Raw genomic sequence first — 112,564 nt, 5'->3', positions numbered from 1 at the left:
TCGCGCTCCCCGGTCGCCGGCGGGCCACCGGCCGGTCCGGTCGCGGCTACGACGACACCTCGACCGGATCGCCGTCCGGGCCGACCGGGTCGCGGGGGTCGGCGTCGCTCCGGATGTCGATCTTCCAGCCGGTGAGCCGGGCGGCGAGCCGGGCGTTCTGGCCCTCCTTGCCGATCGCCAGCGACAACTGGAAGTCGGGCACGACGACGCGCGCGATCCGCGCCCGCTCGTCCAGCACCGTCACCGAGACCACCTTGGACGGCGAGAGCGCGTTCCCGACGAACTCACCGGGGTCCTCGGACCAGTCGATGATGTCGATCTTCTCGCCGGCCAGCTCGCCCATCACGCCGCGGACGCGCGCGCCCATCGGGCCGATGCAGGCGCCCTTGGCGTTGAGCCCCGGCCGGGCCGACCGCACGGCGATCTTGGACCGGAACCCGGCCTCCCGGGCGACCGAGACGATCTCGATCGAGCCGTCGACGAGCTCGGGCACCTCGAGCGCGAACAGCTTGCGCACCAGGTTCGGGTGCGTGCGGGACAGCGTGATCGTGGTCCCGCGCGGCCCGCGGGCGACCCCGATCACGTAGCAGCGGATGCGCTCGCCGTGCTGGTAGACCTCGCCCGGCACCTGCTCGGCCGCCGGGAGGACCGCCTCGGTGCCGCCGCCCAGCTCGACGATCACCACACCGCGGGCGTTGGCGCGGGCGTCGCGCTGCACGATGCCGGCGACGACCTCGCCCTCCTTGGTGGAGAACTCCCCGTAGGTGCGCTCGTGCTCGGCGTCGCGCAGCCGCTGCACGATCACCTGGCGGGCGGTGGTCGCCGCGATCCGGCCGAAGCCCTCGGGGGTGTCGTCGAACTCGGGGCCGGGGGTGCCGTCCTCGGCCGCGTCCGAGGCGTCGCGGGCCCGCACGCGCACGACACCGGTCTTGCGGTCGATGTCGACGCGCGCGTCGGAGTGGTGGCCCTCGGTGTGCCGGTAGGCGGTGAGCAGCGCGGTCTCGATGGCCTCCAGCACCGTCTCGAACGGGATCTCCTTGTCCCGCTCGATGGCCCGCAGTGCGGGGATGTCGACGTTCACCGGTTCTCCTCGGATCCGTTCGTGCCGCTGTTGTCGCTGGTGTCGCCGCTGCCGCCGCCCGGGTCGAGCAGGGCGGTCTCGGCGGCCGGGGCCGGCTTGAACTCGACCTGCACCTGGGCGTGCGTGACGTCGTCGTAGGCGATCTCGCGCAGCTCGGGCTGCTTCCGGCCGGGCACCGCGACCTGCACCCGGTCGTCACCGGCCCGGCCGATCCTGGCCTCCAGGTCGTCGCCGCCCGCCAGGGTGATCCGGGCCAGCCGCAGGAAGTTCCGCCGCCAGTGCCGGGGCGTGGTCAGCGGCCGGTCGATGCCGGGCGAGGTCACCTCGAGCGTGTAGGACCCCTCGATGAGGTGCTCGTGCAGGTCGAGCTCGGCCGCGGCGGTCCGGCTGAGCCGGGCGATGTCGTCCAGGTCGATGCCGGTGGCGGTCGAGGCCTCCGGCAGGTCGACGACGAGCTTCACCGCGTGCCGCCGGCCGGCGGTGCGGACCTCCACGGCGTCGATCTCCAGCCCGGCGTCGGTGACGACCGGCTCGAGCACGCCGCGCAGCTGGTCTGCCAGCTGTTCGGGGTCCGGACTGCGCATCGGGTGACTCTCCTCGTGGTCGCGTCGGTCGCCGGCCGTCACCGCCCGCCCACGCGCCCGGGCGGCGCCGCGGGGCGGCACGGCTCGGGTACGGGCCCCGTCACGGACCGCGGAGCGGTGGCCGGGACGGCGGCGGGGACGACGGCAGGGGCGGCCGACGAGCCTAGCGCGTCGGCCCGGGGATGCGGCGGCCGCCGTCCACCCGGACGGGGGCGGGCGGTCGGTGTGGGGACCCCCGTGACCGGCTGGCAGCATGACCCGGCGTGAGGGACCGGAGACCAACCGTGCCGGCACCGGGGTTCACCCGGCGGCAGGTACTCGGGACGGCGGCGGCCGCCGTGGCGTCCTGGCCGGTCCTGTCCGCCTGCTCCCCCGGCGCCGCCCGGACCGACGACACCGGCGACGCCCTGCTCGCGATGGCCGACGGCGCCCGGATGGACGCCGCGATGGTCGCCGCCGCCGTGACCGACGATCCCGCGCTGGCCGGCCGTCTGGAGCCGCTGCGGGCGGCCCGGATGGAGCACGCGACCGCGCTCGACCAGGCCGGCGGGCGCGCCCCGGGCTCGGTGCCCGCTCCCGCGACCCCGCCGGCGGCGGACCTCGCCGCCGTGCGCGACGCCGTTGCCGCCTCCGCGCGGACCGCGGGCGAGGTCGTCTCGCGGGCGTCGGCCCAGCAGGTCGGGCTGGTCGCCGAGGTGGCCGCCTGCTGCGCGACCTACGCGGCGGTGCTGCAGTGAGCCAGGAACAGGACGACTCCGCGGTCCCGCAGGTGACCGTCGACGCGTTGCAGCGGGCGCTCGCGAGCGAGCACGCGGCGCTGTGGGCCTACAAGATGTCGACGGCGTTCGTCCCGGCCGACTGGGCCACGCGGGCCCGCGCCGACATCGAGGCCCACACCACGCTGCGCGGGCAGATCACCCAGACGCTGTCCGACGTGGGGCAGCGCCCGGTGTCGGCGCAGCCCGCGTACACACCGCCGCAGCCGGTCGTCGACGCGGTGTCGGCGGGGGCGCTGCTGGTCTCCGCCGAGACCGACACGATCGCCGCCTGGCGGTCGGTGATGGAGCGCTCGACCCAGACCGCGCTGCGCGAGGCGGGACTGCGCGCGATGATCGACTGCACGGGCCGGCTCGCCTTCTGGCGCACGGTGACCGAGCGCTCCCCCGTCGTCCCGGTGTTCCCCGGCAGGGGCTGACGCCCGGCCCACGGCCCTCAGTCGCGCAACGCGGCGGCGGCCAGGTCGACGTCCTCGGGGGTGTTGGCCAGGTGGAACGCGAGCCGTGCCGCGCCGTCCCGGACCGCGGCGGTGATCCCGGCGGCGGCCAGCCGGTCGGCGGCGCCGTCGGCCCGCACGGAGACGATCGCCGACCCGGTGGGCTCCAGACCGAGCCGCTCCCGCAGGGCGTCGGCGAGCCCGGCGCAGTGGGCGCGCAGGGCCTCCGGGTCAACCGACGCCAGCCACGGCACCGTCACCGCCGACCCCGCGTGCGCGAACCAGACCGGCGACTCCTCCCCGCCGGCCGGCCCCGGGCGCGCGGGCGGGTCCGGCGTGTAGAGGCCGCCGCCCCAACGGTCCCGGGTGCCGTACCAGCCGGCGGAGTGCCGCACGACCTCCGGCCAGCGCTCCCCGCCGGGCGGCCCCGCCACCCAGGACGGCCGCTGCGCCAGCCACGCCGTCCCGCGCGGCCCGAGCAGCCACTTGTACCCCGCCCCGACGACGGCGTCCGCTCCCGCCAGGCGGAGCGGGAGCCACCCGGCGGCCTGGGTGACGTCGAGCAGCAGCCGCACGCCGTGCCGCTCGCGGACCGCGCCCAGCGCGTCGAGATCGGCGATCCGGCCGTCGGCGGACTGCACCACAGACACCGCGACGAGATCGTGGCCGGGCGCGTTCCCGGCGAGCTCGGCGAGCGGCACCTCGGTGACCCGCACCCCGCGGTGCGCCTGCAGCGCGAACGGCCGGGTGACCGACGAGAACTCGCCCGCCGCGACCAGCACCCGGGTGCCGTCCGGCACGGCCGCCGCGAGCGGGCCGATCAGCCCGGACGTGGTGGCGCCCTGGGCGACGTCGGCGACCGGGACGCCGGTGATCGTGGCGAAACCCGCGCGGGCGGCCTCCACGTCGTCGTCGAAGTCCTTCGGTGACGCCTCCGCCACCGCCCAGCGCCGCACCGTCTCGGCGACCGCTGCGGAGGCCTCCAGTGTCGGCACCCCGATGCTCGCGGTGTTCAGGTAGCCGGGACGGCGCGGGAGCTCCCGGCCGAACACCGTGATCGTCTCTCCCACGCTGCCCGAGCCTAGCCACCGACCTAGGTTGGACGGCGTGCACAGTGAGCTGATCGAGGTCCGTACCGGCTCCGAGGAGTCCGTGGTGGACCTGACGGGCCCGATCGAGGAATTCCTGTCCGGCGCCGGGGCCGGCGACGGGCTGCTGAACGTCTTCGTCCCGCACGCCACCGCCGGGATCGCCGTGATCGAGACCGGAGCGGGCAGCGACGCCGACCTCCTGGCGCAGCTGCGTCAGGTCCTCCCCGCCGACGACCGCTGGCGGCACCGGCACGGCAGCGCCGGCCACGGGCGGGACCACGTGCTGCCGGCGTTCGTGCCGCCGTCGACCACGATCCCGGTGATCGGCGGACGCCCGGCGCTGGGCACCTGGCAGTCGGTGTGCCTGGTCGACACCAACGTGGACAACCCGACGCGGTCCGTGCGGTTCTCCCTGCTGCCGAGCTGACCGCTCCCCCCGCGTTCCCCCGGGTCCTCCGCCGGGCGCCCCGGCCCGGCCGGCCGTCGTCCGGTCGGCGGGACCGCGCGGAGGGCGCCGTAGGCTGCGCCGGTGACCTCCGGGTGGACGACCTCGACCAGCCGTCCGGGCGCGGTGTCCGGGGCCCGACCGGCCCAGTCACCGCCCGGCGGCGGCCCGGGGCGCCGGTTCCGGCCGGTGCTGGCCGCCGTCGTGGTGGTGCTGCTCGTGACCGGGACCGTCGCGGCGCTGAGCGGCCCCTCGTCCGGCCCGTCCGGGCCCTCCCCCGCGGCTGCCGCACCCGCGACGTCGGAGGCGTTCGCCGTGACCCCGCCGTCGGGCTGGCCCCCCGCGCCCGCCGGGACCGCGCCGCTGGACGTCTTCGGGGTGCCCTTCGTGCGCCTCGCCGAGGTGCCGCCGTTCGCGGCCGGGGAGTGCCCACCGGGCGCCGCGCCGCGCGGGGTCGCCGCGGCGGCACTGGTCGCTGTCCCGGCCGGGACGACGGTCGAGCAGGCCGCCCAGGCGTTCGCCCGGGGCGCCGGGGAGTCCGCCTACGCGGGGTCCACGCCGCAGGTGGCGGTCGGGCCCGCCGTGCCGCGCCCGGGCGGGACCGAGCCGGGTTCGTGGGTGGAGGCGACCGTCCGGTCCGACGGCCTCGCCGCCGGGGCCGCCGGATGCCGCGCGACCGACGGCGCGGTCGGGGTGCTCGCCGTGCCCCGCACCCGGGCCCAGGACGGCTCGACCGGGGTGGCGATGCTCGTCACCGCGGCGGACGCCGGTGGCGGGCCGGGCGACCCGGTCCCCGGCACCGACCTCGCCGACCTGGCGACCTCGGCCGTCCCGCCCCCCTGACCCGCCTACGCCGGACCCGCGCCGCACCTCGACCCGGTTCGCACGGGATCGCTCGGCTCGCACGAGGTCCGACCCCGTGCGAACGACCCGACCCCGTGCGAACCCGGTGGCTCCGAGGGCCGGCGCGGGCGGGAGTGCCCGTCAGGCGCCGCGGACGACTCCCGCGACGTGGCCGGCCGCGCCGTCGCGCGGGATCTCGGTCCGCTCGCCCGTCGCACGGTCCTTGAGCTCGACCTTCCCGTCGGCCAGCCCCCGGCCGACGACGACGATCGTCGGCACCCCGACCAGCTCGGCGTCGGCGAACTTGACCCCGGGCGAGGCCTTGCGGTCGTCGAGGATCACCGACAGGCCCTCGGCCTCCAGCTCCGCGGCGAGGACCTCACCGCCCTCGAGCAGCTCGGCCGACTTCCCGGCGACGACGACGTGCACGTCGAACGGCGCCACCGAGCGCGGCCAGACGAGACCGGAGTCGTCGTGGCACTGCTCGGCGATCGCCGCGACCAGCCGCGAGACGCCGATGCCGTAGGACCCCATCGTGATCCGCACCGGCTTCGAGTCGGGGCCCAGCGCGTCGAGCGAGAACGCGTCGGCGTACTTGCGGCCGAGCTGGAAGATGTGCCCGATCTCGATGCCGCGCGCGGCCTCCAGGACCCCTTCCCCGTCGGGGCTGGGGTCACCGGCGCGCACCTCGGCGGCCTCGATCGTGCCGTCCGGGGTGAAGTCGCGGCCCGCCACGAGGTCGACGACGTGGTGGTCGGCCTTGTCGGCGCCGGTCACCCAGGCGGTGCCGGTGACGATCCGCGGGTCGACGAGGTACCGGACACCGTTCGCGGCCAGCGCCGCCGGGCCGATGTAGCCCTTGACCAGGAACGCGTTGCGGGAGAAGTCGGCCTCCTCCAGGAGCTCGACCTGGGCGGGTTCGAGGGCCGCCTCGAGCCGCTTCATGTCGACCTCGCGGTCGCCGGGCACGCCGACGCCGACCAGCTCCCAGCTGTCCGCGCCCGGCTGCCGGGTCTTGACCAGGACATTCTTCAGCGTGTCCGCCGCGGTGAAGGTCCGGTCGGTGTGCTCGTTGAGGTAGGTCACGAGCGTCTCGATGGTCGGTGTGTCCGGCGTGTGGTGGACCTGGGCCGCGGGCAGCCCGTCGAGCGGGATCGCCGGGGGCGCGGGGGTGGTGACCGCCTCGACGTTCGCCGCGTACCCGCCGGGCCCGCGGACGAACGTGTCCTCCCCCGTCTCCGACTCGGCGAGGAACTCCTCGGACGCCGAGCCGCCCATCGCCCCGGACGTGGCCGCCACGATCACGTACTTCAGCGCGAGGCGGTCGAAGATCCGGATGTAGGTGTCGCGGTGCTTGCCGTAGGACTCCGAGAGCCCCTCGTCGGACAGGTCGAACGAGTACGAGTCCTTCATCAGGAACTCGCGGCCGCGCAGGATGCCGGCGCGGGGCCGCTCCTCGTCGCGGTACTTGGTCTGGATCTGGTAGAGGACGACCGGGTAGTCCTTGTACGACGAGTACTCGCCCTTCACCGCGCGCGTGAACAGCTCCTCGTGGGTGGGGCCGAGCAGGTAGTCGCCGCCCTTGCGGTCCTGGATGCGGAACAGCGCCGGGCCGTACTCGGTCCACCGGTTCGTCGCCTCGTAGGGCTCACGCGGCAGCAGCGCGGGGAACTGGATCTCCTGGCCGCCCATGGCGTCCATCTCCTCGCGCACCACGTTCTCGATGCGGCGGAGCACCTTCAGCCCGAGCGGCAGCCAGGAGTAGACCCCCGGGGCGACGCGACGGACGTAGCCGGCGCGGACCAGCAGCTTGTGGCTGGGCACCTCCGCGTCGGCCGGGTCCTCACGCAGGGTGCGCAGGAACAGCGACGACATCCGGGTCAACACCCGGAGAAGGGTAGCGACGCCCCCCGCGGCCGCTCACCCCGGTTCCGGCGGGAACAGTGACCCACGCCATCGGCGTTGGTCCGGGTATGGGAGACGAACAGCACGACCTGCTCGGGAACGCCCGTCAGGGCGTCCTCGCGACCATCAAGCGCAGCGGGATGCCGCAGCTGTCACCGGTCACCCCGTACTACGACCGCGCCGCCGGCACCATCGGCGTCTCGATGACCGAGGGCGGGGCGAAGACGGCGAACCTGCGCCGCGACCCGCGGGCCGCCCTGTCGGTGGAGAGCGCGGACGGCCGCGCCTGGGCGACCGCCGAGGGGCCGGTCGAGCTCGCCGGACCCGACGACTCCCCGGACGGCCCGGCGGTGCAGGCACTCGTCGACTGGTACCGGGCGGCCGCGGGCGAGCACCCGGACTGGGACGACTTCCGCGCGGCCATGGTGCGCGACCGCCGGGTGCTCATGACGATGCACGTCCAGCGGGTCTACGGCGAGCGGATCGGCTGACCGGCACGGGTCAGGGCGCCGGCTCGGCCAGCAGCTCCCCGAGCATCCGCGCGACCGTCGGCGTCTCGACGAGGAACCCGTCGTGCCCGTACGGCGAGTCGATCACCTTCAGCGGGTCCGCGTTCGGGATCCCGGCGGCCAGCTCCTCCTGCTCGGCGAGCGGGTAGAGCCGGTCCGACGTGACACCGGCGACGTAGGTCCGCGCCCGGACCCGGGACAGCGCCGGCGCCGTCCCGCCACGTCCGCGACCGACGTCGTGGTGGTTCATGGCCTGGGTGAGCCGGACGTAGGACGCCGCGTCGAACCGGCGCACCAGCTTGTCCGCGTGGTGGTCCAGGTACGACTCGACGGCGTACCGGCCACCATCGAGCGGGTCCTCGCCGTCCTGCGGGTCGCGGCCGAAGCGGGTCGCCAGCTCGTACCCGGAGCGGTAGCTCAGGTGCGCGATCCGGCGGGCGATGCCCAGGCCGCGCCACGGTCCCTCGGGCAGCTGGTGGTAGTCGCCGCCGTGCCAGTGCGGGTCGGCACGGATGGCCTCGATCTGCGGGGCCGCCCAGCCGATCTGGTCCGCCGACGACGCCGCCGGCCCGGCCAGCAGGAACAGCCGCCGGACCCGGTCGGGCTCGGTCGCCGCCCACTCCAGCGACCGCATCGACCCCATCGAGCCACCGATCACGCAGGCGAACGCGTCGATGCCGAGCGCGTCGGCGAGGTGCTGCTCGGCGACCACCGAGTCCCGCACGGTGACCAGCGGGAACCGGCTCCCCCAGGTGCGTCCGTCGGGCGCGGTGGAGGCCGGCCCGGTGCTGCCCTGGCAGCCGCCGACCGCGTTCGGGGCGACGACGAACCAGTGCGCCGGGTCCAGCGGCCCGCCCGGCGTGATCAGTCCCGGCCACCAGCCCGCCGTCGGGTGTCCCGGCCCGGCGGGCCCCTCGAGGTGGGTGTCCCCGGTCAGGGCGTGCAGCACCAGCACGGCGTTCGAGCCGTCCGGCGCGAGCTCGCCCCACGTCTCGTAGGAGAGCCGCACCCCCGGCAGCTCACCACCCGCCTCCAGTTTCAGCGGGGCGGGGAGGTCGAGGAACCTGCGGCGGCCGGGGTCGTCCCCCTCCCGCCAGGCGCCGCTGGCGGGAGGGAGCGCTGTGTCGTTCACGTCCGACAGGAGATCAGATCCGGGGTTCGTTCCGACAGACTGCTCTCACGCACCCTTGGACGCGCGGAACCCGGAGTCCAGGTCGGCCTTGATGTCCTCGATCCCCTCGAGCCCCACCGACAGCCGGACCAGGCCCGGGGTGACGCCGGAGGCCAGCTGCTCCTCGGGGTTCAGCTGGCTGTGCGTCGTGGACGCCGGGTGGATCACGAGGCTGCGGACGTCACCGATGTTGGCGAGGTGGCTGTGCAGTTCGAGGGCGTTCACGAACCTCTTGCCCGCCTCGAGCCCGTCGCGCAGCTCGAACGCGACGATCGCGCCGCCACCCTTCGGCAGGTACTTCTGCTGGGCGGCGTGCCACCGCGACGACGGCAGCCCCGCGTAGTGGACCTTCTCGACCTCGTCGCGCTGCTCCAGCCACTCGGCCAGCGCCTGCGCGTTCTGGTTGTGCCGCTCCAGCCGCAGCGACAGGGTCTCGATCCCCTGCAGGATCAGGAACGCGTTCTGCGGGGAAATCGCCGGGCCGAGGTCGCGCAGCAGCTGCACGCGGGCCTTGATGATGTAGGCGATCGGGCCGACGGCGTCGGTGAACACCGCGCCGTGGTAGCTCGGGTCCGGAGTGGTCAGACCGGGGAACTTCGCGGCGTTGCCCACCCAGTCGAACGTCCCGGAGTCGACGATGATCCCGCCGACCGAGGTGCCGTGGCCGCCGAGGAACTTGGTGAGCGAGTGGACGACGATGTCGGCGCCGTGCTCGATCGGACGCACCAGGTACGGGGTCAGGACGGTGTTGTCCACGATCAGCGGCACGCCGGCGTCGTGCGCGACACCGGCCACCCCGGTGATGTCGAGGATGTTGCCCCGCGGGTTGCCCAGCGTCTCCCCGTAGAGCGCCTTGGTGTTCGGGCGGATCGCCGCGCGCCACTCGTCGAGGTCGTCGGGGTCGTCGACGAACGTGACCTCGATCCCCAGCTTCGGGAACGTGTAGTGGAACTGGTTGTACGTGCCGCCGTACAGCGACGCGCTGGAGACGATGTGGTCGCCCGCCTCGGCGATGTTCTGGATCGCGAGCGCCTGGGCGGCCTGCCCGGACGCGACGGCCAGCGCCGCGGCCCCGCCCTCCAGGGCGGCGACGCGCTGCTCCAGGACGTCCTGGGTCGGGTTCATGATCCGCGTGTAGATGTTGCCGAACTCGGCGAGTCCGAACAGGTTCGCGGCGTGGTCGGTGTCCCGGAAGACGTACGACGTCGTCTGGTAGATCGGCGTCGCGCGCGCACCGGTCGTCGGGTCCGGTGCGGCACCGGCGTGGACCTGCTTGGTCTCGAAGGACCAGCCTGCGGTCGGGTCGGGCTCGGTCATGAGGATCTCCTCGGAGAGGTTCGGCCGGGTCGACGCGGTCGAGGCGAGCGGATCGCTCGGGGACGCTGCCGGACGTCGGCGGGCTGTCGTGGGGGCGCGGGCGGCCGCAGGCGAGCGGGGGCCGGGCCCGGGCGCGGGATCAGCGCGGGATCAGCGACGAGGGCGACAGGTCGCGCTCGTGATCCGCATGAAGTCGACGTGCAGTCGCGCCACGAGGCAGGTCACCCGGCCGAACCTAGTCGCGTCGCAGGGGTCGCACAACGCCCGGTCGGGGCGTACCCGACGGGCGCGCCTCCCGGTCCGTCCGGGCCGCGAACTAGGCTGCTCCGCCGTGCTCGTGCTGCTGCCGCCCTCGGAGACCAAACGCGACGGCGGGGACGGCGCGCCGCTCGATCTCGCTGCGCTCTCCCACGACGCCGACCTCGGCGCCGTCCGCAAGGAACTGGTGGGTGAGCTCGTCGCGCTCACCGCCGACCCTCCGGCGGCCCTGCAAGCGCTGGGCCTGTCCGCGGGTCAGGCCGCGGAGGTCGACCGGGACGCCGCGTTGGCCACGTCGCCGACGATGCCCGCGCTGGACCGCTACACCGGCGTCCTCTACGACGCCCTCGACTCCGGCTCCTTCACCCGCGCCGTCCGGGACCGGGCCCGGTCCCGGCTGGCGGTCTGCTCGGCCCTGTTCGGGCTGCTCGGGGCCGACGACCCGATCCCCGCCTACCGGCTCTCGGCCTCGGCGAAGCTGCCCGGCTCGGGCACCCTCGCGGCACGGTGGCGACCAGTGCTCGACCCGCTGCTGGCCCGGATCGCCGGCGGCGAGCTCGTCGTCGACCTGCGGTCCGGCGGCTACGCCGCGCTGGGCGCGGTCCCCGGCGCGGTGACGGTGAACGTCCTCGCCGTCCGTCCCGACGGCAGCCGCTCGGTGGTCAGCCACCACAACAAGTCGCACAAGGGCGGGCTGGCCCGGCTGCTGGCGACCTCGCGGGCCGAGCCGTCCGATGCCGGGGCGGTCGCCCGGATCGCGCGGCGCGCCGGGCACGCGGTGGAGCGGACCGGGAACCACCTCGACCTGGTGATCCCCGCCTGACCGGCGGTCCCACGATCGGGACCCGACCGGGCATACCGGACACAGCACGCGATCCGGCAGGATCTTCCACATGGTCGAGCAGCTCAACGCCGTCGTGGACACCCTGCACCCGGTCCTGCAGGTCCTCGCCGTGGTGGCCATCGGGATCGTGCCGTTCCTGGAGTCCTACGTCGGCGCTGGCGTCGGGGCCCTCGCCGGGATGCCGGTCGTGCTCGCCGTCACCGCCGCCGTGGTCGGGAACCTGCTCGCGCTGGCCGTCGCGGTCTGGCTGGGCGACCGCGCCCGGCGCGGCCTCACCCGGGGCGGGGAGAAGCCGCAGAGCGAGCGGCGCCGGAAGCTGATCGCCCGGGTCGACCGGTACGGCGTGCCGGTCGCCTCGCTGCTCGCGCCGACCCTGATGGCGATCTCGCTGACCGCCTTCGCCATGGTCGCGGCCGGGCTGGACCGCAGGCAGGTCGTGGTGTGGCAGACCGTGACCGTCGTCGTCTGGGGCGTGCTGTTCGGCGCGCTCGGGCTCGGGGCGCTGAGCGCGCTGGGGTGAACCCGGCGGGCCCGGGGTCTCGGGGGTCTCGCTGCTGCGGAGTGCCCGACCGGTTCGGTCGGCCGGTCGACCTGTCGTTCGCCTGGTCGGTGGCTCGGCGGACCTGTGGGCCGGCGGACCTGTGGGTCGGCGGGGTCGGCAGGGTCGGCGGACCAGGCGCGATAACCGGTGGCGCCCGGGGGCAGCGCCCGGCAGTCTGCTCGTCGCCGGAGGGACCGGTGCGCGGGACGACCGCGCCGAGGGAGCGGGGAGGTGCGTACCGATGGCCGTCACGCCTGTCCGGGTGCGCGCTGCGCGCCCGTCCCGCCCGTCCCCGCCCCGCGGCTGACCCGGCGCCTCCGAGAGGCGCGTCCGGCACCGCGTGGCGCCCTGCCGCCCTCCGGAGCCCACCGTGCACTCCTCGCACTCCTCGCATTCCTCACGACCGTCCGAACCCGTCCGCCGCCGTCGCCGCCGATTCGACGACGAGGACACCCCCGGCCGTACCGCGGCCGTCCCCTCCCGCCTGTCCGATCTCGACGGTCGAGCCGGGTCCGACCCGGACGCCCCGCCCGAGGGCGACCGCTGGAGCACCTGGCCGTCGGTGCCCGCCGGATCGCGCGGGCCGCGCCCGTGGCCGTCCTGGATGGTCACCGCGACCGGTGCCGTCGACCGCGAGCGCGGCGTGCTCAAGACCGGCAAGGAGGCCGACGTCCACCTGGTAGAGCGCGGCCTGCCCGGCCGTCCGGGAGTGCTGCTGGCCGCCAAGCGGTACCGCGACGCCGCACACCGCCTGTTCCACCGCGACGAGGGCTACCTCGAGGGACGCCGCGTCCGGAGGTCCCGGGAGAACCGGGCGATGGCCCGGCGCACGTCCGTCGGCCGCGACATGATCGCGACCCGGTGGGCGGAGGCGGAGTTCGCCGCGCTGGCCCGGCTGCACGACGCCGGCGCACCCGTCCCCTACCCGGTGTCGGTCGCGGGCACCGAGGTGCTGATGGAGTTCCTCGGCACCCCCGACGGCACCGCGGCGCCCCGGCTGGCCGCGTCCCGCCCGGGGCCCGACGAGCGGGACGCCCTCTGGTCAGGCCTGGCCGGCGCGCTCGGGACCCTGGCCGGCCTCGGGTACGCCCACGGCGACCTGTCCGCCTACAACGTCCTGGTCCACGACGGCCGGCCGGTGCTGATCGACCTGCCGCAGGTGGTGGACGTCGTCGGGAACCCGCGGGGGCCGGAGTTCCTGGAGCGCGACGTCCGGCGGATCGGTGAGTGGTTCGTCGCCCGCGGGCTCGACCCGGACGCCCCGGACTCGCTCCTGGCCGACCTGTGCAGCCGTCTGTACTGACGGCCCGGGCCCGCCCACCGGGCAGGGCACCCACGTGCCCTGCCCGGCTCGCCCCACAGGGCCCGCCCACGCCCTGCCCGACTCGCTCCGTGGGCTCGCCCCCGCCCTGCGTCCGCCCCCGGCGCCGCAGCCGTCCAGGCCCGGGCACCGCCGCACAGGCTCAGGCACCGCCGCACGGGCTCAGAGTCACCCGCACAGGTCGTAACCCGTGCGGACACCCGGAACCTGTGCGGCTCAGCCTCGGGCGCGGGGTGGGCGCGGGTTGGGGCTCGCGGCCGGGACCGGGCCGCTCCATGGCCCCGACGACGCGCAGACGCCCCGCCGGCTCGCACCAGCTGCGCCGGCTCGCCCGGTAACCGCGCAGGCACCGGCCCAGCCGCACAGGCACCGCCCCAGCCGCACAGATACCGGTCCGGCCGCACAGATACCGCCTGAACCGCGCAGGATCCGGGCCCACCGCACACGGTGCAACCCGTGCGAACACCCGAAACCTGTGCGGGTGTGCCGAGGGGGAGGGCGGGGTGGATGGGGGGCGGGCGTAAGATCGGTGGACGAGCGTCCGGCGTCCGAGCTACCGGGCCGAGCCTTCCCATCACGGAGCGCGCGCCGCGACGACGCCGAGCCGCGCCCGGGCCCGTCGGCCGAGCACCCGCCATCGCAGAGGTCTCCGCAGGACGTGCCACGTCACGCGAGGAGACCTGTTGTCCAGGCCCCAGTTCCGTCCGCCGTCGCCCGACGCCCCCGAGCGGCGTCCGCGCCGCCGCGCCACCCGCCCGTCGGCGGCGCCCGGTGAGTCGGTCCCCCGCCGCGGCGACGAGCCCCGCGCGGCCCGCCGCGCGAGCGGTTCCCCCGACCGCGGCCCCCGCCACGGCACCGAGCACCGCCCCGGCGGTCCCGGGCACGACGCCGGCGACCGTCCCGGCGGCGCCTCCGGCAACCGTCGCACCGAGCGCGACGGGGGCGGTCGCGGTCGCGGCGGCCGTCGTCGCACCGGCGGTCAGCAGCAGTCCGGCCGCCCGGCCGGTCCCGCGTCCGGGGGCGGCCGCGCCGGTGGGCAGCGGCAGCGCTCCGCCGACGCCGAGGTCGTCCAGTGGACACCGCCGGCGACGGGCATGCCGTCCTTCGCCGAGCTCGGGCTGCCCGAGGCCCTGGTGAAGTCGCTCGCCGCGCAGGGATTCACCGCCCCGTTCCCGGTGCAGGCCGCCACCCTTCCGGACACCCTGGCCGGGCGTGATCTGCTCGGCCGCGGGCAGACGGGCTCCGGCAAGACCCTGGCCTTCGGGCTCGCGCTGCTCGCCCGGATCGCCGGTGACCGCGCCCGGTCGACCGCACCGCTGGGCCTGGTCCTGGTGCCGACGCGGGAGCTCGCCGGCCAGGTCGTCGACGTGCTGACCCCGCTGGCCGCAGCGGTGAACCTGCGGGTCACCGCCGTCGTCGGTGGTCTGGCGATGAACAAGCAGGTGGCCGAGCTGCGCCGCGGCATCGACCTGCTCGTCGCGACCCCCGGCCGGCTCACCGACCACCTCCAGCAGGGCACCTGCGACCTCTCCGAGGTCACGATCACCGCGCTCGACGAGGCCGACCGGATGGCGGACATGGGCTTCCTGCCGCAGGTCCGCGGGATCCTCGACCGCACCCCGTCCGACGGCCAGCGGCTGCTGTTCTCCGCCACCCTCGACGGCGAGGTCGACACCCTCGTCCGGCGCCACCTCACCGATCCGGTCACGCGCTCGGTCGCGCCGCCGACGGCGAGCGTCGACACGATGGAGCACCACGTGCTCGTCGTCGGCAAGGACGACCGCTCCCGGGTGATCGCCGAGATCGCCGCCCGCGAGGGCCGGACGATCATGTTCGTGCGCACCAAGCACGGCGCCGACCGGATGGTGCGGGTGCTGCGCCGCCAGGGTGTCGCGGCCGGTCCGCTGCACGGAGGGCGCTCGCAGAACCAGCGCAACCGAGCCCTGGACGAGTTCCGCACCGGCGAGGTGCCGGTGCTGGTCGCGACCGACGTGGCCGCCCGCGGCATCCACATCGACGACGTCGGCCTGGTCGTCCACGTCGACCCGCCGGCCGACCCGAAGGCCTATCTGCACCGCGCCGGCCGGACCGCCCGGGCCGGGGAGGAGGGCGTCGTCGTCACGCTGTCCGCGCCGGAGCAGCGCGCCGAGGTGGACCTGCTCACGAAGCAGGCGGGGGTGCGTCCCGAGGTCGCGACCGTGACGCCCGGCCACCCGGACCTGGTGCGTGTCACCGGGGCGCGGGAGCCGTCCGGTGAGCCGATCGTCGTCGCCAAGCCGGCACAGCCGAAGCCGAAGCCGCGGGGCGGTCGCCCCGGCGCCGGGCGACGCCGCCGCTGACCCGTCGGCCGGACCGGCGACGCCCGGTCCGGCCGTACAGATCGTCTCCGCGCCGCGCGCGGTCCGTGGCTACCGCACGGACTCTGTGGTCGCTGCACAGCGTCGTGGCAGCCGCGCGGGTTCAGTCGCCACCGCGCAGGTTCCGTAGCCGCGGCGCAGGCTCCGTAGCCGCAAAGGCCCGTAACCCCCGCACAGGTTCCGGCGCCGCCGCGCAGGCTCCGGCGCCGCACAGGCCCGTAACCCCCGCGCAGGTTCCGGCGCCGCACAACCTCGGATCCCGCCGCACAACTTCGGATCCCCCCGCACACGTTCGGATCACGCCGCACAAGTCACAGCCTGTGCGGACGCCACAGTGCGTGTGCGAATGCACGGGACCTGCGCGGATGCGCCGCGACCTGCGCGGGTGCGCAGACGCGGAGGCTCGGGGTCAGGTGCGGCGGGCCTCGCGACGCAGCTGCAGGATCCGGCCCGTCCCCGGGACGGCGACGAGCAGGACCCCGGCGATCGCGGCGAACAGCAGCGCGACGCCGGTCGGCAGCGTCCCGGTCAGCCACAGGAAGTTGATCACGACCGGCTCGGTGTTCTGCAGGATGAACACCAGCAGGAAGATCAGCACGACCGCGGACAGGATCAGCGCCGCCCACAGACCACCGGTGCGTGTGTTGGGGATCCTCCGCCGCACGGTCGGGGTGTCGTCACCGGCCGGACCGTCACCGGCGGAACCGGCCGCACCCCCGGCGCCCCCGGCACCCCCGGCACCGTCGCCCGTCGGGACGGCGACGGTCGGCTGCTCCGAGCGCTCCACCTCGCCGGACGGGACCCGCATCGCGGGATGGGTCGCGGGATCGGCCGTGGGGTCCTCCGGACCGACCCGGCCCCAGGCCGGCGCGTCCCCGCCCCGTCGATCGTCGCTCATCCGCACTCGTCCTCCTCGTCGTCCCTGCGTCCGGCGCGGCAGGAGTATCGCGCACGACGCCGCCCGGGGTGCCGCGGCGCGCTCGGTCGTGCACGATCGGTCACCGCAGCGCCGCAGCCGTCGTCAGGAGGACCCCCGTGGACCATGCCGAAGCCGTGCGGATCTTCTTCGCCGCCGCACCCGAGGGGGTGACCGTCCCCGGGGCCGTCACGGGCGGGAGCCCCGCCCGCGCGCTGCGCGACGCACTCGAACCGCTCGCGATGCACGACGTCTGGTCGTCGCGGGTCGGTGAGGCCACCGCCGCGCACGGGCACGACTTCTTCTCGGCCTACGTCACCGGCCGTGCGGCCCCGTTCGGTGCCGACCCGCCGCCGGAGCTGGTGGCCGCCGCCTTCGCCGTGTTCGAGCCGGGGTTCGTCGGGGACACCTGGGAACGCGGGCGCGCCCTGCTCCCGATCGAGGACCTGCAGCGCCTGCGCGAGGACGCGACCGTCGAGAGCCTGCAGGAGATCCTCGGCGACGACCCCGATGTCGCCCCGGTCGCGGCGGTCCTCGAACGCGCCGTCGACGCCGTCGCCGGTGCCGGGCGGCCGCTGTTCGCCGCGCTGCGGGCACGCCCCCGCCCCGGGCATCCGGCCGGACGGCTGTGGCGGGCCGCCGACCTGGTCCGCGAGCACCGCGGCGACGGCCATGTGGCGGCGAGCGTCGCGGCCGGGCTCGACCCGGTGCGGATGGGGATCCTCGCCGAGCTGTGGGTCGGCTACCCGCTCGGCGAGTACTCCGGGACCCGGGCCTGGCCCGAGGAGTTCGCCACGGCGGGTGCACACCGCCTCGCCGACGAGGGCCTGATCACCACCGCAGCCCCGGGCGCGGAGCTCACCGACGCGGGCCGGGCCTTCCGGGACGGCGTCGAGGCCGCCACCGACACCTCCCAGGCCGATCTGCTCACCGCGCTCGGCCCGGACCTGGACCACGTCACCGCGGCGCTGAACCGCTGGTCCGACGCGTGCGTGGCGGCCGGGGCGTTCCCGCCCGACGTCCGCAAGCGCGCCGCGGGCTAGCTCACGCGCGCCGCATGGGCAGGTGCGGGATGCCGTCCTCGACGAACCCCTCCCCCGCCACCACGAACCCGTGCCGCTCGTAGAAGGCGGCCTGGACCTCCTGGGCGTCCAGCACGCAGGTCCCGGACCCGACCTCGGCCAGCGCGGCGTCCATCAGCCGGTGCCCGAGGCCCTGGCGACGGGCGTCGGCCCGGGTGCAGACCCGGCCGATCCGGTACCCGCCGCCGGGCTCCTTCAGCAGCCGCAGCGTGGCGAGGATCTCGACGGTGTCCCCGGCGTCGCGGGCCAGCCAGTAGTGCCGGGTGCGGGGCTCGAGGTCGCGCCCGTCGAGCTCCTGGTACGCGCACTCCTGCTCGACCACGAAGATCTCGGTACGCAGCGCGAGCAGCGCGTACAGGGTGGCGAGATCGAGATCGGAGGCCCAGCTGCGGCGCACCGTCGCGCCCGGGGTGTGCACGGTCATCCGCTGTGGGTACCAGAGCCTCGTGAGCATCCGGAAGCGGTTAGCCTCGAGAGGTGGCCCACCATGATCTGGTCGTCATCGGCACCGGTTCCGGAAACACCTTCCTCGACGAACGCTTCGCCGGGCTCGACGTGGCACTGGTCGAGCACGGGGTGTTCGGCGGGACGTGCCTGAACGTCGGCTGCATCCCGACGAAGATGTACGTCTACGCCGCCGACGTCGCCGAGACGATCCGGCACGCGCACACCTACGGCGTCGACGGGTCGGTCGACAAGATCCGCTGGACCGACATCCGGGACCGGGTGTTCGGCCGGATCGACCCGATCTCGGAGGGCGGCCGGGAGTACCGCGTCGAGCGCAGCCCGAACGTCACCGTCTACTTCGGGCACGCCCGGTTCACCGCGGACCGCGAGCTCGCCGTCGAGCGCACCGACGGCTCGGGCACCGACACGATCACCGCCGACCGGGTAGTGATCGCGGCCGGGTCGCGCCCCGTCGTCCCGGAGGCCGTCACCGCGTCCGGGGTGCCGTTCGAGACCTCCGACACGGTCATGCGGGTGGACGACGTCCCGCGGCGGCTGGTGATCCTCGGGGGCGGGTACATCGCGGCGGAGTTCGCGCACGTGTTCTCCGCGCTCGGGGCCGAGGTCACCGTCGTCGCCCGCGGCCCGAAGCTGCTGCGTCACCTCGACGAGACCCTCGCCGACCGGTTCACCGAGATCGCCACCTCGCGCTGGGACTGCCGGCTCGGCCGCCAGGTCACCGCCCTGTCCGGCGACGGGACCGGCGGGCCCGGCGAGGTCACGCTCACCCTCGACGACGGCTCCGAGGTCGTCGCGGACACCCTGCTCGTCGCCACGGGCCGGGAGCCGAACGGCGACCGGATGGACCTGGACCGGGCCGGCGTCACCGTGCACGACGACGGGCGGGTCGCGGTCGACGAGTTCCAGCGCAGCGTGTCCGCCGAGGGGGTCTGGGCGCTCGGCGACGTGTCGTCGCCGCACCAGCTCAAGCACGTCGCCAACCACGAGGCCAAGATCGTCGGGCACAACCTGGCGCACCCCGAGGACCTGCGCGCCACCAGCCACGCGTTCGTCCCGGCCGCGGTCTTCACCGAGCCGCAGATCGCCTCGGTGGGCCTGACCGAGGCGGAGGCCAGGGACCAGGGCCTGGACGTCACCGTCAAGGTGCAGAACTTCGGCGACGTCGCCTACGGCTGGGCGATGGAGGACAGGACCGGCGTCTGCAAGATCGTCGCCGAGAAGGGCACCGGGCGGCTGCTCGGGGCGCACCTGCTCGGCCCGCAGGCGTCCACCCTGATCCAGCAGCTGATCCAGGCGATGGTGTTCGGGCAGACCGCCGGCGAGCTGGCCACCGCGCAGTACTGGATCCACCCGGCGCTCCCCGAGGTCGTCGAGAACGCCCTGCTCGGCCTGGAGGTCTGACCCGGGGGTCAGCTCGCGGCGCGCCCGGGCCCCTCGACCGGCTCGCCCGGGGCCTCCGGGCGTGCCCCCAGCTCGGGGTCGTAGGGCGTCGCCGGGCGGGTCTCGTCGCGCAGCCCCTCCAGCAGCGTCGTGACCTCGTCCATGATCTTCTTCGTGGCCGCGTCCAGCGTGGTGCGGGTCAGCGGCTTCCCCGCGAACTCCGAGAGATCGACGGGCGGCCCGAGTGCGATGCCGATCCGCTTGCGCGGGAACAGCTTCGGCCTGCCCTCGGCGGGCAGGAAGTCCTGGGTGCCCCAGTTCGCCATCGGGATCACCGGGGCGACGGAGCGCAGCGCGATCCGCGCCACGCCGTTCTTCGGCCTCATCGGCCAGCCCTCGGGATCGGCCGTGTAGGTGCCCTCCGGGTAGACGGCGACGACCTCGCCCCTGCTCAGCGCGTCGATCGCGCCGGTGAACGACTCACCGACCCGCTTGGACGCCCGGTACACCGGGATGTGCCCGCCCTGGCCGAGCACCCACTTCACCACCGGGACGTCCCAGAGCTCACCCTTCGCCATGAACCGCGGGATCCGCCCGTGCGTCGTGCCGAACGCGATGTCGAAGATCGGGTCGGAGAACGAGACGTGGTTGCCGACGAGCAGCGCACCCCCGGTGCGGGGCAGGTGCTCGGCGCCGCGCCAGCCGAGGCGGGTGCCCCACAGCACGATCGGCCAGATCACCGCGATCGCCAGCCCGAACCAGAACCCCGACCCACGACGGCGGCGCCGCAGCGTCGCCGCGATCCGACCGCGCACCGTCAGCTCCGGTGGCATGCCCATCGTCCGTACCCCTCTCCGGCCCGCGCGGGCCCGGTCTCGTCGCGCACATCCTGGCCCGCCGACCGCGGCCGGCTCGACCGGGGCGGCGGTGGCGGCGGCCACCCCGCCCGCCGGACCACATCCTGCGCGGCGGCCCCGACACCCGCGTCCGTGCTCCTACCGAGCGGGCACCGCCGGCCCCACGACCTGTGACAACGCTCGCAGACCGCCGTCCCCGCCCGCTTCGCCGCGCGGGGAGCTGTTCCACCGAAATACGATCCCGGGTGCGGACCGTGATCGGGCGCCGCCCGGATGTGACGTCGGTCCCACCAGATCGGCCGGTCCGGACCCGGCGGACGAACCACACGACGCGACCGTCCCGGTGCCCCGCGCACCCCGTCCCCGTGAGGTGGCCGTGCCCGATCCGTTCCCCCGGCTGGAGACGACCGGTGCCGCGCGCACCGGACCCGCGGCCGTCGTCCTGGTCGCGCACGGCGGCAAGGCCCACTCGACGGCGCCGTCGCCGCGCCGCGGGCTCGCCCACTGGCGGATGCTGCCGTTCGCCCGCGCCGTCGAGGCGGGCGGCCGCGGCCTGCGCACCGAGCTCGGCGAGGGCGTCGCGGTCCACGTGCTGCGGTACCGGGTGAAGGGCTGGAACGGGCAGGCCATGGACGCGTTCCGCGACGTCGAGTGGGCGCTCGGCGAGCTCGGCCGCCGCTACCCGGGCCGCCCGGTCGCGCTGGTCGGGCACTCGATGGGCGGCCGCGCGGTGCTGCGCGCCGCGGGCGGGCCCGGTGTCGTCGCCGTCTGCGGGCTCGCGCCGTGGCTGGACGGCTCGGACCCGGTCACCCAGCTCGCCGGCCGTGCGGTGCTGATCGCGCACGGCGACCGCGAGCGGATGACCGACCCGGCCGCGTCGTACGCCTACGCCCTGCGCGCCCGCGAGGTCACCCCGCGGGTGGCGCGGTTCGACGTGCTCGGCGACGGCCACGCCATGCTCCGCCGGGCCGGGGACTGGACGTCGCTGGTGTCCCGGTTCGTGCTCGGCGAGCTCGGGGCCGAACCTCTCGACCCGTCGATCACGAATGCCATGGCGGAACCGGCCCCGGACGGGCTGCGGGCCGCGCTCACCCCGGCGCGCGGCTGAGCCCGGCGGTGGATCCGACGCGAGAAGGAGTGGTGAGCCGATGACCGGCCGACCGACCGTCGCGGTGGTGGGCAGCGGGGTGTCCGGCCTGACCGCCGCGTACCTGCTGTCCCGCACCCACGACGTCACCCTGTACGAGGCGGACGACCGCCCCGGCGGCCACGCGCACACCCACGAGCTGGCGACGTCGGACGGCGGGATCAGCCGCGTCGACACCGGCTTCATCGTGCACAACGACCGCACCTACCCGAACCTGCTGCGGCTGTTCGGCGAGCTGGGCGTGTCCACGCAGGACTCCGACATGTCGATGTCGGTGCGCTGCGACGGCTGCGGGCTGGAGTACGCCGGGGCGCAGCGCATCAGCGGACTGTTCCCGCGGGCGTCCAACGCGGTCCGGCCGCAGTACCTGCGGATGCTCGGCGAGGTGGTCCGGTTCCACCGGCACGCCCGCCGGGTGCTGGCCGACGAGGCGGCGGGCGACGTCACCCTCGGTGCGTTCCTCGCCATCGGCGGCTACTCCCGCTACTTCGTGCAGCACTTCATGATCCCGGTCGTGTCCTGCGTGTGGTCGGCGGGCGCGGCGCTGTCGATGAGCTACCCCGCCCGCTACCTGTTCACCTTTCTCGACCACCACGGGATGCTGGCGATCGGCGGCTCGCCGCAGTGGCGCACCGTCACCGGCGGGTCGCGGTCCTACGTGGACCGGATCGTCAAGCAGCTGCCCGCGGTGCGGACCGGCACCCCGGTGCGGTCGGTGCTGCGCACCCCGGCCGGCGTCGAGGTCCGCGACGACGGCGACGCGGTCGCCGCGTTCGACCGGATCGTCGTCGCGACCCACCCCGACCAGGCGCTGCGGCTGCTCGGCGACGACGCGACCGCCGCCGAGCGGGAGGTGCTGGGTGCGTTCGAGTACTCGCGCAACGAGACGTGGCTGCACCACGACGCCTCGCTGCTGCCGCGTGCCCGCGGCGCCCGGGCGTCGTGGAACTACCTGAAGCCGGCCTGCGCCGACTCCGCGGAGGCGCCGGTGCTGGTCAGCTACGACATGAACCGCCTGATGCGGCTCACCGACCCCGACGACTGGGTCGTCACGCTGAACGGGTCGGGCCGGGTCTCCCCGGACGCCGTCGTCGCCCGGATGCAGTACGAGCACCCGATCTACACGCCCACCTCGGTCGCCGCACAACGCCGCCTGCCGGAGCTCGACACCCCGGTGACCGCGTTCGCGGGGGCGTACCACGGCTGGGGCTTCCACGAGGACGGGTGCGCCTCCGGTGTCCGCGCGGCCCGCGCGCTGGGTGTCGCATGGTGACGCCGGCGCTGTACGACGCCGAGGTCCGGCACGCCCGCCGCCGCGACCTCGAGACCGCCTTCGCGCACCCGACCTACCTGTGGCTGGTCGATCTCGACGAGCTGCCGCGGCTGCCCCGGTGGCTGCGCCCGTTCGCCCGGTTCCGCGCCGCCGACCACCTCGGCGACCCGGACCGCACGATCCGGGCGAACGTCGACACCTTCCTCGCCGCGCACGGCATCGACCTGGCGGGCGGGCGGGTGTCGATGCTCGCGAACGCCCGGGTGCTCGGCCACGTGTTCAACCCGATCTCGGTGTTCTGGTGCCACCGCGCCGACGGCTCGCTCGCCTGCGTGATCGCGGAGGTGCACAACACCTACGGCGAGCAGCACTGCTACCTGCTGCAGCCCGGCGACGGGGACGGCGACGGGCGGTACCGCGCGGCCAAGGAGTTCTACGTCTCCCCGTTCCTGACCGTGGACGGCCACTACACGATGCGGCTCCCGGAGCCCGGCGAGCGGCTCGGGATCGCGGTCACCCTGCACCAGGAGGGCGCACCGGCGTTCGTCGCGACCCTGACCGGCCGCCGCCGCACGGCGACGCCGCGGGAGGTCGCGCGCACGGTGCTGCGCAGGCCGCTGGTGACGCTCCGGACGTCCGCACTGATCCGCCGGCACGGCATCGCGCTGTGGCTGCGCCGACTGCCGATCGTGGCCCGGCCCACGCGGCCACCGCAGAACCAGACGAGCCAGCTGGACGAACAACAGCAGGAGTCCCGCGCAGCCGACCGTTCCGAGGAAGGGGTCACGCGATGACCATGCAGCACGACCTGTCCCGTGACGACTCCCCGCAGCCGGCCGGCCGGCCGCGCACCCGCGCCGTCCCCCGCCCGAACGAGGGGATCTGGCCGGGACTGGCCACTCCGCCGTCGGCGCCGGTGAAGGCCCGGATCGCGGAGTCGTTGTTCCGCAACGCCGTCCGCAGGCTGCCGGTACGGGTGGTGTTCCCCGGGGGCGAGCGGATCGGCTCCGGCGGGACCGACTCGCCGGTGATGCGGATCGAGCGCCCGGCCGCGTTCTTCGCCCGGCTCGGCGCCGACTCCAAGATCGGTTTCGGCGAGTCCTACATGGCGGGCGACTGGACGACGACCGACCTGCCCGGCCTGCTCACCCCGTTCGCCGCCAGGCTGTCGACGCTGATCCCGCCGGTGCTGCAGCGCCTGGCCCGCCGGTACGTGGAGGCCCGCCAGCCCCGCGAGGAGGTCAACTCGCTGGAGGGGTCGCGGGAGAACATCCACCGCCACTACGACCTCTCCAACGACCTGTTCGCGCTCTTCCTGGACGAGACCATGTCCCACTCCGCGGGCTGGTTCGCCGGCGGTTCCGACGACCTGGTGCTCGCCCAGGAGCGCAAGATCGACGGCATCCTCGACATGGCGGGCGTCCGCGACGGGATGCACGTGCTGGAGATCGGCACCGGCTGGGGCGGTCTCGCGACCCGCGCCGCGCAGCGCGGGGCCCGCGTCACCACGCTCACCATCTCGGAGGAACAGAAGACCCTCGCCGAGCAGCGGATCGCCGAGGACGGCGTCGCCGACCGGGTGCAGGTGCTGCTGCGCGACTACCGCGAGGCCCGGGGCAGCTACGACGCCGTCGTCTCGGTGGAGATGGTCGAGGCGGTCGGCGAGGCGTACTGGACGACCTACTTCGCCGCGCTGGACCGCCTGCTCGCACCGGGCGGGCGGGTCGGTCTGCAGTCGATCACGATGCCGCACGACCGGATGGTCGTCGCCAAGGACGACTACACCTGGATCCACAAGTACGTCTTCCCCGGTGGCCTCATCCCGTCGGTCACGTCGATCGAGCGCAACCTGGCGGCCGACACCACGCTGCACGTCGCCGAGCGCCGCAGCCTGGGTTTCGACTACGCCCGCACCCTCGGCCACTGGCGCGAGCGCTTCCTGGACCGCTGGGACGACGTCGAGGGGCTCGGGTTCGACGAGACCTTCCGCCGGATGTGGGAGTTCTACCTGGGCTACTGCGAGGCCGGGTTCCGGGTCGGCTACCTCGACGTCTTCCAGTTCTCGCTGCAGCGCAAGCCGTCCTTCTAGAGGAGAACCATGTCCCCCACCCCCGCCCAGCGGCTCGCGTCACTGCTGGAAGACGTCCTCGGCGCCCCGCTCCCGGTACGCCTGCGCGCCTGGGACGGCAGCGAGGCCGGTCACCCGGGTTCCCCGGACGACCCGCACCCGCCGACGGTGATCGTCCGGCGCCGGCGCGCGCTGCGACGCCTGCTCTGGTCCCCGGGCGAGCTGGGGCTGGCCCGCGCGTTCGTCTCCGGTGACCTGGACGTCGACGGCGACGTCGCCGACGGGCTGTCCCGGTTCTGGCAGCTGGCCCGCCCCGGTTCCGGGGCGGTGCGGCCGGACCTGCGGCAGAAGGTGTCCGCGCTGCGCACCGCGGCCCGGCTGCGCGCCGTGGGCCCGCCGCCGAAGCCGCCCGCCTCGGAGGCCCGGCTCGGCGGCCGCCTGCACACCCGCCGGCGGGACTCCGACGCGATCAGCCACCACTACGACCTCTCCAACGAGTTCTACGCGTTCCTGCTGGACCCGCAGATGGCGTACTCGTGCGGCTACTGGACCCGTGACGAGGGCCCCGACTACACCCTGGTCGACGCGCAGCGCGACAAGCTGGACCTGATCTGCCGCAAGCTCGGGCTGGGGCCCGGGATGCGGCTGCTCGACGTCGGCTGCGGCTGGGCGTCGCTGCTGGTGCACGCCGCCGAGCACTACGGCGTGCACGCCACCGGGGTGACGCTGTCGGCGCAGCAGCGCGACTACGGCGTGGAGCGGGTCCGTCGCGCCGGCCTGTCCGACCGGGTCGAGATCCGCCTGCAGGACTACCGCGAGATCGACGACCAGCCGTTCGACGCGGTGGCCTCGATCGAGATGGGCGAGCACGTCGGCCAGGACAACTACCCCGTGTACGCGGAGCGGCTGCACCGGCTGCTGCGCCCGCACGGCCGGCTGCTGCTGCAGCAGATGTCGCGCGGATCGGCCGGCGCCAACACCGCCCCGGGCGGCGGGGCGTTCATGGAGTCCTACGTCGCCCCGGACATGTACATGCGCCCGCTCGGCGAGACCCTCGGCTTCCTGGAGCGTGCCGGGCACGAGATCGTCGACGTGCACTCGCTGCGGGAGCACTACGTGTGGACGGTCCGGCCCTGGTTGGAGACCCTGCAGCGGCACCGCGAGACCGCCGTCCGGATGATCGGTGAGGAGCAGTGGCGGATCTGGCTGCTGTACCTGGCCGGGGCCGCGCTGGCCTTCGAGGAGAACCGGATGGGCGTGCACCAGGTCCTCACCGTACGCCCCGGGACCGACGGCACCTCCGGGCTGCCGCGCAGCCGCTCCGGGATCCTGGGCCGCGACCCCGCCCTGGACCCGGCCCCGGCGGCTCCGGCGCGCGAGCAGGACCCCGCCACCGCAGGATGATCACGTGAACCCGTACCCCTGGACCGCCCTGGCCGCGAACCTCGGCGTCACCCTGGCCGCCGTCCTCGTGCTGATGGTCGTGGCGCTCGCGGTCGGCGTGCGGCGCGGCCGGCACGACGGCGTCGACGTCGTCTGGGGGCTCGGGTTCGTGCTGATCGCGCTGGTCAGCGCCGTGACGGCGACACTGCTCGATCCCTCCGGGGACGCCTGGCGACGGGTGCTGGTGGTCGTGCTCGTCACCGTCTGGGGCGGCCGGCTGGCCCGGCACATCGCCCGGCGCAACCACGGGAAGCCGGAGGACCGGCGCTACGTCGATCTCCTCGCCCGCGCGCCCGGGAACCCGGCGGCGTACGCGTTCCGGAAGGTCTACCTGACCCAGGGCGCGGTCATGTGGGTCGTGTCGCTGCCGGTGCAGATCGCGCCGTACGGGGCGGTGGGGACCTGGGGCGTGGTCGTCACCGTGCTCGGGATGCTGGTCTGGGCGGTCGGGTTCGGCTTCGAGGCCGTCGGCGACGCCCAGCTGGCCCGGTTCACCGCCGACCCCGCGCACCGCGGCGAGGTCCTCGACTCCGGGCTGTGGCGCTACACGCGGCACCCCAACTACTTCGGCGACGCGTGCGTCTGGTGGGGGCTGGGGCTCCTGGCCCTGGCACATCCGGCCGGGCTGATCGGTCTGGTCGGCGTCGCCGTCATCACGGCCAACCTGGTCAAGGGCACGGGCGCCGCACTGCTGGAGCGCGACATCGCCGACCGGCGCCCCGGCTACGCCGACTACGTCCGCCGCACCAGCGGGTTCCTCCCGCTCCCGCCGCGCGCGCCCCGCCCGCAGCCGTGACCCGCCTGCGGGATCATCGGACGCACCCGGACGCCGAACCGGCACGGTCCGCGGACCGAACGTCACGGCGAGACCGTTCCCCTTCCAGCCCTTCCCAGCCCGAGGAGACACCATGGCCGTCGGCGACCTCGCCACCGACTTCGAACTGGCCGACGAGACGGGCGCCCCGCGCCGGCTCACCGACCTGCTGGCCGCCGGCCCGGTCGTCCTGTTCTTCTACCCCGCCGCGATGACGGGCGGCTGCACCCAGGAGGCCTGCCACTTCCGCGACCTCTCGGCGGAGTTCGCCGAGCTGGGCGCGCAACCCGTCGGGATCTCCAGCGACCGGCCGGACAAGCAGAACATGTTCGCCGCCGCGAACGGCTTCGGCTTCCCGCTGCTGTCCGACGCCGACCACACCGTCGCGAAGTCGTTCGGCGCGTGGCGGGCGTGGCTGCCGGGCAACTTCCACACCCGGCGCCGCACCTTCGTCATCGGCACCGACCGCCGGATCCTCGCCGAGATCAGCTCCGAGACGGCGATGACCAAGCGCGCCGACGACGCGCTGGCCGCGCTGCGCGAGCGGCGGGCCGCGTAGGTCAGGGCAGCGTCAGGATCTCCGCGCCGTCGTCGGTGACGACGATGGTGTGCTCGAACTGGGCGACCCAGGACTTGTCCTTGGTGACGACGGTCCAGTCGTCGTCCCAGGTGTCGTGGTCGATGCCGCCGAGGGTGATCATCGGCTCGATCGTGAAGGTCATCCCCGGGACGAGTTCGGTGTGCACGTCGGGCTGGTCGTAGTGCAGCACGACCAGGCCCGAGTGGAACTCGTGGGCGATGCTGTGGCCGGTGAAGTCACGGACGACGCCGTAGCCGAAGCGCTTCGCGTAGGACTCGATCACCCGTCCGACGACGTTGAGCTCACGGCCCGGGCGGACGGCCTTGATCGACCGCATCGTCGCCTCGCGGGTGCGCTCGACGAGCAGCCGCGGCTCCTCGGCGACGTCACCGGCGAGGAACGTGGCGTTGGTGTCGCCGTGCACACCGTTCACGAAGGCGGTGACGTCGACGTTGAGGATGTCGCCGTCGTCGATCACCGTGCTGTCCGGGATCCCGTGGCAGATGACCTCGTTGAGGCTGGTGCAGCAGGACTTCGGGAAACCGCGGTAGCCCAGCGTCGAGGGGTAGGCGTCGTGGTCGAGCAGGAACTCGTGGACCACGCGGTCGATCTCGTCGGTGGTGATCCCGGGCCGGACCGTCTCGCCGGCCAGCGCGAGCGCCTGCGCGGCGACCTTCCCGGCGTGCCGCATGAGCTCGATCGTCTCGGGCGTCTGGACGTCACCGTTGCGGCTGCGCGCCGGGGCCGGCTTGCCGACGTACTCGGGCCGCGGGATGTGCTTCGGCACCTCGCGGATCGGGGTCTGCGTGCCGGGGACGAGCAACGTGCGGGTGGCCATGTCCTCCATGGTAGGCCTCGGAGCGCGTCCTCAGCCGCGTGACGTCTCCCGCGCCGCCTGCACCCGGACGACGGCCGCCGAGACCCCCCGCCAGCCCAGCAGCAGCACGGCGAGCGCGACCACCGTCACGATCGCGAAGGACAGCGGGAGCCGGCCCAGGAACGCCCAGCGCAGCAGGCACCCCACGCCCGCGGTGAGCGCCACCACCACCAGTCCCGCACGGAACGAGACCGGCTCGGCCCGCACCCACGGCGTCGCCCATGCCACCGCCGCCCCGGCCAGGAACGGCAGCGCGGTCCCGGCGAGCCCGACGACGCTGCCCGCCTCGGCATGGCTCATCCGCCCGATCGCGGCGAACACCACGACCGCAACGACATCGGCGACCACAGCACCCCGACGGGAGAACACGAACCAAGGATAGGCCGTGATCACGGATCGGGAAGCGGGGCGGCCACATGTGACCGCCGGGCTTCCCGATCCGTGATCACCGCGGGACGTTCTGCAGGAACTGAGAGGAGAGCTGGACCGCCGGGCCGGACGAGCCGCCGTCGACGATGAGGGTGGCGAAGGCCAGGTCGCCGCGGTAACCGGTGAACCAGCCGTGCGCGCGGTTGCTGCCGTCGGGCCCGGCGTACTCGGCGGTGCCGGTCTTGCCGAACACCTCGTCCTGCCCGTTCACCGCCGTCGCCGTGCCGGAGGTGACGACCGCCCGCATCATCGGCCGCAGCTGGTCGAGCACCGCACGGTCGGGGGTGCCGGGCGCGACCGTCGCCTCGGAGGGCAGACCACGGATCAGGCTCGGTGTCACCGGGGCGCCGTGCGCGATCGTCGCCGACACCATCGCCATCCCGAACGGCGACGCCAGCACGTCGCCCTGGCCCATCCCGTCGGACGCCCGCTGCAGGTCGTCGGTGGCCGCGTCGACGCTGCCGGTGATCGTCGTCATGCCGGGGATGTTCCAGTCCGCGCCGAAGCCGAGCGCCTTGCCCGCGTTCGGCAGCCCCTCCGCCGGGAGGCCGAGGGCGAGCCGGGTGAAGGTGGTGTTGCACGAGCGGGCGAACGCCTGCTGCAGCGGGACGGTGCCGAGCGCGAACGTGTCCTCGTTCGGGATGGTCCGGCCGTCGATCACGGTGGTGCCCGGGCAGTCGACCGGCGACTGCGGGGTGAGGTTCTCCGCGGACATCGCCCCGTACGCGGTGATCATCTTGAAGGTGGAGCCCGGGGGGTAGCGGCCGGTCAGGGCGACGGCGCCGTCCCGGTCGGCCGCCGGGTTCTGCGCGACGGCCAGGACCGCGCCGGTCGACGGCCGCACCGCGACGATCATCGCCTGCCGGGACTGCCCGTCGACGGCGGCCTGCGCGGCGTCCTGCACGGTGCGGTCCAGCTCCAGGGTCACCGGCTGCCCGGGCCGCGGCGGGGTGCCGGTCAGCGAACGGGCCGTGGACCCGTCCGCGCCGACGGCGTCGACCGACCAGCCGGGCGTCCCGCCCGCGGCCTTGTCGATCTCGGCGCGGGCGCCCTGGATCACCTGGCCCGCGAACCCGGAGTCCGGGGGCAGCAGCCGGGTCGACGGCGCGAACCGCACCCCGGGGAGCTCGTAGATCCGGTCACGGACGCGCTGGTAGTCCGGCTGGCGCAGGACGGCGACCGTGTACGCCTGCCCCTCCGGGGTCCCGTTCGCGCCGGCGGTGATGCTCTGCCGGGTGATCGCGGGGTCGACCCCGCCCAGCGCGGAACCGAGCGGCCCCGCGGCCTGGGCCACGTTCCGCTTGTCCAGGGTGATCGTGACGACCGGGGTGGGCGCGAGCAGCGTCGCGCCGCTCGCGTCGAGCACCGAAGCCGGATCGGCCGTGACGGTGCGGGCGACCGGGCGCTGCCCGTCGGCCAGGTCCGGCGCGAACGCCGCCGGGGACCAGTCGACCGCCCAGCCGGTGTCGTTCGCGTCCGTCTCCGGGGCGGCGACGAGGGGCAGGTCCAGGGTGTAGTTCCAGGCCCGGCCCTGCCCGAGGTCCCAGTTCACCTCGATCGTCGAGGTGGCCCGCTCCCCCTCGGTGCGGGTGCCGGTGACCCGCGCCGTCATCGCGGTCGCGGACAGGTCGGTGCGGGCGCGCTCGAGGTACGGGCCGGCCGCTGCCGGGTCGGTCGTGTACCCGCCCGCGACGGGCGCGTTGCCGGCCGCCCACGCCTCGGCGTACCGCTCGGCCGTCGTGCCCGCCCCCTCCCAGGGACGCAGCAGCGCCACGACGACGCCGGCCGCCGCCAGGACGGCGATCACGGCAGCGAGGACGACGGGGCGGTTCCGCAGGGAGCGCACGGTCGGTCAGTATGCCCACCCGGAGATCACGTGGAGATGAAGCCCCGGGGTCGCGAACTCAGGACCGGCCGCCGGCCGGTGACTCCCGGACGGTGCGCAGCATCGTCACGAGCTCGGTGGAGCGCCGCGCGTCGAGGCCCGTCGACGACTCCGCGTTGAACGCCTGCACCAGCGGCCAGGCCCGCCCGAGGGCCGCGTGACCGTCGTCGGTGAGCTCCAGCCCGGCGCGCCGGCCGCGCCCGCCCGGGCCGTCCCGCCGGACCAGCCCGCGTCCGACGAGATCGGCGACCAGCTCCCCCACGCTCTGCGGCCGCAGCAGCACCACCCGCGCGAGCTCCGCCTGCGACGGCGACGGCCGGCCGTCGCGTTCGCGGTCGCGCAGCTCGGCGAGCACGCCGAACTGGGTCGGGGTCAGCCCGGCCTCCGCGAACACCTCGTGGAACCCGCGTGCGACGACGTGCGCGGTCCGGATCAGCTCCCACAGCGGGAGGGCGTCCTCTTGCACACGCGCACGGTATCAGGCACCTTCTCTACAAACAGGTACCTGATACTGAGGGGGGACGGCATGCGGGTCGTGGTGGCCGGGGGCGGGATCGGTGGACTGGCGCTCGCGCAGGGGCTGCAGCGCGCGGGGATCGAGGTGGTGGTGCACGAGCGGGACGCCCGCCCGGAACACACCGGTGGCTACCGGCTGCACCTCGACGACACCGCCTGCTCGGCACTGGGCCGGCTCCTCCCGCCGCCCGTACTGCAGGCGGTGCTCGCCTCGGCCGCGGGCGGCGCCACGTTCCGCCGGTTCACGTTCTGCGACCACCGGCTGCGGGAACTGTCAGCGGAACCGATGCCGCCCGGGGAGCGCCTGATGATCGGCCGCGTCCCGCTGCGGACGCTCCTGGCCCACGATCTCGACGTCCGCTGGGGTTCGGTCCACCACGGACACACCCCCACCCCGGACGGACGGGTCCGGGTCGACTGCTCCGGCGGCAGCACCACCGCCGACGTCCTGGTCGGCGCGGACGGCACCGGGTCGGCCGTCGCCCGCGCGCTGGCGGGCCGCCCGACGGCCGCACCGACCGGCGTCGACGGGATCGCGGGGAAGGTCCCGCTCGACGACGACGCCCGCGCCCTCCTCCCGGCCGCGCTCGCGGACGGTCCCGCTCTTGCGTTCGGTCCGGGCGGCCTGGGCGTGTTCCTCAGCGTCCACGAGCCGGGCACCGGCCCGGTGTCCGTGGCCGCGTGCACCTCGCCGCCCGCGATCGCCGAACCGGCGTCCCTGGTCCTGGGCCCGCTGCTGCCCGCGGACCGGTGGCCCCGCGACCCGGGCGGCCTCGACGGTCCCGGTCTCGTCGGCATGCTCGGCGAGCTGCTCCGGGACTGGCATCCCGGCCTGCGGGAACTGGGCAGCCGGGTGGCACCGGGGACCGTCGCGCACTTCCGGTTCCTCGCCGCCGACCCGGACGCCGACCCGGCACCGTGGCCCACCGGCAATGTCACCGCGATCGGGGACGCCGTGCACGCGATGCCCCCGACGGGAGGCCGCGGCGCGGCCACCGCGGTCCGCGACGCCGACGTCCTCGCCAGGCACCTGGTGCGGGCCCGCGACGGCGACACCACCGTCCCGCTGGCCCTGCTGGCCTACGAGCGGGAGATGGCGGGCTACGGGCCGGCGGCCGTACGGGAGTCGCTGCAGCCACTGGCACTGCAGCGCAGGCTCGCCGGGCCGATCGGGGCGACGGCGCTGCGTGCCGCGGGCACTGTCGCAGCCGCGCGCTCGCGGCTGCGGCTCAGAACAGGACCGTCGCGAACCGGGCGACCTGGGTGAACCCCACCCGCCGGTACGCGGCGCGGGCCGGGGTGTTGAAGGCGTTCACGTAGAGACTGGCGCACCGGCCCATCGCGGACAGCGCCACCGCGACCGAGGCGGTGCCGGACGTCCCGAGGCCGTGCCCGCGCCAGGCCGGGTGCACCCAGACGCCCTGGATCTGCCCGACCGTCCGGGACAACGCACCGACCTCGGCCTTGAACACGACCTCGCCCTCGTGGAACCGGGCGAACGCCCGCCCCGAGGTGATCAGCTCGGCGACCCGGGCGCGGTACCCCGCGCCGCCGTCGCCGTCACGGGGGTCGACGCCGACCTCCTCGGTGAACATCGCGACGGCCGCCGGCAGGTAGCGGTCCAGCTCGGCGATCCGCACCGGCCGCACGTGCGGGTCGGGCGCCACCGCGGGCGGCCCCTGCAGCGCCATCAGTGGCTGGTCGGCGCGGATCTCGCGGGCCGGGCCCCAGCCGGGGGCGAGCTCGTCCCACAGCGGCATGACCAGCTCGGCGCGGCCGACCAGCGACGAGCAGACCCGCCCACCACGCCGCGCGCGGTCGGCGAAGGCGCGGATCGCGGCACGCTCGCCCCGCAGGGGGACCAGGTTGGCCCCGGAGAAGCAGAGCCCGTCGGCCGGCCCGCCGTACGACCACAGCTCACCGCCGAGCCGCCACGGATCCAGGCCCACGGCCTCGACGCGGGCGGCGACCATGCACGAGGCGACCGGATCGGCGTCGAGGGCGTCGTGCACCCCGGAGCGGTGACGATCGTCGAGAAGCCGTGCACCGGCCACCCTCAGCACGTCGGTCATCATGCCACGCGGACGGGACGCCGGCGCAGAGCCATGTTCAGCCGACCGTCACCTGTGGCTCGCCCGTGGCGCCGTCGACCGGCTCGCCCATCTCCTCGGCGATCCGCATGGCCTCCTCGATGAGGGTCTCCACGATCTTGTGCTCCGGCACGGTCTTGATGACCTCGCCCTTCACGAAGATCTGGCCCTTGCCGTTACCGGAGGCGACGCCGAGGTCGGCCTCCCGGGCCTCGCCCGGACCGTTCACGACGCAGCCCATGACGGCCACCCGCAGCGGGACCTCCATGCCGGTCAGGCCGGCGGTGACCTCGTCGGCGAGGGTGTAGACGTCGACCTGGGCCCGCCCGCAGGACGGGCAGGACACGATCTCCAGCTTGCGCGGGCGCAGGTTCAGCGACTCGAGGATCTGCTGGCCGACCTTGATCTCCTCGACCGGCGGCGCGGACAGCGACACCCGGATCGTGTCGCCGATTCCCTGGCGCAGCAGCGCGCCGAACGCGACCGCGGACTTGATGGTGCCCTGGAACGCCGGGCCGGCCTCGGTGACGCCGAGGTGCAGCGGGTAGTCGCACTGCTCGGCCAGCAGCTCGTAGGCACGGACCATGACGACCGGGTCGTTGTGCTTCACCGAGATCTTGATGTCGTGGAAGTCGTGCTCGGCGAACAGGCTCGCCTCCCACAGCGCGGACTCGGCGAGGGCCTCCGGCGTGGCCTTGCCGTGCTTCTCCATCAGCCGCTTGTCCAGCGAGCCGGCGTTGACGCCGATCCGGATCGGCGTGCCGTGGTCGCGCGCGGCGTGCGCGATCTCCTTGACCTGGTCGTCGAACTTGCGGATGTTGCCGGGATTCACGCGGACCGCGGCGCAGCCCGCCTCGATCGCGGCGAACACGTACTTCGGCTGGAAGTGGATGTCGGCGATCACCGGGATCTGCGACTTCTGCGCGATGGCCGGGAGGGCCTCGGCGTCGTCGGCGGACGGGCACGCGACACGGACGATGTCGCAGCCGGACGCGGTCAGCTCCGCGATCTGCTGCAACGTCGCGTTGACGTCCGAGGTCAGGGTGGTCGTCATCGACTGGACGGAGATCGGGTGGTCGGAGCCGACGCCGACCGGCCCGACCTGCAGCTGCCGGGTCTTCCGGCGCGGGGCCAGGGTCGGCGCGGGCGCGGAGGGCATACCCAGGGAGACGCTCACGAACCCCACTATCCCATCGGCCGTCGCAGCCTGCCGCCCCCGGTGAGGCGACGCACTCCGCGCACCGGACCGCCACCACGCATCCGGGTGTTGCGAAGGGCCCGCGCGACGACCATCGTCCGGGCGGACGACCCGACGACGGCACCGGGAGGCCGGGGTGGACGACCTCGAACGCGAGACGCTCGACATCCTGCGGATGGGCCCGGAGACCCTGGACGAGCTGGCCGGGATGTACGCCGCCGCGGACGAGGTCCGCCTGACCGCGCGCGGTGGATCCGTGCGGGCGGGCACCGAGGACGTGGTGCGGCGGCTCGCGGAACGCGGCCTCGTCGCGCAGGCGGGGCCCGCGTCCGGGTGGCAGCTCACCGACACGGGCCGGCGGCTCGCCGGCGAGCGCACCGGGTGAGTCCGGTGTGACTCAGGTGCGGCCCTGGTTCTCCTGCGCGTCCTGCAGCGTCGACGAGTGGGGCAGCCAGGTGGCCAGCTCGATCGGCCAGCCGTCGTCGGCCAGCAGCCGCACCACCGCCGGGTCGTCGTCGAGCATCATCGCGACCTCCCGCTCCTCGGCGAGCAGGCGCAGCACCTCGCGCTTGACGTAGCGGGCGGGCCGCAGGTCGTCGTCGGCGCGCATGAACAACGGGCCCGTCGGCAGGCCGCACCCGGCGAGCCAGCGCTCGGTGAGCCGCCGGTTCCGCTCCGGGCGCCCGGTCAGGTAGACGACGTCGAACTCCTTCTGTGCCTCCCGCAGCCGCTCCGCGCCCTCGTCGAGCAGCGGGTCGGCGTGCGCGGCGGCGAAGAACTTCTCCCAGCGGTGCACGTCGAGGAAGTGCAGCCGGTGCGAGACGTCGGCGAGGACGCCGTCGATGTCGAAGACCGCGAGCGGGCGGTGGTCGTCCCCCGGGGTCACCCGAAGATCCGCACCGGGTTGACGATGTCGGCGACGGCCACCATCAGCGAGAAGCCGATGAAGACCAGCACGAAGACGTAGGCGAACGGCAGGAGCTTCGCCGCGTCGACGGGCCCCGGATCGGGTCTGCCGAGGAGCCGTGCGGTGTTCCGCTTGATCGACTCCCAGATCGCCGGGACGATCTGGCCACCGTCCAGCGGCGGGATCGGCAGCAGGTTGAGCAGGAACAACGACATGTTCACCGCGGCGAGCATGTTGAGGAACAGGCCCACGTCCTGCTGCCAGGGCGCGTCCTCCTGGGCGAGGATCTCGCCGCCGATCCGGGACACGCCGACCACGCCCATCGGGCTGTCCTGGTCACGCTCCTCGCCGAGGAAGGCGGCACCGAACACCGCCGGTACCCGCGCCGGGATCTGGGTGATCGCCTCGGCGGTCCGGGCGATGCCGTCGCCGATCCGCGCGACCGTCTCCCCGGCGGTCATCGGCTGGTAGTTCGTGTCGAGCAGGACACCCAGGTACCCGGCGCTGACGGTGGCGTTCGGGTCGGCCGAGTCACGGTCCGGCAGCGTGTTCGGGATGACGTCGACCTGGAGCGGGATCTGCTGCCCCGCCCGCTCGACGACGATCGAGGTCGGGCCGGAGGCGGCCCGGATCGCGTCCTGCAGCTGGTCGCCGTCGTCCGGCCCGAACGTCAGGCCGTTCACCGACAGGATGCGGTCGTCGGGATTCACCCCGGCGGCCAGCGCCGGGGCCTGCGGCGCCCCGGCGGGGCACCGGTCCGGAGCGCCGTTCTGCACCGCCGTCACCGGCAGCACGCACTCCTCGAGCGCCGCGATCTGGGTGTTCGGGGTGAGGACCCCGACGCCCATCAGCGTCACGAAGAACAGCACCACCGCCAGGATCAGGTTCATGAACGGCCCGGCGAACATGACGACGATCCGCTTCCACGGCGCGCGGGTCCAGAACTGCCGGTCCTCGTCCTGCGGCAGCACGTCCATCTGCGACTGCCGCCGGGCGTCGTCCATCAGGCCCTGGAACGGGCCGGTGCGCCGGCTGCGGCCGAGCCGCCCGGACCCGGGGGCCGGCGGCAGCATCCCGATCATGCGGACGTAGCCGCCGAGCGGGATCGCCTTGATCCCGTACTCGGTCTCGCCCCTCTTCACCGACCAGATCGTCCGGCCGAACCCGACCATGAACTCGGGGACCTTGATCCCGAACCAGCGGGCCGTCGTGAAGTGGCCCAGCTCGTGCCAGGCGATCGACAGGAGCAGCCCGAAGAAGAAGATCGCGATACCGACGATCGTCCAGAGCACGGTCACGACGCCGCCTTCTCCCGCGCGTGGGCGCGGGCCCACTCCTCGGCCGCCAGCACGTCCGCCACGGTAGCGGGGTCACCCGTCCAGGCGTCGGCCGCCTCCAGCACCTCACCGAGCAGGTCGGTCACGCCCAGGTAGCCGATCCTGCCCTGCACGAACGCCGCCACGAGCTCCTCGTTGGCCGCGTTGAGCACGGCGGGCACGCAGCCGCCGGCGAGACCGGCGGCGCGGGCGAGCCGGACGCCGGGGAACGCGTCGTCGTCGAGGGGCTCGAAGGTCCAGGTCTGCGCCTCGGCGAAGTCGCAGGCGGCGGACGCGCCGGGCAGCCGGTCCGGCCATCCCAGCGCGAGCGCGATCGGCAGCCGCATGTCCGGCGGCGACGCCTGGGCGATCGTGGAGCCGTCGGCGAAGGTGACCATCGAGTGCACGATCGACTGCGGGTGCACGGTGACGTCGATCCGGTCGTACGGGGTACCGAACAGCAGGTGCGCCTCGATCACCTCGAGGCCCTTGTTCACCAGGGTCGCCGAGTTGATCGTGATGACCGGGCCCATGTCCCAGGTGGGGTGTTTGAGCGCCTGGTCGAGGGTCACGTCGGCCAGCGAGGCCCGGTCGCGGCCGCGGAACGGCCCGCCGGACGCGGTCAGCACGAGCCGGTCGACCTCCGACGCCCGGCCGCCGCGCAGGCACTGGGCCAGCGCGGAGTGCTCGGAGTCGACCGGCACGATCTGCCCGGGCCCGGCGGCGGCGAGCACCAGCGGCCCGCCCGCGACCAGCGACTCCTTGTTCGCCAGCGCCAGCCGGGCCCCCGACTCCAGCGCGGCCAGCGTCGGCCGGAGCCCGCGGGACCCGGTGATGCCGTTGAGCACGATGTCGGCGCCCGCGGCGGCGACGAGCTCGGTCGCGGCGTCCGGCCCGTCGAGCACCTCGACGCCCGGGAGCTGCTCCCGCAGTGCCTCCGCCGCGGCCGGGGACGACACGGCGACCCGCGGCACCCGGTGCTCCCGCGCCTGGGCCGCCAGCGCGGGCACGTCCGACCCGCCGGCGGCCAGCCCGGTGACGGCGAACCCGCCGGCCTTCGCGATCACATCGAGGGCCTGGGTGCCGATCGACCCGGTACTGCCCAACACGACGAGTGACTTCATCACCGTCCATCATCCTCGCCCCGCGTGCTGTGCGACGATGGCCCCGCAGTGAGCGGAGCGGGAGGAACCACCGTGGCGAGCAACACACGCGAGGTCGCGATCAGGTCGGGCGTCGACCCCGAGGCGGAGCCGTCGGTCGACTGGGGATGGCACCAGAACTTCACAAAGGGCCTCCCGATCGCCGCGGGCCTCACGGGCGTCGTCCTGCTGCTGTTCCTGATCGGCCACCCGGCCAGCTGGACCGAGATCCTCTACATGGCGATCCCGGCCGTGTTCTGCCTGGTCGGTGCCGTCGTGTACCCGATCTACAAGCGGCGCAGCTGGCGGCACTGAGCAGGACGTGGCCGCCAGCGCGGGTGAGCCGGTCGAGCTGACGATCGGCGACCGCGTCGTGCGGCTGTCCAGCCCGGACCGCGTCTACTTCCCGGCCCGGGGCGAGACCAAGCGGGACCTGGCCGCGTACTACGAGTCCGTGGGCGACGGCATCGTCCGCGCGCTCCGCGACCGGCCCTGCATGCTGCACCGGTTCCCCACCGGCGTCACCGGGGAGAAGGTGCACCAGAAGCGGCTGCCGCGCGGTGCCCCGGACTGGGTCCGCACGGTGCGCGTGCACTTCCCGCGCTTCAACCGCACCGCAGACGAGCTGTGCGTGGGCCACCTCGCCGACGTCGTGTGGGCGGTGCAGATGTCCACCGTCGAGTTCCACCCGTGGAACTCCCGCGCGGCCGACGTCGAGTCCCCCGACGAGTGGCGGATCGACCTCGACCCGATGCCCTCCGCGAGCTGGGACGACGTGCGCCGGGTCGCCGGCGTCGTGCACGAGGTGCTCGACGAGCTCGGCGCCACCGGATTCCCGAAGACGTCCGGCGGGTCCGGGCTGCACGTCTACGTCCGGATCCCGCCGGACCACGGGTTCGCCGACGTCCGCCGGGCGGCGCACGCGTTCGCCCGCGAGGTCGGCCGGCGCTGCGACCGGGTCGACCTGTCCTGGTGGCGGAAGGACCGGGACCCGTCGGCGATCTTCGGCGACTACAACCAGAACGCCCGCGACCACACGATCGCCTGCGCCTACTCGGTGCGCGGCACGCCCGACGCGCGGGTGTCGGCCCCGGTCCGCTGGGACGAGATCGACGCCTGCGAGCCCGGCGACTTCACGATCGCCACGATGCCCGCCCGATACGCCGAGCTGGGCGACCTGCACGCGGGCATCGACGAGGCCGTCTTCGCCATCGACCCGCTGCTGGAGTGGGCCGACCGCGACGCCCGCGACGGCGCCCCTCCCCCGGACCTCCCCGACCTCGACGGCGCGTGAGCCCCGGTCCCCTCCGCCGAGATACGGACCAGAGTCGCCCGGTGATCGGGAACTCGCGCTGAGCCGCATCTCGGCGGAGACGGTCCGGCTCCGGACGACCGGGGCCTGGCAGGATGCCGGACGTGGAGGACGAGTTCCGCAAGCGGCAGCTCAACCGGGTCGGCTACGGCGTCGGCGGCGGGCTCGTCGTCGGCTGCGCGATCTGGACGCTGGGCGGCTCGTGGTGGTGGGTCGTGGTGTTCCTCGCCGTCGGCGTCGCGCTCGGCCTGTTCCTGCGCACGACCACCCCGCCCGGCCCGCAGGACTGATCAGCCGCCCGACACGGCGCGGAGCCGGGCGAACTCGGCGACCATCCCGGCCCGCGACCAGTGCGCGTTGAGCCCGGACGGGTTCGGCAGCACCCAGACCCGCGTGGCGCCGAGGCGGTCGTCCTGCTCCCCCACCGCGGCGTCGCGCCGGCCGAACGCGGTCCGGTAGGCGCCGATCCCGACGACCGCGAGCCAGCGCGGCGCGCGGGCGCCGACCAGGGTGCGCAGGTGCTCGCCACCGGCGACCAGCTCGTCGTCGGTCAGCTCGTCGGCCCGCGCGGTCGCGCGCGGCGCCATGTTGGTGATGCCCAGCCCGAGCCCGGCCAGCTCGCCCTGCTCGGCGGGCGTCAGCAGCCGCGGGGTGAACCCGGACCCGTGCAGCACCGGCCAGAACCGGTTGCCGGGGCGGGCGAAGTGGTGCCCGGTCGCCGCGGAGACCAGGCCCGGGTTGATCCCGCAGAACAGCACCCGCAGCGGCGGGTCACCGGGGCCGGGGAGCACGTCCGGGATCGTCCGGTCCCGGGCACGGTCGAGCTCGTCGCGGCTCGGCAGGCGTCCCACCCGGCCAGTATCCCGGCGGGCGATCAGTTCCGGGCGGCCGGCAGGTCCATCCCCCCGACGGGCGAGCCGGGATGCCCGCACCGCCGCCCGAGAGGAGACTCCCCGCCGTGGACCTGCCCGTGATGCCCCCGGTGAAGCCGATGCTCGCCAAGCCCGCGTCGTCGATCCCCGACGGCCGGCTGTACGAACCCAAGTGGGACGGCTTCCGCTCGATCGTCTTCCGGGACGGCGACGACGTCGAGATCGGCTCCCGCAACGAGCGGCCGATGACGCGCTACTTCCCCGAGGTCGTCGAGGCGGTGCGGGCGAACTTCCCGGACCGCGCGGTGATCGACGGCGAGATCGTCGTCGCGGACCCCGCGAACAACCGCCTCGACTTCGAGGCGCTCCAGCAGCGGATCCATCCCGCCGCGAGCCGGGTGACGCTCCTGTCGACCGAGACGCCGGCGTCGTTCGTGGCGTTCGACCTGCTCGCGCTCGGCGCCGACGACCTGACCGGGCTGCCGTTCGCCGAGCGTCGCGACCTCCTGGAGTCCGCGCTCGCCGACGCCGCCCCGCCGGTGCACCTCACCCCCGTCACCGACGACACCGGCACCGCCCGGCGCTGGTTCGACCGGTTCGAGGGCGCCGGGCTCGACGGCCTGATCGCGAAGGACCCGGCGGGGACCTACCAGCCGGACAAGCGCGTCATGACCAAGATCAAGCACGAACGGACCGCGGACTGCGTCGTCGCCGGGTACCGGGTGCACAAGTCCGGGCCGGACGCCGTCGGGTCGCTGCTGCTCGGTCTGCACGACGAGCGCGGGGTGCTGGTGTCGGTCGGTGTCGTCGGCGCGTTCCCGATGGCACGCAGACGGGAGCTGATGACCGAGCTCCAGCCGCTGGTCACCGGCTTCGACGAGCACCCGTGGGCCTGGGCGAAGCAGCTCGAGGGCGAGCGCACCCCGCGCAAGTCCGAGACGAGCCGCTGGAACGCCGGCAAAGACCTCTCGTTCGTGCCGCTGCGCCCGGAGCGGGTCGTGGAGGTGCGCTACGACTACATGGAGGGCGCCCGGTTCCGGCACACCACCCAGTTCGTGCGGTGGCGCCCGGACCGCACCCCGGAGTCGTGCACCTACGAACAGCTGGACCGGCCGGTCGGGTTCGACCTGGCCGAGGTCCTCGCGGGCCGCGGCTGAGCCGCAGGACGCTCCGGGAGGACCGATCGGCGCCGGCGCGGTAGCGTCCGGCACCGCGTCTTGATCATCAACGGCAGCCGCAGGAGTCCCGGTGCACGAAGGTCGTGGGGAGCCGCACCGACCGCGGCTCGGCGTCCGCGTCGGCCATGCGCCGCAGCAACAGCCGCACCGCCTCCCGGCCGATCTCGGCGAACGGCTGTGCGACGACGGTGAGGCGCGGGCTGAACGCGTCGGCCCAGGGAAAGTCGTCGAACGCGGCCAGGGCGATGTCCCCGGGGACCGCCAGGCCGACGTCGTGCGCGGCCTGGACCGCACCGATGGTCATGGCGTTGTTACCGGTGATCAGCGCGCCGGGCCGGTCGGGGGCCGACAGGAGCGAGCGGACGGCGCTGCGGGCCGGCTCGGCCTCCGAGTGTCCTTCCAGGACGAGCCCGTAGTCGAGCCCGGCGCGGCGCAGTCCCAGCCGGTAGCCCTCGAGCCGCTCGACGGTCGTCGCGAGACCGGCCTGACCGGCGACGAACCCGATCCGGGTGTGCCCGGCCGCGGCCAGGTGATGGACCAGCCCGGCCACCGGCTCGACGTTCTCGGCGCCGACCTCGTCGTAGCCGCCACCGAGCATCCGGTCGACCAGGACGACCGGCACCTCCTGTTCGGACAGTGCCTCCAGCGTCCCCGACGAGTCCGCCGACGGCGCGAGCAGCAGCCCGTCGACACGGCTGCGCAGGCGGGCGACGGCCGTCGCCTCCGTGCCGGGGTCGTCGTGCGGATCGGTGAGCAGCAGCGTGTACCCGGCGGCGGCCGCCTCGTCCTCGACGCCGTGCAGCAGCTCGCCGAGGTACGGGTTGGAGATCGCGGACAGGGCGAGCGCCACGGTGCGGGTGCGGGCGGTCGCGAGCGAGCGGGCTGCCGCGTTGGGCGAGTAGCTGACCTCGGCCATGGCGGCGAGCACCTGCCGGCGGGTGTGCTCGCGCACCGGCCGGGTGCCGTTGAGCACATGGGAGACGGTCGCGGTGGACACCCCGGCGAGCCGGGCGACCTCGGCCATGGTCGCGATCGTGCACCTCCCTGTCACGGAACGAGCACAGAGTACAGGCAAGCGGTTACGCCGCGCATATCGTACACGCATCCACCGGTCGGGCGTGCGTCAGATCACACCGATCAGGCCATTCTCGACGACGAGGGGTGCTCGTGAACAGACGGCTGCACCGATCGGGACCCGGCGGCCCACCCGCCGTTCCGGGTCCGCCGGCGCACACCGCGACCGGAGGGCCGGGCGGACCGCGTTCGCGCCGCCGCCGCTCCGCCGTCCTCACCTCGGTGCTCGCCGTGGTCGCGCTGGTCCTGTCCGGCTGCGCGGGAGCGGGGACGCTGGGCCTGCCCGAGGGCGCCCGGGTCGTGACGATCGCGATCGTGTCCAACCCGCAGATGGAGGACGCGATCGAGCTCAGCCCGCGCTTCGAGGCGGAGAACCCGGACATCAAGCTCCGGTTCGTCAGCCTGTCGGAGAACGAGGCGCGCGCGAAGATCACCGCATCGGTCGCGACCGGCGGCGACGAGTTCGACGCGGTGATGATCTCGAACTACGAGACCCCGCAGTGGGCCCGCAACGGCTGGCTGACCGATCTCGACCCGCTGATGGCACAGACGCCGGGCTACGACCGCGAGGACTTCACCCCGAGCATCCGCAACGCCCTGTCCGGTCCGGACGGCCACATGTACTCGGTCCCGTTCTACGGCGAGTCGGCGTTCCTGATGTACCGCAAGGACCTCTTCGAGCAGGCCGGGCTGACGATGCCGGCGAAGCCGACCTGGGAGCAGGTCGCGGGGTTCGCCGACCGGCTCACCGACCGCTCGCAGGGCCGCGGCGGGATCTGCCTGCGCGGCAAGCCCGGCTGGGGCGAGGTCATGGCCCCGCTCGACGCGATGATCCATTCCTGGGGTGGTCGCTGGTACGACCCGCAGTGGAACGCCCAGCTGAACTCCCCCGAGGTCCGCGAGGCCGCCAACTTCTACGTCGACCTCGTCCGCCGCGACGGGCAGGCCGGTGCCGCCGGGTCCGGGTTCTCCGAGTGCGGCAACCAGTTCAGCCAGGGCAACACCGCGATGTGGTTCGACGCCACGGTCGCCGCCGGCCTGCTGGAGAACCCGGAGGAGTCCAACGTCGTCGGGAAGGTCGGGTACGCCCCGGCCCCCACCGGCCCGGGCGGACTGCCGTCCAGCTGGCTCTACTCCTGGGCGCTGGCGATCCCGAAGACCACCGCCGACAAGGGCCCCGAGCAGGTCGACGCGACCTGGCGCTTCCTGTCCTGGATGACCTCGAAGCCCTACCAGCGGATGGTCGGCGAGGAGCTCGGCTGGACCTCGGTCCCGCCCGGTGCCCGCCAGTCCACCTACGAGATCCCGGAGTACGTCGAGTCGTCGAAGGCGTACGGCCCGCAGACCCGGGCGGCGATCAACGCCGCGAACCAGGACCGTCCCACCCGGGACCCGGTCCCCTACACCGGGCTGCAGTTCGTCGGGATCCCCGAGTTCCAGGACCTCGGCACCCGGGTCAGCCAGCAGATCTCGGCGGCCGTCGCAGGGCAGCAGAGCACCGACGAGGCCCTCGAGCAGGCCCAGCAGTACGCCCAGACCGTCGGTGAGGGCTACCAGCAGTCCGGGGAGGACCAGTGACCGCCACGGCCGAACGCGTCGAGGAGACGCGGACGCGACCGGCCTCCGGGCCGGGGTCGCGCAAGGACGGCTGGATCCGCCGGGCGCCGCTGCTGCCCGCGCTGATCTTCACGATCATCGTCACGCAGCTGCCGTTCCTGATCACCATCTGGTACTCGCTGCAGTCCTGGAACCTGGTCCGCCCCGGCAGCCAGCGCTTCGTCGGGCTGGAGAACTACGGGACGGTGTTCACCGACTCGCAGTTCCGGGGCGTCGCGCTGAACTCGGTGCTCCTGACGCTCGGCTCGGTCGCGATCGCGATGATCCTGGGCCTGGCGATCGCGCTGCTGCTGAACCGGGCGTTCGTCGGCCGCGGCATCGTCCGGACCCTGATCATCACGCCGTTCCTCATCACCCCGGTGGCCGGCGCGCTGCTGTGGAAGACGGTGCTGTTCGACCCGACCTACGGCCTGGTCAACTTCGTGCTCGGCCCGTTCGGCGCCGGCCAGACCGACTGGGTGTCGACGTTCCCGCGGACCGCGGTGATCATCGCGCTGGTCTGGCAGTGGACGCCGTTCATGATGCTGCTGATCCTCGCCGGGCTCGGCTCGCAGCCGCCGGAGGTCCTGGAGGCCGCCCGGATGGACGGCGCCACCGGCTTCGCCGTGTTCCGCGAGGTGACGCTGCCGCACCTGCGCCGCTTCATCGAGCTGGGCGTGGTGCTCGGGGCGATCTACCTGGTCAACACGTTCGACACGATCTACATGATGACCCAGGGCGGGCCCGGCACGGCGTCGGCGAACCTGCCCTTCTACATCTACCAGCGGGCGTTCCTGGGCTTCGACATCGGCGAGTCCGCCGCGATGGGCGTGGTCACCGTGGTCGCGACGATCATCATCGCCACCCTGGCCCTGCGCCTGATCTTCCGCAGCTTCTCCGCCGCCGAGGAGGCGTGATGACCGCCGTCGCCGACAAGACCACCTCGGCACCGCCGCCGAGCCCGGCCCGCCCGGGGAAGGGCCGGGGCACCGGTGCGCTGCTGACGGTGCTGGCCTGGATCGTCGGCATCGGGTTCTTCTTCCCGGTGCTGTGGATGGTCATGACCGCGTTCAAGACCGAGGCGCAGGCCTACACGGTCCCGCCGACGGTCTTCTTCGCCCCGACGCTGGACAACTTCGCCGAGGTCTTCTCCGGCGGGGTCGGCCCGTACCTGCTGAACTCCGTGTTCGCGACCGTCGTGTCCACGCTGCTGGTCCTGGTGCTCGGCACCCCGGCCGCGTTCGCGCTGTCGCTGCGCCCGGTGAAGAAGACGCAGGACGTCCTGTTCTTCTTCATCTCGACGAAGATGCTGCCGGTTGTCGCCGCGATCGTGCCGATCTACGTCGTCGTGAACTACATGGGCGCGCTCGACAACATCTGGACCCTCATCGTGCTCTACACCGCGATGAACCTGCCGATCGCGGTCTGGATGATGCGGTCGTTCTTCCTGGAGGTCCCGAAGGAGCTCCTGGAGGCGGCGAGCATGGACGGCGCCTCGCTGTGGCGCTCGCTGCGCGAGGTCGTCCTGCCGATCATCTCCCCCGGGATGGCGGCGACCGCGCTGATCTGCATGATCTTCGCCTGGAACGAGTTCTTCTTCGCGGTGAACCTCACCGCGTCGCGGGCGGCGACCGTGCCGGTCTACCTGGTCGGGTTCATCACCTCCGAGGGCCTGTACTTCGCCAGCCTCTGTGCCGCCGCGACCGTGGCCGCGCTGCCCGTCGTCATCGCCGGCTGGATCGCCCAGAACAAGCTGGTCCAGGGCCTGTCCTTCGGCGCCGTCAAGTGAGCCGCAGCATGAGCCGCCGGCACGTGATCACCATCGAGAAGGAGGCCCGCCGTGGCTGACGTCGTGTTCGACCAGGCGAGCCGGATCTACACCCCGGGTTCCAAGCCCGCGGTCGACCGGCTGGACCTGACCATCGAGGACGGCGAGTTCGTCGTCCTGGTCGGGCCGTCGGGTTCCGGGAAGTCGACGGCGCTGCGCATGCTCGCCGGACTCGAGGACATCGACGGCGGCTCCATCCGCATCGACGGCGAGAACATGGTCGGCGTGCCCTCGCGCGACCGCGACATCGCGATGGTCTTCCAGAACTACGCGCTCTACCCGAACAAGTCGGTCGGCGAGAACATGGCGTTCCCGCTGAAGATGGCCGGGGTGGAGAAGTCGGCCCGCGCGCAGAAGGTCAAGGAGGCCGCCGAGATCCTCGGGCTGACCGACTACCTCGACCGCAGGCCCAAGGCGCTGTCCGGTGGTCAGCGCCAGCGGGTCGCGATGGGCCGGGCGATCGTCCGCGAGCCGCGCGTGTTCCTCATGGACGAGCCGCTGTCGAACCTCGACGCCAAGATGCGGGTCTCGACCCGTACCGAGATCGCCTCGCTGCAGCGGCGCCTCGGCGTCACCACCGTCTACGTCACCCACGACCAGGTCGAGGCCATGACGATGGGCGACCGGGTCGCGCTGCTCGCCGACGGCAAGCTCCAGCAGTTCGCCACCCCGGCCGACCTGTACGACCGGCCGCAGAACGCGTTCGTCGCCGGGTTCATCGGCTCCCCCGCCATGAACCTGTTCACCGTGCCGGTGACCGAACGCGGCGTGACGCTGGCGGGCCACGAGGTCGCGCTGCCGCAGGACGTCCGCTCCACCATCGGCGCCCAGCAGCTCACCCGGGTCACCGTCGGGATCCGGCCCGAGCAGTGGACGGTGTCCTCCAACGGTCACGAGGGCATCCCGGCCCGGGTCGACGTCGTCGAGGAGCTCGGCTCGGACGCGTTCCTCTACGGAGTGCTCGCCGAGTCCTCCGGGGACCTGTCGGACACGGCGTCGCTGACCGGGCCGAGCGAGGGCACCGTCGTCGTCCGGACCGGGGGACGCTCGGGTGCCCGCCGCGGGGACCGGGTGACGCTGACGCCGTCGTCCGAGGGTCTGCACCTGTTCCACCCGGAGTCCGGCGACCGGCTCTGAGCGCGGCGCACCGTTCCCACCGCGCCCCGGCCGGGCCGGTGGGAACGGGTCAGCCGGGGTGCGACGCGGCCAGCTGGCCGCAGGCGGCGTCGATCTCCTGGCCGCGGGTGTCCCGGACCGTGCACGCGACGCCGGTGGCACGCACCCGGCGCACGAACTCCTCCTCGACGGGCTTCGGCGAGGCGTCCCACTCGCTGCCCGGGGTCGGGTTCAGCGGGATCAGGTTGACGTGCACCCGGGACGTGCCGATGTGCTGCCGCAGCACCTTCCCGAGCATGTCGGCCCGCCACGGCTGGTCGTTCACGTCGCGGATCAGCGCGTACTCGATCGACACCCGGCGTCCGGTCGTCGTGGCGTAGCGGCGGCCGGCGTCGAGGACCTCGGACACCTTCCACCGGTTGTTGACCGGGACGAGGGTGTCGCGCAGCTCGTCGTCCGGGCAGTGCAGGGAGATCGCGAGCGTCACCGGGACGCCCTCCTCGCGCAGCCGGTCGATCGCCGGCACCAGCCCGACGGTGGACACGGTGACGCCCCGCGCGGAGATGCCGAAGCCGTCGGGCGCGGGCGAGGTGATCCGGCGGACCGCGGCGACGACCCGCTTGTAGTTCGCCAGCGGCTCGCCCATCCCCATGAAGACGACGTTCGAGAGCCGGGCCGGCTCGTCCAGCGCGCCGTCCCGGGCCGCCGCGGCGGCGCGGCGCACCTGGTCGACGATCTCGCCCGTCGACAGGTTGCGCTGCAGCCCGCCCTGGCCGGTGGCGCAGAACGGGCAGGCCATCCCGCAGCCGGCCTGGCTGGAGATGCAGACCGTCGCGCGGTCCGGGTAGCGCATCAGGACCGACTCGGCGAGGACACCGTCGTGCCCGCGCCAGAGGGTCTTGCGGGTCGCGCCGTCGTCGCACGCCTTCTCGGTGAGCGGCGTGACGAGCGGCGGGAGCAGGGCGGCGAGGCGCTGCCGCGCGTCGGCGCCCAGGTCCGACATCTCCTCGACGTCGGCGGTGAGCCGCCCGAAGTAGTGCCGGGCGAGCTGGTCGAGCCGGAACTTCGGCAGGCCGAGCTCCGCCGCGACGGCGGCGCGGTCGGCCGGGTCGACGTCGGCGAGGTGGCGGGGCGGCGTGCCGCGGCGGGGTGCGTCGAAGACGAGCGGGAGGCTGGACATGGCACCCACCAGTGTGCCAGCCGCGCTCAGCGGACCCCGGGCAGGCGCACGTTGTAGCGGCGGGACAGGTCCGTGAGGATCCCCAGCCGGCGCAGCGCGGCCACCCACAGCACGATCCCGGCGCCGAGCCCGATCACCGCCTGGGACGAGCCCGTCCCCTGCCCCTCGTAGGTCAGCGCCAGGAACGCACCGAACGCCGCGATCAGCAGGACCAGCCCACCGGTCGCGACCAGGCTGCGCTCCTCCAGCACCGACGACGCCTGGATCAGCAGCACCCCGACCAGCGCGGCTGACAACGCCGTCGCGAGCTCCCCGTAGCCGACCAGGGCGAGGATCGACGGCAGCAGCACGATCCCGGCGACGCCGACGACGATCAGTCGCTGCATCCGCCGCTTGCGCTCCGGGTGCAGCGTCACCGCCAGCGCGGAGTTCCGGCGCCGGACGAACCACAGGTACGCGGCCAGGAACACCCCGAGTGCGACGAGCACGGTGCCGAACCCGCTCGCGAGACCGCCCGCACCGACCGTCCAGGCCAGCAGGCCCAGCGCGATCTCCAGGCTCGGCGCGGGCACACCGAGCGAGGGTTGGCGCATCGTGTACGGCATGGGTCCACGGTAGCGAGACCGCTCGCCCGTCCGCCGCCACTCCCCCGGTCCGGTGAGCGTCGGTCCACGCCCGCCGGGCGGCCCCGAAACGGACATCGTGGGACGCTGGTCGCAGCCGCCCGGGAACGCCCGGCGGCGCCGGGAGGCACGGACCCCGAACTCCGCGCCTGCCGCACCACCACACGCGCCGGACCCGGTCCGGCCTCTGCCCGAGGAGCACCATGACCCTCCCCGACCGCATCCCCACCTCGGACGCCCCGCCGCCGCCGTCGCGCGGCCCGAAGGTCGGCCGCCGCGTCGTGTTCGCCGGTGCCGGCGTCGCCGCGATCGGCGCGGTCGCGGCCTGCGGTGGCGGCACCACCACCGACGACGACGGTGGGCAGCAGGAGGCGGGCGACGCCCCGCAGGGCGCCCCCGGCACCACCCTCGGGCCGTCGTCCGAGGTGCCGGTCGGGAGCGGGAAGATCTACTCCGACGAGCAGGTCGTCGTCACCCAGCCGCAGCCGGGGCAGTTCACCGGCCTCTCCGCGATCTGCCCGCACCAGGGCTGCGCGGTCTCCACCGTCACCGACGGCCAGATCGTGTGCCCGTGCCACGACAGCCGGTTCGGCCTCGACGGCAGCGTCCAGAAGGGCCCGGCCCAGCAGCCGCTGCAGCAGCGGCCGGTCACCGTCGCCGACGGGTCCGTCACGCTCGCCTGATCCGGACCGTCATCCCCGGGGCAGGACGAGCCCCGTGGCGCGGCGCCGAGTGTGCAGCCGGTAGCCGACCTGGATCGAGAGGCCGGCGACGTCGTCGATCGCCCGGCGCGCGGTGCGCGCCGAGAACTCGATACGGAGCACCTCCTCCAGGTCGGCCCGGGTGGCGAACCGCCAGGTCGACCGCACCCGGCGCAGCGCGAAGCCCTGGCCCGAGAAGAACCTGTCCACCGCAGGCGGGTCGTAGCGGGGCAGGTCCGCCCGCAGCCAGTTCCCGTACGGCCGGGACGTGAAGTCCAGGTCGACGACGGCGAGCACCCCGCCGGGCCGCAGCACGCGCTCGGCCTCGGCCAGGCCCGGCTCGCAGCCCGGCCCGAAGAAGTAGGCGGTCCTGGCGTGCACGACGTCGGCGGACGCGTCGGGCAGCGGCAGCCGCTCGGCGCCGGCCCGGTGCACGGAGATCCGGTCGTCGGCGGCGCAGCGCTCCCGCGCCCGGTCCACCAGCGGCGGGTGCGGCTCGACGCCGGTGACGGTCGCGGCGACCTCGGCGAAGCGGGGCAGGTGGAAACCGTCACCACAGCCGACGTCGACGACGTCGAGCCCCGCCCAGCCGCCGGTCTCCTCGCACAACGCCGCCCACAGGGTGCCGTCGGCGTCCTGCGCGCGGTTCTCGGTCTCGTAGACCTCGGGCCAGTTCCAGATGTTCGGGCTGGGGATGGCGGGGCCGGACTTCTGCTGCCCGCCGAACCCGGTCCAGGTGCGTCTCACGCGACGGGGACGACGATCCCGAGCACCGCCCAGGCGACGAACGCCGTGGGCAGCAGGGAGTCCATCCGGTCCAGCAGGCCACCGTGCCCCGGGAGCAGGGTGCCCATGTCCTTGATGCCGAGGTCGCGCTTCACCAGCGACTCGACCAGGTCGCCGAGGGTGGCGGTGGCGACGAGCAGGGCGCCGACGAGGGTGCCCCAGTACCAGGGCACGCCGAGGAACAGCGCCACGCACAGCGACCCGGCGGCCATGCCCGCGACCTGCGAGCCCGCGAAGCCCTCCCAGGATTTCTTGGGGCTGATCGTGGGGGCCATCGGATGCCGGCCGGCGACGACCCCGGCGGCGTACCCGCCGACGTCGGAGGCGACGACGCAGAGCAGGAACGTCAGGACGCGGCCGACGCCCTGCGGGGCGACCGTCATCTGCACGGCGAAGGCGACCAGCAGCGGAACGTAGAGGGCCACGAACATCGAGGCGCTGATGTCGCGCACGAAGTGCGCCGCGCCCTCGCGCATCCGCCAGAGCAGGCAGCCCAGCACCGTCGCGCCGAGCGCGATCGCGGCGCCGCGCAGGCCGAACGGCCACGACAGCCAGACGATGGCCTGCCCGCCCGCGAGGAGCACCGGGAGCGACACCCGGATGTCGGCCCCGCGCCGCAGGGCACCGGCCAGTTCCCAGGTCGCGACGACCGTGCAGACCGCCAGCACCAGGACGAACCACTGGGGGACGATCAGCAGGCTGACCAGGATGACCGCACCGAGACCGACGCCGACACCGATCGCGGCGACGAGGTTGCGGCCCAGCCGGGACCGCTTGTAGCCCTTCTGGCCGCGGACCGGTTTCGCGCCCTCCGGGGTCCCCGGGGCGCCTGCCGGCCCGTCACCGGGAAGGTCGGAGGTCACGGGGACGACGGCGTCGGAGGAGGGGGGCACCGGGTCAGACCTCGAGGAGCTCGGATTCCTTGTTCTTCACGAGCTCGTCGATCTGCGCGACGTAGCGGTCCGTGAGGACCTGCAGCTCCTTCTCGCCGCGCACGACCTCGTCCTCGCCGGCCTCACCGTCGCGCTGGATGCGGTGCAGCTCGTCCATCGCCTTGCGGCGCAGCCCGCGCATGACGACGCGCGCGTCCTCACCCTTGCCGCGGGCGACCTTGACCATGTCGCGGCGGCGCTCCTCGGAGAGCTGCGGGATGATCACGCGGATGATCTGGCCGTCGTTGCTGGGGTTCACGCCGAGCTCGGACTCGGCGATCGCCTTCTCCATGGCCTTGAGCTGGCTGGCGTCGTAGGGCTTGATGACCGCCATCCGCGCTTCCGGGATGCTGACCGAGGCGAGCTGGTTCAGCGGGGTCGCGGCGCCGTAGTAGTCCACGACGATCCGGGAGAACATGCTCGGAGTGGCCCGGCCGGTGCGCACACCGGTGAGGTCGTCGCGCGCGACGCCGACGGCCTTCTCCATCTTCTCCTCGACGTCGAAGAGGGTTTCCTCGATCACGGTTGCTTCCCCCGGCCTGTCGTACTCGCGGTGTGGTCCCGATTCTCTCACTCCGGGCCCGGGCGGTGCCGCTCGCACCGCCCGGCCCGGGGCGGGAGATCAGTTCTGGCCGACCTCGAAGCGGACGAAGCCCTTGATCGTCAGACCGGCCTCGTCGGCGACGGCCTTGACCGACTTCTTGGGGTCCACGACGGACGCCTGCTCGAGCAGCACGACGTCCTTGTAGTAGCCGTTGACCCGGCCCTCGACGATGCGGGGCAGCACCTGCTCGGGCTTGCCCTCCTCGCGCGCGGTGGCCTCGGCGATCTTCTTCTCGTTCTCGACGGTCTCCGCCGGCACCTGCTCACGGGTGGTGAACTCCGGGCGGGCCGCGGCGACCTGCATCGCGAGGCCGCGGGCGGCCTCGGCGTCGTCGCCCTCGTAGGAGAGCAGCACGCCGATCTGCGGGGGCAGGTCGGTGGCGCGCTTGTGCAGGTAGACGGCCGCCTGGCCGTCGACGCGGGCGTAACGCTTCAGCTCGAACTTCTCGCCGATGCGGGCGGAGAGCTCCTGCACGGCCTCGCCGACGGTGGCGGCGTCGAGCTTGGTCTCGCGCAGCGCGTCCAGGTCGGCCGGCTTCTGCTCGACCGCGGCGGCGAGGATCTTCTCGGCCAGCGCGATGAAGTCGTCGGACTTGGCGACGAAGTCGGTCTCGCAGTCCAGCTCGACCAGGGTGCCGCCGTCGGCGACGACCAAGCCGTTGGCGGTGGCGCGCTCGGCGCGCTTGCCCACGTCCTTCGCACCCTTGATGCGGAGGAGCTCGACCGCCTTGTCGAAGTCGCCCTCGGACTCCTCGAGGGCCTTCTTGCAGTCCATCATCCCGGAGCCGGTGAGCTCACGGAGCCGCTTGACGTCGGCGGCGCTGTAGTTCGCCATCAGGTGTCTCTCGTCCTCTGGGTCGTGACGGGAAATGGATCACCGGGTCGCCGGGAGGGCCGGGGCCGGTCGGCCCCGGCCCTCCCCGCGGGTCAGTTCTGGGTGCCGTTGCTGCTCGACGCCGGGGCGGGCGCGGAGTCCGCTCCGTCGCCACCGGCGGCGGCCAGGCTGGCGCCGTCCGAGCCGACCTCGTTACCGGCGAGCACGTCCTGCTCCCACTCGGCGAGGGGCTGCTCCGCAGCGGCCTCGCCCTCGCCACGGCGCTGGCCGCGGGAGACCAGACCGTCGGCGGCGGCCTTCGCGATGACCTTGGTCAGCAGCGCGGCCGAGCGGATCGCGTCGTCGTTGCCCGGGATCGGGAAGTCGACCTCGTCCGGGTCGCAGTTGGTGTCGAGGATCGAGACGACCGGGATGTTGAGCTTCCGGGCCTCGCCGACCGCGATGTGCTCCTTCTTGGTGTCGACGATCCACACCGCGCTGGGCACCTTGGACATGTCGCGAATACCGCCGAGGGTCTTCTCGAGCTTGTCCTTCTCACGGGTCAGCGTGAGGATCTCGCGCTTGGTGCGCCCCTCGAACCCGCCGGTCTGCTCCATCGCCTCGAGCTCCTTGAGGCGCTGCAGGCGCTTGTGCACGGTCTGGAAGTTCGTGAGCATGCCGCCCAGCCAGCGCTGGTTCACGTAGGGCATGTTGACCCGGCCCGCCTCTTCGGCGATGGCCTCCTGGGCCTGCTTCTTCGTGCCGACGAACATAATCGTCCCGCCGTGCGCGACGGTCTCGCGCACGAACTCGTAGGCGCGGTCGATGTACGACAGCGTCTGCTGGAGGTCGATGATGTAGATGCCGTTGCGCTCGGTGAGGATGTAGCGCTTCATCTTCGGGTTCCAGCGACGGGTCTGGTGCCCGAAGTGCACGCCGCTGTCGAGCAGCTGCTTCATGGTGACGACGGCCATGGCCTGTGATCACCTCTCGGTCGGGCGCGGCGGGTGCCGCGCGTGCGGTTCTGCGGACCACCGGTGGTGGGACCGCCCTGGCGCCTGCCGCGGGGCCGGACCCGGTTCCCCGGGTCGGCGAGTGGAACTCGACGACCGGGTCCGCGGGACCGCCCGGCCTCCGCTCCCGGCGCCGTACCCTGGGGGACGGCGCGCCGGGCACGCGGGCGCGCGAAGTCACCACGTCTGACCGTGGTGCGGGAACCAGTGTACGCCCGGGCCCTCGGGGCCCTCGCATCGGAGCCCGCCGCGGGCCGCGGCCGTCCACAACCGGCCGGTACGTCCCCAGGACCGGTGGTCGTCGCCGCGACGGACGGTCGCGGATCCAGGCTGAACGGGTGGTCACGACACCCTCGCCGCCCGTGCCGTCCGGGCGCTCGCTCCTGCGGGCCAGGCGCGCGCTCACGCGGGCCGGGCGCTCGCTCGTACGGGCCGGGCGCTCGCTCCTGCGGGCCGGGACGGTCCTCGTCGCGTTGACGGTGCTGCTGGTGGCCCTGGCGCCGCCGTGGGTGGCCCGCGCCGCAGAGCCGGTCCCACCGCGACCGCCGCGACCGCCGGGTGCCGGGATCCCGGCGCCCGGTGCGCACTACGCCTGGCCGCTGGCGCCCGTGCCTGCCGTGACGGGACCGTTCCGGGCGCCGACGTTCCGTTACGGGCGCGGCCACCGGGGCGCCGATCTCGCGGGTGCACCCGGGCAGCCGGTGCTCGTGGCGCGCGACGGCGTCGTCGTCCATGCCGGGCCCGTCGCGGGCCGCGGGGTGGTCTCGGTCGACCATCCCGACGGGCTGCGCAGCACCTACGAGCCGGTGACGGCGGCCGTCGCCACGGGGGCCCGGGTCGCATCGGGCGACCCCGTCGGCGTCCTGGAGCCGGGGCACGGGGGCTGCCCGGTCGCCGCGTGCCTGCGCTGGGGGGGGCGGCGGGACCGGCTCGACCACCTCGATCCGCTGGTCCTGCTGCGCCCGCCGCGGATGCGGCTGCTCCCCTGGGACGGCGCTCCGCCCTGACCGGCCGGGCCGGTCATCCCGCGAGGGCGGGCTCCATCCGGGTGCGCAGCCGCGTGAGCATCCGTGTGTGCAGCTGGCAGACCCGGGACTCCGTGACCCCCAGCAGCGCGCCGATCTCGGCGAGGGTGTGGTCCTCGACGTAGTACAGGCGGAGCACCGTGCGGTCGCGCTCACCGAGCTGGGCGATCGCGGCGCGCAGCTCGGCACCGGTCTCGCGGCGGACGGCGGTGGCGACCGGGTCGGCGGTGTCGGCGGCGGCGAGGGCGGCCGGGCCGGGTGCGGCGTTCCCGTCGAGATCGTCGGCGCTGACGAGCAGCGCCGGCCGCACCGCCTGCCGGAGATCGCGCAGGCCGATCCCGAGCTCGGCCGCCAGCTCCCGGTCGGAGGCGGGCCGGCCGACCTTGCTCTGGACGGCCTCGCGGGCGCGCTCGATCTCCCGGCTCCGGGAGCGCACGGTGCGCGGCACCCAGTCCTGGGCGCGCAGCTCGTCGAGCATCGCGCCACGGACCCGCTGCGCCGCGTACCCCTCGAACCGCACCCCGCGTGCCGGGTCGAACCGGTCCACGGCGTCGATCAGCCCGAAGGTCCCCGACTGCAGGAGGTCCGCCAGCTCGATCGACGACGGCAGCCGGGTCGCCAGCTTCGCCCCGATCCCGCGAACGAGGGGGGCGTGGTGCTCGACCAGGAGCCGGCGGGTGTCGGCGCTCCGCACGGCCAGGTGGGCGCGCCACAGCGGCAGCGCCTCCGGCTCGACGGTCTCGATCAGGTGGTCCCGGACGGCGCCGGGCGTGTCGCGCTCCGGCGCCCCCGCAGCGGCACCGACGGCCGGGACGAGCGCCATCCGGACGGCGCCCGTGGCGGTCCCGCGATCCGCGGCACCCTCGGTGCCGGTGCCGGTGCCCGGGCCCGGGCTGCCGGTTCCCGTGCCACCGGTTCCCGTGCCGCCGACGTCCGTACCACCGGTTCCCGTGACACCGACGCTCGCGCTGCCGGTGCCCGTGCCGCCGACGCTCGTGCTGCCGGTGTCCGTGCCGCGCCGGTGGAGGGCGCGCCGTCCGCCGACGCCTCCGGGCGCTACCCGGCCGGGCTCCGCGACGTGCACCGCGACCGGCCCGGGAGCCGGGTCGTCGGACTGCTCGGCGGGGCCGTCCCCGGGCGGCGGAGGCACCGCGACGAGGGGGCGCGACGCCGACGGCTGGGCGACCCGGTCGAGGGCCGAGGCCAGGACACAGGGGAAGCGATCGGGCCGGACGGTCGTCGGTGACGACACCTCACGCCCGAGGGTGGGCCTGGTCATGAACCACCTTCAGCCGGTCGACGGTCACGTGCGTGTAGAGCTGGGTCGTCGACAGCGTAGCGTGACCGAGCAACTCCTGTACGTAACGGAGGTCGGCTCCCCCCTCGAGGAGATGGGTGGCCGCGGCGTGCCGCAGACCGTGCGGGCCGACGTCGGTGGCTCCCGGGACGGCGCGCATCGCGCGGTGCACGACGGTCCGGGCGACACGCGCGTCGAGCCGACCGCCCCGGACGCCCAGCAGCACCGCCGGCGGCGACGCCGGTGTCGCGAGGGCCGGGCGGCCGCGCTCGATCCAGCGCCGCAGTGCGCGGGCGGCGGGCACCCCGAACACGACGGTGCGTTCCCGGTCCCCCTTGCCGCGGACCCGCAGCGTACGACTCGCCTCGTCGACACGGTCCAGGTCCAGGCCGCACAGCTCCGCGACACGGATGCCGGTCGCGTAGAGCAGCTCGAGGACCAACAGGTCGCGCAGCGCCTCCGGAGCGTCCTCGGTGGCACCGGAGATCGCGGCGTCCAGCACGGCGGCGGTCTCGTCGGCGGCCGAGACCTCCGGCAGGACGGTGCCGGCCCGCGGCGAACCGAGCCGGGCCGCCGGGTCGCGGTCGAGCCGGCCGGTGCGCACCGCCCAGGCACAGAAGGTCCGGGCCGCGGCGGTGCGGCGGGCGACGGTGGCCCGGCCCGCCCCGGCGGAGTGGGTGGCCGTGAGCGCACGGCGCAGGTAGTCCAGGTCCAGCGCCACGAGCGCCGGCAGGTCCCGCAGCAGGTCCGTGAGGTCCGACCGGTAGGCGCGCACGGTGTGCGGGGACCGTCCGCGCTCGTGGCGAAGGTGGCCGGTGAAGGCCTCCAGGGCGGCCGCGACGTCGTCGGCGAGACCGGGATCGTCCGTGCGGGCGCGGGCCATACCCGGACGGTCCGCCGCCGACGGGGCCCGGTCAAGGACCGCCCCGGCGCGCCGGGCGCTGCCACATCCCCTGGTGGTGCTCGGCCAGGCCGTGCTCCTCCAGTTCGGTCAGGGCGGCGCGCACGGCGTCGGCGTCGAGGCCCGCCGCCTCGCCGATCCGCGACGGCGGCCACGCGGCCCGGGCCGGCAGCGCGTCGTGCACGGCGAGCGCGTGCGGGGCGAGCCCGTCGGTCGGCCGCGTCTCCCCCTCGGGCGGCGGCGCGAGGTCCACCCCGAGCCTGCCGACGACCTCCAGGACGTCCTCCGGCCGCCCCACCAGGCTCGCGTCCCCGGTGCGGATCAGCTCGTGGCAGCCGACCGACAGCCCCGAGGTGACCGGGCCCGGCACCGCCATCAGCGGGCGGCGCAGGGCGACCGCGTCGGACGCGGTGCGCCGCGACCCGCTGCGCGCCCCGGCCTCGACGACGAGGCAGCCGGCGCCGAGGGCCGCCAGCAGCCGGTTGCGGACCAGGAACCGCAGCCGGCCGGGCACCGTGCCCGGCGGGTACTCGGTCAGCACCAGCCCGCGCTCGGCGATCCGCTCGATGAGGCCCTCGTGCGCGGCCGGGTAGAACCGGTCCGGACCGCACGCCAGTACCGCGACCGTCGGGCTGCCTGCGGCGAGCGCGCCCCGGTGCGCCGCGGCGTCGATGCCGAACGCGGCACCGGAGAAGACGGTGACACCCCGGCGGCCGAGCTCCGCGGCGAAGTCGGCGGCGGTGTGCAGCCCGTAGCGGGTCGCCGCACGCGAGCCCACGATCGTCACCGACCGGTCCGCCAGCACCGCCGCGTCGCCGGGGCCACGGGCCCACAGCGCGACCGGAGGGGTCAGGTCCGCCCGCCGGGTACCGGCGAACGCGGCGAACGGCCACACCGGCCAGGACGGGTCCTCCGGCACCAGCAGCCGCGCCCCGGCGGCCGCCGCGGTGTCGAGATCGGCGTCGGTGTGGTCGCTGCCCCGGCGGGCCGTCGCGGAGCGCAGCAGCTCGTCGGGGACCGCTCCGTGCCGCAGCCGGTCCGCGGCCTCGACCGGCCCGTACTCCTCCACCAGCCGGTTCAGGTGCCGGTTCGGCGGTTCCACGCTGCGCAGCAGGTAGGCCCGCGCCCGCAGGACCTCCTCCGGCGGCCCGCTGCCCGGCGCCGGCCGGGTCGCACCGCCGGCGTTCATGCCGCACCCCGGTCGCGGAAGTAGAGGGCGGCGTCGACGTCGTGCCGGTCCGGCCGGTCGCTCCCGGCGAGGTCGGCGAGGGTCCACGCGACCCGCAGCGCCCGGTCCGCCCCGCGGGCGCTCAGCTCACCGGCACGCAGGCGCTTCTCCAGGGGTTCCAGTACCGCCTGCGGCAGCGGGAACCGGGACCGGAGCTCGGTGCCGGGACCTCGGCGTTGCACCGCCAGCCGTGCTCGGACCAGCGCTCACCGGCCGCGGTCCTGGCGTCGATCACCCGTCGCCGGACGGTGGCCGTGTCGTCGCCCCGGGGGCCCTGCACCACCAGCCTCGTCACGGGTTGCATCGCCACCCTCAGGTCGACGCGGTCGAGCAGCGGGCCGGAGAGCCGGGACGTGTAGCGGCGGCGGGCGTCCGCCCGACAGATGCAGTCCCGGTCGATCGGGGGTGCGCAGGGGCACGGGTTCGCCGCGAGGACGAGCTGGAACCGGGCCGGGTAGCGGACGCTGCCCTCGGCCCGGGACAGCCGGACCTCCCCCTCCTCCAGCGGGGTGCGCAGCGCGTCGAGCACCGAGGCGGGCCAGTGCGGGCACTCGTCGAGGAACAGGACACCGCGGTGGGCGAGCGAGACCGCGCCGGGACGTGCCACGCCGCTGCCGCCCCCGAGCAACGCCGCCGCCGAGGCCGAGTGGTGCGGTGCGACGAACGGCGCGAGCGTGCTCAGCGGCGCGGACTCCCCCAGCCGCCCGGCGACCGACCGGATCGCCGCGAGCTGCAACGCCTCCGGCCGCCCGAGCCGGGGCAGCAGCCCCACGATCCGCTGGGCGAGCATGGTCTTCCCGGTACCGGGCGGGCCGACCATCAGCAGGTGGTGCCCGCCGGCGGCGGCGATCTCCAGGGCACGGCGGGCGTCGTCCTGGCCGATCACGTCGGCCAGTTCCGGTGCGGGATCGGCGGGTCCGGGGTCGGTGACGGGCGGGACCCGGTCGAGCGGGCGGTTCCCGGCCGCCCAGTCGAGCACCTCGGACAGCGACTCCGCGCCGTACGACTCCAGCCCGTCGACCAGTGCCGCCTCGGCGAGCGCGGCGCGCGGCACGACGGCGCGGGACATCCCGGCGTCGCGGGCCGCGAGCAGGCAGGGCAGCACGCCGCGGACCGGCCGCAGCCGCCCGTCGAGGGCGAGCTCCCCCAGCAGGACGGTGCCCGCGAGCCGGTCCGCCGGGACCGCCCCGGCGGCGGCGAGCACTCCCGCGGCCAGGGCGAGGTCGAACCGGCTCCCGGTCTTGCGCAGGGTCGCCGGGGAGAGCGCGAGCACGATCCGCTCGTTCGGCCACCGGCGCCCCGAGTGCACGACCGCCGACCGCACCCGGTCCTTGGCCTCGTTCAGCGCGGCGTCGGGCAGCCCGACCAGGTGGACGCCCGGGATGCCGCCGCCGATCGCCGCCTCGATCTCGACCGGGACGCCGTCGACGCCGTGCAGCTCGACCGACCACACCCGTGCCAGCTCGCCCATCAGAACGCCGCCGGGTAGTGGGTGAGCGTGGCAGGCCCACCGGGCGGCATCAGCACCGCGACGACGTCGAACCGGATCTCGGTCCACCCGAGCTGGTGGGCGCCCATCCAGGTCCGGGCCAGCCCGCGGATCCGGCGCATCTTCCGGGGTGTGACCGACTCGGCGGGTTCCCCGAACCGGGTGCCCGACCGGGTCTTCACCTCGCAGACGATCAGCCGGTGTTCCGGGTCGGTGGCGACGATGTCGAGCTCGCCGTCCTTGCACCGCCAGTTGCGGGCCAGCACGACCATGCCGTGTGCCCGTTCGAGGTACTCGGCAGCGGTGTCCTCACCGCGCCGGCCGAGCTCGTCCTTCGCAGCCATGGATCCACGATCGGCCCGCGGCGGGGCGCGGGACCGGCGGATCGGGCCGCTGTGGACGGATTCCCCGCTTGGGGATCGGCACCGCCGGCCGCGGTCGCGGGCGGGGTCCGCCGTCGGTGGGGTCTGGCAGTCTCAGCCGGGGAAGGTGTCGCTGTCGGGAAGCCGCAGGTCGGGGGTGTCGAGCTCCTCGATGTTGACGTCCTTGAACGTCACCACCCGCACGTTCTTCACGAACCGCGCGGGCCGGTACATGTCCCACACCCAGGCGTCCGACATCCGGACCTCGAAGTAGACCTCGCCGTCGGCGTTCCGGGGTGCCACGTCGACGGAGTTGGCCAGGTAGAACCGCCGCTCCGTCTCCACCACGTAGGAGAACTGGGCGACGATGTCGCGGTACTCCTTGTAGAGCGTGAGCTCCATCTCGGTCTCGTACTTCTCGAGATCCTCGGCGCTCACCGGCCTGCTCCTCCTGTGACGGTCTCCATCGGTTCCCATCGGGCCGGCTCCACCTCACCGGTGTCGCCGAGCACCTCGTCGGGGTCGGTCTCATTGTGGACCAGCCCGCCCGGCACCTCGCGCCCGGCCACCGCGGCGACGTTCGCGAACGAGAACCGGTGCTCCGGGCACGGTCCGTGGGCGCGCAGCGCCCCCTCGTGCTCGGGTGTGTTGTACCCCTTGTGCACGGCGAACCCGTAGGCGCCGTGCTCGGCGTCCAGCTCGGTCATGATGCGGTCCCGGGTGACCTTCGCGAGCACCGACGCGGCCGCGATGCAGGCCGCGACCCGGTCGCCCTTCGGCACGGCCAGCGCCGGACGGCCGAACCCGCGGACGGCGAACCCGTCGGTGAGCACGTACCCGGGCGGGACGGTGGTCAGCGCGGCGACCGCCCGACGCATCCCCTCGATGTTCGCGATGTGCACACCGCGGCGGTCCACCTCGGCGGGCGGGATCACGACCACCGCGAGGTCCAGCGCCCGCTTCCTGATGCGGCCGTACCAGTGCTCGCGGGCGGACGCCGTCAGCAGCTTGGAGTCGGTGAGCCCGTCGAGGGCGGCGGCGTCGGCCGGGCGCAGCACGCAGGCGGCCACGACCAGCGGTCCGGCGCTGGCGCCGCGGCCCGCCTCGTCGACGCCGGCGACCGGGCCGAGTCCGTGGCGCTGCAGGACGGTCTGCAGGGTCCAGGTGCCGGCGTCGCGGACGATGGCGCGGGGCGGGCGCAGGCCGTCGGGCAGCACCCGCACCGGGCGTCGGCGACGGGCCGGCGCGCGGCGGGACACCGCGGCCGTACGGGCGCGGGCGGGGGGAACCGGCACGGTGCTCCCGGTCAGGATCTCCGGCGCCACCCGGTGGGGTGGCGCGTGTCGGGCAGGAATCGCTCGGCGTCGGCCCGGGCACGCAGGGTCCGTCGCCGACCGGCCGCGAGCGGCAGGGTCCCCATGATGCCGAGCGCGAGGGGCAGGCCGTCGGGCAGCCCCGGCGCGGCGGCCGCCTCGGCCGTCGTCTGGGGGTCGGACGAGCTCACCCAGCCGAACCGGTCGAAGGGCAGCACGATCAGCCGCACCTTGCCGATGATGTTCTCCTCCGGGATCGGGCCGTGACCGGCCGCCCGGGAGTCGGCGGAGTTGTTCCGCGAGTCGCCCATCATCCAGTACTCGCCCTCGGGAACCGTGATCGGCCCGAACGGGATCTGCCGGGCCGGGCCGGCCTCGGGCAGGTAGTAGACGTAGGGCTCCTCGAGGGGCTGGCCGTCGACCATCACCTGGTTCAGCGCGTCGCAGCACGCGACCGTCTGGCCGCCGACGGCGATCACCCGCTTGACGAAGTCCTTCTCGTCGGGCGGGGCCACGCCGACCAGCGAGCCGAGCGTCTGCAGGCCCTTGACCAGCGGGTTCGCCGACCCCTCACCGGAGTAGGTCTCGCTGGCCCAGCCGTCGGTGCCGCGGAAGACCACGATGTCGCCCGGGGAGACGTCGGTGAAGTTGTAGGTGACCTTGTCGACGAGCACACGGTCGTTGGTGCAGCCGGTGCAGCCGTGCAGCGTCGTCTCCATCGACCCGGACGGGATCACGTAGACCTTCGCCAGGAAGGTCTGGATCAGGACGGTCAACAGGAGCGCGACACCGGCCAGGAGCAGCAGCTCCTTCCAGAACGCGAGCTTCTGCTTCTCGCCGTCCGGGCCCTTCCCGAGCCCGGCCATCGCCGCGAGCTTCGCGCCGGCTCCGACGGGTCCGGAGCGCTTCCCCGCGCGCCGGCTCCTGTCGTCCACCTGCTCCGTACCGGCCTGCTCGGCGTCGTCGTCGAGGTCGTGCGGCGCCACGGTGCCGGTGGCCTCGTCCTGCGGCGAGAGGTCCGGCGGCGGTCCGGCGGCCCCCCTGCGGCGTCGCGACGGGCGCCGGAGCGTCTCGGTCGGGGGCGCCTGGTCGTGGAGGTCGTCGTCCTCCGCCGGGCCGGCGTCGTCGGCCGGGCCGTGGGGGCGCCGCGGGTCCTCGGCGGGACCGGGCGGCCGGACGGGCGCGGCGGGCCCGCCGTGGGCGGCGTCCACGCCGTACGGCGGCGGGGCCTGCGGTGCGGCGGGAGCGCGGCCGGGCGGCCGCGCGGCCGCGGGACCGCCCGGGCCGGGGCCGCGACGGGGCCCGGGGGCGGCCGGAGCCTCCGAGCCGGGACGGCCCGGGGCCCATGCCGGTCCGGGAGCGGCCACGGCACCGTCGGGAGCGGCGCGACGGCGGGACGGCCGGGCGTCCTGCCCGGGAACGGGGCCCGCGCCGGATGGCGGACCGTCCTGGCGGAACGGGGCGCCGAGGCCGGCGCGTCCGCCATGGCGGTCGTGCCGGGCGCCGCCGTCCTGGACGTTCGGGCCACCGGGGCGACCGTTGCGGTCACGGGGACGGCCGTCCGGGCCGCCGTGGTGCGCCGGATCGGCCTCGTGACCGGGGGCCCCGTAGCCGGCCGGACCACCGTTGCGTGCCGGCGAGCGGGGGGCATCGGCCGCGCCGTGCCTGCCGGTGGCCTCCGGGCCTCGGCGGTGGGAGCCGGTCCCGTTCGCCTCGAACTGTTCGGGGGCGCGGCGGTGCCCGCCGGTGCGGCCGGGGGGCGGCCGGCGGTCGTCGCCGGGCTGCCGGTCCGGAGGGGCCTCGTACGGCGGCGAGTCGCGCAGCCGGTCGGCATAGCGTGCCCGGAGGGAGTCCCCGCCGTCACCGCTCCCGTTGCTCTGCCGCCCGGGGCCCGCGTCGGCAGGGCCGTACGGTTCCGGCTCGGCGTACCCGTTGCGGGGCCCGCCGTGCCGGCCGGTCCGCTCGCCCGTCAGGTCCTCGTAGCCGTTGCGGTACCGGCGCCCGCGCGGGGCGTCGCCGGAGGTGTCCGCATCGGCCTCCGACGCGTGCCGGGTGCGTACACCGCGCGCCTCGGGCTCGGCCGCCCCGTCGTCCCCCGCGGGCGGGGCCCCGCTGTGCGGCGGGGTCCCGAGGAGCCAGTCCTGGTCCTCGGCGGCCGGGGGCGGGGACCCTTCGGGGGCCCGCCGCCGACCGGTGCGCTCGGGGGCGTCGCTGCCGCGATACCGCCGGGGGCGGGCCCGGCGGTCATCGGGGAGCTCGGGGAAGGCCACGCGACGAGATTACGTCACCGGACCGTCACGACGGGGTGACGGTCAGGACGCGGTCGGGGTCTCCCGGCGCTCCTTGATCTTCGCGGCCTTGCCGCGCAGGTCACGGAGGTAGTAGAGCTTCGCCCGGCGGACGGCGCCGCGGGTGGCGACCTCGATCTTGTCGATGTTCGGCGTGTGCACCGGGAAGGTGCGCTCGACGCCGACGCCGAACGAGATCTTGCGGACGGTGAAGGTCTCGCGGGCGCCGGAGCCCTGGCGGCGGATGACCACGCCCTGGAAGACCTGGGTACGGGTGCGGCTGCCCTCGATGACCTTCACGTGCACCTTGAGGGTGTCGCCGGGCCGGAAGTCCGGGATGTCGGAGCGCAGGATCTCCGCGTCCAGTGCGTCCAGGGTGTTCATGTCGACGTCCGTCCTCGTGTGTCGTTCGTGCGGTTCATACGGTGCCGCCCCGGGTCGTTCCGGGGCTTTCTCCCGGGTCATCCGGGCCGTCCGTACCTGGTGGTGGGACGCTCGTCCGGATGGCGGGCTCCGGCGCGGCCGGCGCTCCCCGGGTCGACCGGGTGGCGCACGGGACCGTCACCGGGCACCGCACACGGCGCTGGCAACCCGTCCATAGTGCCAGACGGCCCGATCGGCCCGGACACCCGGTGGCCGGTCCGCCCGCGGGGTCCGGCGCTCCGGAGCCCGGGGACCGGAGCCCGCCCGGGGCGGTGCGGGCCCCCGCCGGGACCGGTCAGCCGGCCGGCGACCCGTCCTCGTCGGTGCGCCCGGCGGCCAGTGCGGCGCGGTCGGCGGCGTCCAGCGCGCCGTCGGGAAGCGCATCGAGCAGGTCGGGGCGCCGGTCGCGGGTGCGCTCCAGGGCCCGGTCGCGGCGCCAGCGGTCGATCGCGGCGTGGTTGCCGCTGCGCAGGACGTCCGGCACGGCGAGCCCCCGCCACGTCTCGGGACGGGTGTAGGACGGCCCCTCGAGCAGCCCGTCGGAGAACGAGTCCTCCGCCGCCGAGCGCGGGTTGCCGAGCACCCCCGGCAGCAACCGGGCGACGGCCTCGACCATCACGAGGACCGCGACCTCGCCGCCGACCAGCACGTAGTCACCGATCGACACCTCGTCGACCCGGGTCCCGCGGGCCCGCGCGTCGAGCAGCACCCGCTCGTCGATGCCCTCGTAGCGGCCGCAGGCGAACACGAGGCGCTGGTCGGCGGACCAGGCGCGCGCGGTCTCCTGGGTGAAGGGCCGGCCGGCCGGGGTCGGGACGACCAGCCGGGCCGGCGGACCGGCGAGCACCTCGTCGAGCGCGTCGCCCCAGACCTGCGGCCGCATGACCATCCCCGGCCCGCCGCCGTAGGGCGAGTCGTCGACGGCCTGGTGGACGTCGTGGGTCCAGCGGCGCAGGTCGTGCACCCCGACCTCGAGCAGGCCGCGCTCGACCGCCCGCCCCAGCAGTGCCTCGCGCAACGGTTCGAGGTAGGAGGGGAAGATGGTGACGACGTCGATCCGCACGCGGCGGATCGTCGCAGCCCCGCATTCCCGGACGACGAGGGAGGTCGGCAGTGCCGGACGGCTGGTCGGGTCCGCTGTGGTCCACCGAGGCCCAGTGGGACCTCCTACCACCGGTCCTGCTCGCCCTGGTCCTGACGACGGCCATCGGCCTGGAGCGCGAGGCGGGGGCCAAGAGCGCCGGCCTGCGGACGCACGTGCTCGTCGGCGTGGGTGCGGCCGTGTTCATGGTGATCTCGAAGTACGGCTTCGCGGACCTGCTGGCGACCGAGCACGTCGCGCTGGATCCGTCCCGGATCGCGGCGCAGATCGTCTCCGGGATCGGGTTCATCGGCGCCGGGCTGATCTTCGTCCGGCAGGACGTCGTGCGGGGCCTCACGACCGCCGCCACGATCTGGCTCGCCGCCGCGGTCGGCACCGCCTGCGGGGCGGGACTGCCGCTGCTCGCCGTGCTCGCGACCGCGGCCCACTTCCTCGTGACCCGCGGGCTGCAGCCGCTCGCCCGGGCGGTCCGGCGCCGCCGTCGCCGCCCGCCGGTGCTGCGCATCCGCTACGACGACGGCCTGGGTGTGCTCCGCGGGGTCCTCGAACTCCGCGGGGTCCTCGAACGCTGCACCGACGCCGGGTTCTCCGTCGCCCGGGTGTCCGTGCACCGCGGGTCGGTCACCGGCGACGGCGGCCGGGTCGCCGCGCTCACGCTGCGCCTGGACGGGCGGGGCGACCTGAACTCGCTGGCCGCGACCCTCGCCGAGACGGCCGGGGTGCGGTCGGCGGAGACCCGGGTCGACCCGACGGAGGATCCGGACGACCCGGCCGACGACACCGCCGGCGACCCGCTGGACGAGTACCGGGCCTGACGGGCGGCCGGATCCACGGGTGGCGGTCAGCCCGCCCGGCGGCCGGGGCGCTCGGCGACCGTCCGCCGCGTCCCCTGCAGGGTCACGCCCCGCCCCTGGAGGACCTGCGACGCCGTGTGACCGGGATGCAGCAGCCCCAGCAGCAGGTGCTCGGTGCCGATGTGCCGGTCCCCCAGGCAGATCGCCTCCCGCAGCGCGAGCTCCAGGGCCTTCTTCGTGAGCCGGTCGAACGGGACGTGCCCGGCGAACCACCGTCCGCGGCGCCCACCGGTCCGGTCCAGGGCGCCCGGCCCGAAGGACTCCTCGGCGGCCCGGCGCACCTCGTCGAGGTCGATGCCGAGGGTGGCGAGGGCGTCGGCGTCGTCCGGCCGGGCGCGGGCCAGGTCGTGGTCGACCTGCGCCGCACCGACGCCGGCGGCACGCAGCAGCTCCTCCCCCGGCGTCCCCGGGCAGCGCAGGATCCCCAGCAGCAGGTGCTCCGGGCCGATCCGGTCGGCGTGGCGCCCCCGCGCCTCCTCCTGGGCGACGACGACGGCACGCCGGGCCGGGTCGGTGAACCTCTCGAACACGTGCTCTCCCCTCGTCGCGGGCCGCTACAGCCCGAGCCGGCGGTACTTCTTGTGCACCGCCTGGCGACTGATCCGGAGCGCGTCGGCGATCTGCTGCCAGGACCAGCCCTGGTCCCGTGCACTGGTCACCTGCAGCTCCTCCAGGGACTCCTGCAGGCCGCGCAGGGCCGCCACCGCCGCCAGGCCGACGGCCGGGTCCTTGCTGGACGCCGCCGCGGCCACCGCCGTCGCATCGCTCATGCCTGTCAACATAAGTTGACATCGACGGGCTGTCAACCGATGTTGACAACGCGGCCACGGAAGAGGCCCGGCGTCGTGCGACGCCGGGCCTCACCGGTGCTCACTCCTCGGGGTCGAGCAGCCCCTCGGGCGGATCGAGGACGACCCGGCCGCCCTCGAGATCGACCTCCGGCACGATCTCGCCGACGAACGGGACCATCGCCTCGTGCCCGGCGGGCCGGGTCACGACCAGCAGCGATCCCCCGGGACCGTGCACCACGTCGGTGATCGTCCCGGCCGGCGTCCCGTCGGTCAGCTCGGCCCGCAGGCCGGTGAGCCGGTGGACGTGGAACTCCTCCGGGTCGTCGGGCTCGGCGAGCTCCGTCGTCGGCAGCAGCAGCTGCACGCCACGGAGCTCCTCGGCCCCGTCACGGTCGCCGACACCCTCGAACAGGACGAGCCAGCGCCCGGAGTGCGCGCGGGAGGTGGCCACCGTGAGAGGCCCCGGCCCGCTCCCCCGCCGGCGGCTGCCGTGCAGGACCGCTCCGGGGGCGAACCGCTCCTCCGGGGAGTCGGTCCGCGACTCGACGACGACCTCGCCGCGCAGACCGTGCACACGCACGACGACGCCGACCAGGACCTGGTCCCGGCCGGCGTCGCTGGTGCGTGGGTTGCTGCTGGTCACCGGTCGGTGTCGACGACGTCGACCCGCACCCCGCGGCCGCCCACTCCGCCGATCACGTTGCGCAGGGCGGTGGCGGTGCGGCCACCACGGCCGATCACCTTGCCCAGGTCGTCGGGGTGCACCCGGACCTCCAGGATCCGCCCACGACGGCCGGTGACCAGGTCCACCCGGACGTCGTCGGGGTGGTCGACGATGCCGCGCACGAGGTGCTCGAGCGCGTCCGCCAGGAGGGTCACGACTCGGCGGCAGGCGCGTCGGCGTCCTTGGTGGCGTCGACGACGTCGTCGCTCTTGGTGGCGGCCTCGGCCGGGGCGTCGTCCGCGGTCTTGCCGACGCGGTCGCCGCCGCCCTTCTTCTTCGGGGTGGTGGCCGGGGTGCTCGGCTCGTCGTTGGCCTGGGCCAGCGCCTGCTGGAAGCGGGCGAGCTTGTCGGCCTTCTCCGCCTGCGGCTTCAGGGTGCCCTCGGTGCCCGGCAGACCCTTGAACTTCTGCCAGTCACCGGTGATCTCGAGCAGGTTCTGCACCGTCTCGGTCGGCAGCGCGCCGACACCCAGCCAGTACTGCGCCCGCTCCGAGTCGATCTCGATGAGGCTCGGCTCGTTCTTCGGGTGGTACTTGCCGATGGTCTCGATGGCCCGGCCGTTCCGCCGCGTACGGGAGTCCGCGACGACGACGCGGTAGTACGGCTGACGGATCTTGCCCAGACGCATCAGCTTGATCTTGACGGCCACGCTGTGGTGCTCCTCGCGAATGTCGATTCGTGCTGCGATGAGTCAGCTGGTGCTCGCGTGGGGTACGGGCTCGCTCACTCGAAGGTCATCGGCCGTGGCTGGTAGAGGGCCGGCCACGGGCCCGATCGACCATTCTGCCAGACGGCCGTCAGACGGCAGGGACGAACCCGACCAGCATGAGCGCGAGCGCCAGTCCGGGCAGGAAGTTGTTCACCGCGTGCGCGACCACACCCGCGGTCAGCCGCCCGGTGAGCAGCCGTGCGACGCCCAGCGGCAGCGTCACCACGAACAGCAGCGGCGCCCGCAGGAGCTCCAGGTGGGCGACGGCGAAGACGGCGGTGGTCACCAGGAACACCACCCAGCGGTTGGCGACCCACTTCGCCACGGCGTTCCACAGCAGCCCGCGGTAGACGATCTCCTCGCAGACCGGGGCGATCACCACGATGCCGAACATGACGGCGAGCGCGACCGGCCAGGTCGTCCGGATCCCCTCGAAGGCGACGCCGACCGACGTCGTGAGGTCCGGACCAACCAGGTAGAGGTAGCCGAAGGCGGCCGGGACGGTGACGAACAGCCCGGCGATCCCGATCAGCAGTCCGGCCCCGACGTCCTCCCAGCGGAACCGCAGCCCCAGGTCGGCGACCGGACCGTCGCCCCGCCAGAGCGTCCAGCCGATGCAGGTCAGCGCGGCGAGCACGGTCGGGACCGCGATCGCGAGCAGCACCTCGCCGGCGGAGTCGACGTCGATCGCCAGCCCGACCAGGGCCGACGAGCCGAGGAACACCGCCTCGACGACCAGGAACGCCCACAACCCCCACCGCACCCGCGGTGTCGGGGACGGGTCGAGGCCGAACGCACCGGCCTGCGGCCGGTAGGCGCCGGAGAAGCCTGCGGGACCGCCCGGCGGCCCGGGCGTGGAGGTCATGCCCCCACTGATACCCGACGTCCGCGCACCAGTACCACCGACGGGCCCCGCAGCACGCCGAGGTCGTCGCGCGGATCACGGTCGTAGACGACCAGGTCGGCCGGCGCGCCCGGGACCGGACCGGCCGGGCGGCCCAGCCACTCCCGCGCCGCCCAGCTCGCGGCGCCGATCGGGTCCGGGTGCCCGGCCCGGGCGAGCTCGGCGACCTCGTCGGCGATCCGGCCGTGCCGGATGCCACCGCCGGCGTCGGTCCCCACGTAGACCCGCACCCCGGCCTCGATCGCCTTCCCGACGGTCTCCCAGGCGTGCGCGTGCAGGTCCCGCATGTGCCCGGCGTAGCGCGGGTACTTCGTCGCCTTGTCGGCGATCGACGGGAACGTCTCGACGTTGATCAGCGTCGGCACCAGTGCGGTGCCGCGCGCGGCCATCTCGCCGATCAGGTCGTCGGTGAGACCGGGGCCGTGCTCGATGCAGTCGATCCCGGCGCCGATCAGCCCGGGCAGCGCCTCGGTGCCGAAGACGTGCGCGGTGACCCGGGCACCGGCGTCGTGCGCGGCGGCGATCGCCTCGGCGAGCACCTCGTCCGGCCAGAGCGGGGCGAGGTCGGCGCCGTCGCCGAGACCACGGTCGATCCAGTCGCCGACGAGCTTGACCCAGCCGTCGCCGCGGGCGGCCTGGGTGCGCACCTCGTCGACGAGCAGCCGCGGGTCGTCCAGCTCGGCGGCGAGCCCGGGGATGTAGCGCTTCGGCCGGGCCACGTGCCGCCCGGCCCGGATGATCTCGGGCAGGTCGTCGCGGGCCTGCAGCGGCGAGGTGTCGACCGGGGAACCGCAGTCCCGCAGGAGCAGGGTGCCCGCGTCACGGTCGGTGCGGGCCTGCGCCGCGCACTCCTCGAGGTCGGTGACCGGGCCGTCCGGGCCGAGGCCGACGTGGCAGTGCGCGTCGACCAGGCCGGGCACGATCCACCCGGAGGTGACCAGGTCCTCGGCGCCCGGCAGCGGCTCGGCGACGATCCGCCCGGAGCCGTCGACGTACAGGTCGGCCGGCTCCGCCCCGGCGGGGCCCAGCACCGTTCCGCGCAGCCGCCACCCCGCGGCAGGAAGATCGCCCATAGCGGGCGACCCTACGTCACTTCTTCTTGCCGAAGTCCAGCGTCGACGGGTCGAAGCCGGGCGGCAGCTGGTCCATCCCGGCGAGCCCCGGCGGGAGCTGCTGCAGGCTCGGCGGCAGGTTCGACAGGTCCGGCCCGCCGGCCTGCCCGGCCCGGTTCGCGGGGTTGCCGCTGCGGCGCTTCTTCGCCTGCTTCGCCTTGCGCGCGTTCTTCGGGACCTTCTTGGTGGCCTTGCGCCCGCCGCCGCCGAAACCGAACTGACCGGCCATCTGCTTCATCATCTTGCGGGCCTCGAAGAAGCGGTTGACCAGGTCGTTCACGTCGGAGACGGTGACGCCCGAGCCGGTCGCGATCCGCTGCCGCCGGGACGCGTTGATGATCTTCGGGTCGTCCCGCTCGGCCGGGGTCATGCCGCGGATGATCGCCTGCAGGCGGTCGATCTGCTTGTCGTCGACCTGCTCGAGCGCGGCCTTCATCTGCCCCTGGTTGGCGCCCGGGAGCATGTTGAGGATGTTGCCGATCGGCCCCATCTTGCGCAGCTGCATCATCTGCTGGAGGAAGTCCTCCAGGGACAGCTCGCCGGAGCTGATCTTCTGCGCGGCGGCGGCGGACTGCTCGGCGTCGAAGACCTGCTCGGCCTGCTCGATCAGGGTGAGCAGGTCGCCCATCCCGAGGATGCGCGAGGACATCCGGTCGGGGTGGAAGACGTCGAAGTCCTCGAGCTTCTCGCCGTTCGACGCGAAGAGGATCGGCTGCCCGGTGACCTCGCGGACCGACAGCGCGGCGCCACCGCGGGCGTCGCCGTCGAGCTTGGTGAGCACGACACCGGTGAAGCCGACGCCGTCGCGGAACGCCTCGGCGGTCGCCACCGCGTCCTGACCGATCATGGCGTCGACGACGAACAGGACCTCGTCCGGGGCGACCGCCGTCCGGATGTCGGACGCCTGGCGCATCAGCTCCTCGTCGACACCGAGGCGGCCCGCGGTGTCGACAACGACGACGTCGTACTGCTTCTCGCGGGCGTGCGCGATGCCGCCGCGGGCGACGCCGACCGGGTCACCGGGGCCCTCCGGCAGCTCACCGGACCCGGTGGCGCCCGGGTGCGGCGCGAAGGTCTGCACGCCGGCGCGCTCGCCGACGATCTGCAGCTGGTTCACCGCGTTCGGGCGCTGCAGGTCGCACGCCACCAGCAGCGGGGTGTGCCCCTGCCCCTTGAGCCAGCGCGCGAGCTTGCCGGCCAGGGTCGTCTTACCGGCGCCCTGCAGACCGGCCAGCATGATGACCGTCGGCGGTTCCTTGGCGAGGTTCAGCCGCCGCGTCTCGCCGCCGAGGATCGTCACGAGCTCCTCGTTGACGATCTTGACGACCTGCTGGGCGGGGTTCAGGGCCTGCGAGACCTCCGACCCCTTGGCCCGTTCCTTGATGCGCGCGATGAACCCGCGGACCACCAGCAGGGCGACGTCCGCCTCCAGCAGCGCGATCCGGATCTCGCGCGCGGTGGCGTCGATGTCGGCGTCGGAGAGCCGGCCCTTGCCGCGGAGATCACGCAGCGTGGATCCGAGCCGCTCGGAGAGGGAGTCGAACACCCTTACCAGCCTACTTGGCCAGCGCCAGGCCCCGGCGGGCGCCGGAGCGATCGGTCGTCCGCACCGAGGTCCAGCCCGGTTCACCCCCCCCGCACGCAGCAGGTCCGCGGTCCGTGCCGCACGCCCGGCGTGCCGGTCGAACGGGCGGGACCGCACGACCCTGCCGCGCGCGTGCTGCCCGGCGAGCGCCTGTCCCGCCGGCACGTCCAGCCACAGCAGGTGCGGCGCGCGGCCGGTCAGCCGGGCGAGCCCACGGACCGCGGCCCGCACCCGGGGCGCGGTCGCCGGCAGGTGCACGACGACGGTGTCCGCCGGCCCGGCGCAGGCCCCGGCCACCGACGCGCGGTGGGCCAGATGGGTCAGCCAGCGGTAGGCCGCGTACGGCGTCCCCGCCGGCAGCCGGGCCGCGAGCGCGGCGCGGGACTCCCCCGAGTCGAGGACCCGGACGCCCCGGCACGCGGTCAGCTCGGCCAGCAGCGTGGACTTGCCAGCCCCGGGCAGGCCCGCGACCAGCAGCAACGTCCCCCCCGGCAGGTGCACGACGAGCGGCCCGGCGTCCGCGTCCGCGCGGACGGGGTCCGCCGCCGCGCCGGCGGTCGGGGCGTGGGCAGGGGCAGGGGCACGTCGTCGAGCGGCACGGCACCGGCGGTGGACATGTGGGATGAAACGGTCGGGCGGCCGGGATCGTTCCGGTCACGCGGCGTGTCCGGCACGGCACACCCGAGCACCGCTTACGGCGGCCGGGTGCGCGCCGCTCACACGGCGTCGGCGCCCCGCTCCCCCGTCCGTACCCGCACCAGGGTCTCGACGGCGGTCAGCCAGACCTTCCCGTCGCCGATCCGCCCCGTGTGTGCGGCGTCGACGACGGTCTGCAGGGCCCGGTCCGCCACCTCGTCGCCGACCACGACCTCGATCCGCACCTTCGGCACGAGATCGACCTGGTACTCGGCACCCCGGTAGACCTCGGTGTGGCCCTTCTGCCTGCCGTAGCCCTGCACCTCGGTCACGGTCATGCCGAGCACGCCGATCCCCTCCAGGGCCTCCCTGACGTCGGCCAGCACGAACGGCTTGACGATCGCGGTCACCAGCTTCATCGCTTCCCCCTCCGGACGCGGTTTCGCCCCGAGAGGATGCCCCCGTTCCCGGCCCGGGTCGCGTCCGGGCCCCGGTCGGCTCAGGCGCGGGCCGCCGACCGCCCGGCCGCGACCGCCAGCACCGCACGCTCGATCTCCTTGCGGGCGGCCCGTTCCGGTGCCCCGGCGATGCCGAACGAGTCGACGACCGACGACCCGAGCGTCTCGACCCGGGCCCAGACGAGATCGATCCCGGTGCGCTCCAGCGCGGCGGTGACGTGGTGCAGCAGACCGATCCGGTCGGTCCCGCGGAGCTCGAGCACGACGGCGCCGGTGGCCTCGTCGTCGAACCACAGCACCCGCGGCGGCGCGGTGCGCTCCACCTCCGGGGTGGAGGGGGCGTAGTCGCGTTCCTTGCGGGCCAGCGCCGCGCCCAGCTCGAGCGATCCGGACAGCACCCGGACCAGGTCGGACCGGACCAGCGCCGGGTCCGGCAGTCCCCCGAACCGCGGGGTCACGGCGAAGGTGACCACGACGACCCCGGCCTCGGTCGCGAGATCGGCGGCGTGCACCTGCAGCGAGTGCAGCGCCACCACGCCGGCGACCGCGGACAGCGCCCCGCGCCGGTCCGGGACCGCGACGGCGACGGTCGCGACGTCGTCACCGGTGGAGAACCGGACCTGGGGCTGGTCGTCCTCCGCGACCGCCTCGACCATCTCCTTGTACGCCGGGTCCGGCGGGCCGGGCTCGACGAACGGCCTGCCGTCCAGCGCGGACAGGCAGCGGCCGGACAGGCCCTGGATGAGGGTGCGCCGCCACGGGCTCCACACCCCGGGCCCGGTGCCGAGCGAGTCGGCCTCGGCGAGGGCGTCGAGCAGCTCGAGCAGGACGCCGACGGCCGTGTCGTCCCCGTCGACGGTCTCCCGCAGCGTGTCCAGCACCCGGGCCACCGTGGCGGGGTCGTCCGGGTCGCGGCGGGTCGCGGTGTGCGGCAGCAGCAGGTGGTGCCGGACCATCGCGGCGAGCAGCTCGATGTCGGCCGCGCGCAGCCCGAGCCGCTCGCCGATCTGCCGGACCAGCGACTCCCCGACGATCGAGTGGTCCCCGCCCCGGCCCTTGCCGATGTCGTGCAGCAGCGCGCCGACCAGCAGCAGGTCGGGGCGGGCGACCCGGGTGGTCAGCCGCGCGGCCTGGGCGCCGACCTCGACCAGGTGCCGGTCGACGGTCCAGACGTGGGTGCGGTCCCGCGGCGGCAGGTCCCGCACCGCACCCCACTCGGGGAACAGCCGCCCCCACAGCCCGGTCCGGTCCAGGGACTCGATCACGCCGACCATCGCCTGGCCGGTGCCGAGCAGGGCGAGCAGCTCGGCCAGCGCCGCCCGCGGCCACGGCGTACGCAGCTCGGGGGCGGTGTCGGCGAGCCGGGTCAGGGTGCCGGCGGAGATGGGCAGCCCGGTGCGGGCGGCGGTGGCCGCGACCCGCAGGACGAGCGCGGGGTCCTTGGCGGCGGAGGCGTCGCGGGCGAGCCCGACCTCCCCGCCGTGCTCGACGACGCCGGAGTCCAGGGGCCGCCGGACGGGCGCGCGCCGGAGGGCGGCGAGCCCGCGCCGGGGCAGCGCGTTGCGGGCCTGGCGCAGCACCACCTCGGCACCGAACGCGACGGCACGGGCGCCTCCCGACAGCGCCCGGGCCAGGTCGAAGCGGTCGCCAAGGTCCATGAGCCCGGCGATGTCGTCGGCGTCCTGGGCGCGCAGCACGTCCCGCGCACGGCCCGAGCGGCGGTGCAGCTCCGTGCGGACGTCGAGCAGCAGCGAGCGGGCGGCGACGACCTCCGCCGAGGGCCGGTCGACCAGCTGCGCGGTGGCGAGCGCGTCGATCAGCTGCACGTCGCGCAGCCCGCCGTGGCCGTTCTTGAGGTCGGGCTCGATCCGGTGAGCGACGTCGCCGTTGCGCTGCCAGCGTTCGGTGGTGGTGTCGACGATCTCGTCGAAGCGACTGCGCATCCCGGCCCGCCAGGCCTGCCGGACGGCGTCGCGGACCTTCGTCGCGAGCGGCCCGTCGCCGGCGATGTGCCGGGCCTCGAGCAGGCCGAACGCGGCACGCAGGTCCGTGGTGGCGATCTGGACGGCCTGGCCCGGGGTGCGCACCGAGTGGTCGAGGCCGAGGCCCGCGTCCCACAGCGGGTACCAGAGCTGCTCGGCGAGGGTGTCGATCCCCTTGCGGCCGTCGTGCAGCAGGACGAGGTCGAGATCGGACCAGGGGCAGAGCTCGCGACGCCCCAGCGCCCCGACGGCGACGAGGGCGACGCCGCTGCCGTCGCCGCCGAACCCGAGTGCCGCACAGCGCGAGGAGAGCCAGAAGTCGTGCAGGTCGACCAGGGCGGCCCGCAACGCCTCCGGCCCGTGATGGTTCCGGCCGTTGGACTCCAGCAGTACCGATTTCACCTTGACCAGGTCCGCCGCCTCGCCCGACCCGAGGACCGTCATCGCTCCGCGCCACCCGCTTCCTGTCTCGTCATGACCCGTCCCGGCCGGATCGGGCCGGATTGTCCGTTTCTGTTCCGGACGGAGGACGGGCCCGCCGCACTCCCCTGTGGGATGCGACGGGCCCGTCCTCCTCGCTGCGGAGTGATCAGATGGCGTCGGTGCCGCGCTCGCCGGTGCGGACGCGGACGACGGTCTCCACCAAGGTCACCCAGACCTTGCCGTCACCGATCTTGCCGGTGCGGGCGGCCTCGACGACCGCGTCGACGACCTTGTCCAGGAGCGCGTCGTCGACGACGACCTCGACCCGCACCTTCGGCACGAAGTCGACCGAGTACTCGGCGCCACGGTAGACCTCGGTGTGGCCCTTCTGGCGGCCGTAGCCCTGGACCTCGCTGATGGTCAGACCGAGCACACCGATCTGTTCCAGCGCGCCCTTGACGTCCTCCAGGACGAACGGCTTGACGATGGCGGTCACGAGCTTCATGGGTCAGGCCTCCTGCTTCGCCGGGGTGGTCGGCGCGGCGGCCGGGGGCTTCGGCGCGGAGCCGAGGCCGGAGCCACCACGCAGGCCGGAGAACTCGTAGCCGGTCTCGGCGTGCTCCGCCTCGTCGATACCGGTCTGCTCGGCCTCGTCCTCGACCCGCAGGCCCAGGGTGAACTTCACGACCAGGGCGATGATCGTGGTGACGATGCCGCAGTAGACGATCGTGGCGAGTGCGGCGACCGCCTGGATGCCGAGCTGGCCCGCGCCGCCGCCGTAGAAGAGACCGTTGGTCTCGTCGGGGGCGATGTCGGTGGCGAACAGGCCGATGGCCAGGGTGCCCCAGAGGCCGGCGACAAGGTGGACGCCGACGACGTCGAACGAGTCGTCGTAGCCCAGCTTGTACTTCCAGCCGACCGCGTAGGCCGACAGCGCACCGGCGATGACGCCGATGGCGAGGGCGCCCAGCGGCGAGACCGAGGCACAGGCCGGGGTGATCGCGACCAGACCGGCGACGATGCCCGACGCGGCACCCAGCGAGGTGGCCTTGCCGTAGCGGATCTTCTCGATCAGCAGCCAGCCGAGGATGGCGGCGGCGGTGGCGGCGATGGTGTTGGTGAACGCGTAGGCGGCGGCCCAGTCGGCGGCACCGGAGGACCCGGCGTTGAAGCCGAACCAGCCGAACCACAGCAGACCGGCACCGAGCATGACCATCGTCAGGTTGTGCGGCCGCATGGCCTCACGCGGCCAGCCGCGGCGCTTGCCGAGGATGATGCAGAGCACCAGCGCGGCGACACCGGCGTTGATGTGCACCGCGGTACCGCCGGCGAAGTCCAGCGCGCCCAGCGAGGTGGCGATCCAGCCCTGCTCCAGGTCGAAGACCCAGTGCGCGATCGGGAAGTAGACCAGCGTGGCCCACAGCCCGGAGAACAGCATCCAGGCGCCGAACTTCATGCGGTCGGCGGCGGCACCGGCGACCAGCGCGACCGTCAGGATCGCGAACATCGCCTGGAAGCTGACGAACGCGAGGTCCGGCAGCGCGTTCTCGGCCTGGTCGTTCGCCAGGACCGACGACAGACCGAACGCCTCGAACGGGTTGCCGAGCAGCCCGCCCCCGAGGTCGGTGCCGAAGGTCATCGAGTAACCGAAGAGGATCCACAGCACGCCGACGAGCCCCAGCGAGCTGAAGCACATCATCATCATGTTCAGGACGCTCTTGGACCGGGCCTGGCCGCCGTAGAACAGGGCCACCCCCGGGGTCATCAGCAGTACGAGCGCAGCGCTCGCGAGGATCCAGGCGGTATCTCCGCCGTTCAGGGCTTCCTGTGGCACGGTCCGTTCCCTCCCACGTCTGTCGGTGGCCGACTGGGGAGGAACAATGGTGATCCCGTGTTTCGCACTCGGCGCCTGTCCGTTTCGCACCCGTTAACAGGCCGCCGAAACAGATGACGGTTGCGTTACCCAACCGGATCCGGCGTACGGAACGTCATCCGGATGGTCCGTTTCGTGAGCCGCAGCACGTGGTGTAACACCCGCGGACGCCGACGGCGCGGGAGCCCCGGAGAGGCTCCCGCGCCGTTCGTGCGGGCGTCGCGCTCAGTTCAGGAGGGCGTCGACGAACGCCTTCGGCTCGAACGGGGCGAGATCGTCGGGGCCCTCGCCGAGCCCGACCAGCTTCACCGGGACACCGAGCTCGCGCTGCACCCGGAAGACGATGCCGCCCTTGGCGGTGCCGTCGAGCTTGGTGAGCACGATCCCGGTGACGTCGACGACCTCGCCGAACACCCGGGCCTGGGTGAGCCCGTTCTGGCCGGTGGTGGCGTCGAGGACGAGGAGGACCTCGTCCACCCGGGCCTGCTTCTCGACGACCCGCTTCACCTTGCCGAGCTCGTCCATCAGGCCGGTCTTGGTGTGCAGCCGGCCCGCGGTGTCGAGCAGGACGGCGTCGACGGCGTCGTCGGTGCCGCGCTTGACGGCGTCGAACGCGACGGAGGCGGGGTCCGATCCCTCCGGACCGCGCACGACGCCGGCCCCGGACCGCTCGCCCCAGGTCACCAGCTGCTCGGCGGCGGCCGCCCGGAAGGTGTCGGCGGCGCCGAGGGTGACCCGGTGCCCGCCCGCGACCAGCACCCGGGCGAGCTTGCCGGTGGTCGTCGTCTTGCCGGTGCCGTTGACGCCGACGACGAGGAGCACGGCGGGCCGGCCCTCGTGCGGCAGCGCGTGCACCGAGCGGTCCTGGCCGGTGTCGAGCGCCCCGGTGAGCACGTCGTGCAGGGTCTGGCGGACCTGCTCCGCGGACCGGACGCCCCGGGCGGCGAGCTGCTCGCGCAGCTGCTCGGTGACCTCCTGGGTCATCTCCGGGCCGAGGTCGGCCTGCAGCAGGGTGGCCTCGACGTCCTCCCACGACTCGTCGTCGAGGTCGCCGGCGCCGAGCAGGCCGAGCAGGCTCTGCCCGAACCCGGACCGGGAGCGCGAGAGGCGCCCCCGCAGCCGGCCGATCCGGCCCTCGGCGGGGTCGATGTCCTCGGCCGGGGCGCCGGGGGCGACCGGGGCCGTCGCGTCGGCGGGGCTCTCCGGGGCGGCCGGCGCGGTGTCCGCGGTGGGCCGGGCGACGGGCTCGGTGGGCGCCGTGCCGGTCGCCGGCCGTGCGACGGGCTCGGTCGGCGCTGTCGGTGCGGTCGGTGCGGTCGCCGCCGCACCGGCGGCCCCGCCGGTCCGCTCGGTCGGGAGCTGCTGTGTGGTCCCGGCGTCCGGGGTGGCGGTCCCGGCGTCGGGCCGGGCGATCTGCCGGGTCGCCGGATCCTTGCTGGCCTCGGCGGTGTCGATGACCCGGCCCTCGCCCGGGGTACCCGTGACGGTGCCCGGGTCGGGGCCGCGCTGCTCGGTCGGGACCGTCGGGCCGCTGGGCGTGCCGGCGGACGGGACCGGTGGCGCGGTGCTCACCGGGATCCCGCCGGGCGGCGTGCGGGCCTCGGTGGCACCGCCGACGACCGGGGTGCCCCCGGGAGGGGTGCGCACCTCGTCCGCGGTCGGGGTCTCGTCGACCGGCGTGGCCGTGTCGGTGGTGTCGGGGGTGCCGGTGTCGTCCCCGGCGTCGGGTGCGCGGGGCCGTTCGGGCGCGGTGGCCGTGCCCGAGGAGAAGGCGAAGCCGCCCCCGGCCTGGTAGGTGCCGCCCGTGCGCGGCGTCTCCTGCTCGGTCCCGAGCTCGCGCTGCTCCTCGTCGGACCGCAGGCTGATCCGCCGCCTGCGGGCGATCACCACCCCCGCGACGAGGGCGATCAGCAGCACGGCCACGACGACCGCGACGACGATCCAGATGGTCTGCGTGGTCACCCGCCCAACCCTGCCACGCCCGGTGCACCCGGGCGCACAGGACACCGCGCTACGACGCCGGTCGCAACCGTTGCGAGATCACCTGGGTGATGCCGTCGCCGCGCATGGAGACGCCGTAGAGCGCGTCGGCGACCTCCATCGTCGGCTTCTGGTGGGTGATGACGATGAGCTGGCTGGCCGCGCGCAGCTCCTCCATCAGCGAGATGAGCCGGCGGAGGTTGACGTCGTCGAGGGCCGCCTCGATCTCGTCGAGCACGTAGAACGGCGACGGCCGCGCCCGGAAGATCGCCACCAGCAGGGCCATCGCGGTCAGCGACCGCTCCCCGCCCGACAGCAGCGACAACCGCTTCACCTTCTTGCCCGGCGGGCGGGCCTCCACCTCGATGCCGGTGGTGAGCATGTCCTCGGGATCGGTGAGGACGAGCCGCCCGTCGCCGCCCGGGAACAGCGTCGCGAACACGGTCTCGAACTCCCGCGCGACGTCGTGGTACGCGGTCGTGAAGACCTCGAGGATCTTGTCGTCGACCTCGCGGACCACGGTGAGCAGGTCGCGCCGGGTGTTCTTGAGGTCCTCCAGCTGGGTGGAGAGGAACCGGTAGCGCTCCTCCAGCGCCGCGAACTCCTCCAGCGCGAGCGGGTTCACCTTGCCGAGCAGCGAGAGGTCCTTCTCGGCCCGCTTCAGGCGGCGTTCCTGGGTGGCCCGGTCGAACGGCACGGCGGGCGGCGCCGACACCTGGTCGCCGCGCTCCTTCGCCGTCTCGTACTCGGCGACGTCGGCCTCCGACGGCGGCACCGGCACGTCCGGGCCGTACTCGGCGACCAGGTCGTCGATGCCGATGCCGTGGTCGGCGAGGATCTTCTCGGTCAGCTGCTCGAGCCGCATCCGGGTCTGCTGGCGCACCATCTCGTCGCGGTGGACGGCGTCGGTCAGCTTCTCCAGCAGCCCGGTCAGCCGGGTGGTCTGCTCGCGGGCCTCGGTGTGGGCGCGCTCCCGGTCGGCGCGGGCGGCCTGGATCTCGTCGCGCTCCGCGGCCGCGGCGGCGAGCGAGACCTCGATCCGCTCCGACGCCGTCCCACCGGCGTCGACGACGAGCCGGGCGATCTCCGACGCCCGCTCCCGCTCGGTGGCGGCCGCCTCCGCCCGGGCCCGGGCCTGACGCTCGGAGTGGGCCTGGCGGCGCAGCGACTCGGCCTTCCCGGCGATCGCCCGGGCCCGCTCCTCCGCGGTCCGCAGCGCCAGCCGGCACTCGACCTCCTCGGAGCGGACGGCCTCGACCTTCTCGGCGGCCTCGTCGCGCAGCTCGGTGTCGGGCTCGTCGTCGACCGGGGCGTCCTCGGCGAGCGACAGCTGGTGCTCGGCGGCCTCCAGCTCGATCAGCGACTCGGACCGCCGGGTCTCGACGCCGTCCCGCCGCTCGCGCAGCCGCTGCGCCTCGGCCCGGGCGGAGGAGACGACCTGCTCCAGGCGGCCCAGCTGGGCCGCGGCCGCGGCGCGGCGCCGGTCGGCGTCGGCGACGGCGGTCCGGGCGGTGCCCAGGTCGGTGCCGCGCGCCTCCTCCTCGGCGCGGGCGCCCTCCAGGGTGGGCCGCAGCGACTCCAGCTCGGCGTCGACGGCGTCCCGCTCGGTGACGGCGTCGTCGACGGCGGCCTGCAGCTGCAGCGCGCCCTCCCCGGCCCCGGCACCGCCGCGGGCGGCGTGCGCGGTGAGCAGGTCCCCGTCGGTCGTGACGGCGGTCAGGTCGGGCCGGGCGTCCAGCGCGGCGGCCGCGGCGCCCAGGTCGTCGACGACGACGACCTCCCGCAGCAGCGCGGCGAGCGGCGCACCCAGTCCAGGGGGCGCGGTGACCAGCGACGCGGCCCAGCGCCCGGCGGGCGGCGGGCCGTCGGGCACCGGCACCACCCCGGGCGGTCCGTCCCCGGCCCCGGCGCCGCCGACCAGCAGCGCGGCCCGCCCGGCGTCGCCGTCGCGCAGGGCGCGCAGCGCACCCGCCGCCGACGGCACCGACGACACCGCGACACCCTCGGCGACCTCGCCCAGTGCGGCCGCGACCGCGGTCCGGGCCGACGGCTCCACCACGACGAGCTCGGCGACCGCGCCGAGCACGCCGTCGGCGGCGGCGTCCGTGCCGGAGCCGAGCAGCGCGCCGGTGCCGTCGCGGCGGACGAGTCCGACCTCGAGGGCCTCCACCCGGGCCCGCCAGTGCGCGCGGCGCTGCTCGGCGTCGCGCTCGGCGCGGGCCAGCTCCGCCACCCGCTCCTGCGCGGCGCGGTGCCCGGCCTCGGCCTGGTCGACCCGCTCGGCGAGGGCGTCGCCGCTCTCGTCGGAGGCGTCGAGGCCCAGCCCCTCGCGGGCCTCCTCCAGCTCGGCCTCGGCCTGCTCGGTCCGCGTCGACGCCTCGGCGAGGGCCTCGGACAGTCGCTCGATCTCCTCCGCGGTCGCCGCGACACCGGAGCGCAGCGCGTCGGCCTTGCCGGCGAGGGTCGCGATCCCGGCCCGGCGGTCCGCGATCGCCCGGACGGCGGCGAGGTGCTCGCGCTCGGCCGCGGCGAGGGTCCGCTCGCGCTCCGCCTTCTCGGTGACGGCCTCGTCGAGCCGGCGGCGCGCCTCGGCGACCCCGGCGACGAGCTCCTCCTCCTGCTCGGAGATCGCGTCCGCCTCGGCCTCGGTCTCGTCCGGGTCCCGGCCGGGGGTGCGTTCAACCGCGTCGGACGACGTCAGGTGCCGGACCCGCTCCTCGGCCAGCCGCACGGTGCCGCGCAGGCGCTCGGCCAGCGCGGAGAGCTGGTACCAGGTGTCCTGGGCGGCCTGCAGCCGCGGCGCGTCGGCGGCGAGGGCCGTCTCGAGCTCCTGCTGGCGCTCGCGGGCGGTGTCGAGCTGCTCCTCCGTCTCGGCGCGGCGGCGGCGGGCCTGGTCCTGGTCGGCCTCCTCGCGGGTGATCTCCTCCTGCAGGGTCACCAGGTCGTCCGCGGCGAGCCGCAGGCGCGCGTCGCGCAGCTCGGTCTGCACCGACTGGGCCTTGCGGGCGATCTCGGCCTGCCTGCCGAGCGGCTTGAGCTGGCGGCGCAGCTCGGCGGTGAGGTCGGTGAGCCGGGTCAGGTTGGCCTGCATCGCGTCGAGCTTCCGCAGCGCCTTCTCCTTGCGCTTGCGGTGCTTGAGGACGCCTGCCGCCTCCTCGATGTAGGCGCGCCGGTCCTCCGGCTTCGACTGCAGCACCCCGTCGAGCTGGCCCTGCCCGACGATCACGTGCATCTCCCGGCCGATGCCGGAGTCGCTCAGCAGCTCCTGGACGTCGAGCAGCCGGGCCCGGGCCCCGTTGATCTCGTACTCGCCCGCGCCGTCGCGGAACATCCGGCGGGTCACCGAGACCTCGGAGTAATCGATCGGCAGCGCGCCGTCGGAGTTGTCGATGGTGAGGGTGACCTCGGCGCGGCCCAGCGCCGACCGGCCGGACGTGCCGGCGAAGATCACGTCCTCCATCTTCCCGCCGCGCAGGGCCTTGGCCCCCTGCTCGCCGAGTACCCAGCTGATCGCGTCGACGACGTTGGACTTGCCGGACCCGTTCGGGCCGACGACGCAGGTGATCCCGGGTTCCAGGCGCAGGGTGGTGGCCGAGGCGAAGGACTTGAAGCCCTTCATCGTCAGCGTCTTGAGGTGCACGGGCGCGGGTCTCCAGGGAGCGGGAAGCCCCCAGGCTATCGGCACGGGGACGCGGTCCGTGGACGGCACGCGGCGGGGCGGCCCGCAGGTCGTCCCGCCGCGCCGGGGTCAGGCCTGCGGATCGGCCGCGTTCCCCAGCCAGCGGACCCCGAACCGGTCGGTGACCTGCCCGAACAGGTCGCCCCACATCTGCTTCTCGAACGGCACGTCGATCGTGCCGCCCTCGGCGAGCGCGGTGAACCAGCCGCCGAGCTTGCCGGGGTCGTCGCCGGACAGGCTGACCGAGATGCCGGTGGGGGCACCGGCCTCGCGGCCCGGCTCGCCGTCGGAGGCCATCAGGACGAAGCCGTCCGGGGTCTCCAGGTAGCCGTGCATGACCCCCTCGGGCGGCGGCACCGGGCCCTCGGCGCCCATGTCCCCGAAGGTCATGATCTGCAGCTCGCCGCCGAGGACGGAGCGGTAGAACTCCAGTGCCTCGCGGCCGGTCGACTCGAAGTGCAGGTACGGGTTCAGGCGGACGGACATGCGGGCCTCCTCGGGCGGCGGTGCGGGCCGGTGACGACCGGCTGCTCCGGGCGGGACTCGTCGGCGGGCCCGCATCCGTGACGGCTACGCCTCGACGAACCCGGCGAACGTCCCGGTCGCGGCGCTCCACTGCTCGGAGACCGAGGTCACCCGGCCCGGCGTACCGCCGCCCTTCAGCAGGTCGAGCAGGGTCTCGCAGTCCGGACGGCCACCCTCCGCGGTCATCGCCACCCGGCCGTCGGGGAGGTTGCGGGCCTGTCCGACGAGTCCCAGCTCGAGCGCACGTGCCCGGGTCCACCAGCGGAAACCGACACCCTGCACCTCCCCTCGGACCCATGCGGTGAGCCGAACGGACGAATCTGTGTTGCTACTCACAGTGCTGGTACATTACCCGACCGTGATCGGACGACGCACCCCGCGGGCCCCCGTCGCCGTGCTCGGCGGGATCGGGGCCGGGGCGGTGCTGGCCATGGCCGCGCCGCTGACACCGCTGGGCACGGCGCTGCCCGGTCCGGACGGACCGGTCGCGGAGACCGTCCCGCTGCGCGCCGTCGGTGCGGCGTCGGCCGCGCTCCCCACGGCCGACGTCGTCGATCACGCTGACCGGAGCGTCCCCCCACCGGCGTTCAACGCGGCCGGTCTGGCCCGCGCCGCGTTCGCGGGCGCTGCGGCCGACCCGGGTTTCCCGGCCCGGTCGGCGCAGCAGGCGGCCGAGGCGTTCCGGGCCGCCGCGGCGGCTGCCGTGGCCGAGCCGCGCCCGGCCCCCGCACCGGGGCCCCGCGCGGTGCCGGACCGGGTCGCGGCCGGGGTGGCCGGTCTGTCCGGGCAGCTCGCCCGGGTCGTCGAACTGACCAACGCCGAGCGCGCGCAGGTGGGCTGCGCGCCGCTGACGCACGACCGGCGGATCACCGCCGCCGCGCAGGCGCACAGCGACGACATGGCCGCGAACGGCTACTTCGCGCACGACAGCCGCGACGGCCGCGACTTCGCCGACCGCCTCACCGCGGCCGGCTACGACTCCCCCGGCGCGGAGAACATCGCCATGGGCCAGCCCGACGCGGCGACCGTGGTGCAGGACTGGATGGAGTCACCGGGGCACCGGGGCACCGGCGGAACATCCTCGACTGCTCGCTGAGCACGATCGGCATCGGTCTCGCCGACGGCTACTGGACCCAGGACTTCGGCCGGTAGCCGACGACACCGGGCCGGCGCCCCGGCCCGTCGGACGGCGGCGTAGCGGCGGCGCACCATCCGCCCAGGACACCGCTGGTCCCGCTGCGCGGCATGCGCCGTCGACGGAACCCTGACGACGAACCCTGCTGGGCTCCGGCACACGGACCCGGACGGGTGGCCGCCGCCACAGCGGCGTCAGGAACCCGTAAGGACGAGTGGTCGCACCCGTCAACGGCACGTCATCGGCACGCCCGTACCGGTCCGCCACCGCGCAGGATTCCGCAGCCGCACAACCGCGGCGGGAGTCGAGAAGGGACATGCTGTGGCCGACGTGCTGTACGCCGTGCTGCTGATCGCCGCCTTCGTCGTCCTCGCGCTGATCCTGCGTGGGATGGAGAAGCTGTGATCGCGAACATCGCCGGGGGCCTGATCGCCCTGGCACTGCTGGTCTACCTGGTGGTGGCACTGTTGCGCCCGGAGAAGTTCTGATGGGCGGGCTCTCCGACACCGCCGCCGGGCTGATCCAGCTCGGGGCACTGGTCCTGTTCCTCGGACTGGCCTGGAAGCCGCTCGGCGACTGGATGGCGCGGGTCTACACCGACACCGGGCACTGGCGCGTCGAGCGGGCGCTGTACCGGCTGGTGCGGGTGGACGCCGGCACCGGCCAGCGGTGGACCACCTACGCCGCGGGCGTCCTCGGGTTCTCCTTCGTCTCGATCGTGCTGCTCCACCTGATGCAGCGGCTGCAGGCGTTCCTGCCGCTGGGATTCGGCCGCGGCACCGACGACGCCGACTCGGCGTCCCCGTCGATGGCGTTCAACACCGCGGTGTCGTTCGTGACCAACACGAACTGGCAGTCCTACTCGGGCGAGGCCGTCCTCGGGCACACCGTGCAGATGGCGGGCCTGACCGTGCAGAACTTCGTGTCCGCCGCGGTGGGCATGGCGGTGGCGGTCGCGCTGGTGCGCGCGTTCGCGAGCAGCGGCGCCGACGACGGGCGGATCGGCAACTTCTGGGTCGATCTCACCCGCGGCGTCACCCGGATCCTGCTGCCGATCGCCGCGGTCGCGGCGATCGTGCTGGTGGCCGCCGGGGTCACCCAGTCCCTGCGGGCCGGGGTCGACGTCGTCACCGTCGACGGATCGACGCACACCCTGCCGAACGCGCCCACCGCCTCCCAGGAGGCGATCAAGGAGCTCGGCACCAACGGTGGCGGGATCTTCAACGCGAACTCGGCGCACCCGTTCGAGAACCCGAACCCGTTCACGAACCTGCTGGAGAACTTCCTGCTCCTGCTCGTCCCGGTCGCGCTGACCAGGACGTTCGGCGTCATGGTCGGCCGGGTCCGGCAGGGTGTCGTGCTGCTGTCGGTGATGACCGGTATCTGGGCGGTGTTCACCGCGCTGGTGTGGCTGGCCGAGGCGTTCCCGAACGGCCCGGCCGCGCTGATCGCGGGCGGCTCGATGGAGGGCAAGGAGGTCCGGTTCGGCATCCCGGCCTCGGTGCTGTGGGCCGTCTCGACGACCGGCACCTCGACCGGTGCGGTCAACTCGATGCACGACAGCTTCTCCGGTGCGGGCGGCGGCGTGCTGATCCTCAACATGCTGCTCGGCGAGGTCGCGCCCGGCGGGGTCGGTGCGGGCCTCTACGGCATGCTCGTGCTCGCGATCATCGCGGTGTTCCTGGCCGGGCTGATGGTCGGGCGGACCCCGGAGTACCTGGGCAAGAAGCTCGGCCGCCGGGAGGTCACGTTCGCCGCGGTGTCGATCCTGGCCATGCCGTCGCTGGTGCTGCTCGGCGCCGGCCTCGCGGTGGTGCTCCCCGGCACGCTCGACGCCCTGAACAACGACGGTGCGCACGGCTTCTCCGAGGTCCTCTACGCGTGGGCGTCGGCCGCCAACAACAACGGCTCGGCGTTCGCCGGGCTGACCGTCACGAACGACTTCTTCCAGGCCGGTCTCGGCATCGCGATGCTGTTCGGCCGGTTCGTGCCGATCCTGGCCGTGCTCGAGCTGGCCGGTGCGCTCGCCGGGCAGCGGCGCACCCCGGCGGGCGCCGGGACGCTGCCCACCGACGGCGTGCTCTTCGCGGGCCTCGTCGGCGGGACCGTGCTGCTCGTCGCGGCCCTGACCTTCTTCCCGGCACTCGCTCTCGGACCGATCGCGGAGGCACTGTCATGACCGCCCAGACCGTCGCGCCCGCTGAGGACCCGCGGCCGGACACCCCGGCGGCACCGGTCGGTGCCGGGGCGTTCGCGCCCCGGCAGCTGATCGAGTCCGTGCCGGAGGCGCTGCGCAAGCTCGACCCGCGGGTCCAGGCCCGCAACCCGGTGATGTTCGTCGTCTGGGTGGGCTCGGTGCTGGTCACCGTGCTCGCTGTGGTCGACCCGAGCGTCTTCGCCGTGCTGATCGCGATCTGGCTGTGGTTCACGGTGCTGTTCGCGAACCTGGCCGAGGCGGTCGCGGAGGGCCGCGGCAAGGCCCAGGCGGCGTCGCTGCGGGCGACCCAGCGGGACACGGTCGCCCGCAGGCTGATCGAGGGCAGCAGCGACCGTGCGGAGCAGGTGCCCGCCACCGCGCTGACGATCGGCGACCGGGTCGTCGTCGAGGCAGGGGAGACGATCCCGGGGGACGGCGACGTCGTCTCCGGCATCGCCTCGGTCGACGAGTCCGCGATCACCGGCGAGTCCGCACCGGTCATCCGGGAGGCGGGCGGCGACCGCTGCGCCGTGACCGGCGGCACCACCGTGCTGTCGGACCGGATCGTCGTCGAGATCAGCACGAAGCCCGGCGAGTCCTTCGTCGACCGCATGATCGGGCTGGTCGAGGGGGCCGCGCGGAAGAAGACGCCGAACGAGATCGCGCTGACGATCCTGCTCGCCGCACTGACGATCATCTTCCTGCTCGCCGTCGTCGCGGTCGCGCCGATGAGCGCCTACGCCGGGTCCCAGGTGCCGGTCCTGGTGCTGGCGGCGCTGCTGGTCTGCCTCATCCCGACGACGATCGGGGCGCTGCTGTCCGCGATCGGCATCGCCGGCATGGACCGCCTGGTGCAGCGCAACGTGCTCGCGACGTCGGGCCGTGCCGTGGAGGCGGCCGGCGACATCGACACCCTGCTGCTGGACAAGACCGGCACGATCACCTTCGGGAACCGGCGGGCCACCGCGCTGCACCCGGTCGGCGGCACCGACCTCGACGAGGTCGCCCGCGCGGCCCGGCTGTCCAGCCTGGCCGACCAGACCCCGGAGGGGCGCAGCATCGTCGAGCTCTGCGCGGCCGAGCACGGGCTGGCGCCCGAGGCCGACGCCACCGAGGCCGTCGCGGAGTTCGTCCCGTTCGCCGCGCAGACCCGGATGTCCGGCGTCGACGCGGGCGGGGCGTCCGTGCGCAAGGGCGCCACCGCCGCCGTGCTCGGCTGGGCGGCCGGTGCCGACGACGCGGTTCGCACCGAGGTGGACCGGGTGGTGGAGTCCGTCTCCGACGGCGGCGGCACCCCGCTGGTGGTGGCGACCGGCACCGATCCGGACGGGCGGGGCGCGCGGATCCTGGGCGTGATCCAGCTCTCCGACGTGGTCAAGCCGGGGATGGCGCAGCGGTTCGCCGAGCTGCGGGCGATGGGGATCCGCACGGTGATGGTCACCGGCGACAACCCGCGCACCGCGGCCGCGATCGCCGGCGAGGCCGGGGTGGACGACCACCTGGCCGAGGCCACGCCGGAGGACAAGCTCGCGCTGATCCGGCGCGAGCAGTCCGGCGGGCGACTGGTCGCCATGACCGGCGACGGCACCAACGACGCCCCGGCGCTGGCCCAGGCCGACGTCGGTGTCGCGATGAACACCGGCACCTCCGCCGCCAAGGAGGCCGGGAACATGGTCGACCTCGACTCGGACCCGACCAAGCTGATCGAGATCGTCGAGATCGGCAAGCAGCTGCTGATCACCCGGGGCGCGCTGACCACGTTCTCGGTGGCCAACGACCTCGCGAAGTACTTCGCGATCCTGCCCGCGATGTTCGCCGCGCTCTACCCGTCGCTCGGCCTGCTCAACGTCATGGGCCTGTCCACGCCGGAGTCCGCGATCCTCTCCGCGGTGATCTTCAACGCGTTGATCATCGTGGTGCTGATCCCGCTCGCGCTGCGCGGCGTGCGGTACCGGCCGTCCTCGGCGGCGAGCCTGCTGCGCCGCAACCTGCTCGTCTACGGAGTGGGCGGGGTCGTCACCCCGTTCATCGGGATCTTCCTGATCGACCTGCTCGTCCGTCTGATCCCCGGAGTCTGAAGATGCTGACCACCCTGCGCCGCCAGACCGCGGTCGGCCTGCGCGTGCTGCTCGTCATGACGGTCCTGTGCGGGATCGTCTACCCGCTCGCGATCTGGGGCGTGGCCCGGATCCCGGGCCTGAACGCCCAGGCGGAGGGCTCGATCCTGCCCGGCGGCAGCGGATCGTCGCTGATCGGGATCGACCCGGTCGCCGCCGACCCGGCCGCCGACCCGTACTTCCACACCCGGCCGGCCGGCTCGTCCGAGGACGTGCTCGGTCCCGGGGACACGACGTCGTCCGGCGGATCCAACAAGGGCGCGTTCGACGCCGAGCTGGTCGAGTCCGTCACCGAGCGGCAGCGGCTGATCGCGGCCCGGGAGGGCGTCGCGCCCGAGGTCGTCCCCGCGGACGCGGTGACCGCGTCCGGGTCCGGCCTGGACCCGGACATCAGCCCGGAGTACGCAGCCCTGCAGGCCCCCCGGGTCGCCCGGGTCACCGGTCTGGACCCGGACCGGGTCCGGGAGCTCGTCGCCGAGGCCACGACCGGGCGCACGCTCGGGTTCCTCGGCAGCCCGCGGGTGAACGTCACCGAGCTGAACCTGGCCGTCCGGGACGCGGACGGCTGATGCGGGATCATTCGTCGATGAGCGACGAGAAGGTGCGCGGCGGGCCGCGTGGCGAGCTGCGCATCCATCTCGGTGCCGCGCCCGGGGTCGGCAAGACCTTCGCCATGCTCGGCGAGGCCCACCGCAGGCTCGGGCGCGGCACCGACGTGGTGGTCGGGGTCGTCGAGACGCACGGCCGGGACCGGACCGCCGCGGCGCTGGAGGGGCTCGAGGTGGTGCCGCGGCGGCGGGTGACGCACGGCGGGGTCGTCCTGGAGGAGCTGGACCTCGACGCGGTACTGGCCCGGCGTCCGGAGGTCGTGCTGGTCGACGAGCTCGCGCACACCAACGCGCCCGGCGGGCGGCACGCCAAGCGCTGGGAGGACGTCGAGGAGCTCCTGGAGGCGGGCATCGACGTCATCTCCACGGTGAACGTGCAGCACCTGGAGTCGCTCGGCGACGTCGTGCACCGGATCACCGGGGCCCGCCAGCGCGAGACCGTGCCGGACGAGGTCGTCCGCCGGGCCGAGCAGCTGGAGCTGGTCGACATCACCCCGGAGGCGCTGCGCAGGCGCCTGGCGCACGGCAACGTCTACCCCGCCGAGAAGATCGACGCCGCGCTCGGGCACTACTTCAAGGTCCCGAACCTGATCGCGCTGCGGGAGCTCGCGCTGCTCTGGGTCGCCGACGAGGTCGACGTCGCCCTGCTGCGCTACCGGGCCGACGAGCAGGTCACCGACGTGTGGGAGACGCGGGAACGGGTCGTCGTCGCGCTCACCGGCGGGGCGGAGTCGGAGACCGTGCTGCGGCGGGCCGCCCGGATCGCGACCCGCTCCGGCAAGGCCGACCTGATCGCGGTCCACGTGCTGCGCGGGGACGGCCTGGCGGCCGCGCCGGTGGGCTCGGTCGACCGGATCCGCCGGCTCGCCGACGACGTCGGCGCGAGCTTCCACACCGCCGTCGGCGACGGCGGGGCGGACGCCGTCACCCGTGCCCTGCTCGACTTCGCCCGTGGGGTCAACGCCACCCAGCTGGTGCTGGGGACCTCGCGCCGGTCCCGGGTGGCGCGGCTGTTCGACCCGGGGATCGGGGCGCGGGTCGTACAGGAGTCCGGTCCGATCGACGTCCACATGGTCACCCACGACAGTGCCGGACGGGTGCTGCGGCTCCCCATCCTGCGGAACGGGCTGCCCTACGGGCGTCAGATCGCGGGCTGGGTGACCGCCGTCATCGGCCCGGCCGCCGCAACCGTGCTGGGCGTCGCGTTCACCGGGGTGATCGACCTGTCCACCGACGTGGTGCTCTACTTCCTGGCCACGGTGCTCGCAGCGCTGGCCGGCGGCCTCGGCCCGGCGCTGCTCGCGGCGTTGCTCGGCGGGATCCTTCTGGACTTCTTCTTCACCCAGCCCTTCTACTCGCTGAACGTGGCCGCCGCCGGGAACCTGCTCACCGTCGTCGCGCTGCTGCTGGCCGGGGTGCTGGTCGCGCTCGTCGTGGACCGCGCGGCCCGGCAGGCGGAGCAGGCCGCGCGGGCCCGGGCCGAGGCTGCGCTGCTCGCGTCGTTCGCGCGGACCGTCCTCACCAGGGCGGACCCGCTCCCACGCCTCCTGACCAAGGTTCGCGAGACCTTCGGACTGACCTGCGCCGCCCTGCTGGAGCGCGGGCCGGACCGGGCCTGGAACGTGATCGCCTCCGCCGGACCGGTCGGGTGTGGCCGCCCCGAGCAGGCCGACGTCGACGTGCTCGTCGACGACGGCCTGCACCTGATCGGGACCGGGCGAACACTGCCGGCCGCCGATCGCCGCCTGCTGGAGACGGTCGGCGGGCAGGCGCTGCTGGCACTGCGCGGTCAACGGTCCGAGGCCGGTGCCGCCGACGCCGAACGCCGGGCAGAGGTCAACGAGACCCGCGGGGCGCTGCTCTCCGCGGTCGGCCACGACCTCCGGACCCCGCTGACCTCGATCAAGGCCGCGGTCGGCAGTCTGCGCGATCCCGGGCTGCGGCTCCCCGACGACGACCGCGCGGAGCTGCTCGCCACCGTCGAGGAGTCCGCGGACCGGCTCAGCAACCTGGTGGACAACCGGCTCGACTCCTCCCGGCTGGCCGCGGGTGCCGTGACGCCGCTGCTCGCCCCCGTCGGCTACGACGAGGTGGTGGCGACCGCGTTGATCGGCCTGGACGGGGCCGGAGACGTCACGGTCGCGGTCGCGGAGGACGTCCCTGACGTCGTCGCCGACTCGGGCCTGCTGGAGCGGGTGATCGCGAACGTGATCGACAACGCCCTGCGGCACGGCGGGAGGGGCGTGACGGTACGGGCCAGCGCGCACTCCGACCGCGTCGAGCTGCGTGTCGTCGACCGCGGTCCCGGCGTACCGCGGCGGCGGATGGGTGACCTGTTCGCCGCGTTCCAGCGACTCGGGGACCGGGATGCGACCAGCGGCCTCGGTCTGGGACTCTCCGTGGCACAGGGCCTCACGACGGCGATGGGCGGCACCCTGACCGTGGAGGACACACCCGGGGGTGGACTGACGGTGGTCGTGTCACTGCCCGCTGCGCCGGCGGGAGCCCGGCGGTGACCGGGGTGCGGACCACGGTCCTGGTCGTCGACGACGATCCGCAGATCCTGCGCGCGCTCCGGATCAACCTCGCGGCACACGGGTACGCCGTACTCCTCGCCGAGGACGGGGCCGCGGCACTGCGCCGGGCAGCGGACGGGCACCCCGACGTCGTCGTGCTCGATCTCGGGCTGCCCGACCTGCACGGGTCCGAGGTCATCGAGGGGATCCGCGGCTGGAGCGCCGTGCCGATCATCGTGCTGTCCGCGCGCGGCGACTCCGGCGACAAGGTCCGTGCCCTCGACGCCGGCGCGGACGACTACGTCACCAAGCCGTTCGGGATGGCGGAACTGCTCGCCCGGCTCCGCGCGGCCGTCCGCAGGGCCGCCGTCACGACCGTGGACGGCGAGGCGGTGATCAGGACCGACGCCTTCACCGTCGACCTGGCGGCGAAGACCGTCGTGGACTCCGGCGGCGGGGACGTCCACCTCACCCCGACCGAGTGGGGGATCCTCGAGGTGCTCGTCCGCAACCGCGGCAAGCTCGTCGACCGGCGGCGGCTCCTGCACGAGGTGTGGGGGCCGAGCTACGACACCGAGACCCACTACCTGCGGGTCTACCTGGCCCAGCTACGGCGGAAGCTGGAGCCGGTGCCGTCCACACCCCGATATCTGATCACCGAGGCCGGTATGGGGTACCGGTTCGAGACCTGAGCCGGCATCGCCTCGGTGGTCCCGGACGACGACACCGGGAACGCTGCGACGACGGCCCGGCGACGACACCGGACGCGGCCGTTCCCTGATCTCCCGCGGGGCCCGCCCGATCTTGACGGGATCCTGACGGCCCGGGCAGGCCTGCCGCCGCACGGGTGGCCCTACGATCGTCCTCGGTGTGCCGGGAAGTCTGGTCGGCGAGCGGAACCGTCGTTCGCCGGGAGGACCACTCGTGCAGATTTACCGTTCGGAGCCGGGGCGCCGGATCGTCCAGGACTGGTGCCGCGGCGTGCTGGACCGGCACCTGCCCGCCGCCGAGCGGCAGGTCGTGGGTACCTCGCTGGGGCACACCCACCTGACGACCGTCGGCGACGGCCCGCGGGTCCTCCTGCTGCCGGGTACCAACTTCGGCGTCGCAGCGTCCGTCGGGCTCGTCACCGAGCTGGCTGCGACCCACCGGGTCACCGTGCCCGACCTGCCGGGCCAGCCCGGCCTGAGCTCCGGCGTGCGGTACCGGGACGACCGCGTGACGCGGCACCGCCGGTGGTTCGCCGAGGTGCAGGCCCACCTCGGTACCGAGCCGATGGTCGTCGTCGGCGAGTCACTCGGCGCGGCCGTGGCGCTGTGTGCCGAGCCGGCCCCACGGATCACGGGCATGGTGCTCGTGGCGCCCGCGGGCCTCGTCACGGCCCGGGTGGATCCCGGGGTCCTCACCGCGGCCCTCGGATGGACGCTGCGGCGGACGGAGCGGTGGTCGGACCGGCTGCTGGGAACGATGGACGGCGGCGCGACCGTCCCGGAGCGGGACCGGTTGATCGAGTGGATGACGCTGGTGGCGCGGCACGCCCGCACCAGCCTGGCGCCCGCACCGCTGCCGACGCCGGTGCTGACCGGCTGGGGGCGGACGCCGTTCCGGGTGCTGGCCGGCGCCGGTGACCGCTTCTTCCCGGCGCACCGGCTCGCCGTCCCGGCCCGGCGGATGCTCGGAACGGAGACGACGGTGGTGGCGGGCGCGGGCCACCTGCTCTCCCACAGCGCATCCGGCGCGGTCGTCGCCGCGGTCGCGGACCTGCACCGTCCGGGCGGCGTCACGGGGTGACCGTGCCGGGAGCGCCGCGCCGGCCGTCACCTCCCACCGGAGGTACCCCGGATCTCCCAGCGGTCGGCGAGGCGGCTCGCGACCGGTCGGCGGAGCGTGAGCGGGGTGGTTACCCTGCACGACGGCCCGGTCGGACACCCGGGAACGCGAGGTCGGCGGGAGGTCGCAGGCATGTCGGTGATCGACAACGCGGTGTACGTCGACGGCCGGCGGGCCGCCGCCCCGGCGTCGGTCGACGGTGCGCTCGAGGAGCTGCACCGCTGCCGGAGCGACCACACCGGCGACGGCGACGGGTCCACCGCCCCGTACAGCTTCTGCTGGATCGGCATGCTCCGCCCGGACGTCGAGGAGATCGAGGAGCTCGCGAAGGAGTTCGACCTCCACTCCCTCGCCGTCGAGGACACCGTCAACGCCCACCAGCGGCCGAAGATGGAGCGCTACGGCGACACCGAGTTCGTCGTGCTGCGCCCGGCCCGCTACGTCGACCGCGACGAGGTCGTGCAGATCGGCGAGGTGCACCTGTTCCTCGGCCCGGACTTCGTGCTCACCGTCCGGCACGCGGTCGAGCCGGACCTCGGCGAGGTCCGTGAACGACTGGAGCGTGACCCGGAGCTGCTGGCGCACGGCCCGATGGCGGTGCTCTACGCCGTCCTCGACCGGGTCGTCGACGACTACATCCCGGTCCTCGACGGCCTGCAGGACGACATCGACGAGATCGAGGAGCAGGTCTTCCGCGGCGACCCGCACGTCTCCCGGCGGATCTACCAGCTGACCCGCGAGGTGATCGCCTTCCAGCGGGCGGTGGAACCGCTGCAGGAGATCTTCCTCGAGCTGCGCGGCCGGTTCGCGAAATCCGGGCCGAGCCCGGACGTCGAGCTGCGACGGGCGATGCGGGACGTCATCGACCACGCCACAAGGGTCCGTGAGCGGGTCGAGGGTTTCCGGGACCTGCTCGGCAACATCCTCACCGTCAACGCGACCCTGGTCGCGCAGCGGCAGAACGACGAGATGACGCGGCTGACCGAGGCCGGGTTCCAGCAGAACGAGCAGATGAAGAAGGTGTCGTCCTGGGCGGCGATCCTCTTCGCGCCCAGCCTGATCGCCGGCGTCTACGGCATGAACTTCGACTACATGCCGGAGCTGCACTGGATGTTCGGCTACCCGATGGCGTTCGGGCTCATGGTGCTGCTCGCCGTCGGGCTCTTCGCGATGTTCAAGTTCAACGACTGGCTCTGACCGGTCCCGGGCGCCGGGCACGCCCCCTGTGCGTACCCGGCGCCGGGCGGGCCGGGGCACGCTCCCCCTGCGTACCCCCGGCCCGGGTGGCCGGCTCTCCCCCGAGTCCGGCAGGTCCTGTCCCCGCGCTGCAGCGCGGGCCACCCCCGGTGCTGCTCAGCCGCCGGGGCGCGGGGCGGCCGGCGCCGGTGTGGCGGTCGGTGCGGGCGGAGCCGACGGCGGAGCGCTCGCCGAGGTGGCGGGTGCGGGCGTCGCGCCCGGGATCGTGACGACCATCGGCGCGGGCGGCGTCGTCACGCACTCACCGGTCCGTGGGTCCGAGGTCCGGGTCCCCCGGGGGTACGGACCGGGCGCATCCGGCTCGTCGGCCACCGGGCGTCCGCGGACCGGGCAGTAGTCGTCCACCACCAGCGGGGTGCCGTCCTGGTCGAACAGGTACACCCCGGACAGCGGCCTGCCCTTCGCGTCGAACGGGCGCACGTCGGTGATCGACTCGCCGTCGAGCGTGAGCCCGGACGGCGTGGAGTAGCGGACCGGGTCGTCGTCCTCGGCGAGCGCCCCGGCCGCGGCGAACACCAGCCCCGCCGCGAACACGTTCAGCGGCAGCACCGCCCACAGCAGCCGCCGGTCGGACCGGGAGCGGGCCCCGAGCGCGACCGAGAGCGGCACGGCCGCCAGCGAGACGAGCACCGTCACCAGCACCGCCGTGGAGCCGCCCGTCGTGAGCATCACGGCGACCACCCCCGCCGCGACGACGGCGCGCAGCACCCACCACCCCGGCTGCAGGACGGCGACGAACGCCGGCAGGTCCCGCCAGTTCGGCTCCCCGGCCGGGGCACCGTCCCGGACGCGCAGCCGGTCGAGCGCCCGGACCGGTCGCAGGGCCCCCGCCGTCGACTGGCGCGGGCCGTCCCGCAGCACCGGCAACACCCCGACCCCTGCGACGACGAGCCCGAGGATCAGCGCGAGGCCGCCCTCCGGCACCCCGATGACGCCGCCGAGCGCGGCGAACAGCATCGCGCCGACCAGCGTGAGCACCGCGAACCGCGCCGCCCAGCGCGGACGGGGCTCCGGACCGGGCGGCGCCGGGAATCCCGCGGCGGCGCGCAGCTCGGCCGCGTACGCCGCGGGGGCCCCGAGGCGCTCGTGCACCGCGGTCCGGTCGTAGGCCTCCCCCAGCTCACCGGCGAGGTCGGCGAGGTGCCCGCGGGCGTCCTCGACGATCTCGGCCAGCTCCGCGGAAGGCAGGTCGGCCAGCGCCGACCGCAACCCGTCGAGATAGTCGGCCGTGACCGCGTCGTCGATCCGGATCGTCTCGTCGGTCCCGTTCTCGGCCATCACGTGCCCACCAGGCCTTCCATCGTGGCGGCGAACGTCCGCCACCGCGCCGTCGTCTCCTGCAGCCGGGCCCGGCCCGGTTCGTTGATCGCGTAGTACTTGCGGTGCGGTCCCTCCTCGCTCGGGACCACGTACGAGGTCAGCAGGCCCGCGCCGTAGAGCCGGCGCAGGGTGCCGTAGACCGACGCGTCACCGACCTCGGAGAGTCCTGCCGCGCGCAGTGCCCGCACGACCTCGTAGCCGTAGCCGTCCTCCTTGTCGAGCACGGCCAGGACCGCGAGGTCGAGCACCCCCTTGAGCAACTGGCTGGTGTCCATCGCCCCCTCCTTCTGCGCCGGAGAGTACTACGTGATGCGCAGTAGTGTCGAACGCGTTGCATCCTCCGCCGCATGAGCGACCCGCCTCGCGCCGCTCCGGGCCCCGTTTCGCCTCGCACCGCACCGGCCCGGTTCGCCCCCGCCGAGATGCGGCTCAGCGTCGCCGAGTGATCGACAATTCGCGCCGTGCTGCATCTCGGCGGTCCCCAGCATCGCGCCGGTTCGCAGCATCGCGATGGCACCCCGGCAACGGTGGGCTCCCCAGCAACCCGGTCGGCGCCCCAGCGACTCGCCGGGCACCGCTGCGTCGGTGGGGCGCACGGCCGGCCCCGGCGACGGGTACGCCCTGCACCGCGACGGCCGAGGCCGGCGGACACGGTGTGCCGCTCGAGGGGCGCGGTGCACCGCCCGACGGCCCGGCACGAGCGCGAGCGTCCGGTGCGCCAGGACCCGGCACCGGCGCGCGGGTCAGGTGCGCGGCGCGCGGGGTCTCGGCTGGCAGCGCGGGCAGGTGAAGGACGAGCGGTTCATGAACGCGTCCCGCCGGATCGGCGTGCCGCAGCGCGGGCAGGCCCGGTCCACCTGTCCGTAGACGTTCAGGGACCGGTCGAAGTACCCCGATGCCCCGTTGACGTTGACGTACAGCGCGTCGAACGAGGTCCCGCCCTGAGCGAGCGCCGCGGTCATGACGGTGGTGGCCGCGTCGAGCACGGCGTGCCCCTGCGCCCGGGTGAGCTTCTCGGTGGGCCGCAGGCCGTGCAGTCTCGCCCGCCAGAGGGCCTCGTCGGCGTAGATGTTGCCGATGCCCGAGACCACGGTCTGGTCCAGCAGCGCCCGCTTGACCTCGGTCCGCCTGCGGCGCAGCGCGGCGACGGTGTCGTCGGCGGAGAAGGCCGGGTCCATCGGGTCGCGCGCGATGTGCGCGACCGGCTCGGGCAGCAGGCCCCCGCCGGACGCCGGGGCGAGCGGATGGACCGACAGCCCGCCGAACGTGCGCTGGTCGACGAAGCGCAGCTCGGGACCGTCGTCGTCGAAGCGGAGGCGGACCCGCAGGTGCTTCTCGTCGGGTTCCGCCGGATCCTCGACGAGCATCTGGCCGGACATCCCGAGGTGCGCGAGGAGCGCGTCGTCCCCGGCCTCGGCCGTGTCGAGTTCGAGCCACAGGTACTTGCCACGGCGGGCGGCCGCACGCAGCGTCCGCCCGGTCAGCCGGGCGGTGAAGTCCGCCGAGCCGGTGGGATGCCGCCGGACGGCCCGCGGGTGCAGCACCTCGACGGCGGCGACCCGGCGGTCCAGGACGTGGTCGGCGAGGCCCCGGCGGACGACCTCGACCTCGGGGAGCTCCGGCATCTAGTGCGTGGAGCCGGTGCTCTCGGCCGACAGGGTGCGCCAGGCGAGCTCGGCGGCCTTCTGCTCGGCTTCCTTCTTGGTGCGGCCCGCCCCGCTGCCGAGGTCACGGCCCCCGACGACGGCGGTCGCGGTGAACACCTTGAGGTGGTCCGGGCCCTCCTCGTCGATCCGGTACTCGGGCACGCCGTGCCCGCCGGCCGCGGTGAGCTCCTGCAGGCTGGTCTTCCAGTCGAGACCGGCGCCGAGCAGCGGCGCACTGTGCAGCAGGCCGGCGAACAGCCGGTGGACGAGCTCGCGGGAGGGCTCCAGCCCGTGCTGCAGGTAGACGGCGCCGAGCAGGGCCTCGGTGGCGTCGGCCAGGATGCTGGCCTTCGACCGGCCACCGGTCAGTTCCTCGCCGCGCCCCAGGTACAGGTAGGCGCCGAGACCGTCGGACGACTCACCGGGGGTGGGCAGCGCCACGGCGACGCCCGCCAGCGCGTGCATGTTGACGACGCTGGCCCGCAGCTTCGCGAGCTGCCCCTCGGGGAGGTCCGGGTGGTCCCGGTATAGCCGTTCGGTGATCACGATGGACAGCACCGAGTCGCCCAGGAACTCCAGGCGCTCGTTGGTGGGCAGTCCACCGTGCTCATAGGCGTACGAGCGGTGGGTGAGCGCGAGGGTCAGCAGCTCCTCGTCCAGCTCGACCCCGAGTGCGGACAGCAGAGGAGACCGGTCCGTCACCGGACCGGTCACGCTCTTGTCACCCACTACCGGATCAGGCCGGGCTGGTGACCTGCCGGCCGTCGTACTGACCGCAGGTCGGGCAGGCGATGTGCTGGAGCTTCGGCTCGCGGCACGCGCGGTTCGAGCACGCGACGAGGTTCGGCGCAGTGGCCTTCCACTGCGACCGGCGCGCACGCGTGTTGGACCGCGACATCCGGCGCTTGGGGACGGCCATGATGACACTCCTCGGTACTTCGAACGATCAGGTCTTCCCACCGGGAGCGGGCTCCGCGTGGAGCCCCCGCTCAGTCAGTGGAGGGCAGGCGCTCCTTGAGCGCCGCCCAACGAGAATCCAGTGTCTCATGCCCGTGATCCTGCGGGAGATCGGCCCACCTCTCGCCACAGACGTCGCACAGGCCCGGGCAGTCGGGCCTGCACAGCGGCGCCATCGGGAGATCGGTGACGACGGCGTCGCGCACGGTCTGGGTGATGTCGATCCGGTCGTCGACCAGCCGCGGGATCTCGTCGGCGTCGGTGGTCTCCTCGGTGACCGAGTCCGGGTAGGCGAACAGCTCGCCGATCCGGACCGCGACGTCGTCGCCGATCGGGTCGAGGCACCGGGAGCACTCGCCCTCCAGCCGCGCAGCGGCCGTGCCGGAGACGTAGACGCCCTCGGTGACCGACTCCAGGGAGAGGTCGAGGTCGACCTCCGAGTCCTCGGGGACGGCGATGACGCCGGCCAGGCCGATGGCGGCGTCGCCCGACGGGGCGGGCACCGTGCGCTGGACGGTGCGCTGTGTGCCGGGCCGCCGGGCCAGCTCGCGGGTGCTGAACACCCACGGGTTCTCGTCGGGACGGTCTCCGGGCGTGCGATGCGTGCTCATGACCCGGACCAGCGTACGCGCACCGATCAACCCGCCGGTCGCGCGTCGAACGCGTCGGCGACGAGGGCACCGAGCTCGAGGAACGCGTCCGACGTCGCGGGGCGCAGCCGGGCCGGGTCGATCCGGCCGCCGGTGGCCAGGTGCGGGTCGTGCGGGACCGGGACGACGCCGCGCACCCGGCTCCGGAAGTGCTCGAGGATCCGGTCGGCGTCGACCTCGGCGCTGTGCCGGTCGCAGGACAGCACCACGACCGCGTCCGCCGCGAGGCCGGCGTGCCCGTGCGCGACCAGCCAGTCCAGTGTCCTGCTCGCCCGCCCGGCGCCGTCGACGGTGGGGGCGCCGACCACGACGACCGAGTCGGCGCGGGCGAGGGTCCCCTCCATCGCGGAGTGGACCAGCCCGGTGCCCGAGTCGGTGACGATGATGTTGAAGAACCGGCCGAGCAGGTCGCAGACGCGCTCGTACTCGTCGCGGCGGAACGCGTCGCCCGCGGCCGGGTCCTGCTCGGAGGAGAGGACCTGCAGCCGGCCCGCGAGGCTGGTGTACCGGGAGACGTCGGTCCAGGTCCCGACGGACTCCAGGTCGTCGAGCAGCTCCCGGACGGTGACCCGTGAGTCGCCGGTCAACCGGTCGGCGAGGGTCCCGGCGTCCGGGTTCGCGTCGAGGACGACGGCCCGGTCACCACGGTGCTCGGCCAGGGCCAGCCCGAGGCAGGCGGACACGGTCGTCTTCCCGACGCCGCCCTTGACCGACATGACCGCGACCCGGTGCGCGCCGGGCAGCGGCCCGCGGATGCGGGTCAGCAGGGCGTCGCGCCGCTCCTCGGCGTCGCTCGGTCCCGGGTTGACCCGGCCGCCGGTCACGTCGTGCAGCATCCGGCGCCAGCCGGTGCGGGGCCGTTCGGCGCGCGGCCGCAGCACCTCGGCCTCGCGCAGGTCGGGCCGCGCCGGAGCGGGCGGGTACGACGGCGGGTCGACCGGTCGGGTCGTCACGGGGCTTCCTTCCAGCCGGTGTCCGTAGCGCTCCCACCAGGTCGTCGGATCGGGCTCGGGCCGGCGCGCCATGGAGCGGAAGAGTAGTACGCCGTTCGGCGCAGCGGGACGGATTCGCCGGGTCTCAGCCGGCCGCGCGTGCGGCCCGCCGGGTCGCGCCCGGCGTCTCCCCGACGACGGCCCGGTAGCGACGGGTGAAGTGGGCCTGGTCGGCGTACCCGAGGTCGGCGGCCAGCGCGGCCAGGTCCGCGCCGGGGTCCTCGCGCAACGTGGTCGCGGCCGACTGCAGCCGCCGGCAGTCGATCAGCCACAGCGGGGTCAGCCCGACGTGCGCGCGGACCAGACGTTCGAGGGTGCGCGGCGCGACCCCGGTCGCGTCGGCGAGCTGGTCGGCGCGGACGAGGTCGGTCCGCTCCTCGGCGAGCGCGCAGGCCCGGTTGACCAGCAGCCCCGCGTCGGTGACGCGGTCCGCGTACGGCCCGAGCCAGTCCCGCACGACGGTGGCGACCGCCCGGTCCGGCTCGGAACCGTGGACCGCGGCCGTCAGCTCCGCGACCGGTGCGCCGGGGAACGGCTCCTCGACGCCGGTCAGCGCGGCCGGCGCGGTCGCGGTGAGCACCGGCGCCGCGGCCGGGCGGAGCAGCACGCCGGCCACCCAGGAACGGCCGGCGAGCTCACGGGTGCCGACGACGGTCCGCGGCCCGTACAGGTACGCCCCGACCGGACCGGTGACCAGGTTGAACGACGGGTACTGCAGGACCCGCTGGGTCACGGTGCGGCCGTGCGGCACGGTCCAGCGGGCGACCCAGACCCAGCGGACGAGCGCGTCGAGACCGGCCGGGAACCGGGACAGCGCCACCTCCGGTGCGCCCGGGTTCAGGTGTCCCCGCGACTCGACCATCCGCCCCTCCCCACCCGTGACGCCGACGCTGTCGGGAATCTTCAAGCACGCAGCGGGTACGGGCGGCAGGCTGGTCCGTATGACGAACACCACCACCGCCGCCACCGGCGAGCACACCACCGAGGGCCGCCCGAACTCGCACACCTCGCTGACACCGCACCTGGTGGCGTCCCCTGCCCGCGAGGCGGTCGAACTGTACTCCGCGGCGTTCGGCGCACGGGTCGTCTCGATCACGGAGATGGGTGGGCTGATCGGGCACGCCGAGCTGGCGCTGCCGTCCGGGCGGTTCACCGTCAGCGACGCGATGCCGTCCTACGGCCTGGTCTCCGCCGAGCCGGGCGACCAGCCGGTGAGCCTGTCGCTCGCGGTCTACGTGCCGGACGCCGAGGCCGCCGTCGCCGTCCTGACCGCGGCGGGGTCGACCATCCGGGAACCGCTGACGACCTTCGTGTCCGGGGACCTGTTCGCCTCGGTCGTCGACCCGTACGGCGTGCGGTGGGCCGTGATGACGCGGGTGGAGGACTTCTCGCCCGCCGAGAGCGAGCGCCGGGTCGCGGAGTGGGCGGCCGCCCAGGGCTGAGCCGGCCCGCTCAGTCGATGAGATCCATCCCGGTACCGGACCGGCCGCCGTTCTGCGCGTAACCGGACTCGTAGCCGGGGTCGTACTGCCCGCCGCGCCAGAGCTGGCTGCGGCCCCGCCCGACGACGCCGAGCGCGTTGTTCAGCGTCGTCTCCAGCTCGCCGAGGGTGGTGTCGACGTAGTCGTCGCACTCGCGGCGGAGCCGGTCGCTCTCGGCGTGGGCGGCGTCGACGACGCGGCCGGCCTCGGCGTGCGAGGCGCGGACGACCTCGGCCTGCGACAGGAGCCGGGTCTGTTCGTTCTGCCCGTCGGCGACGAGGCGGTCGTGCGCGGCCCGCCCGGCGTGCCCCATCCGCTCGGCCTCGTCGCGGGCCCGGTCGGTGAGCTCCGAGTACTGCCTGCGCCCCTCGGCGACGGCGCGTTCGGCCTCGTGCCGGGCCTCGGCGAGGGTCTGCGCGGCCTCCTCCTGGGCCTCGGCGACGAGCCGCTCGGCCTCGGTGCGCGCGTTCTGCAGGGTCTCCTCGGCCTCGGAGTTCGCGGCGGACCGGGTCTCCTCGGCCTCCCGCTCGGCCTCGGAGACGACCTCGTCGCGGCGGTCGAGGACGTCCTGGGCGTCGTCCATCTCGCCGGGGATCGCCTCGCGCACGTCGTCGAGGAGCTCCAGCACGTCGCCACGCGGGACGACGCAGTTGGACGTCATCGGGACGCTGCGCGCCTCCTCGACGATCGTCACCAGCGCGTCCAGCGACTCGAAGACCCGGTACACGCGAGGGATCATCGCACCGCCGACCTGTACCGGGCGTTATTACCGGCCACTCCCGCGTGTCAAGTTCCGGACGGGTGACCCCCACACATGTGAACGCGAACCCTGCGGCTCAACCCTGCAGGCGCTCGACCAGCCGGGCGTGGATGCTCGGCGGCAGGAACGGCGTCACGTCGCCGCCGCCGCGGGCGACCTCCTTGACGAGCGAGCTCGACACGTAGACCTGGCCCGGCGCCCCGGGCAGGAACAGCGTCTCGACGCCGGTGAGGTGCCGGTTCATGTGCGCCATCGGGAGCTCGTAGTCGTAGTCGGTGGCGCCGCGGAGGCCCTTCACCAGTGCCTGGGCGCCCCGCTCGCGGCAGTAGTCGACGACGAGCCCGGAGAACGACTCGACCCGCACGCCGGGGAGGTCGGAGGTGATCTCCTCCAGCATCGCGACCCGCTCGTCGACCTCGAACATGCCCTGCTTGCGCGGGTTGACCAGGATCGCGACGAAGACCTCGTCGAACAGTCCCGCGGTCCGCGCGATCACGTCGAGGTGACCGACCGTCGGCGGGTCGTAGGAACCGGGGCACACCGCACGACGCACGACCGACATGCGGCGGAACCTATCAGCCGGTGATCATCGCTCCGGGCGTCCTACCGGGCCCGCGGACCGTCGGGATCCGACACGGCCCCGGTGTGCCGGGCGTGGTGCAGGACGGTGTCGCCGTACCGGCGGGACCGTCCGGGCTCGAACCCGGCGGGCCAGGCGAAGTCGCCGGAACCCTTGGCGCGCTCGACGACCACCACCGCGTCGCCGGCGAGCCAGCCGTTGCCCGCCGCGGCCGTGAGCCAGCCGGCGATCTCGGCGTCGCCGACGGCGTAGGGCGGGTCGAACAGCACGACGTCGAACGTCCGCGGTGCGGGCCCGGCGAGCACGGTCCCGGCCCGGCCGGCGACGACGCGGCCGCCGAGCCCGACGGACCCGACGTTGCGCCGCAGCACCCCCGCCGCACGCTTGTCGGCCTCGACGAACACCGCGTCGGCCGCGCCGCGGGACAGCGCCTCGAGCCCGAGCGCCCCGGACCCGGCACAGACGTCCAGGACGGCCGCGCCGCCGAGCCCCGGATCGTGGTCGAGCGCGGAGAAGAGGGCCTCCCGCACCCGGTCGGACGTGGGCCGGGTGCCCGACGGCGGCACGTCCAGCCGTCGCCCGCCCGCGGCCCCCGCGATCACCCTCGTCACGTGTTCATGGTGCCTCCGGCACTCGTGAGTGGTTGCCTCGGCCCTGACCGAATGTCGTGTCTCAGCACATCTAAGACAGATCTGTCTCAGCACATCGTGGACGGTTTGCTGGTGGTCCGCTGGTAGCGGACGCTGCGATCGAGGGTAAGGCTGGCGGCGACCGCGTCGTCGATGAGGATGGTGACGCGGTCGCCTTGCCAGAACACCTCCGCGGTGGTGCCGGCGTGGCGGCGGCCCAGACCGATCGAGGTTCCGGAGAAGCTGATGACTCCGGTCTCGGAGACGGTGCGGGTGAGGTGTCCGGCGATGCGGGGTGCGGGTCCGGCCGGTCGGGCGGGTTCGCGGGTGTGGAAACGCTGGTGCGGGGTGTCGCCGTCGAGGCTTTGGTGGCGGCGGTGGTTGTAGCCCTGCCGGTAGGTCTCGAGCAGGTTCTGGAGTTCGGTCAGGGTGGCCGGGGTGGGTCGGGCGGCGAGCCAGCGTTGCAGGGTCTGGTGGGCGCGTTCGTTCTTCCCGCAGGTCTGTGGGTGTCCGATCGAGGACACGATGGTGGTGATGCCCAGCGCGGCCAGGCGGCGTTCGAGGTCGACCAGGGGCCACTGGCGGCGCCGGCCGGAGAAGGCGGTGCCGTTGTCGGAGAGCACGCAGGCCGGGTGGCCGTAGCGGGCGAAGCCGGCGCTGAGCGCGGCCCAGGCGGCCTCGCCGTTCTCGCTGCTCGCGGCGTGGCAGGCGATGTCGAGCCGGGAGTGGTCGTCGATGACCTGCACCACCGTGGCGCGCCGGCCATCGGCCAGTACGGTCCGGGCGCCGTCGATCTGCCAGACCGCGTTCGGGGCCGGGTGGACGAACCGGTGCGTGCTGCGGCGGGGTCGTTTACGTGGTTGCGGGGTGATCTGGCCGCGGTCGGCCAGCAGCCGGTGGATCGTGGCCCGCGACGGGACCTCGGCCTGCTCGAGTGCCGGGCCGCTGCCGCCGCTACTGCCAGGGCCGCTGCCGGGGCTGCTGCCGGGGCGGGCCGCGTCGAGCAGCCGCCAGCGGATGGTCTGGGCTCCGTGGTCCCAGCCCTGGTCGGCGAGTTCTTTGCGGGCCCGCACCACCGCCTCGGCCACGTGTTCGGCCACCGCGCTGGGACGGGTGTGCGGAGCACGTGAACGCGGTGCCAGACCGGTGCTGCCCTGGTCTCGGAAACGGGACAGCTTGCGATAGAACACCGACCGGGACACGCCGAGTTCTCGGCACACCCGAGCGATGTTGATCTCTTGCCCGGCGGCGGCCCGGGCGACCGCCGCGACGCGGTCGGGATCCATCTCGAACCCTGTTCCACCCACCTGGACCAGGCTGGCCGATCACCAGGATCGACCAACCCGGCCAGCGGGCTACTCAGTGTCCTCGATGTGCCGAGACATCAACTGTGTCGGATGTCCTGAGAACAGGCACGCGGTCCTGACCGCGACAACCACTCACGAGCCGCGTCAGCGGCCCATGGCGTCGGTGATCGAGAAGGTGTGCTCCGGGACCTCGGGACCGGTGTCCGGGGCCGCGACCGTCTCCTCCGGCTCCACCCGGTGCGGGGTGATCCGGCCGTCCCGGATCGCCTCGGCGTGGTGGCAGGCCACCCGGTGCCCGGCCCCGATCTCCCGGAGCTCGGGCCGCTCGGTGTCGCACCGGTCGGCCTGTCGCCACGGGCAGCGGGTGTGGAACCGGCAGCCCGCCGGCGGTGCGGCCGGTGACGGCAGGTCACCGGTGAGCAGGATCCGCTCCCGGCCGTCCTCGGCGGACGGGTCGGGCTGCGGCACCGCGGAGAGCAGCGCCCGGGTGTAGGGGTGCAGCGGCTCGTCGTACAGCGCGCCGGCCGGCGCCTCCTCCACGATCGAGCCCAGGTACATCACCCCGACCCGGTCCGACACGTGCCGGACGACGGCGAGGTCGTGCGCGATCACGAGGTAGGTCAGGCCGAGCTCGCGCTGCAGCGAGCGCAGCAGGTTGAGCACCTGGGCCTGCACCGAGACGTCCAGCGCGGAGACCGGCTCGTCGGCGACGATCAGGTCCGGCTCCACGCACAGCGCCCGGGCGATCCCGATCCGCTGCCGCTGCCCGCCCGAGAACTCGTGCGGGTACCGGCCCAGCGCCGATGCGGGCAGCCCGACGGCGGTCATCAGCCCGCGCAGGCGTTCCGGGTCGTCGCCGAGCCCGTGCGCGGCCATGCCCTCACGCAGCATCGACCCGACCGACTGCCGCGGGTCCAGGCTGGACAGCGGATCCTGGAACACCATCTGGAACCGCTGCCGCATCCGGCGCAACGGCTCGCCCGACAGCGTCGCGACGTCGGTGCCGTCGAACGTCACGGACCCGGCGGTCGGCTCGGTCAGCTTCAGGATCGCCCGCCCGAGGGTGGACTTCCCGCAGCCCGACTCCCCCACGAGCCCGTAGGTCTCGCCGCGCTCGATCCGCAGGGCCACGCCGTCGACCGCGCGGACGTGCCCGATCGTGCGCTGCACGAGCACGCCACGGGTGATCGGGAAGTGCACCTCGAGGCCGTCGACATCCAGCAACGCGGTCATGCGTCGGCTCCCACCGGGTTGTGGCACCGCAGCAGCCGGTCGGGATCCGACTCGGCCGCCGGTGTGCGGGACGTGCAGGTCTCCAGCGCGCGCGGGCACCGTGGGGCGAACGCGCACGCGTCGTCCCACGGGAGGTTGTCGGCCACCGACCCGCTGATGGCGGGCAGCTCGTCGGCCGGGTCCGAGTCCAGCCGCGGGATCGACCCGATCAGGCCCGACGTGTACGGGTGGCGCGGGCGGGCGAACAGGGCGTGCCGCTCGGCCCGCTCCACCACCCGTCCCCCGTAGAGGACGTTGACCCGGTCGCACAGCCCGGCGACGACCCCGAGGTCGTGCGTGATCATCACCAGTGCGGTCCCGGTCTCCGCGACGAGCTCGCGCAGCAGCTCCAGGATCTGCGCCTGGATGGTGACGTCGAGGGCGGTGGTCGGTTCGTCCGCGATCAGCAGCCGCGGCCGGCAGGCGAGCGCGATCGCGATCAGCGCGCGCTGCCGCATCCCGCCCGACATCTGGTGCGGGTACGAGGTCAGCCGCCGTGCCGGGTCGGGGATCCCCACCCGGTCCAGCAGCGAGACCGCCTCGGCGCGGGCCTGCCCCTTCGACATGCCCCGGTGCCGGATCAGCGCCTCGGTGATCTGCACCCCGACCGGCACCACCGGGTTCAGCGAGGACAGCGGGTCCTGGAACACCATCCCGATGTCGCGGCCCCGGCGTTCCCGGAGCTCGGCGTCGGAGAGGGTGAGCAGGTCGACGGGCGGGTCGCCGTCGAGCGTCACCCGGCCGGACACCCGCGGGGTGCGGCCCGGCAGCAGGCCCATGATCGCCAGCGAGGTGACGGACTTGCCGCAGCCGGACTCGCCGACCAGCCCCACGACCTCGCCGGGACGGACGTCGAACGACACCCCGTCGACGGCCGTGACGGTCGGCTCGCCCTTGCGCACGAACCGGACGGACAGGTCCTCCACGGACAGCAGCGGGTTCATCGGCGCCCCTTCGGGTCGAGGGCCTCGCGCAGCGACTCGCCGAGCAGCGTGAACCCGAGCGCGACGATGATGATCGCGATCGCCGGGTAGAACGCCAGTGCGGGCCGCACGTCCAGGTACGGCTGGGCCGACGCGAGCATCAGCCCCCACTCCGCACGGGCCGGGTCGGCGTCGCCGAGGCCGAGGAAGGACAGCGCGGCGGCGTCCAGGATGGCGGTGGCCAGTGTGAGCGTGGCCTGGACGATCACCGGCCCGATCGCATTGGGCAGCATGTGCCGCAGCACGACGGCCCGGCGCCGGACGCCGAGCGCGGTCGCCGCGAGGACGTGGTCGGACTCGCGCTGGGCGAGCATCGAGCCGCGCAGCAGCCGGGCGAAGATCGGAACGTTCACCAGCGCCACCGCGATGATCACCGTGGTCTGGCTGGGCCGGGCGGCGAGCGCGGCGATCGAGATCGCGAGCAGCAGCGACGGGATCGACAGCAGCACGTCGGTGACCCGCATGAGCACGGTGTCCACCCACCCGCCGACGGCGCCCGCGACCGCCCCGACGACGACCCCGGCGGCCAGCCCGAACAGCGTCGCCAGCACGCCGACCAGCAGCGTCTGCCGCGAGGCCAGGATCATCCGGGAGAACTCGTCGCGGCCGTTCTGGTCCGAGCCGAACGGGAAGCCCTCCTGCGGGCCGGGGATCGAGCCGGGCCGCAGCTCGTCGAGCAGCTCCGGGAACGCCTGGCCCGGGTCGTGCGGCGCGATCAGCGGCGCGCACAGGGACACGAGCACGAACAGCCCGACGATGACGGCCCCGGTGATCGCCGTGGGGCTGCGCCGCAGCCGGCGCAGCGCGTCGGCGCCGAGACTGCGGCCCGCCGTGTCGTCGATCTTCTCGCGGCGGCGCTGCGCCCAGGTGGTGGTCGGGGCGCTCATCGCAGCCTCACCCTCGGGTCGATCAGCGCGTACGAGAGGTCGACGAGCAGGTTGACCAGGACGTAGATCAGCGCGCCGAGCAGCACGACGGCCTGCAGCCGCGGGTAGTCGCGGCGCTCGATGCCGACCGCGATCAACGTCCCGATCCCGCCCCAGTTGAAGACCTTCTCGGTGAGCACCGCACCGGCGAGGAGCAGACCGGTCTGCAGACCGATCGTCGTCGACACCGGCAGCAGGGCGTTGCGCAGGACGTGCCGCCCACGGACCGTGCCGGGGGCGAGGCCCTTCGCGTTCGCGGTGCGGACGAAGTCGGACTCCAGCACGTCCAGCACGGACGCCCGGGTGATGCGGACGATCACGGCGAGCGGGATCGTCGCGAGCGTCAGCGCGGGCAGCACCAGGTGCACGATCGCGTCCCAGCTCGCGTCGAACTCGCGGGTCAGGAACCCGTCGAGGATCGCGAACCCGGTGACCGGCGTGGCGTCGATGTCGACCGCCTGCCGCCCGGACGGCGGGAGCAGCCCGAACTCGACGGCGAACACCTGCTTGAGCACGTAGCCGAGGAAGAACACCGGGACGGCGACGCCGACCAGGGTGGCCAGGATCGTCAGGTTGTCCCACGGCCGTCCGCGGTGGCGGGCCGCGACGTAGCCGAGCGGGATGCCGGCGAGCACCGCGATCAGCAGCGCGGCGGCCCCGAGCTCGATGGTGGCGGGCAGGGCCCGGCCCAGCTCGGTGAGAACCGGGTCGCCGCTGACCAGCGACGCCCCGAAGTCGCCGGTGGCGGCGCGGCCGAGATAGCGGAAGTACTGGATCCAGATCGGCTGGTCCAGGCCCAGGGTGCGGTTGAGCGCCGCGATCGACTCCGGGGTCGCCTTGTCGCCGAGCAGCGCCGTGGCCGGCCCGCCGGGCAGCGAGCGCAGCCAGGCGAACAACAGCACGGACAGGATCAGCAACGTGGGGATCACCTGGAGCAGGCGGCGCGCGACGAAGCGCAGCATGCGTGGATGTCCTCTGTGGTGGGGGACGGCACGGGCCCTCCGCGCCGCGGGGTCGCCGCGGCGCGGAGGACGTGGTCAGTTCTTGCTGACGGTGTAGAAGCGCTCGTCGGTCAGCGGGGACGGGACGACGCCCTGGACGTTGTCCTTCACGACGATCGCGGGACCGGTCGTCAGGATCGGCACGGCCGGGAGGTACTTCCCGACGATGTCGGAGTTGACCTGCTCGTACGCCGCGGCGTGGCCGGCCGGGTCCGGGATCGCGTCGGCCTTGGCGAGCGCGTCGTACATCGCCGGGTCCTGCGGGCCGAACTCCGCCTTCTCCCGGCCGAAGAACGTGCCGACGAAGTTGCCGGCGTCGTTGTAGTCGCCGGTCCAGCCGAGCATGTGGAGGTCGTGCTTGCCGGCCTTCTGGACGTCGTCCTTGTAGCCGCCGTTCCACGGCCGCGCGACCGGGTTCACGGTGATGCCCACGGCCTGGAGGTTCGCCGACATCGCCGAGAACAGGTCGGCCGGGTTCGGCATGTAGGGCCGGGTGACCTCGGTCGGGTAGTAGAAGTTCAGGGTCAGGTTCTGCGCACCTGCCTCGGCGAGCAGCTGCTTGGCCTTCTCCGGGTCGTACGGGTACTGGGTGACGTCCTGCGCGTAGCCCGCGACGGTCGGCGGGACGAACTCCTGCGCGACGGCCGAGCCCTCGGGCATCTTGGTCCGTACCAGCGACTCCCGGTCGATGGCGTAGGCGATCGCCTGCCGCACCCGGACGTCCTTCAGGGCGGGGTTGTTCTTGGTGTTGATGCCGACGTAGAGGATCGAGAACGGGTCACGGATCAGGATCTGGTTGCCCTGCTCCTTCAAGGTCCCGTAGTCGGCGGGACTCGGGTAGTCGTAGCCGTCGATGGTGCCCGCGGCGAGCTCCTGCTTGCGGGCGTTCTCGTCCGGGATGACCTTGAAGATCAGCTTGTCGACCTTGGCCTTCTCGCCCCAGTAGTCGTCGTTGCGGGCGAGCGTGATGGTGCCGTTGGCCTTGTCGTAGCTCTCGAACCGGAACGGCCCGGTGCCGGTCGGGTGCTCGTTCGCGTAGGCCGGGTAGGTGAAGGAGTCACCGCTCTGGGTGACAGCGTCGGCGTCGTACTGCTGCAACGCCGTCGGGCTGGAGATCGACAGCGAGGTCAGTCCGAACGCGGCCGGGAACGCGCCCTTGAACTTGTTCAGCTGCAGCACCGCGGTGGTCGGGTTCTCCGCGGTGCAGGACTTGTAGACGGGGTCGCCGGAGGCGTCGCCCTCGTTCTTCGCGAAGCCCTCGAAGACGTCGCCGTAGTAGATCATCTGGCTCTGGGCGGCGGCGCCCTGCATGGTGTACCAGCGGTCGAAGTTGAAGCAGACGGCCGCGGCGTCGAACGGTGTGCCGTCGTGGAAGGTGACGCCCTCACGCAGGGTGAACGTCCAGGTCTTCCCGTCCGGTGACGACTGCCAGGCCGTCGCGAGGCCGGGCTCCAGCTCCGTGGTGCCCTGCTTGTAGGTGATCAGGGTGTCGAACATCTGGCGCGCCGGGCGGAAGCTCTCGCCGTCGTCGTTCCAGATCGGGTCGAAGTTCTTCGGCGCACCGGCGGCACCGAAGACGAAGTTCCCGCCGCCCTCACCGCCGGAGCCGCCGCGCTCCGAGGCCGCGCACGCCGTCATCGTCAGTGCCAGCAGCCCGGCCGTGGCCGCCGTGATCCACCGTCTGGCTCGCATCAGTTCCCCCACTCGGTAGCCGGGGCATGCCTCCACGATGTTTGCGCGGTGACACCCGGATGAACCGGGAACCTATAGCGGTCCGTTACCTGCCGGTAGACCTTCGCGTCACGAAAGGGCTACGAAGTGGGACGGATGTACCGTTCCCGTTACGCCGGGGCGGTGCCCGCGGCGGCGCGGTGCCGGTCCCGGTACGCCGCGACGACCTCACGGGACGCCTCCGGTTCGAGCGCGTCCCGGCGCACGTCGGCGAGCACCCGCCGGAAGGCGTCGAGATCCTTCGGCGAGTCGAGGAACGCCTCTCCCGTGTGACCCTCCGTGTGCACGAGGTCCGACCCGAGCTCGTCGGGGATCTCCAGCACCGCGACGCGTCCGGTGTGCGCCCGCTGGACGCCCGCCGAGAACGGCAGGACCAGCAGGATCACGTTCGGCAGCCGGGAGAGGTCGAGGAGCCGGTCCAGCTGCCCCGCCATCACCTCCGGGCCGCCGGTCCTCCGGGCGAGCACCGACTCGTCGATCACCGAGCGCAACCGCAGCGGCGGGTCGGCGGTGAGCGCCTCGTGCCGGCGGCGGCGCAGGTGGACCAGCTGGTCGATCTCCCACTCGTCGTGCCGGGGCAACCGGGCGCGGAGAACGGCGCGGGCGTACTCGGGCGTCTGCAGCAGGCCGTGCAGGACCGAGAGGTCGAACGCGTCGACGCCGACCGCATCGGTCTCCACGGCGGCGTACCGGCCCGGCGCGGGGAGCTCGTACCGATCGGTGCGCAGCCCCTCGGTGAAGGGTTCCCACCACCCCCGGGTCCGGCTCTGCGTGACGAGCCGCCGGAGCATGTCCGCCTCGACCTCGGCGACGCCGCCGTAGAGGGCGAGGAGCGCGTCGACGTCACCGGCGCGGGGCACCCCCTTGCCGTTCTCCAGCCTGCTGATCTTCGAGGTCGAGCAGGCGAGGCCGCGGGCGACGTCGTCGAGCTTCATCCCGGCGTTGCCCCGCAGGCGGCGCAGCTCCGCACCGAGGCGGCGCCGCGCACCGACCGGCTCCTGCTCCACCCCGCCCTCCCGGTGCCTCCGGTCCGCCCGACCGCGGACCCCGGGTCATGCAACCACATCCCCCGTGCAATCTCCCGAGTCGTGCAATTTTCATCAGCTTTGCAATTGCACGGCACATCCGGATCCGGCACCCTGGGACGTACCCGGACGTGACGGGCAGCACACCGCACGGCACTGCCGGGGGACGCACACCACGAGCAGAACAGAAGGGAGAACGACATGATCCGCAAGGCACAGGTGCCGCACACCGGCAAGCACCAGAGCACCCGCACCGGGCGGTGGTCGCCGTGATCGCCCTGGTCACGCTGGTCCTCTCCGGACTGGCGGTCGTCGTCATCACGGCGATCGTGATCGGGGTGACCGAGTCCCGCCAGAACGGGGCGTGGCGCCGGATCGCGGCCGAACGCCGGCGGGCGTGGGAGCGCAGGCAGCGCCAGCTGCACCGCAGCCCGCACCACGTCGACGCGTGGGGCGACGAGGACACCGACTAGAAGCACGACCCG

General features: G+C 74.2%; 112 protein-coding genes and 2 pseudogenes. 42 read left to right on the top strand and 72 right to left on the bottom strand.

Going from position 1 to position 112,564, the window contains the following annotated elements; genetic code table 11:
* Window positions 1-46: 46 nt before the first annotated feature.
* Together nusA and rimP are read right to left on the bottom strand one after the other, a co-directional pair.
* Window positions 47-1,081 carry a transcription termination factor NusA gene (nusA, locus tag Ae150APs1_RS24630; RefSeq protein WP_075300592.1) on the bottom strand — a complete coding sequence of 345 codons (1,035 nt, stop codon included), beginning with the start codon at window positions 1,079-1,081 and terminating at the stop codon, window positions 47-49.
* A complete protein-coding gene (rimP, locus tag Ae150APs1_RS24625; RefSeq protein WP_075300590.1) occupies window positions 1,078-1,665 on the bottom strand; it encodes a ribosome maturation factor RimP in 588 nt (195 codons plus the stop codon). The genes nusA and rimP overlap by 4 nt, the downstream gene beginning before the upstream one ends.
* A 284-nt stretch (window positions 1,666-1,949) precedes the next feature.
* Here rimP and Ae150APs1_RS33930 point away from each other — a divergent pair, with 284 nt between their 5' ends.
* Entirely contained in the window at window positions 1,950-2,402 is a 453-nt protein-coding gene (locus Ae150APs1_RS33930; RefSeq protein ID WP_075300588.1) for a hypothetical protein, read from the top strand.
* Complete coding sequence (locus Ae150APs1_RS33925; RefSeq protein ID WP_010236978.1) at window positions 2,399-2,860, top strand: ferritin-like domain-containing protein; 462 nt, start codon at window positions 2,399-2,401, stop codon at window positions 2,858-2,860. Before Ae150APs1_RS33930 ends, Ae150APs1_RS33925 begins: the two co-directional genes overlap by 4 nt.
* 17 nt (window positions 2,861-2,877) lie before the next feature.
* Here the strand turns inward: Ae150APs1_RS33925 and Ae150APs1_RS24610 are convergent, their stop codons facing one another.
* The gene (locus Ae150APs1_RS24610; RefSeq protein WP_249266468.1) at window positions 2,878-3,948 is read right to left on the bottom strand and encodes an aminotransferase class V-fold PLP-dependent enzyme; all 1,071 of its coding nucleotides are present in this window, start codon (window positions 3,946-3,948) and stop codon (window positions 2,878-2,880) included.
* A gap of 37 nt (window positions 3,949-3,985) precedes the next feature.
* On the opposite strand from Ae150APs1_RS24610, the gene Ae150APs1_RS24605 reads away from it, so the two are divergent.
* Window positions 3,986-4,396 carry a secondary thiamine-phosphate synthase enzyme YjbQ gene (locus Ae150APs1_RS24605; protein WP_075302548.1) on the top strand — a complete coding sequence of 137 codons (411 nt, stop codon included), beginning with the start codon at window positions 3,986-3,988 and terminating at the stop codon, window positions 4,394-4,396.
* Between the two features lie 102 nt (window positions 4,397-4,498).
* Complete coding sequence (locus Ae150APs1_RS24600) at window positions 4,499-5,257, top strand: hypothetical protein (RefSeq protein ID WP_075300586.1); 759 nt, start codon at window positions 4,499-4,501, stop codon at window positions 5,255-5,257.
* A 141-nt stretch (window positions 5,258-5,398) separates the two neighbouring features.
* On the opposite strand, the gene Ae150APs1_RS24595 is transcribed toward Ae150APs1_RS24600, so the two are convergent.
* On the bottom strand, window positions 5,399-7,144 hold the full coding sequence (locus tag Ae150APs1_RS24595; RefSeq protein ID WP_075300584.1) for a proline--tRNA ligase: 1,746 nt from the start codon (window positions 7,142-7,144) through the stop codon (window positions 5,399-5,401).
* A gap of 86 nt (window positions 7,145-7,230) precedes the next feature.
* Between Ae150APs1_RS24595 and Ae150APs1_RS24590 the strand changes: the two genes are divergently transcribed.
* A complete protein-coding gene (locus Ae150APs1_RS24590; RefSeq protein ID WP_075300582.1) occupies window positions 7,231-7,653 on the top strand; it encodes a PPOX class F420-dependent oxidoreductase in 423 nt (140 codons plus the stop codon).
* 10 nt (window positions 7,654-7,663) lie between these two features.
* Here Ae150APs1_RS24590 and Ae150APs1_RS24585 read toward each other — a convergent pair whose 3' ends face one another.
* Window positions 7,664-8,803 (bottom strand): homoserine O-acetyltransferase, encoded by a 1,140-nt coding sequence (locus Ae150APs1_RS24585; protein WP_075300580.1) that lies wholly within the window; start codon window positions 8,801-8,803, stop codon window positions 7,664-7,666.
* A gap of 45 nt (window positions 8,804-8,848) precedes the next feature.
* Window positions 8,849-10,159, bottom strand: a complete 1,311-nt coding sequence (locus tag Ae150APs1_RS24580) for a bifunctional o-acetylhomoserine/o-acetylserine sulfhydrylase (protein ID WP_075300578.1) — start codon at window positions 10,157-10,159, stop codon at window positions 8,849-8,851.
* A gap of 331 nt (window positions 10,160-10,490) precedes the next feature.
* On the opposite strand from Ae150APs1_RS24580, the gene yaaA reads away from it, so the two are divergent.
* The 4 genes from yaaA (at window position 10,491) to Ae150APs1_RS24560 (ending at window position 15,462) form a co-directional block, all read left to right on the top strand.
* A complete protein-coding gene (gene yaaA, locus Ae150APs1_RS24575) occupies window positions 10,491-11,240 on the top strand; it encodes a peroxide stress protein YaaA (RefSeq protein WP_075300576.1) in 750 nt (249 codons plus the stop codon).
* Between the two features lie 70 nt (window positions 11,241-11,310).
* Window positions 11,311-11,781 carry a hypothetical protein gene (locus Ae150APs1_RS24570; protein ID WP_075300574.1) on the top strand — a complete coding sequence of 157 codons (471 nt, stop codon included), beginning with the start codon at window positions 11,311-11,313 and terminating at the stop codon, window positions 11,779-11,781.
* Between the two features lie 391 nt (window positions 11,782-12,172).
* Window positions 12,173-13,105, top strand: coding sequence for an RIO1 family regulatory kinase/ATPase (locus tag Ae150APs1_RS24565; protein WP_075300572.1), 933 nt, complete (start codon window positions 12,173-12,175; stop codon window positions 13,103-13,105).
* A 1,112-nt stretch (window positions 13,106-14,217) separates the two neighbouring features.
* Window positions 14,218-15,462, top strand: a complete 1,245-nt coding sequence (locus Ae150APs1_RS24560; protein ID WP_075302546.1) for a DEAD/DEAH box helicase — start codon at window positions 14,218-14,220, stop codon at window positions 15,460-15,462.
* Between the two features lie 427 nt (window positions 15,463-15,889).
* On the opposite strand, the gene Ae150APs1_RS33920 is transcribed toward Ae150APs1_RS24560, so the two are convergent.
* Window positions 15,890-16,378 carry a lipopolysaccharide assembly protein LapA domain-containing protein gene (locus Ae150APs1_RS33920; RefSeq protein WP_249266467.1) on the bottom strand — a complete coding sequence of 163 codons (489 nt, stop codon included), beginning with the start codon at window positions 16,376-16,378 and terminating at the stop codon, window positions 15,890-15,892.
* 137 nt (window positions 16,379-16,515) lie between these two features.
* Between Ae150APs1_RS33920 and Ae150APs1_RS24550 the strand changes: the two genes are divergently transcribed.
* Entirely contained in the window at window positions 16,516-17,439 is a 924-nt protein-coding gene (locus Ae150APs1_RS24550; RefSeq protein WP_139317050.1) for a hypothetical protein, read from the top strand.
* Between the two features lies 1 nt (window position 17,440).
* On the opposite strand, the gene Ae150APs1_RS24545 is transcribed toward Ae150APs1_RS24550, so the two are convergent.
* Entirely contained in the window at window positions 17,441-17,902 is a 462-nt protein-coding gene (locus tag Ae150APs1_RS24545; RefSeq protein ID WP_075300568.1) for a GNAT family N-acetyltransferase, read from the bottom strand.
* A 53-nt stretch (window positions 17,903-17,955) separates the two neighbouring features.
* On the opposite strand from Ae150APs1_RS24545, the gene Ae150APs1_RS24540 reads away from it, so the two are divergent.
* The gene (locus Ae150APs1_RS24540; protein ID WP_010240514.1) at window positions 17,956-19,347 is read left to right on the top strand and encodes a mycothione reductase; all 1,392 of its coding nucleotides are present in this window, start codon (window positions 17,956-17,958) and stop codon (window positions 19,345-19,347) included.
* An 8-nt stretch (window positions 19,348-19,355) separates the two neighbouring features.
* Here the strand turns inward: Ae150APs1_RS24540 and Ae150APs1_RS24535 are convergent, their stop codons facing one another.
* Window positions 19,356-20,159: a 1-acyl-sn-glycerol-3-phosphate acyltransferase gene (locus Ae150APs1_RS24535; RefSeq protein ID WP_075300566.1), complete on the bottom strand. Its 804-nt coding sequence runs from the start codon at window positions 20,157-20,159 to the stop codon at window positions 19,356-19,358.
* Window positions 20,160-20,559: 400 nt separating this feature from the next.
* On the opposite strand from Ae150APs1_RS24535, the gene Ae150APs1_RS24530 reads away from it, so the two are divergent.
* The 7 genes from Ae150APs1_RS24530 to Ae150APs1_RS24500 all read left to right on the top strand — a co-directional run bounded on the left by Ae150APs1_RS24530 (window position 20,560) and on the right by Ae150APs1_RS24500 (window position 27,487).
* Complete coding sequence (locus tag Ae150APs1_RS24530) at window positions 20,560-21,291, top strand: alpha/beta fold hydrolase (protein WP_075302544.1); 732 nt, start codon at window positions 20,560-20,562, stop codon at window positions 21,289-21,291.
* A 40-nt stretch (window positions 21,292-21,331) separates the two neighbouring features.
* On the top strand, window positions 21,332-22,603 hold the full coding sequence (locus Ae150APs1_RS24525; protein ID WP_075300564.1) for an FAD-dependent oxidoreductase: 1,272 nt from the start codon (window positions 21,332-21,334) through the stop codon (window positions 22,601-22,603).
* Window positions 22,597-23,397: a DUF1365 domain-containing protein gene (locus Ae150APs1_RS24520; protein WP_075300562.1), complete on the top strand. Its 801-nt coding sequence runs from the start codon at window positions 22,597-22,599 to the stop codon at window positions 23,395-23,397. Before Ae150APs1_RS24525 ends, Ae150APs1_RS24520 begins: the two co-directional genes overlap by 7 nt.
* Window positions 23,394-24,692, top strand: a complete 1,299-nt coding sequence (locus Ae150APs1_RS24515; protein WP_075300560.1) for a cyclopropane-fatty-acyl-phospholipid synthase family protein — start codon at window positions 23,394-23,396, stop codon at window positions 24,690-24,692. The genes Ae150APs1_RS24520 and Ae150APs1_RS24515 overlap by 4 nt, the downstream gene beginning before the upstream one ends.
* Window positions 24,693-24,701: 9 nt before the next feature.
* Entirely contained in the window at window positions 24,702-26,075 is a 1,374-nt protein-coding gene (locus Ae150APs1_RS24510; protein WP_060573316.1) for a cyclopropane-fatty-acyl-phospholipid synthase family protein, read from the top strand.
* 4 nt (window positions 26,076-26,079) lie between these two features.
* Window positions 26,080-26,910, top strand: coding sequence for a DUF1295 domain-containing protein (locus tag Ae150APs1_RS24505; RefSeq protein ID WP_075300558.1), 831 nt, complete (start codon window positions 26,080-26,082; stop codon window positions 26,908-26,910).
* A gap of 112 nt (window positions 26,911-27,022) precedes the next feature.
* Window positions 27,023-27,487, top strand: coding sequence for a peroxiredoxin (locus Ae150APs1_RS24500; RefSeq protein WP_075300556.1), 465 nt, complete (start codon window positions 27,023-27,025; stop codon window positions 27,485-27,487).
* Window position 27,488: 1 nt separating this feature from the next.
* Here Ae150APs1_RS24500 and map read toward each other — a convergent pair whose 3' ends face one another.
* From map to Ae150APs1_RS24480, 4 genes are all read right to left on the bottom strand, one after another.
* The gene (gene map / locus Ae150APs1_RS24495) at window positions 27,489-28,346 is read right to left on the bottom strand and encodes a type I methionyl aminopeptidase (RefSeq protein ID WP_075302542.1); all 858 of its coding nucleotides are present in this window, start codon (window positions 28,344-28,346) and stop codon (window positions 27,489-27,491) included.
* 30 nt (window positions 28,347-28,376) lie between these two features.
* Window positions 28,377-28,754, bottom strand: coding sequence for a DUF3054 domain-containing protein (locus Ae150APs1_RS24490; RefSeq protein WP_075300554.1), 378 nt, complete (start codon window positions 28,752-28,754; stop codon window positions 28,377-28,379).
* A gap of 76 nt (window positions 28,755-28,830) precedes the next feature.
* Window positions 28,831-30,660, bottom strand: coding sequence for a penicillin-binding transpeptidase domain-containing protein (locus Ae150APs1_RS24485; protein ID WP_083680345.1), 1,830 nt, complete (start codon window positions 30,658-30,660; stop codon window positions 28,831-28,833).
* Between the two features lie 58 nt (window positions 30,661-30,718).
* A complete protein-coding gene (locus Ae150APs1_RS24480) occupies window positions 30,719-31,165 on the bottom strand; it encodes a MarR family winged helix-turn-helix transcriptional regulator (RefSeq protein WP_075300552.1) in 447 nt (148 codons plus the stop codon).
* 60 nt (window positions 31,166-31,225) lie between these two features.
* Between Ae150APs1_RS24480 and Ae150APs1_RS24475 the strand changes: the two genes are divergently transcribed.
* The gene (locus Ae150APs1_RS24475) at window positions 31,226-32,482 is read left to right on the top strand and encodes an FAD-dependent monooxygenase (RefSeq protein ID WP_075300550.1); all 1,257 of its coding nucleotides are present in this window, start codon (window positions 31,226-31,228) and stop codon (window positions 32,480-32,482) included.
* On the opposite strand, the gene Ae150APs1_RS24470 is transcribed toward Ae150APs1_RS24475, so the two are convergent.
* Together Ae150APs1_RS24470 and ispG are read right to left on the bottom strand one after the other, a co-directional pair.
* The gene (locus Ae150APs1_RS24470; protein ID WP_029239860.1) at window positions 32,445-33,278 is read right to left on the bottom strand and encodes a GNAT family N-acetyltransferase; all 834 of its coding nucleotides are present in this window, start codon (window positions 33,276-33,278) and stop codon (window positions 32,445-32,447) included. The genes Ae150APs1_RS24475 and Ae150APs1_RS24470 overlap by 38 nt on opposite strands.
* A gap of 46 nt (window positions 33,279-33,324) precedes the next feature.
* Entirely contained in the window at window positions 33,325-34,482 is a 1,158-nt protein-coding gene (gene ispG / locus Ae150APs1_RS24465) for a flavodoxin-dependent (E)-4-hydroxy-3-methylbut-2-enyl-diphosphate synthase (protein ID WP_010239873.1), read from the bottom strand.
* Window positions 34,483-34,639: 157 nt separating this feature from the next.
* Between ispG and Ae150APs1_RS24460 the strand changes: the two genes are divergently transcribed.
* Entirely contained in the window at window positions 34,640-34,888 is a 249-nt protein-coding gene (locus Ae150APs1_RS24460; RefSeq protein WP_010239875.1) for a hypothetical protein, read from the top strand.
* A gap of 12 nt (window positions 34,889-34,900) precedes the next feature.
* Here Ae150APs1_RS24460 and Ae150APs1_RS24455 read toward each other — a convergent pair whose 3' ends face one another.
* Genes Ae150APs1_RS24455 through dxr form a run of 3 tightly spaced genes read right to left on the bottom strand, consistent with a single transcriptional unit; the run spans window position 34,901 to window position 37,850 of the window.
* Entirely contained in the window at window positions 34,901-35,389 is a 489-nt protein-coding gene (locus Ae150APs1_RS24455; protein WP_075300548.1) for a hypothetical protein, read from the bottom strand.
* Complete coding sequence (locus Ae150APs1_RS24450; protein ID WP_029239861.1) at window positions 35,386-36,708, bottom strand: site-2 protease family protein; 1,323 nt, start codon at window positions 36,706-36,708, stop codon at window positions 35,386-35,388. Before Ae150APs1_RS24450 ends, Ae150APs1_RS24455 begins: the two co-directional genes overlap by 4 nt.
* Window positions 36,705-37,850, bottom strand: a complete 1,146-nt coding sequence (gene dxr, locus Ae150APs1_RS24445; RefSeq protein ID WP_075300546.1) for a 1-deoxy-D-xylulose-5-phosphate reductoisomerase — start codon at window positions 37,848-37,850, stop codon at window positions 36,705-36,707. Before dxr ends, Ae150APs1_RS24450 begins: the two co-directional genes overlap by 4 nt.
* A gap of 72 nt (window positions 37,851-37,922) precedes the next feature.
* Between dxr and Ae150APs1_RS24440 the strand changes: the two genes are divergently transcribed.
* From Ae150APs1_RS24440 to Ae150APs1_RS24430, 3 genes are all read left to right on the top strand, one after another.
* Window positions 37,923-38,183, top strand: coding sequence for a DUF2631 domain-containing protein (locus tag Ae150APs1_RS24440; protein ID WP_010239883.1), 261 nt, complete (start codon window positions 37,923-37,925; stop codon window positions 38,181-38,183).
* Between the two features lie 7 nt (window positions 38,184-38,190).
* Window positions 38,191-39,162: a DNA primase small subunit domain-containing protein gene (locus Ae150APs1_RS24435; RefSeq protein WP_075300544.1), complete on the top strand. Its 972-nt coding sequence runs from the start codon at window positions 38,191-38,193 to the stop codon at window positions 39,160-39,162.
* Between the two features lie 122 nt (window positions 39,163-39,284).
* Window positions 39,285-39,470, top strand: coding sequence for a hypothetical protein (locus tag Ae150APs1_RS24430; protein WP_010239887.1), 186 nt, complete (start codon window positions 39,285-39,287; stop codon window positions 39,468-39,470).
* Here the strand turns inward: Ae150APs1_RS24430 and mug are convergent, their stop codons facing one another.
* Window positions 39,471-40,031 carry a G/U mismatch-specific DNA glycosylase gene (gene mug / locus Ae150APs1_RS24425; RefSeq protein WP_139317049.1) on the bottom strand — a complete coding sequence of 187 codons (561 nt, stop codon included), beginning with the start codon at window positions 40,029-40,031 and terminating at the stop codon, window positions 39,471-39,473.
* A gap of 107 nt (window positions 40,032-40,138) precedes the next feature.
* On the opposite strand from mug, the gene Ae150APs1_RS24420 reads away from it, so the two are divergent.
* Complete coding sequence (locus Ae150APs1_RS24420) at window positions 40,139-41,209, top strand: ATP-dependent DNA ligase (protein WP_075300542.1); 1,071 nt, start codon at window positions 40,139-40,141, stop codon at window positions 41,207-41,209.
* Window positions 41,210-41,276: 67 nt separating this feature from the next.
* Here Ae150APs1_RS24420 and Ae150APs1_RS24415 read toward each other — a convergent pair whose 3' ends face one another.
* Complete coding sequence (locus tag Ae150APs1_RS24415) at window positions 41,277-42,254, bottom strand: LacI family DNA-binding transcriptional regulator (protein ID WP_010239893.1); 978 nt, start codon at window positions 42,252-42,254, stop codon at window positions 41,277-41,279.
* A 272-nt stretch (window positions 42,255-42,526) separates the two neighbouring features.
* Here Ae150APs1_RS24415 and Ae150APs1_RS24410 point away from each other — a divergent pair, with 272 nt between their 5' ends.
* The 4 genes from Ae150APs1_RS24410 (at window position 42,527) to Ae150APs1_RS24395 (ending at window position 46,865) form a co-directional block, all read left to right on the top strand.
* Entirely contained in the window at window positions 42,527-43,882 is a 1,356-nt protein-coding gene (locus Ae150APs1_RS24410) for a sugar ABC transporter substrate-binding protein (protein WP_075302538.1), read from the top strand.
* A gap of 74 nt (window positions 43,883-43,956) precedes the next feature.
* The gene (locus tag Ae150APs1_RS24405) at window positions 43,957-44,817 is read left to right on the top strand and encodes a sugar ABC transporter permease (RefSeq protein ID WP_202796445.1); all 861 of its coding nucleotides are present in this window, start codon (window positions 43,957-43,959) and stop codon (window positions 44,815-44,817) included.
* On the top strand, window positions 44,817-45,689 hold the full coding sequence (locus Ae150APs1_RS24400; RefSeq protein WP_083680344.1) for a carbohydrate ABC transporter permease: 873 nt from the start codon (window positions 44,817-44,819) through the stop codon (window positions 45,687-45,689). Before Ae150APs1_RS24405 ends, Ae150APs1_RS24400 begins: the two co-directional genes overlap by 1 nt.
* A 51-nt stretch (window positions 45,690-45,740) precedes the next feature.
* Window positions 45,741-46,865 (top strand): ABC transporter ATP-binding protein, encoded by a 1,125-nt coding sequence (locus Ae150APs1_RS24395; protein ID WP_010239902.1) that lies wholly within the window; start codon window positions 45,741-45,743, stop codon window positions 46,863-46,865.
* Between the two features lie 49 nt (window positions 46,866-46,914).
* Here Ae150APs1_RS24395 and rlmN read toward each other — a convergent pair whose 3' ends face one another.
* Window positions 46,915-48,024, bottom strand: a complete 1,110-nt coding sequence (rlmN, locus tag Ae150APs1_RS24390; RefSeq protein ID WP_010239904.1) for a 23S rRNA (adenine(2503)-C(2))-methyltransferase RlmN — start codon at window positions 48,022-48,024, stop codon at window positions 46,915-46,917.
* Between the two features lie 26 nt (window positions 48,025-48,050).
* Window positions 48,051-48,629 (bottom strand): hypothetical protein, encoded by a 579-nt coding sequence (locus Ae150APs1_RS24385; protein WP_010239906.1) that lies wholly within the window; start codon window positions 48,627-48,629, stop codon window positions 48,051-48,053.
* 221 nt (window positions 48,630-48,850) lie between these two features.
* Between Ae150APs1_RS24385 and Ae150APs1_RS24380 the strand changes: the two genes are divergently transcribed.
* The gene (locus tag Ae150APs1_RS24380) at window positions 48,851-49,330 is read left to right on the top strand and encodes a Rieske (2Fe-2S) protein (RefSeq protein ID WP_075300538.1); all 480 of its coding nucleotides are present in this window, start codon (window positions 48,851-48,853) and stop codon (window positions 49,328-49,330) included.
* A gap of 9 nt (window positions 49,331-49,339) precedes the next feature.
* Here the strand turns inward: Ae150APs1_RS24380 and Ae150APs1_RS24375 are convergent, their stop codons facing one another.
* The 5 genes from Ae150APs1_RS24375 to rpsB all read right to left on the bottom strand — a co-directional run bounded on the left by Ae150APs1_RS24375 (window position 49,340) and on the right by rpsB (window position 53,457).
* Window positions 49,340-50,095 (bottom strand): class I SAM-dependent methyltransferase, encoded by a 756-nt coding sequence (locus tag Ae150APs1_RS24375; RefSeq protein WP_075300535.1) that lies wholly within the window; start codon window positions 50,093-50,095, stop codon window positions 49,340-49,342.
* A complete protein-coding gene (locus tag Ae150APs1_RS24370) occupies window positions 50,092-51,027 on the bottom strand; it encodes a phosphatidate cytidylyltransferase (protein ID WP_010239914.1) in 936 nt (311 codons plus the stop codon). Before Ae150APs1_RS24370 ends, Ae150APs1_RS24375 begins: the two co-directional genes overlap by 4 nt.
* Before the next feature lie 4 nt (window positions 51,028-51,031).
* Window positions 51,032-51,589, bottom strand: a complete 558-nt coding sequence (frr, locus tag Ae150APs1_RS24365) for a ribosome recycling factor (protein WP_075300533.1) — start codon at window positions 51,587-51,589, stop codon at window positions 51,032-51,034.
* Window positions 51,590-51,688: 99 nt separating this feature from the next.
* The gene (tsf, locus tag Ae150APs1_RS24360) at window positions 51,689-52,504 is read right to left on the bottom strand and encodes a translation elongation factor Ts (protein ID WP_010239919.1); all 816 of its coding nucleotides are present in this window, start codon (window positions 52,502-52,504) and stop codon (window positions 51,689-51,691) included.
* A gap of 92 nt (window positions 52,505-52,596) precedes the next feature.
* Window positions 52,597-53,457 carry a 30S ribosomal protein S2 gene (gene rpsB / locus Ae150APs1_RS24355; RefSeq protein WP_010239922.1) on the bottom strand — a complete coding sequence of 287 codons (861 nt, stop codon included), beginning with the start codon at window positions 53,455-53,457 and terminating at the stop codon, window positions 52,597-52,599.
* A gap of 377 nt (window positions 53,458-53,834) precedes the next feature.
* Between rpsB and Ae150APs1_RS24350 the strand changes: the two genes are divergently transcribed.
* On the top strand, window positions 53,835-54,503 hold the full coding sequence (locus tag Ae150APs1_RS24350; protein WP_075300531.1) for a M23 family metallopeptidase: 669 nt from the start codon (window positions 53,835-53,837) through the stop codon (window positions 54,501-54,503).
* Window positions 54,504-54,516: 13 nt separating this feature from the next.
* Here the strand turns inward: Ae150APs1_RS24350 and Ae150APs1_RS31475 are convergent, their stop codons facing one another.
* The 10 genes and pseudogenes from Ae150APs1_RS31475 to trmD form a co-directional block, all read right to left on the bottom strand.
* Window positions 54,517-55,800, bottom strand: a complete 1,284-nt coding sequence (locus Ae150APs1_RS31475) for a FliA/WhiG family RNA polymerase sigma factor (RefSeq protein ID WP_139317047.1) — start codon at window positions 55,798-55,800, stop codon at window positions 54,517-54,519.
* Window positions 55,775-56,701 (bottom strand): tyrosine-type recombinase/integrase, encoded by a 927-nt coding sequence (locus tag Ae150APs1_RS24340; RefSeq protein WP_075300529.1) that lies wholly within the window; start codon window positions 56,699-56,701, stop codon window positions 55,775-55,777. Before Ae150APs1_RS24340 ends, Ae150APs1_RS31475 begins: the two co-directional genes overlap by 26 nt.
* A 31-nt stretch (window positions 56,702-56,732) precedes the next feature.
* The gene (gene dprA, locus Ae150APs1_RS24335; protein WP_075300527.1) at window positions 56,733-57,908 is read right to left on the bottom strand and encodes a DNA-processing protein DprA; all 1,176 of its coding nucleotides are present in this window, start codon (window positions 57,906-57,908) and stop codon (window positions 56,733-56,735) included.
* A pseudogene (locus Ae150APs1_RS24330) lies at window positions 57,905-59,418 on the bottom strand (YifB family Mg chelatase-like AAA ATPase). Before Ae150APs1_RS24330 ends, dprA begins: the two are co-directional and overlap by 4 nt.
* Complete coding sequence (locus Ae150APs1_RS24325; RefSeq protein WP_010227808.1) at window positions 59,418-59,780, bottom strand: YraN family protein; 363 nt, start codon at window positions 59,778-59,780, stop codon at window positions 59,418-59,420. The pseudogene Ae150APs1_RS24330 and the gene Ae150APs1_RS24325 overlap by 1 nt, the downstream one beginning before the upstream one ends.
* 132 nt (window positions 59,781-59,912) lie before the next feature.
* Window positions 59,913-60,236: a DUF2469 domain-containing protein gene (locus Ae150APs1_RS24320; protein WP_010227806.1), complete on the bottom strand. Its 324-nt coding sequence runs from the start codon at window positions 60,234-60,236 to the stop codon at window positions 59,913-59,915.
* The gene (locus Ae150APs1_RS24315) at window positions 60,233-61,015 is read right to left on the bottom strand and encodes a ribonuclease HII (RefSeq protein WP_139317160.1); all 783 of its coding nucleotides are present in this window, start codon (window positions 61,013-61,015) and stop codon (window positions 60,233-60,235) included. The genes Ae150APs1_RS24320 and Ae150APs1_RS24315 overlap by 4 nt, the downstream gene beginning before the upstream one ends.
* Window positions 61,016-61,104: 89 nt before the next feature.
* Window positions 61,105-63,381: a signal peptidase I gene (gene lepB / locus Ae150APs1_RS33915; protein ID WP_249266466.1), complete on the bottom strand. Its 2,277-nt coding sequence runs from the start codon at window positions 63,379-63,381 to the stop codon at window positions 61,105-61,107.
* A 42-nt stretch (window positions 63,382-63,423) separates the two neighbouring features.
* Window positions 63,424-63,783, bottom strand: a complete 360-nt coding sequence (gene rplS / locus Ae150APs1_RS24305; protein ID WP_010228698.1) for a 50S ribosomal protein L19 — start codon at window positions 63,781-63,783, stop codon at window positions 63,424-63,426.
* 334 nt (window positions 63,784-64,117) lie between these two features.
* Window positions 64,118-64,885, bottom strand: a complete 768-nt coding sequence (gene trmD, locus Ae150APs1_RS24300) for a tRNA (guanosine(37)-N1)-methyltransferase TrmD (protein WP_075300525.1) — start codon at window positions 64,883-64,885, stop codon at window positions 64,118-64,120.
* A 50-nt stretch (window positions 64,886-64,935) separates the two neighbouring features.
* On the opposite strand from trmD, the gene Ae150APs1_RS24295 reads away from it, so the two are divergent.
* Window positions 64,936-65,739, top strand: coding sequence for an MgtC/SapB family protein (locus Ae150APs1_RS24295; RefSeq protein WP_170918126.1), 804 nt, complete (start codon window positions 64,936-64,938; stop codon window positions 65,737-65,739).
* 26 nt (window positions 65,740-65,765) lie between these two features.
* On the opposite strand, the gene Ae150APs1_RS24290 is transcribed toward Ae150APs1_RS24295, so the two are convergent.
* The 17 genes and pseudogenes from Ae150APs1_RS24290 to Ae150APs1_RS24210 all read right to left on the bottom strand — a co-directional run bounded on the left by Ae150APs1_RS24290 (window position 65,766) and on the right by Ae150APs1_RS24210 (window position 83,495).
* A complete protein-coding gene (locus Ae150APs1_RS24290) occupies window positions 65,766-66,308 on the bottom strand; it encodes a Clp protease N-terminal domain-containing protein (RefSeq protein WP_075300523.1) in 543 nt (180 codons plus the stop codon).
* A 24-nt stretch (window positions 66,309-66,332) separates the two neighbouring features.
* Window positions 66,333-66,548 carry a helix-turn-helix domain-containing protein gene (locus Ae150APs1_RS24285; RefSeq protein WP_010229557.1) on the bottom strand — a complete coding sequence of 72 codons (216 nt, stop codon included), beginning with the start codon at window positions 66,546-66,548 and terminating at the stop codon, window positions 66,333-66,335.
* Between the two features lie 100 nt (window positions 66,549-66,648).
* The gene (gene rimM / locus Ae150APs1_RS24280) at window positions 66,649-67,212 is read right to left on the bottom strand and encodes a ribosome maturation factor RimM (RefSeq protein ID WP_010229560.1); all 564 of its coding nucleotides are present in this window, start codon (window positions 67,210-67,212) and stop codon (window positions 66,649-66,651) included.
* Window positions 67,209-67,448, bottom strand: a complete 240-nt coding sequence (locus Ae150APs1_RS24275; protein WP_010229562.1) for an RNA-binding protein — start codon at window positions 67,446-67,448, stop codon at window positions 67,209-67,211. Before Ae150APs1_RS24275 ends, rimM begins: the two co-directional genes overlap by 4 nt.
* Window positions 67,445-67,942: a 30S ribosomal protein S16 gene (rpsP, locus tag Ae150APs1_RS24270; protein WP_010229565.1), complete on the bottom strand. Its 498-nt coding sequence runs from the start codon at window positions 67,940-67,942 to the stop codon at window positions 67,445-67,447. The genes Ae150APs1_RS24275 and rpsP overlap by 4 nt, the downstream gene beginning before the upstream one ends.
* 148 nt (window positions 67,943-68,090) lie before the next feature.
* A complete protein-coding gene (locus Ae150APs1_RS24265) occupies window positions 68,091-68,867 on the bottom strand; it encodes a type II CAAX endopeptidase family protein (protein ID WP_075300521.1) in 777 nt (258 codons plus the stop codon).
* On the bottom strand, window positions 68,864-69,979 hold the full coding sequence (locus Ae150APs1_RS24260) for an amidohydrolase family protein (protein WP_075300519.1): 1,116 nt from the start codon (window positions 69,977-69,979) through the stop codon (window positions 68,864-68,866). Before Ae150APs1_RS24260 ends, Ae150APs1_RS24265 begins: the two co-directional genes overlap by 4 nt.
* A 16-nt stretch (window positions 69,980-69,995) precedes the next feature.
* Window positions 69,996-71,564: a signal recognition particle protein gene (gene ffh / locus Ae150APs1_RS24255; RefSeq protein WP_075302532.1), complete on the bottom strand. Its 1,569-nt coding sequence runs from the start codon at window positions 71,562-71,564 to the stop codon at window positions 69,996-69,998.
* Window positions 71,565-71,732: 168 nt separating this feature from the next.
* Window positions 71,733-72,104, bottom strand: a pseudogene (locus Ae150APs1_RS33910) (AAA family ATPase); the annotation flags it as partial.
* Window positions 72,105-72,319: 215 nt separating this feature from the next.
* Window positions 72,320-72,658, bottom strand: coding sequence for a P-II family nitrogen regulator (locus tag Ae150APs1_RS24245; protein ID WP_075300517.1), 339 nt, complete (start codon window positions 72,656-72,658; stop codon window positions 72,320-72,322).
* Window positions 72,659-72,738: 80 nt separating this feature from the next.
* On the bottom strand, window positions 72,739-75,123 hold the full coding sequence (locus Ae150APs1_RS24240; protein ID WP_075300515.1) for a [protein-PII] uridylyltransferase: 2,385 nt from the start codon (window positions 75,121-75,123) through the stop codon (window positions 72,739-72,741).
* Window positions 75,124-75,268: 145 nt separating this feature from the next.
* Entirely contained in the window at window positions 75,269-75,607 is a 339-nt protein-coding gene (locus tag Ae150APs1_RS24235; RefSeq protein ID WP_075300513.1) for a P-II family nitrogen regulator, read from the bottom strand.
* Window positions 75,608-75,610: 3 nt separating this feature from the next.
* Window positions 75,611-76,921, bottom strand: coding sequence for an ammonium transporter (locus Ae150APs1_RS24230; protein ID WP_029239237.1), 1,311 nt, complete (start codon window positions 76,919-76,921; stop codon window positions 75,611-75,613).
* 279 nt (window positions 76,922-77,200) lie between these two features.
* Window positions 77,201-78,937, bottom strand: coding sequence for a signal recognition particle-docking protein FtsY (gene ftsY / locus Ae150APs1_RS24225; protein ID WP_075300512.1), 1,737 nt, complete (start codon window positions 78,935-78,937; stop codon window positions 77,201-77,203).
* A 49-nt stretch (window positions 78,938-78,986) separates the two neighbouring features.
* On the bottom strand, window positions 78,987-82,595 hold the full coding sequence (smc, locus tag Ae150APs1_RS24220; protein ID WP_075300510.1) for a chromosome segregation protein SMC: 3,609 nt from the start codon (window positions 82,593-82,595) through the stop codon (window positions 78,987-78,989).
* Between the two features lie 108 nt (window positions 82,596-82,703).
* On the bottom strand, window positions 82,704-83,120 hold the full coding sequence (locus tag Ae150APs1_RS24215; protein WP_075300508.1) for a VOC family protein: 417 nt from the start codon (window positions 83,118-83,120) through the stop codon (window positions 82,704-82,706).
* 84 nt (window positions 83,121-83,204) lie between these two features.
* Entirely contained in the window at window positions 83,205-83,495 is a 291-nt protein-coding gene (locus Ae150APs1_RS24210; RefSeq protein ID WP_075300506.1) for an acylphosphatase, read from the bottom strand.
* 22 nt (window positions 83,496-83,517) lie between these two features.
* Here Ae150APs1_RS24210 and Ae150APs1_RS32975 point away from each other — a divergent pair, with 22 nt between their 5' ends.
* The 9 genes from Ae150APs1_RS32975 to Ae150APs1_RS24165 all read left to right on the top strand — a co-directional run bounded on the left by Ae150APs1_RS32975 (window position 83,518) and on the right by Ae150APs1_RS24165 (window position 94,759).
* Window positions 83,518-84,255, top strand: coding sequence for a CAP domain-containing protein (locus tag Ae150APs1_RS32975; RefSeq protein WP_249266465.1), 738 nt, complete (start codon window positions 83,518-83,520; stop codon window positions 84,253-84,255).
* A gap of 440 nt (window positions 84,256-84,695) precedes the next feature.
* Window positions 84,696-84,782, top strand: coding sequence for a K(+)-transporting ATPase subunit F (kdpF, locus tag Ae150APs1_RS33905; protein WP_033200062.1), 87 nt, complete (start codon window positions 84,696-84,698; stop codon window positions 84,780-84,782).
* The gene (kdpA, locus tag Ae150APs1_RS24195; protein ID WP_075300502.1) at window positions 84,782-86,473 is read left to right on the top strand and encodes a potassium-transporting ATPase subunit KdpA; all 1,692 of its coding nucleotides are present in this window, start codon (window positions 84,782-84,784) and stop codon (window positions 86,471-86,473) included. The genes kdpF and kdpA overlap by 1 nt, the downstream gene beginning before the upstream one ends.
* Window positions 86,470-88,569, top strand: a complete 2,100-nt coding sequence (gene kdpB, locus Ae150APs1_RS24190; RefSeq protein WP_075300500.1) for a potassium-transporting ATPase subunit KdpB — start codon at window positions 86,470-86,472, stop codon at window positions 88,567-88,569. The genes kdpA and kdpB overlap by 4 nt, the downstream gene beginning before the upstream one ends.
* Window positions 88,570-88,571: 2 nt before the next feature.
* Window positions 88,572-89,177, top strand: a complete 606-nt coding sequence (locus tag Ae150APs1_RS24185; protein WP_075300498.1) for a potassium-transporting ATPase subunit C — start codon at window positions 88,572-88,574, stop codon at window positions 89,175-89,177.
* 17 nt (window positions 89,178-89,194) lie between these two features.
* On the top strand, window positions 89,195-91,732 hold the full coding sequence (locus tag Ae150APs1_RS24180) for a DUF4118 domain-containing protein (protein ID WP_075300496.1): 2,538 nt from the start codon (window positions 89,195-89,197) through the stop codon (window positions 91,730-91,732).
* Window positions 91,729-92,424 carry a response regulator gene (locus Ae150APs1_RS24175; protein WP_075300494.1) on the top strand — a complete coding sequence of 232 codons (696 nt, stop codon included), beginning with the start codon at window positions 91,729-91,731 and terminating at the stop codon, window positions 92,422-92,424. Before Ae150APs1_RS24180 ends, Ae150APs1_RS24175 begins: the two co-directional genes overlap by 4 nt.
* A gap of 232 nt (window positions 92,425-92,656) precedes the next feature.
* Window positions 92,657-93,523, top strand: coding sequence for an alpha/beta hydrolase (locus tag Ae150APs1_RS24170; protein WP_060573372.1), 867 nt, complete (start codon window positions 92,657-92,659; stop codon window positions 93,521-93,523).
* Between the two features lie 171 nt (window positions 93,524-93,694).
* The gene (locus tag Ae150APs1_RS24165) at window positions 93,695-94,759 is read left to right on the top strand and encodes a magnesium and cobalt transport protein CorA (RefSeq protein WP_060573374.1); all 1,065 of its coding nucleotides are present in this window, start codon (window positions 93,695-93,697) and stop codon (window positions 94,757-94,759) included.
* Window positions 94,760-94,915: 156 nt separating this feature from the next.
* Here the strand turns inward: Ae150APs1_RS24165 and Ae150APs1_RS24160 are convergent, their stop codons facing one another.
* The 8 genes from Ae150APs1_RS24160 to Ae150APs1_RS24125 form a co-directional block, all read right to left on the bottom strand.
* Window positions 94,916-96,097, bottom strand: coding sequence for a hypothetical protein (locus tag Ae150APs1_RS24160; RefSeq protein ID WP_075300492.1), 1,182 nt, complete (start codon window positions 96,095-96,097; stop codon window positions 94,916-94,918).
* Window positions 96,097-96,414, bottom strand: a complete 318-nt coding sequence (locus tag Ae150APs1_RS24155) for a PadR family transcriptional regulator (protein WP_060573378.1) — start codon at window positions 96,412-96,414, stop codon at window positions 96,097-96,099. The genes Ae150APs1_RS24160 and Ae150APs1_RS24155 overlap by 1 nt, the downstream gene beginning before the upstream one ends.
* A 468-nt stretch (window positions 96,415-96,882) precedes the next feature.
* Window positions 96,883-97,764: a bifunctional DNA-formamidopyrimidine glycosylase/DNA-(apurinic or apyrimidinic site) lyase gene (gene mutM / locus Ae150APs1_RS24150; RefSeq protein WP_075300490.1), complete on the bottom strand. Its 882-nt coding sequence runs from the start codon at window positions 97,762-97,764 to the stop codon at window positions 96,883-96,885.
* On the bottom strand, window positions 97,765-98,514 hold the full coding sequence (gene rnc, locus Ae150APs1_RS24145) for a ribonuclease III (RefSeq protein WP_075300488.1): 750 nt from the start codon (window positions 98,512-98,514) through the stop codon (window positions 97,765-97,767). It lies immediately after the preceding gene.
* Window positions 98,515-98,521: 7 nt separating this feature from the next.
* Window positions 98,522-98,704 (bottom strand): 50S ribosomal protein L32, encoded by a 183-nt coding sequence (gene rpmF, locus Ae150APs1_RS24140; protein ID WP_010232332.1) that lies wholly within the window; start codon window positions 98,702-98,704, stop codon window positions 98,522-98,524.
* A gap of 70 nt (window positions 98,705-98,774) precedes the next feature.
* Complete coding sequence (locus Ae150APs1_RS24135) at window positions 98,775-99,353, bottom strand: YceD family protein (protein ID WP_075300486.1); 579 nt, start codon at window positions 99,351-99,353, stop codon at window positions 98,775-98,777.
* A gap of 26 nt (window positions 99,354-99,379) precedes the next feature.
* A complete protein-coding gene (locus tag Ae150APs1_RS24130) occupies window positions 99,380-100,345 on the bottom strand; it encodes a MinD/ParA family protein (RefSeq protein WP_010232330.1) in 966 nt (321 codons plus the stop codon).
* A 124-nt stretch (window positions 100,346-100,469) separates the two neighbouring features.
* A complete protein-coding gene (locus tag Ae150APs1_RS24125; RefSeq protein ID WP_075300484.1) occupies window positions 100,470-101,246 on the bottom strand; it encodes a helix-turn-helix domain-containing protein in 777 nt (258 codons plus the stop codon).
* 79 nt (window positions 101,247-101,325) lie between these two features.
* Here Ae150APs1_RS24125 and Ae150APs1_RS24120 point away from each other — a divergent pair, with 79 nt between their 5' ends.
* Entirely contained in the window at window positions 101,326-101,826 is a 501-nt protein-coding gene (locus Ae150APs1_RS24120) for a VOC family protein (protein WP_075300482.1), read from the top strand.
* 10 nt (window positions 101,827-101,836) lie between these two features.
* Here Ae150APs1_RS24120 and Ae150APs1_RS24115 read toward each other — a convergent pair whose 3' ends face one another.
* The 10 genes from Ae150APs1_RS24115 to Ae150APs1_RS24070 form a co-directional block, all read right to left on the bottom strand.
* Entirely contained in the window at window positions 101,837-102,592 is a 756-nt protein-coding gene (locus Ae150APs1_RS24115; RefSeq protein WP_010232326.1) for a DivIVA domain-containing protein, read from the bottom strand.
* A 109-nt stretch (window positions 102,593-102,701) separates the two neighbouring features.
* Window positions 102,702-103,187 (bottom strand): pantetheine-phosphate adenylyltransferase, encoded by a 486-nt coding sequence (gene coaD, locus Ae150APs1_RS24110; RefSeq protein ID WP_010232325.1) that lies wholly within the window; start codon window positions 103,185-103,187, stop codon window positions 102,702-102,704.
* Between the two features lie 41 nt (window positions 103,188-103,228).
* The gene (gene rsmD, locus Ae150APs1_RS24105; protein ID WP_139317044.1) at window positions 103,229-103,816 is read right to left on the bottom strand and encodes a 16S rRNA (guanine(966)-N(2))-methyltransferase RsmD; all 588 of its coding nucleotides are present in this window, start codon (window positions 103,814-103,816) and stop codon (window positions 103,229-103,231) included.
* A gap of 86 nt (window positions 103,817-103,902) precedes the next feature.
* The gene (locus Ae150APs1_RS24100; protein ID WP_249266236.1) at window positions 103,903-105,141 is read right to left on the bottom strand and encodes a DDE-type integrase/transposase/recombinase; all 1,239 of its coding nucleotides are present in this window, start codon (window positions 105,139-105,141) and stop codon (window positions 103,903-103,905) included.
* 144 nt (window positions 105,142-105,285) lie between these two features.
* On the bottom strand, window positions 105,286-106,374 hold the full coding sequence (locus tag Ae150APs1_RS24095; RefSeq protein ID WP_075300480.1) for an oligopeptide/dipeptide ABC transporter ATP-binding protein: 1,089 nt from the start codon (window positions 106,372-106,374) through the stop codon (window positions 105,286-105,288).
* Window positions 106,371-107,357, bottom strand: coding sequence for an ABC transporter ATP-binding protein (locus Ae150APs1_RS24090; RefSeq protein WP_075300478.1), 987 nt, complete (start codon window positions 107,355-107,357; stop codon window positions 106,371-106,373). The genes Ae150APs1_RS24095 and Ae150APs1_RS24090 overlap by 4 nt, the downstream gene beginning before the upstream one ends.
* Window positions 107,354-108,283, bottom strand: coding sequence for an ABC transporter permease (locus Ae150APs1_RS24085; RefSeq protein ID WP_075300476.1), 930 nt, complete (start codon window positions 108,281-108,283; stop codon window positions 107,354-107,356). Before Ae150APs1_RS24085 ends, Ae150APs1_RS24090 begins: the two co-directional genes overlap by 4 nt.
* Window positions 108,280-109,284, bottom strand: coding sequence for an ABC transporter permease (locus Ae150APs1_RS24080; protein ID WP_010243975.1), 1,005 nt, complete (start codon window positions 109,282-109,284; stop codon window positions 108,280-108,282). Before Ae150APs1_RS24080 ends, Ae150APs1_RS24085 begins: the two co-directional genes overlap by 4 nt.
* A 75-nt stretch (window positions 109,285-109,359) precedes the next feature.
* Window positions 109,360-111,015, bottom strand: coding sequence for an ABC transporter substrate-binding protein (locus Ae150APs1_RS24075; RefSeq protein WP_170918125.1), 1,656 nt, complete (start codon window positions 111,013-111,015; stop codon window positions 109,360-109,362).
* 149 nt (window positions 111,016-111,164) lie between these two features.
* Entirely contained in the window at window positions 111,165-112,061 is an 897-nt protein-coding gene (locus tag Ae150APs1_RS24070) for a helix-turn-helix transcriptional regulator (protein WP_075300474.1), read from the bottom strand.
* A 287-nt stretch (window positions 112,062-112,348) separates the two neighbouring features.
* On the opposite strand from Ae150APs1_RS24070, the gene Ae150APs1_RS24065 reads away from it, so the two are divergent.
* Window positions 112,349-112,552 carry a hypothetical protein gene (locus tag Ae150APs1_RS24065; RefSeq protein ID WP_029240143.1) on the top strand — a complete coding sequence of 68 codons (204 nt, stop codon included), beginning with the start codon at window positions 112,349-112,351 and terminating at the stop codon, window positions 112,550-112,552.
* Window positions 112,553-112,564: the final 12 nt, after the last annotated feature.

It is taken from the genome of Pseudonocardia sp. Ae150A_Ps1 (assembly GCF_001932315.1).
Lineage (GTDB): Bacteria > Actinomycetota > Actinomycetes > Mycobacteriales > Pseudonocardiaceae > Pseudonocardia.
The sequence above is the reverse complement of the archived record's forward strand: the minus strand, read 5'-3'. Positions and strand labels throughout refer to the sequence as shown.

Excerpts from the sequence above, each read along its gene's own strand:
- rimP (WP_075300590.1), bottom strand. The coding sequence starts at position 1,665 with ATGCGCAGTCCGGACCCCGAACAGCTGGCAGACCAGCTGCGCGGCGTG.
- Ae150APs1_RS24590 (WP_075300582.1), top strand. The coding sequence starts at position 7,231 with ATGGGAGACGAACAGCACGACCTGCTCGGGAACGCCCGTCAGGGCGTC.
- Ae150APs1_RS24580 (WP_075300578.1), bottom strand. The coding sequence starts at position 10,159 with ATGACCGAGCCCGACCCGACCGCAGGCTGGTCCTTCGAGACCAAGCAG.
- Ae150APs1_RS24570 (WP_075300574.1), top strand. The coding sequence starts at position 11,311 with ATGGTCGAGCAGCTCAACGCCGTCGTGGACACCCTGCACCCGGTCCTG.
- Ae150APs1_RS24560 (WP_075302546.1), top strand. The coding sequence starts at position 14,218 with ATGCCGTCCTTCGCCGAGCTCGGGCTGCCCGAGGCCCTGGTGAAGTCG.
- Ae150APs1_RS33920 (WP_249266467.1), bottom strand. The coding sequence starts at position 16,378 with ATGAGCGACGATCGACGGGGCGGGGACGCGCCGGCCTGGGGCCGGGTC.
- Ae150APs1_RS24545 (WP_075300568.1), bottom strand. The coding sequence starts at position 17,902 with ATGACCGTGCACACCCCGGGCGCGACGGTGCGCCGCAGCTGGGCCTCC.
- Ae150APs1_RS24535 (WP_075300566.1), bottom strand. The coding sequence starts at position 20,159 with ATGCCACCGGAGCTGACGGTGCGCGGTCGGATCGCGGCGACGCTGCGG.
- Ae150APs1_RS24525 (WP_075300564.1), top strand. The coding sequence starts at position 21,332 with ATGACCGGCCGACCGACCGTCGCGGTGGTGGGCAGCGGGGTGTCCGGC.
- Ae150APs1_RS24520 (WP_075300562.1), top strand. The coding sequence starts at position 22,597 with ATGGTGACGCCGGCGCTGTACGACGCCGAGGTCCGGCACGCCCGCCGC.
- Ae150APs1_RS24515 (WP_075300560.1), top strand. The coding sequence starts at position 23,394 with ATGACCATGCAGCACGACCTGTCCCGTGACGACTCCCCGCAGCCGGCC.
- Ae150APs1_RS24510 (WP_060573316.1), top strand. The coding sequence starts at position 24,702 with ATGTCCCCCACCCCCGCCCAGCGGCTCGCGTCACTGCTGGAAGACGTC.
- Ae150APs1_RS24500 (WP_075300556.1), top strand. The coding sequence starts at position 27,023 with ATGGCCGTCGGCGACCTCGCCACCGACTTCGAACTGGCCGACGAGACG.
- map (WP_075302542.1), bottom strand. The coding sequence starts at position 28,346 with ATGGCCACCCGCACGTTGCTCGTCCCCGGCACGCAGACCCCGATCCGC.
- Ae150APs1_RS24475 (WP_075300550.1), top strand. The coding sequence starts at position 31,226 with ATGCGGGTCGTGGTGGCCGGGGGCGGGATCGGTGGACTGGCGCTCGCG.
- dxr (WP_075300546.1), bottom strand. The coding sequence starts at position 37,850 with ATGAAGTCACTCGTCGTGTTGGGCAGTACCGGGTCGATCGGCACCCAG.
- Ae150APs1_RS24415 (WP_010239893.1), bottom strand. The coding sequence starts at position 42,254 with ATGGCCGAGGTCGCCCGGCTCGCCGGGGTGTCCACCGCGACCGTCTCC.
- Ae150APs1_RS24400 (WP_083680344.1), top strand. The coding sequence starts at position 44,817 with ATGACCGCCGTCGCCGACAAGACCACCTCGGCACCGCCGCCGAGCCCG.
- rlmN (WP_010239904.1), bottom strand. The coding sequence starts at position 48,024 with ATGTCCAGCCTCCCGCTCGTCTTCGACGCACCCCGCCGCGGCACGCCG.
- Ae150APs1_RS24385 (WP_010239906.1), bottom strand. The coding sequence starts at position 48,629 with ATGCCGTACACGATGCGCCAACCCTCGCTCGGTGTGCCCGCGCCGAGC.
- Ae150APs1_RS24380 (WP_075300538.1), top strand. The coding sequence starts at position 48,851 with ATGACCCTCCCCGACCGCATCCCCACCTCGGACGCCCCGCCGCCGCCG.
- tsf (WP_010239919.1), bottom strand. The coding sequence starts at position 52,504 with ATGGCGAACTACAGCGCCGCCGACGTCAAGCGGCTCCGTGAGCTCACC.
- rpsB (WP_010239922.1), bottom strand. The coding sequence starts at position 53,457 with ATGGCCGTCGTCACCATGAAGCAGCTGCTCGACAGCGGCGTGCACTTC.
- Ae150APs1_RS31475 (WP_139317047.1), bottom strand. The coding sequence starts at position 55,800 with ATGACCAGGCCCACCCTCGGGCGTGAGGTGTCGTCACCGACGACCGTC.
- Ae150APs1_RS24340 (WP_075300529.1), bottom strand. The coding sequence starts at position 56,701 with ATGGCCCGCGCCCGCACGGACGATCCCGGTCTCGCCGACGACGTCGCG.
- dprA (WP_075300527.1), bottom strand. The coding sequence starts at position 57,908 with ATGAACGCCGGCGGTGCGACCCGGCCGGCGCCGGGCAGCGGGCCGCCG.
- Ae150APs1_RS24325 (WP_010227808.1), bottom strand. The coding sequence starts at position 59,780 with ATGGCTGCGAAGGACGAGCTCGGCCGGCGCGGTGAGGACACCGCTGCC.
- rplS (WP_010228698.1), bottom strand. The coding sequence starts at position 63,783 with ATGAACACCCTGGACGCACTGGACGCGGAGATCCTGCGCTCCGACATC.
- Ae150APs1_RS24285 (WP_010229557.1), bottom strand. The coding sequence starts at position 66,548 with ATGAGCGATGCGACGGCGGTGGCCGCGGCGGCGTCCAGCAAGGACCCG.
- Ae150APs1_RS24265 (WP_075300521.1), bottom strand. The coding sequence starts at position 68,867 with ATGACCTCCACGCCCGGGCCGCCGGGCGGTCCCGCAGGCTTCTCCGGC.
- Ae150APs1_RS24260 (WP_075300519.1), bottom strand. The coding sequence starts at position 69,979 with ATGGGCGATCTTCCTGCCGCGGGGTGGCGGCTGCGCGGAACGGTGCTG.
- Ae150APs1_RS24245 (WP_075300517.1), bottom strand. The coding sequence starts at position 72,658 with ATGAAGCTGGTGACCGCGATCGTCAAGCCGTTCGTGCTGGCCGACGTC.
- Ae150APs1_RS24240 (WP_075300515.1), bottom strand. The coding sequence starts at position 75,123 with ATGACGGTCCTCGGGTCGGGCGAGGCGGCGGACCTGGTCAAGGTGAAA.
- Ae150APs1_RS24235 (WP_075300513.1), bottom strand. The coding sequence starts at position 75,607 with ATGAAGCTCGTGACCGCCATCGTCAAGCCGTTCGTCCTGGAGGACGTC.
- Ae150APs1_RS24215 (WP_075300508.1), bottom strand. The coding sequence starts at position 83,120 with ATGTCCGTCCGCCTGAACCCGTACCTGCACTTCGAGTCGACCGGCCGC.
- kdpA (WP_075300502.1), top strand. The coding sequence starts at position 84,782 with ATGGGCGGGCTCTCCGACACCGCCGCCGGGCTGATCCAGCTCGGGGCA.
- kdpB (WP_075300500.1), top strand. The coding sequence starts at position 86,470 with ATGACCGCCCAGACCGTCGCGCCCGCTGAGGACCCGCGGCCGGACACC.
- Ae150APs1_RS24185 (WP_075300498.1), top strand. The coding sequence starts at position 88,572 with ATGCTGACCACCCTGCGCCGCCAGACCGCGGTCGGCCTGCGCGTGCTG.
- Ae150APs1_RS24180 (WP_075300496.1), top strand. The coding sequence starts at position 89,195 with ATGAGCGACGAGAAGGTGCGCGGCGGGCCGCGTGGCGAGCTGCGCATC.
- Ae150APs1_RS24165 (WP_060573374.1), top strand. The coding sequence starts at position 93,695 with ATGTCGGTGATCGACAACGCGGTGTACGTCGACGGCCGGCGGGCCGCC.
- Ae150APs1_RS24160 (WP_075300492.1), bottom strand. The coding sequence starts at position 96,097 with ATGGCCGAGAACGGGACCGACGAGACGATCCGGATCGACGACGCGGTC.
- Ae150APs1_RS24155 (WP_060573378.1), bottom strand. The coding sequence starts at position 96,414 with ATGGACACCAGCCAGTTGCTCAAGGGGGTGCTCGACCTCGCGGTCCTG.
- mutM (WP_075300490.1), bottom strand. The coding sequence starts at position 97,764 with ATGCCGGAGCTCCCCGAGGTCGAGGTCGTCCGCCGGGGCCTCGCCGAC.
- rpmF (WP_010232332.1), bottom strand. The coding sequence starts at position 98,704 with ATGGCCGTCCCCAAGCGCCGGATGTCGCGGTCCAACACGCGTGCGCGC.
- Ae150APs1_RS24135 (WP_075300486.1), bottom strand. The coding sequence starts at position 99,353 with ATGAGCACGCATCGCACGCCCGGAGACCGTCCCGACGAGAACCCGTGG.
- Ae150APs1_RS24125 (WP_075300484.1), bottom strand. The coding sequence starts at position 101,246 with ATGGTCGAGTCGCGGGGACACCTGAACCCGGGCGCACCGGAGGTGGCG.
- Ae150APs1_RS24120 (WP_075300482.1), top strand. The coding sequence starts at position 101,326 with ATGACGAACACCACCACCGCCGCCACCGGCGAGCACACCACCGAGGGC.
- coaD (WP_010232325.1), bottom strand. The coding sequence starts at position 103,187 with ATGTCGGTCGTGCGTCGTGCGGTGTGCCCCGGTTCCTACGACCCGCCG.
- Ae150APs1_RS24095 (WP_075300480.1), bottom strand. The coding sequence starts at position 106,374 with ATGACCGCGTTGCTGGATGTCGACGGCCTCGAGGTGCACTTCCCGATC.
- Ae150APs1_RS24090 (WP_075300478.1), bottom strand. The coding sequence starts at position 107,357 with ATGAACCCGCTGCTGTCCGTGGAGGACCTGTCCGTCCGGTTCGTGCGC.
- Ae150APs1_RS24085 (WP_075300476.1), bottom strand. The coding sequence starts at position 108,283 with ATGAGCGCCCCGACCACCACCTGGGCGCAGCGCCGCCGCGAGAAGATC.
- Ae150APs1_RS24080 (WP_010243975.1), bottom strand. The coding sequence starts at position 109,284 with ATGCTGCGCTTCGTCGCGCGCCGCCTGCTCCAGGTGATCCCCACGTTG.
- Ae150APs1_RS24075 (WP_170918125.1), bottom strand. The coding sequence starts at position 111,015 with ATGCGAGCCAGACGGTGGATCACGGCGGCCACGGCCGGGCTGCTGGCA.